Genomic DNA, 89,494 nt, shown 5'->3' with positions numbered 1-89,494 from the left:
GCCTATTGGTTACAATACCAAGCCTTATAAGTGCAGAACTGGTTTTGCCTTTGTGATGAAATTTACCGATAAAAAGCAGTATGCTTTATGCTGTAAGCCTTAAGCTTATAGCCTACTGCCTACAGCTATATACAACCTTTAGGGTGGTTTTAGCGGTGGGGCTCACCTGTTCCCATTCCGAACACAGAAGTTAAGCCCACCAGCGCCGATGGTACTGCGAAAGCGGGAGAGTAGGTCGCCGCCAGTTTTTTTTACAAACCTCATACAATAATGTATGAGGTTTTTTTATGCCCTTACTTTTTTGGCTCCTCATTCAAAAAATACTCCAACTCTTCATCAATTCAAAACTCATCAAATCAGAACTCATCTAAATTAGAATAACAAAAAAACCGCTTTACAATAAAGCGGTTTTTATGAATGACTATCATATTTAAAGCTATTTATATTCTGATGGTGTTACTGAAAAATCTGTTGTTGATTTTCCATTTTTATCATAATACATATATTTTAATGTAACTTCATTGTCCCGAAAATTCTTCATATCTGGTGATTTTTTTATACTTTTTAAAGCTTCTTCCTTTGCTGTTATTTTATAATCATTAATTTCATCAGGTGTAAGCTCTTCTTTAATATCATTTGTTAAGGTATAATTGTACTGAAGTGTTGTATGATTGTGTACCGATACACTGTCTAATCTCACTCCTTCGTTTAATAATTGTGGTGTTATTTTATTCATACTGGCAGCTGCTTCTTTTAACTCAGATTCTACTTTATTTTCTTTATTACAAGATGAAAGAAACAATATAGTAAGCGCTAACGGAATGGTAAGATAATTTTTCATATTTAAATATTTGCTTGATTAATTGTTGAATTTATTCAACATAAATTAAGCCAAAAATGATTATAATTCTTTATAAATAGAAATTACTTTGTTAAACCTATTACTATTTGTAACAAAGTTATTATTATAAATACTAATTTTGTATAAAATTTTAGAATGAAAAAAAACATATCAACCATAAAAGGTAACCACTATCCTATTAATTGGTTTCAGAAATTTCTTCTGATTTGCTCAGGTGCAAATATTCACATTATAAGAAAAACGCCAAGTGAATGGAATAAGTTTGCAGGAATAGGAGGTATTGTACTTTTTACAGCTGTTTTTGCTACTCTATCGGCTGCTTATGCTATGTTTACAATTTTTGAAGATTTTTGGGCTTCTATTGGATTTGGGCTTCTTTGGGGATTAATGATTTTTAATCTTGACAGATATATTGTTTCTTCCATTAAAAAGACAGGAACTTGGTGGAATCAGATTGTAATGTCAATTCCAAGATTAATTTTGGCTACATTTTTAGGGATTATTATTTCCAAACCTTTAGAACTTAAAATTTTTGAAAAAGAAGTTAATAAACAGCTTAATACAATTATCCAAAGAAATAAAAAAGATCTACAATCTCAAATGAATGGTAGGATCCTCCAACAAAGCGGACCTTTCGAAACAGAGAAAAAACAGATTGCAGAAAAGGTAAGCCAGTATCAGAAGTCTTACGATTCGGCTGCTGTAGAGTTGGAAAAAGAAATTTTAGGCAAACAGTCAAATTTAACGAGTGGTAAAGAAGGATTTGGACCCAATGCAAAAAGGAAACAAGAGCTAAAGGAGCAGAGAAGAAAAGATCTGGAAAATTATCAAAAACAGATGTCCCCAAGACTCGAATATCTTGATAAAGAAATTTCTAAAGTATATACTAATCTTGAAACTGAGAGAAAATCTACTGAAACTTTTGAAGATAAGTATAATGGTTTTGCAGCAAGGTTACAAGCGTTGGATGAACTTGGTAATCATTCTGCGATTATTGCAACTGCAGCTGCATTTATTATGGGATTATTTATTTGCCTAGAGATTTCTCCTGTTTTGATTAAATTAATTTCGTCTGTAGGACCTTATGACTATCTGTTAGAAAAAACTGAAAATGATTTCAGACTATATTCAAAAGAAAAAATTGAAAAAGGGAATGCATTGACCGATTTCAGGATTGATGATTTCAAGAGTAAACTGGATCAGTAAACCATTACCATCTATTGGCAATGTTTTTTGATTTGTCATCTCTCTCATGTTGTGAATATGATATTTATTTTTCTGATATATTTTCGGCGGTCGCAAAGCGACCGCCGAAAATATATCAGAAAAATTTATAATTTATAAAGAATAATTCGGAGCTTCTGAGGTAATGATCACATCGTGAGGATGAGATTCTTTCAATCCGCTTCCGGTAATCATGACCATTTTCGTTTCGGTTTGCAAAGCTTGGATATCTTTTGCTCCACAATAGCCCATTCCTGCTCTAAGACCTCCTGTCAGCTGAAAAATAACATCTTCCAGTTTTCCTTTGTGAGGAACTCTTCCTTCTATACCTTCCGGGACAAATTTTTTCGCTTCACTCTGGAAATATCTTTCTTTGCCACCTCTTTTCATCGCAGAAAGGCTTCCCATTCCCTGATAAGCTTTAAATTTTCTTCCTTGGTAAATAATTTCTTCCCCAGGAGATTCATCAGTTCCTGCTAAAAGAGATCCTAACATCACAGCTCCTGCACCACTTGCAATCGCTTTTACAATATCGCCTGAAAGCTTAACGCCGCCATCTGCAATTACCGTAACATTTTTAGATTGAGCATATTCATAAACATTGTAAATTGCTGATAGCTGCGGAACTCCAACACCTGCAACAACTCTTGTTGTACAGATAGAACCAGGACCTACTCCTACTTTAAGAACATTTGCTCCTGCATTGATTAAATCTTTTGCAGCATCTGCCGTTACAATATTTCCTCCAACCAAATCTAAATCAGGATAAGCCTTTCTGATTTCTGAAATTTTATCTAAAACACCTTTAGAATGTCCGTGTGCAGAATCTATAGCAACAATATCTACTCCGGCTTTTACCAAAGCAGCAATTCTGTCCATTGTATCTTCGCCAACTCCAACCCCAGCTCCTACGATAAGTCGTCCGTTTTCGTCTTTGTTTGCGTTTGGATACTCTAATTGGTTGTCAATATCTTTGATAGTAATCAGACCAACAAGCTTATTCTCTTTGTCTACAATCGGAAGTTTTTCAACTCTGTTTTTAAGAAGAATTTCTTTAGCTTTTTCCAGATTGGTATTTTTATCAGAAGTGATCAGATTATTTTTGGTCATAATCTCTTCCACTTTCATGTCAAGGTTTTCCTGATATTTTACATCTCTGTTGGTAATAATTCCAATCAAAACATTATCAGGATTTACAACAGGAAGCCCGGAGATTTTATATTTAGCCATGGTATCTTTGGCCTGTGCCAAAGTATGGTCTTTTGTAAGAGTTACAGGATCAGAGATCATTCCGTTTTCTGAACGCTTCACACGGTTTACCTGAGCTGCCTGCTCTTCGATAGACATATTTTTGTGAATGAAGCCCAAACCTCCTACTCTTGCCAAAGCAATTGCTAAATCTGCCTCAGTTACAGTATCCATTGCTGCGGAAACTATGGGAACATTAAGCGTAATTTTATCGGTAAGTCTTGATTTTAAGGAAACCTGGTTTGGTAAAATTTCTGAATAAGAAGGAACTAGAAGCACGTCATCGAAAGTGATGGCTGTCTCTACAATTTTGTTATGAATAGACATCTTTACTTTCTTGCAAAATTAAGGCTTTTTGATGAGATACGAAAATCAGCAGTAATAGTTTAAATAAAAATTAATAATTCATGCTATAAATTAAAAAAAGCCACTGAAACAGTGACTTTACAAAATTAATATAATTAAATATGAAGTTATTGATCTGAGACAGAATTGATCATTCTGGAAATGTCATCTGCCGAAAAACTACCTTTGATATCTACAAAAACCATTTCTTTTTTGGAGTTTACGGTAATCATCATATTTTTGATGATGTCACCTTTTTGTTTTACTCTGATATTAACATTATCTCCATCATGCTTTATCGTTGCCCAGTCTTCATACTGATTGGAGTTGAGATAATTTGTGTAATCTCTGAGAAGTTTCTGGCTTCCGTTTTCAACAGTCATTACTTTGATTTTGGAGATTTTTTTCACCATATTGATGATAGCTTCGCTTTCTCCGTCTTCTCTTAAGGCTTTTTTAATGTAAGGTTTGGCTAAAAAGAGCGGTACATTAAAACTTGCAAACTGAGCATTTTCAAAATCATAATCACTAGAAAAAAACGCAATATTGGGTTTGTCGGAAACAATGCATGATTGTAACAGCAATAAAGTACAGCCAAAGAGAAAAATGTTTTTTAAGATTTTCATGGCAATTGATTTTTAGTTTATTTTACTCAGGCTTCCGCCAGAAACTTTATCTATTTTTGAATCTACTTCAGGGTTTCCTTTTAGCCTTACTGATCCTCCGGAAGATGCCCTTACTTTAAGTTTATCTTTAACATACAAAGAAAGACTCGCTCCTGATGTGGCTTCAGCTTCAGCTGTATTAATTATAAAACCATTGGCTTTGCATGATGCTCCGCTGCTCAGATCTATTATGGCAGTTTTTGCCACCCCTTCAAAAGCAGAGCTTGCACCGCTTGAATTTTTTAAAACTAATTTCTGAGCAGTAAGATCTGCCTTAACATTAGATCCTGAGTTCACATCAAAATTAGCAATATCTGCATCAAATTTACCTTTGATCGTAGAGCCGGATGAAGCATTGACATTCAAATTATTTTCTCTTACTGTATTTACCGCGGTAAATGATGCACCTGAAGAAGTTTCAACAGAATTCATTTTTGGAGATGAAACATTTACCGTTAAATTTTTAAATCTCAGATTTCTTATCCCTTTATTATCAATATAAATTTTTAAAACACCGTTTTCATTTTTTGTAATGACATATTGTAATTTATCTGCATCTGCCAAAACTTTTATGCTGGTTGTGTTTTCCTGCTTATAATTTACATTGATTCCCATGCTCACATCAATTTTAGAAAACTCACCAACGTTTCTGTTTTCTCCGTTAAGGTAAGATGATGTATTTTCTGAATTAAAGCTGCTTCTCAACGATTGTGTTGCAGAAGTAGTTTTTATTTCTGTTGAATTGATAATATTATTCACATCATCCATTCTCATTTTTCCGTTCAGAATAAAAATGGCAATCTCATCTTTAGAATCTACATTAAAGATCAGATTCTCAAGTACTCCGTCTTTTGCATTTTCTGCTAAGAACTTCATGGAGACATCATCATTTTTAATTGACATCAATTCATTAAGTTTCAGATCTGTCAAAAGTTTAGCTACTCTTTTACTTTTTTCCTGATTCATTTTTATCTGTCCTTGGTTTTCAGACTTTAATTCATCCGGAAAAGTTATTTTTGAAAATACCAAAAGCTTTAAACCATTTACGTCACGCATGAGTGGTTTTATTTTTCCGATATATTCATTGCTTATATCAATTCTATCCAACAGGTCAAACATAGGTTTTTTGATGTTGATAGAGGTCACGCCGTTTTTATTTTCAAATGAATCAAAAAATTGATCTAGCTTTTCTGTCTGTGCAGAATAATTTACAAAAGCTGTAATAAAAAGAGTGAGTATAAAAAATATTTTTTTCATGGGGTCTACTTAAATTTAATTGATTATAAGCCTGATCAGTTGCATAATCTTATCGTTAATAATCTATTCTACGTTATCCATCACTTTAGTGCTCAGCGCCTGATTAACATTAGTTGCCATCACCTGAAATGAATACTTGGTTACATTGATTGCTTCTTCTACGTTGTCAATCCTTTTTCCGTTTACAATTACATACGAATCTTTATATCCGAGGGAATCGGCTAAGCTTGTTTGAGAATTATTATAAACATATTTTGGTTTTCTTTCTTTTTTTATCCTGCTTTTTTTAGATAAAATCTCATCCAGAACATCACTTTCTGCTAAAGTATTTTCCTGAAATAGAGAATCTTTTTTTGTGCCGGAAACAGAGTCAGTAACATGAGTGGCAACCTGTAAATTGTGGTTGTGATTTTCTGCAATAAATTCATTTTTTTGCTTCAAAACTTCATTTTTAACCAGATTTTCTTTGTCTGTAATTTTGTTTTGATTCGGATTAAAAATAAAGACTAATCCGAAAATAATTATTACACTTGCCGCCATCCAAAACCATTTCGGAAACGAAGGTTTCTTGTTTTGAAGAGGAATAACCTGAATTTCAGCTGACGATTTTGTTTCTTTGCTTTCCGCTTTTTTGAGGAAGTCATCAAAATCCCAGTTCATTTTTTCTTCCTTTAAGCTTTGGAAGACTTCATTATATTTATCTTGAAATTTGTCGTTGTTCATAGCTCATCAATTGGGTGATTTGTTCTTTTACTTTTTGTCTTGCACGCATCAGATTGACTCTTACTGCGTTTTCTTCCATTTCCAGCATTTCGGAAATTTCAGAAACTTCATACTCTTCCACATCTTTCAGATGAATAACCATCTTTTGTTTTTCGGGAAGCTGATTGATAAATCCTACAATTTGCTCTTTCAGATTATTGACTTCCATGCTGTACAATTCCGAACGGTGAAGCTGCAGATCTGCAAAGCCCAGTTTCACATCATGATGCTTCAGTCGGTTGAGACATTCATTTCTAACTGATTTTAAAGCATAGGATTTTAGATTTCCAAACTGCTCCAGCTCGTCTTTCTTTTGCCAAAATTTGATCATCAGATCCTGCACAATATCTTCGGCTTCATCGCTGCTCAGTACAAATCTTTTCGCAAAACGGAACATCTCATCGCTGAGAATAAATACCGTATTCCTGAAAGTTTCCTGAGTCATAAGTTTTGTTTCTATTAATAAGACAACCAGAACTTTGAATTTATTACATTAAAAACAAAAAAACTTCAAAAAAATGAAGTTTTTAGTTTTATTTCTAAGAATGGTTTTAATAATTCTCAAAAATATATTTCAAAATCCCTTTATCTTCGTCTGTTAAAGGTATTTTTCTTCTTGTCATTACTTTTTCGGCAACTTCGTACGCTTTGTCAAGTTTAAAACGCTCGTCATCTTTGAAACCGCCCCAGGAAAAGTTTTCGATCAGGTTCGGAGGAAATCCTTCTCTGAAAATATTAGAAGCCACTCCAATAACTGTTCCTGTATTCAGCTGAGTATTGATGGCGGTTTTAGAATGGTCTCCCATGATTAAGCCCGCGAACTGTAAACCGGTATCCTGAAAATCTTTGGTTCTGTAATTCCACAATTTTACATTTCCGTAATTGTTTTTAAGGTTGGAAGAGTTGGTATCTGCTCCCAGATTACACCATTCACCAATGACAGAATTTCCAACAAAACCATCATGTCCTTTATTGGAATATCCAAAAATAATGATGTTGCTTACTTCTCCACCAACTTTAGAATGCGGACCAACCGTTGTTGCCCCGTAAATTTTTGCTCCTAAATTAAATTTTGAGCTTTCGCAAAGTGCAATCGGGCCACGAAGATTACAGCCTTCCATCACCTCTGCATTTTTTCCGATGTAAATTTTCCCGGTCTTAGTATTGATCGTTGAAAACTCAACTTCGGCTCCTTCTTCTATAAAGAGATCTTCCTTCTTCCCTAAAAATCCGTTGGTAGATGATAATTCCTGAGAAGTTTTTCCTTTGGTTAATAATTCAAAATCAAAATTAATGGCTTCTTTGTTATAGGTGAAAAGATCGGTTGGCTTTTTAAAGAAGATGAGTTTATCTTTAATGTCCGTCATTTTTTCGATCTTGTTCAACGAAAAACCTTCCATATTGATTTTTGCAGCAACCAATTCATCTTCATACACCAAAGCTTCGCCCTGTTTCAAATTTTTAATTTGTTGGATAACTGTTTCTGTCGGTAAAAAATTAGGGACTAAAAACAGGCTTTCCTTTTTTGCAGGTTCTCTGAATTTCTGCTGAAGATACCATTCTGTAAACCAGGAGATTTCGTCAGAACTTAAAATTTTCTGCCATCTTTCGGAAAAAGTAAGGATTCCACAACGCATTTCTGCGACTGGACGGGTAAAAGTAAGCGGAAGAAAATCTTCCCAATATTGTGCATCGGAGAATACGAGTTGCATTTTATTAGAGGTTAGAGGTTAGAGGTTAGAGGTTAGAGGTTAGAGGTTAGAGGTTGAAAGTTGACCATTTCTATTCAATAATCAACTTTAGCTCTAGTTTCTAGCTAAAAGCAAAAATACAAATACTTAAACTAAATTCTTCACCCGGCTACAAAAAAAGTCTTCCGAAAACCGAAAGACTTTTAAATATGGTATAATCAAAAAATTACTTAGCGAATTTTTTGTATTTGTTCATGAACTTGTCAACTCTACCTGCAGTATCAACCAATTTAGTTTTTCCTGTGTAGAAAGGGTGAGAAGTAGAAGAGATTTCCATTTTGATCAATGGGTACTCCTGACCTTCAAACTCAATAGTGTCTTTAGTATCTGCTGTAGACTTGCAAAGAAACATTTCGTCGTTACTCATATCTTTGAAAACAACAAGTCTATAATTTTCTGGGTGAATTCCGTTTTTCATGTGTAAACTTTTATAATTTAAAAAATTAAACTTTGCTTTCGAAATAGTAATGGATATTTCTCTGCTAAATTTTAGGTTGCAAAAATACAAATATTTTTATTATATACAAATACTCGGTTAAGAATTTTTTCAGACATAAGAATATTAAAGTATTTTCGTTAAATTTGAAACTTGTATCAATGTAATCTTAATGAAGTCGTTATAACTGCTTAATATTCGTAAAAGATCAATATATGTAAGCGGTTTTCATATGACCAATAAATAATAAATATCAACTTATGAAATATAAATCATTACTTTTTTTATCTGTATTGATGTTAATTTTTGCAGTTTCATGCAATCAGGACGACATCAGTTTCGATGCTCCTTCACAAGAGCTGAGATTTTCCAGAGATACTGTTTTTTGTGACACGGTTTATCATCAGGTAAGATCTGAAACGTACGCCGTAAAAGTATTTAATAATGAAGATAAAGACGTGATGATCCCAAGAATTCATCTGGAAAAGGGTGCCTCATCTTTATACAGAATCAATGTGGATGGAAAAGCAGGGCATGATTTCCAAAATGTTCCTTTAAGAAAGAAAGATAGCTTGTACATATACGTAGAAATTGCGCCACAGGCTACAGGACCTGAAGCAATTGCGGAAGACAGGGTTTTGTTTACCACAGGAGCAGGACAGCAGCATGTTACTTTGTTTTCTGTAGTGCAAGATGCCGAATTTTTTATACAGACACCGTCAAACCCTAATGTAATTACCAATCATACAACCTGGACTAATAACAAGGCTAAAATTATCTATGGGAATTTAACAGTTGACCAAAATATTAATTTAAGTATTGAACCGGGAACAAAGGTTTATTTTCATAAGAACAGCGGGATGAAAGTTTCGCAGGGAGCAATTCTCAATATCAACGGAACTTTAGATAAACAGGTAATTCTTCGTGGTGACAGAAATGATACATATTATGATACCATTCCTAGAAACTGGAAATCTATAAAAATGGAAGAAGGCTCTACGCTGAATATGAATCATGCAAGACTTTTTGGCGGAACGACAGGTCTGGAGATGAAGGAAGTAAACGCCAATATTAGAAATTCATTTATTCATACCTTTCAGGACTATGGGATTTATGCGGTAGGCTGTACTGTAAATGCTAATAATCTGGTGATGAATAACTGCGGAGAATCGGCGATTGGGATATTCAGAGGAGGAAATCATTCTTATACCCACGTGACTATAGCCAACTATTCTCAGGTTTTATTTAATCAAAACAGAATGGGAATTTTTGCAACTAATGAATGGAAAAACGAAAACGGACAAATTGTTTTTGGAGCTCTTCAGAATTTAAACATTCTTAATAGTATTGTGTATTCTGACCAGGGAGATTCGGTGAATTTTGAAGCAATTAACGGTCAGCAGTTTCAATATTTAATTCAAAATTCTTTAATTAAATATTCAGGTTTGTCAGGTGCAGGATTTAGTTTTGACAATAACCCAACCAACAGCATTATTCAAAGTTATAAAAATGAGGATCCTAAATTCGTCAATTATTTTGCGGCACAAATGAATCTTCGGGTAAAAAATGATTCACCTGCTAAAAATAAAGGAGATGTGACGATAGCAGGAACAGTTCCTACGGATATTGTTGGTGTTTCAAGAACATCCAATCCAACATTAGGAGCTTATCAATAGATTTTTTAATAAAATTAATTTAACTTTTACTTCTGTTTTTCAAATATGGAAATTACAAGTCTTCAACAGCAAGTTGATGAATGGATAAAAACTATTGGTGTCCGCTATTTTAACGAACTTACCAATATGGCAATGCTCACCGAAGAAGTGGGTGAAGTGGCAAGAATTATTGCAAGAAGGTATGGTGAACAAAGCGAAAAGGAAAGCGATAAAACCAAAGATTTAGGTGAAGAATTGGCAGATGTACTGTTTGTTACATTGTGTTTAGCCAATCAAACGGGAGTCAATTTACAGGAAGCTTTTGATAAAAAAATGAAATTGAAGACTGATCGGGATAAAGATCGTCATCTGAATAATGAGAAACTTAAATAGTTATCCATGATGAGTTATAGGTTATAAATACTTTTAACGAATCTTTTTAATAAAGGTGGAACAATGAAGAAGCTTGAAAAACAAAAATTAATAGGAAATAAAACCATACAAATAAGCGGTTCGAAAAGTATTTCGAATCGTTTGTTGATTTTGGAAAGTTTATTTTCAAACATAGAAATTGGGAATTTATCCAATTCTCAGGATACGCAATTGCTTAAAAAAGCATTGTCTTCGGAATGTGAAACCATTGATATTCACCATGCAGGAACAGCGATGCGTTTTTTGACTTCCTATTTTTCTATTCAGGAAGGGAAAACAACGATCCTTACCGGATCCGGAAGAATGAAAGAACGACCGATCAAAAATCTGGTAACTGCTTTACAAAATTTAGACGTTGAAATTGAATACTTAGGAAATGAAGGATTTCCACCTTTAAAAATTAAGGGAAGAAAAATCACTCGGTCGAAAGTAGATGTTCCTGTCAATATTTCGAGTCAGTTTATCACGTCTCTTTTACTGATTGCGGGAAAACTGGAAAACGGTTTGGAGATTAATTTAGTTGGCGAAGTGACTTCAAGGTCTTATATCGAAATGACTTTGGATATTTTAACCAAATTCGGAATTAAAAATAGATTCATTGGTAATACTATAATAGTAGAATCATTTGTCAATGATCAACAATCAGGAATCACCTACGAAGTTGAAAGCGATTGGAGCTCTGCCTCTTATTTTTATTCGTTTGCAGCCATCGGAAGAGAAACGATTCATCTAAAAAGTTTTTATAAAGAATCTACACAGGGAGATTCTGCGATTGCTAATATCTATGAAAAGTTCTTCGGAATTAAAACTATTTTTATGGAAGAGGAACATCAATTAAGCGTTCAGCCGATTGAAAATTTTCAGTTTCCGGAAAAGATTGTCTTGGATATGAATAATTGTCCTGATATTGCGCAAACGCTTTGCGTAACGGCAGCGGCATTGAAAATTCCTTTTGAAATTTCAGGTTTGGGCACTCTGAAAGTAAAAGAAACTGATCGGCTTTCAGCGTTGCACAACGAATTAAAAAAACTCGGAACGGAAACGGAAATTTCAGACTCTACAATACGATCAGTCAGCTTCAATAATCCGGAAGAAAATATTGCTATCAAAACATATCAGGATCATAGAATGGCAATGAGTTTTGCGCCATTCTGCCTCATCAAAGAACTGACCATAGAAGATGAAGATGTAGTAGAAAAATCTTATCCGATGTTTTGGAAGGATTTGTCTGAACTGCTAACTTTAAAATGATTAAATTTGTTTTATCAGTACATCAATAAAATTTAGACCTATGGAAATTACAAGTCTCAGCCAACTTGATATGAATGCATCTTACACTTATGCAGATTATCTTATGTGGAAACTCAAAGAAAGAGTGGAGCTATTCAAAGGTAAAATTTTGAAAATGAGTCCTGCTCCGTCTCCGATGCATCAAAAAATATCCCAGAAGATAAATCAAGCTCTTTATTCTTATTTTGAAAAAAGTCCTTGTGAGTTATTTTATGCTCCTTTTGATGTGCGTTTACCAAGTAAAACCGGAGAAATTATTACTGTTGTGCAGCCTGACCTATGCGTGATTTGTGACAGAAATAAAATTGATGACAAAGGTTGTCTTGGGGCGCCCGATCTGATCATAGAAATTTTATCTCCCGGAAATTCAAAAAAAGAAATGAATTTAAAATTCAGTTTATACGAAGAGTCAGGAGTTTCAGAATATTGGGTGGTAGATCCGAGCGAAAAGTTTATTTTGATTTACAGTCTGGAAAATGGTGAATATATTAGCCGAAAGCCTGTTGCAGACGGCGAAATGCTGCAGTCTATCAAATTTAAAGATCTTACATTTTCTACTCAGGATTTGTATGAATTTTAATAAAACTTTTTGTACTAATAACAAATAAAAGACTTTGTCAATTTTCTGGCAAAGTTTTATTTTTGAAATCATTTATTTAAAAATTAAAAACATTGAATAAAACCATCATCATCACAGGAACTTCCTCAGGAATTGGTTTCGTCTTAGCAGAATATTTCGGAAAGAAAGGTTATAAGGTGTACGGTCTTAGCCGAAAATTCACTGAAAGCGCATATTTCCAATCAATCCCGGCAGACATCACAGACAATGATGCTGTTCAGAATGCAATTTCTGAAGTTTTAAAAGCAGAAAACAGAATCGACGTTCTGATCAACAACGCAGGGATGGGGATGGTGGGTTCCGTAGAAGATTCTTCAAAAGAGGATATTTTAAAACTATTCAACCTTAATCTTGTTGGTGCAGTTCAGATGATGAGTGCCGTTTTGCCTAAAATGAGAGAGAATAAATTTGGGCAGATCATCAATGTTTCCAGCATCGGAAGTGAAATGGGGTTACCTTTTCGTGGGTTTTATTCAGCGTCAAAATCGGCTCTGGATAAAGTAACTGAAGCAATGAGATATGAAGTTTATCCCTGGAATGTGAGCGTTTGTTCGCTTCATTTGGGTGACATTAAAACCAATATTGCAGAAAACCGGGTAAGAACAAAAGTTTCTGAGCCGTACAAGAATGTTTTCGAGAAAGTTTATGCTTTGATGAACTCTCATGTAGGCGATGGTAACGCACCTTTGGAAGTTGCAGAATATGTTGAGAAACTTTTAAACAAAAATAAATGGAAAGCTCATTATTATTTCGGTAAATTAGGGCAGAAAATCGGTGTTCCTTTAAAATGGATTTTACCACAGGGAACGTATGAGAATTTAATGAAAAAATATAATAAACTAGATAAAAATTAGTTGATTGATTGGATGCATTGTCATTCTGAAAGGGATGAAATGCAGTGAAGAATTTTTATTGATTGAGATTCTTTATTCCGCTTCGCTACTTTCAGAATGATAAAATTGAAGTTATTTTTAAACATATTTTTTGTGATGTTTTGCGTTTTTGTACCAGCGCAAAAGAAACATTATTTTCTTATAGATACAGAAACCAAGACTAAAAAAAAGGTAAAAGATTCACTTTCTGCCGTAAAATTTCTTGATTCTCTTGCGCAAAGCAATTATTTCTTTACGGAACTGAAAGACGTAAAAATAAAAGGAGACAGCACAGAAATTTACTATGACAAAGGGAAAAACTTTAACGAAACATACGTTAATCTTTCAGATTCTATTGTAGGAAAATTAAAACTGGAAAAAGAGTTTTTTACTAAAAATTTAGATTCCGTAAAAAAAAATATCAACAAAAAATATATAGACGACGGTTTTGCATTCAGCAGAATAAAATCAAAGTTTAAAGGACAAAAAAAAGGGTATCCGGTTGTTGAGCTGGATATCAACAAAAATGATAAGCGTACCATTGATGGATTTGTGGTAAAAGGTTACACCAGAGTTCCGAAAAGATTCATCAGAAATTTGGATAAAGATTTTAAAGGAAAAACATACGACGACAAGAATCTTATTGCCATCAATAAAAACTTTCAGAGTCATCCTTTTGTAAGTCTGGAAAGGCAGCCACAAACCCTTTTTACCAAAGATTCCACGCAGATCTATCTTTTTATGGAAAAGAAAAAAACCAATACTTTTGATGGGGTGATTGGTTTTGGAAACGATAAGACAGACAAATTTACGCTCAACGGAACGCTGAATGTCAATTTCAGAAATATGTTTAATGGTTTTGAGACCATCAACTTATATTGGCAGCGTAATCCTGACAAAGGTCAGACTTTTGATTTGCAGACAGACATTCCATATTTATTCAGTTCTAATGTGGGACTAAATATGAAAGTCAATATCTTCAGACAAGATTCTACATTTGCGAACGTAAAAGCATTGCCAGCATTTTATTATCACATCAATAACCGTCAGAAAATTGGTCTCCGCGGAACATTTGAATCATCAACTATCATTGATAGCCTTTACATTCAGGGGAAAGATTACAACAAAAAAGGAATCGGAGTTTTCTTTGATATGACAGAACCTTCTGAAATTGATCTTTTTCTTTACAAATCAAAACTGAATGTCGGGTACGATTTTTTGGCAACAAAATATACCGTGGATAATATAAAAGCTAATCAGAACCAGTTTTACTTTTTTGGAGAATACAATTATAACATCAATGGCAACCATTTTCTCAATATTAAAGGAGAGGGGGCAATGATGGATTCTAAGATAGACTTTTCTGCCAATGAATTGTACCGTTTCGGAGGCTGGAATTCCCTCCGGGGTTTTAATGAAAATTCTCTTGCGGCAGATTTTTTCTATTATGCGGGTGTTGAGTACCGTTATCTTATAGGCAATCAGGCATTTTTTGATGTTTTTGGTCAGTACGGACAGCTCAACAACAAATCATTGAATGTGAAACCAAAGCTGTATAGTGTCGGTCTCGGTTTCAACTTCTTTATTCCGTTAGGGTTAATGAGTTTTCAGCTATCCAACGGGAATGAGTTTGGAAATCCTTTTAAATTCAATGACATCAAAATTCATTGGGGAATCCTCAGTCGTTTTTGATCATCTTTTTTTTTCTAATTTTTTTTTAGGAGCTGTTTCCGGCTATCCGCTCATACTCCTCGCTCGGTCGGCTCCGCTTTGCTCCGCCGCCTCACTGCGGGGTAACCGCTGCTATCCGGGCTAGGAATTGCACCAAATAGGAGCGAATCAGGATAAGATTGAAAGTAAATGCTGTATTCAATATTTTTCCTAAACAGAAGGATGCAAATTTAGAAATATAGATAACAAAAAAAGCTCTTAAAAAGAGCTTTTTTTGTTGTTCGAAGTAGCCTATAGGAGAATCGAACTCCTGTTGCAAGGATGAAAACCTTGAGTCCTGACCACTAGACGAATAGGCCGAATTTTGAGGTTGCAAAAATATCAATAAACTTTTAAACTTCAAAATTTTACTGCCTATTTAAAATTCTTTTGAATAACTGTATTTTTTATGCCTTTGTCTTCCAGGTCTTTCTGGAGTTTTACAGCATCTTCCAAAGTGTAGACTTTTCCGTAAGTATAATAGAAAATACCGTTAGATTTGTTTCTTTCGACATCTTTCAAGGTCTGAAGGATATAGGAATTTGCACTTAATTTATCTTTTCCTGTATACACCTCAATATTATAATAACCAGTCACCAATTTTTGATTTGGCATAAAACCTACTGCATATGCATTTCTAAAACCAGCATCTTTAGCCGTTTTAAGGTTGATGTCTTTTACAGAAGCCATATTTGTTACGCCATAATAATATTTATAAATCCCATTTTCTTTGATTGGAAGGATGTAATTCAAACCACGAAGTTCAGGATCATTCAAATTATATTTTCTCGGAACAGTCATCAGAAGAATTCTGAAATCATTTTTCAAAGGAACTTCTACAGGCTTTTGAGGCTCTGGCTTTTTAGTTATGATCTCTACTCCTGCTTTTCTGTCTTTGGCTTTTTTATATTCTATAATAGCTTTATAAATATTGTCTGCTACTTCATCCTGTCCTTTTTCTGAGCTTAGATAAAGAGCGTCATCATAATTGTTCACAAATCCAGTTTCGATAAGGATAGAAGGCATGGCACTTCTTCGCAGAATGTGGAGGTTTTCCTGTTTAACTCCTCTTGAGAAACGACCGCTTTTTTCAAAATTGGCCTCCACAAAACTTCCTACAATAAGGCTGTTTTCAAGATATTTACTTTGCTGAAGTTTTAAAGCAATCAATGATTCGGGGGAAGAAGGGTCATAGGATGCGAAGGTTTCCTTATCTTTTTCATCAAGATAAATTACGTTGTTTTCCTGTTTGGCTACTTCCAGATTTTCTCTATTTTGAGCAGGACCCTGTACAAAAGTTTCCGTACCTCTTGCTGTCGCAGTTCTGCTTGCCGAAGAGTTGACATGTACAGAGATAAATAAGTCTGCCTTGCTTCGATTTGCGATATTGGTTCGGTCGGTTAATGAAGGATATTCATCAATTTTCCGCGTATAAATTACTTTAAAATCTTTATTTTTTTCAAGCATTGCTCCCAATTTCAGGACAATGGCAAGCGTAACATTCTTTTCTTCAACCAGACCAATATCAGAATAACTGCGGTTGGCTCCGTGATCACTTCCTCCATGTCCTGCGTCCAAAACTACGGTGAATTTTTTTTGAGAGAAAATGAATGTTGAAGTAAATATGAGAAGAAATGCTAAAATTATTTTAAAATTTAGTTTGTACATCTTTCAGTTTTAAAAATTATAGTATTTTTGAGCCAAATTATACATAAATAAAATTGGACAAAACCGTCTTCAAAAATATATTACAAATTTTAATTATCCTAATTTTTAACAGTTTTTTAGCACAGGAAAGTCCTAAAAAATTCGTTAAGGCAACGATAATTAATGATACCATCGTCAAAAAAGACACCGTAATTGCAGCGAAAGAGTCTTTAGAAGATGTTTTAGAAACTAAAGCAGATGATATCCGCAGAGATGTTCCTAAAAGAATGATTTACCTTAATAAAAATGCACAGGTAAAATATCAGGATCTGCAGATTGATGCAGATTATATTTCCATTGATGAAGAGCGCAATATCTTCTACGCAAGAGGAAAACTGGATTCTTTAGGAAAGTATTCCGAATTGGTGAAAGTAAATCAGGGTGGGAAAGATTATGAGACAGATAATTTTACTTATAATACAAAAACCAAACAGGCAATTGCCTATAATGCAAGAACGGAAGAAAGTGAAGGACTGATTGTTGCTGAAAAAACTAAAAAGTACAACGATTCTGTCTTTGTCATGAGGAGAGGAGAATTTACCACAGATACTTATTATATTGATAAGAAAGACACGCGTCCTGATTATCACCTTTTGGCATCACACATCAAAATGCAGAAAGGTAAAAACAGCTCGTCCCTGATTACAGGTCCTGTACATATGTACATAGAAGATGTTCCCACTCCACTTATTTTACCTTTTGCGATCTTGCCTTTTTCGGATAAACGATCCGCAGGAATTTTGATTCCTAGCTTTGGAGAACGGGAAGATGTTGGGTTTTTTCTAAACGGATTAGGTTATTATCAGCCTATCGGAGAGCATTTCGATCTTAAAATACTTGCAGATATTTATACTAAAGGAAGCTGGAACTTAAGACCTGAAATGAATTATCTCAAAAAATACCGCTATACAGGAAATTTTTCTGCAGATATAGGAAATACGGTAAGAGGAATTAAAGGTTTGGATAATTACAGTAAAACTGGTACTTACCGGATCGCATGGCGACATACTCAGGATGCAAAAGCCAATCCTTTTCTCAATTTTTCAGCTTCAATAGATGTAACGAGTCAGACATTCTATAATAATACGGTTAATAATAATTATATTATGGATCAGAGTGTTCTCAGAACTCAGCAAAACTCTACCCTTACCCTTACCAAAAGGTTTCTGAAGCTTCCTGTAACAATTACCGGAACAGCATCTTATTCTCAAAATTTTGCAACGGGTTTATCAGATTTGAGATTGCCACAAATGAATGTTGCGATCAATCAGTTTTATCTTTTTAAATCAAAAACAGGAACAAGAAGCGGTTTGCTTGAAAATATTACTGTAAATACAGGGCTAAACCTTACGAATTTTGTAAGCACAGACGAAGGAGAGCTGTTTACACAGGCTATGTGGGATAAAATGCAGACTGGTTTGAAAAATAATATCGCTTTAGGTACCAATACTACTTTTGCAAAATATTTTACATTCAGTTTAGGAGCGACCATTGATAATGCATTAACCACCAAAACACTTACTAAATTTTACGATCCTATACAAAATAAGCAAATAGATCAGGTCAATAAAAAATTGGCGGGATACAGTATTTTCTCTACAACAGCAAGTGTGCAGACACAGCTTTACGGGCAGGCAAACTTCAAGAAAGGGAATACCATAGAAGCAATCAGACACATGATGACTCCCAGTATCGGTTTTACTTATTCCCCTGATTTTGGAGAAGAAAAGTTTGGTTATTTCAGAAACTATTATGATGCTAATGGTGCCCTTACTCCTTATTCTATCTTCGATAATGGAATTGTTGGAGCGCCAACAACAGGTATGGTAGGTGCTTTGTCTTACAACATCGGAAATAATATTGAAATGAAGGTGAGGTCTAAAAGTGATTCTACAGGAGTAAAGAAAGTAAAGATATTTGAGTCTTTAAATGTGAGCGGAAACTATAACTTCGCTGCAAAATCTCACCCATGGTCGGTAATTACAGTGAACGGACAATCTTCTTTTTTTGAAAATAAGTTGAGCGTTAATACAAGTTTAGCGATTGAGCCTTACAAAATTTTATTTGCACCAGGTTCAGAAACAGGAATCCGAACTGAGGATTTTGGAAACTTTAGTATACAGGCTTTCAATGTACAGCTTTCCTATCCTTTGAGTAGTGAAATTTTCGGAGAGAAAAAAGAATTTGATAAAATCTACTCGCAGAAAGGGGAGATCAGAAATGAAAATTATTACTTTGATGATGATAATTATGCTCATTTTGATCAGGCTTGGACTTTAAATGTGAATGCTAATTACGCATATACTAAAACGCTCTCCAGAACTCCTACTAAAATTGCTTCAATCGGGTTAGATGGCAGTGTCAAACTTACTCCGTTTTGGAATGTTACAGGAAGTACGCATTATGATTTGATAACCAAAGAACTGGCGTATACTAGGATTGGTTTTTCTAGAGATCAGAGAAGTTTTACCATTAATTTTAACTGGGTGCCTTTCGGACAATATAAAGTTTATGATTTCTTCATAGGAATTAAAGCAAATATTTTAAGCGATGCATTGAAATATAAAGATAGAAGTTTCACTCAGCCCAATGCACCTTTCTAAAATCATATTGGTTTTAGAATATAAATTTTATATTTGCACCCGAAATAAAGTCTAAGGAATATTTATTGCTGTCAAATCTTGGCAATGGTATTTTTTGATTATATTAATTAGATAATGATCAGTCACGATGATACCCAATTAACTAACGTGAATTATTTAATTATTTTACAGGCGAATTATAAAAAGTAATATCTATATGAAGAAAATTGTCAACACAGAAAATGCTCCAGCAGCAATCGGACCTTATTCACAGGCTAATTTAGCCAACGGTGTTTTATATATTTCAGGTCAAATTCCGGTAGATCCTGCAACAGGAAAATTAGTAGAAGGGATTGAAAAAGAAACGCATCAGGTTATGAAAAACCTTGAAGCTATCCTTACAGAAGCAGGAATGACATTTAAAAACGTGGTAAAAGCAAGTATTTTTCTTAAAAGTATGGATGATTTTGCAGTAATGAATGATATTTATGCTTCATATCTTGACGCTGAAAGCTTTCCTGCGCGCGAAACGGTACAGGTATCTTGCCTTCCAAAAAATGTAGATATTGAAATTTCTATGATTGCACATCAGGATTAAATAATGAATTTTATAAGAAATACATTTGCGGTTTTCATGGGTCTTACAATTGCAGGACTCATGATCACTCTTGGTATCAGAGCATTTCCGCAATGGATTACTTTTGAAGCATTCGCTCCTTTTGAGCACTGGGAAAAGTTTCTTGAAAGCATGAAAAGTAATGATGCTTTTTTTGGATTTCTTCTGTTTATTTCTGGATTAGGAACAACAATAGGTGGAGTTGTAACGGCAATGATTGTGAAATATGCTAAAGTAGCTTATGCCATTCTTATTGGGTTTATTATGCTTTTTATAGCGATGTTGGATATTATTATTTTTCCTTATCATCCTACATTTTATAAAATCTCTGTTTTTCTTGTTTTCTTTCCTTTTGCATGGATGGGAGGTAAAATTGTTGAGATAATTTACGAACGGAAGAAAAAAAGACTCACTGCCCAAAAGATGAATCAGTAACATTTTCAATTCTATAATAAAAAACGCTGCATTTTGCAGCGTTTTTACTTTTATTATGATCATCAACTTATGGCATTTTAAAACCTTTAGTATAGATTCGCCCGTAATTGTCAACGAACTTCACCTGAACATTTCCTTTGTATCCGTCTAATATTTTTTCAATATCTTTCTGCGAATTCACAGGTTTTCCGTTGATTTCAATAATGATATAATCATCTACGACTCCAATTTTAGCCATCTCACTTCCTTCAGTAACATTTTTTGTTACCACACCGCTGTTGAGACCATATTCTGTCTTGAATCTATCATTTAATGGCTCAAATTCTGCTCCAATCTTTTCAGTAACGCTCAAATCTGCCTTAGTTCTGGTAGTGGTTCCTCCTTTTTGGTCTCTAAGCGTAACCGTTGCTACATTTTCTTTACCGTTTCTGGTATACGTTACCTGTACTTTGTCTCCTGGTCTTCTGCTTCCTATAAATACTGAAAGATCAGCAAAATCGGTCACTAAGGCGCCGTCAATTTTTGTGATAATATCTCCTGTTTTAATTCCGGCATCCTGTGCGCCGCTGTTTTCTGAAAAGCCGGTTACATAAACCCCGATACCTGGTTTAAGGTTTGTTTTCTTATCTCTGTTATAAGCAGCTACCAACTGATCATTAGACAAATCTATTGAAGTTACACCCAAAAACCCTCTCTGCACAATTCCGAATTTTTTAATATCCTCAATAATCTTTCTTGCAAGATTTGCCGGAACAGCAAATCCATATCCCTGATAATAGCCATTGGTAGAAGAAATAGCAGAATTAATTCCAATCAAATCACCATTGACGTTCACCAAAGCTCCTCCGGAGTTTCCAGGGTTAATTGCCGCATCGGTCTGAATAAAACTCTCAATAGGATTAGTCGCTTTTCCCTGTCCGCTCAAAATACCTATTCCTCGTCCTTTAGCCGAAATAATTCCTGCAGTTACGGTAGAGTTCAGCCCAAGAGGATTCCCTACTGCTAAAACCCATTGCCCGACCTCTATATTGTCTGAATTGGCAAAGTTCAGGTAAGGCAGTCCTTTTTCTTCAATTTTAAGCAAAGAAATATCGGTATTTGGATCTGTTCCTACTAATGTAGCAATGTAAGACTTTTTATTACTCAAAACTACCTCTAGTTTATTGGCTCCAGCAACGACGTGGTTATTGGAGATGATATATCCGTCAGGAGAGATAATAACTCCTGAACCTAATCCTGAAGGCATATTTTCAGGAGTTTGCTGCTGAGGTCTTCTTTGATTTCTGCCTCCGAAAGGATCTCCGAAGAAAAAGTCAAAAATGTCTTGTTCAGAAGCCCTGCTTGAGGCTCTGGTTTGATAGTTTTTAATCGTTACCACAGCAGGAACGGTAGTTTTGGCAGCTTTTACAAAGTCATCACCAACTGCGGCAGTATTCATTCCTACAAAAGAAACATTATTTGATTTTGTAAAGTATGACTGGTCAGAAGTATTAGAATCGTGACCAATATATTGTTGTACGCCGACAGTGGTTGCTCCTGAAATCACGCCAACAACAGCAAATGGTAATAGTTTTTTAAATGTACTCTTCATTGTCTTCTTGTTGATTTTATTTTTTTTATACTTGAACAAATTTAATGCTAAATAAGTATTTAATTAGTCTTAAGTGTTTCAATTTTAACTAAAATTTAACGACAGTTATGCCATTTTATAGTTTAAACCATAATTTTCCTTCCAGTTTAACACTACTTAAAAAATAATTAAAGACAAAATGTCATTAATTAAGATAGGTAATACTGTCAAAAGTTAAGTGACCATTAAAATATGCGAAAAAACAGGTTTCTACAATTGAGTTAAAATATTATCTTTGCAAAAATTTTCTCACTTAAAAAAGTTTATAGCATGCAACTGTACAACACTTTAAGCGCAGAAGAAAGAGCCAAAATTATTGACGAAGCCGGACAGGAGCGTCTTACCTTATCTTTCTATGCGTACGCCAAAATTGAAAATCCCCAAAAATTCCGTGATGACTTATTTATAGCCTGGAATGCCCTTGATGCACTAGGACGTATCTATGTTGCACATGAAGGCATTAATGCTCAAATGAGTGTTCCTGCAGATCAGTTTGAAGCTTTTCGGGCGACGTTGGAGGAATATGATTTTATGAAAGGCATTCGCCTGAATGTTGCCGTAGAACAGGACGATCATTCCTTCTTGAAATTAACGATCAAGGTTAGAAATAAAATTGTTGCAGACGGTCTTAATGATGAGACTTTTGATGTTACAAATAAAGGAATTCATTTAAAGGCTAAAGAATTTAATCAACTTTTGGAGGATCCAAACACTGTTGTTGTAGATTTCAGAAATCATTACGAAAGTGAGGTAGGACATTTTGAAGGAGCAATTACTCCCGATGTGGAAAATTTCAGAGAAAGTCTGCCGATTATCAACGAGCAATTACAGAATTATAAAGAAGATAAAAATCTTCTGATGTATTGCACAGGAGGAATCCGTTGTGAAAAAGCAAGTGCCTACTTCAAACACCAAGGTTTTAAAAATGTATATCAGCTAGAAGGCGGAATCATTGAATATACACGTCAAATCAAAGAAGAAGGAATTCCAAGCAAATTTATCGGGAAAAATTTCGTTTTCGATCATAGACTGGGAGAAAGAATTACAGATGATATCATCTCGCAGTGCCATCAGTGCGGAAAACCCTGCGATAATCATACCAACTGCGCAAATGACGCGTGTCATTTACTCTTCATTCAGTGTGATGACTGTAAAGCTGCGATGGAAAACTGCTGTTCCACAGAATGTCTTGATATTATCCATTTGCCGGTTGATGAGCAGAAAAGAATAAGAAAAGGGAAGCAGGTAGGAAATAAAGTTTTCAGAAAAGGAAAATCGGATGCTTTATTATTTAAAAAATCAGGAAACTTACCAGATCAGCCTTTAGCAAAAGCAGAAACTACAGATATTCGTCAGAAAATCAAAGTTAAAAAAGTTCTTATCGGTAAATCTGAACATTATTTTAAAAATGCTAAAGTGGCTCAGTTTATAATAAGCAATAAAGATCTTTCGGTAGGCGATAAAGTTTTGATCAGTGGTCCTACGACCGGAGAGCAGGAAGTTACCATTACTAATTTATTTGTGAATGGAGCGCCTTCTGAAACAGCGAAAAAAGGGGATCAGATTACGTTTGAAGTTCCCTTCAGAACCAGATTGTCGGATAAACTATATAAAATTGTTCAACCTGCTTAAATGTGACCAATGCTTAAAGCGGATCTTAGAAAAAAATATATTAAAAAAAGAAAAACCTTATCAGATGATGAGGTTTTCTTGTTATCAGATAAAATTTTCAGCCATTTTATCAAGTATTTTCAACCTGTAAGTGGAAATAAAATACATCTGTTTATTCCTATTGATACATTAAGAGAAGTAAGAACGGAGACTTTAATTCAATATTGTTTCAAAAATGATGTTCGGGTTTTTGTTCCAAAAGTAATAGGGGAACATTTAATTTCTGTTGAAATATTTGAAAATACCGTATTCAAAACAAATGGTTGGGGAATTTCAGAACCTCTTTCAGATATTGATTCGGGGATTTGTGGTTTTGATTTTGTCATTACTCCGCTTTTGTATTGCGATTCAAAAGGGAATAGAGTGGGTTATGGAAAAGGTTTCTATGATAGTTTTTTTGAAAATGTTTTGGGTAGTACCAAAAAAATCGGAGTCAATTATTTTAACCCCGATGAGAATGTGGATGATGTCCGGATCAATGATATTCCGTTAGATTATTTAATTACTCCTACCGCTGTTGTGTCTTTTTTAGACGAAAAATAAAAGTTGGTAAAGTAAAATTTGAATTCTTTTTTGAACTGAATTTCTTTTGATACCAATGTATACTGTGCATTTTTCTCAAAAATCCCTATAGATTTATTCTTGTCGTCAAAATATTCTACATTGAATTTTGCGAGATTAAGAGTATCATTATTATTGATTTCCTTGTACACATTAATGGTGTTTACCATTGCTTTTTTTACTTTAAGACTTTCCAGTTCCTTGAAAAGATTTTTAAAAGTGAGAGAATCCGGTTTTTGAAAATATTTTTCTATCTGAGAATAGATAGCGGTATCAATCTCTGTATTTCTGTTTCCGGACAAATATAGAGTGGAAAGATCGAGCACTTCCTGAATTTTTTGCTGGGTAATTGTATTGATAGCCTGTGCGCTGTCCATCTGCACGGTTTCGTTGTTGGTATTACGCAGTTTTTGAAGGTCACTTACTGGTTCTGCTTCCTTTTTAACACAGGATAGCACAGCTAAACATATTATTATACTGAGAAACAAAGTTTTACTGATTGTTTTCATTGGTAGAAATTTTAAATTTTATCGAAACAATTTTTCCTTTATCTTTTTTCATTTCAATCAACTTCAGATTTTTTAATGAAGTTGTGGGAGTCGTCACCAGAGTGATGTATTTTTGTTTATCTAAGGTCTCAATTCCATAAATGTCACTGTCATAAACTTGTGTAATCACAGCATCATTGCTGATGCGGCTTTCCAGCTGCTTTCTTTTTTGTTTAATCAGTTCTTCTGTATTGGCTCCCTGAATGTCTTTTATCGAAAAATAGTATACTGCCATTTTATAATCATCGGGCTTCAAAGCGATAGTCTCGTTTTCAGGTGCATTTTCCAGATTTCTGTTAATTTCCAGATTTTCATAAACGGTAGAGCTGATCTGCATTTTCAAGGTTTTGTCCTTTGAAGGATATACAAAACATTCTCCCGGCTTTATGCGGTAAAAAATAGGAGATTCATTTTCTTTAATCACTTTGATTTCAATATCACGCTGCACATTCAGGTTTCTATCGGCATCAGTAAAGCAATAGGTATAAGTTTTCTGAAATATTTCATCTTTAAAACCTAAAAGAACCAGCAAAATCACAAAAACACTGCTTACTGCTATCCAAATAGCTTTTTGATAAGATTTTTTTTGTTGCTTTATTTCTGTTTGATACGCTTTAGTTTTGTTGTCTGGAATTTCTTCAACTATTTGATTATCAGTATTGTTTTTTTGTAAAACAATGTTTTCGGGTGCTGAAACCGAAGTTTTTTGAAGCGGATTTTCATCTTTAGATGATTCTGCTATAGTAGAAATTACTTTTTCGAGATTGTTCAGTTCTTCTTCACTCAAATTAGTGTCTTCTGTAAGAACTTCGTTGGCAAAAAGATGTTTCTTTTTAAATTCATACCAAGAGCTGTAACCCGCATAAATACTCAATAAATTAAGCATATCAATACGTGGAAGTTTGTTGACGGGAGAAGATTTAAAGTAAGTATAAAAAGATTTCTCGCTGATGTTTCCTTTCGCTTTTTTTCTAAGATCTTCCTGAAAATAAATGATATCAATCCCCTTCCACTTAGAAATTTCGTCATAAGATGGAGAGTGATCTTTCAAATATTGAGCTTGAACATCCTTTTTAAGCTGTTCAAAGTGTAAAAGTTCTAAATCAGTCACTTTATTCAAAAGTAGTTAAAATATTGATTTTCAGTTATAATAAATTGTAAAACTGTTTTACAAAGGTATTACAATTAATTTTCATACACAAACTTTTCATCTTCTATACCTTTGTCATGTTCAAATAATAGAACAGAAGAAAGATTTAAAAAACAATATTAACAAAATTAAATTTAATTGATTATGAAAAAGTCATTATTCGTAGCTGCTATCGCTGCAATCTCTTTAGTTGCTTGTAAAAAAGGAGAATCTACTGAAACTAGCAAAGATTCTATCGAGAACAACGCTGATTCAATCCAAAACAATATGGATTCTGCAGCTAACGCTCAGAAAGATTCTATCGATGCTGCAACTAACATGAAGCAAGATAGCGTTGAAATGAAGTCTGATTCTGCTAAAGCTGCAGTTAAGTAATTAGCTACGACTTACAATAAAAGAACCGTTTCGCTCAGCGAAGCGGTTTTTTTTGTTTATTAATACTTAGGATTTTTTCTGTTTTAAACTTTCATAGCAGGTTATCGCTACAGCGTTGCTTAAGTTGAGAGAGTCTATACTTCCGCTCATGGGAATTAATGTATTCTGTCCTTTTCCAAACCAGAAATCACTCAAACCTGAATGTTCTGTTCCAAACAGAACTGCGGATCGCTGAGAAAAATTTCTTTTGAAAAGATCTTCAGAAGATTCATCCATAATAGTAGTATAGATGTTGAATTTGTTTTTTTGCAGAAATTCTAAAACTTTGGGGTTCTCTGTCTGGAAAACTTTCATTCCGAAAAGGCAACCTACACTGGAGCGTATCACATTTGGATTATAAAAATCTGTTTTTCCGTCAGCAACGATTAAAGCGTCAATTCCAAAAGCTTCACAACTGCGTAAAATAGCACCCAGATTTCCCGGTTTTTCAACTCCTTCTACAATAATGATTGTAGAGTCCTCTTTAGGTTTAAATGAAGAGAAATCTGTTTCCTTCATTTTATAAATTCCTATAATTCCTTCGGAAGTTCCCCGGTAGGCAATTTTTTCATAAACTTTATCGCTTACGAGATGAATTTTTCCTTTCGGAAATTCTTTCAGAAAAATGTTTTCACAGATAAAAAATTCTACCGGTTCAAAATGGTATTTCTGAGCGCGGTCATTTTCCTGCTGTCCTTCTACGACAAACACATTCGATTTTTTACGGAATCTGTTGTCTGTGAGAAGTTTTGAAATGTATTTTACTTTTTCGTTCTGAAAGCTTTCTATTAACATGCTGCAAAATTAGTTAAAATTACAGTTAAATGAAAAACCTCAGAACTGATCTGAAATAACGAATTATTCTTCCGGAGTTTCTAGTGTGTTCTGAGAATTTTCAACAAGGCTTTGAGGAAGTTCTTTTTTATTTTTTATTCCTAAATTTTTCAGTTTCTGAGTTTGGATAATCAGGTTATCGTTGCCCGTGTAGAGCTGCTTGTAGGCATCGTTGTAAGTGTTTTTAGTCTGATCCAGATTCTTTCCGATCTTTTCCAGATTTTCTATAAAACCTACAAACTTATCGTAAAGTTTAGCCCCACGCTCTGCAATTTCTACAGAGTTTCGGTTCTGATATTCGCGTTTCCAGAGGTCAGCAATCAGTTTTAAAGAAGTGATCAGATTACTCGGGTTTAAAAGCAGGATTCTTCTGTCATAGGCAAAATTCCAAAGATTTTGATCAGCCTGCATGGCGGCAATATACGCAGGCTCACTCGGAATAAACATCATGACGAAATCCAGAGATTTTCCGTAATCATCATACGCTTTCTGACTCAGCTGGTTAATATGGTTTTTTACGGATGAAAGATGCTGATTGAGTTTGATTTGATAAATATCTGAATCATTCTCATCAACAAGTTCGGTGAACGCTGTTAAAGAAACTTTTGAATCTATGATCACGTTTCTCTCATCAGGATATTTTACCACTGCATCGGGGCGCATTTTTTTGCCTGAAAACTCAGAAAAAAGAGCTTTGTTGTCCTCGTCACGTAGTTCGTGTTCAAGAAAATATTCCCTGCCTTTTACCAGCCCAGACTTTTCCAGAATACTTTCAAGAATCATTTCGCCCCAGTTTCCCTGAGTTTTGCTTTCTCCTTTCAGCGCTTTTGTTAATTTTTTGGCATCTTCAGAAATCTGTTGGTTGAGAAGTGCTAATTCTTTTACTTTTTCACCCAAAGAAAAACGTTCTTTATTTTCTTTTTCATAGGCTTCATTTACTTTGTTTTTCAGTTCATTGATTTTTTCCTGAAAGGGATCAAGAATATTTTTAAGGTTGCTTTGGTTGAGGGTGGTAAATTTTTCCGTTTTTTCTTCAAGGATTTTATTGGCTAAATTTTCAAACTGAAGTTTTCCTTCTTCCTGAATTTTTTTTATTTCTTCTTTTTGGTTGTCTAACAATTGATGAAGACTTTCATTTTGAGCTTTTAATTCAGAATTTTTGATGAATAATTCCTGTCTTTCGGCAGATATTTTTTCCAATTCCATATTTTGGGAACGAAGGAAATTGTTTTCAGCAGAAATCTTAGCAAATTCGTTTTTCAGATCATTCAGTAAATCGGTTTGCTGAAGATTCAGCTCTTTTTCTTTATTGATATTTTGATGCAGTTCCTGGATTTTCAGATTTGAATTTTCTAAATCGGAACTGTTTTTAATAGATAAGTTATTGAGTTCATCATAAGAACTTCTCGGAACGGAAGAAGATCTCAGAACGAAGTATAAAATAACTGCGCCGAGGATTCCTCCGGCTATAATTCCGATAATTAAATAGGTGATTTCCATTTTCCAAAATTACAAAAACACCTGTTGATTTGTTTTATGGAAAACCGTAAGTTTTGATATGGGAATAATTTTTAAAGAAAATTTCGCAACTTTCCAAAATATAAACTTGCAGAATCAATTTGTTTTCCGTTATTTCATTCTTTCAAATTAAAATAAACCTTCATGAAATTTTTAAGCATTGCAGCCATGATGTTTTCAGCGATACTTTCAGGGCAGGATTTTGCCAATTATGCGAAATATGAAAAGCAAAATCAGCAAGTTTTAGCACAAAATATAATTCCGAATTCTGTTTTGATGGGTGATTCTATCACAGAAGGCTGGTTTTCTACTGACCCTTCATTTTTCAAAAAAAATAATTTCGTCGGAAGAGGAATCAGTGGACAGGTAACTTCGCAGATGCTTTTAAGATTCCGTGAAGATGTCATCAATTTAAAACCGAAACGTGTGATCATTCTTGCCGGAACCAATGATATTGCAGAAAATCAAGGTCCGATTTCTTTATACAAAGTTTTTGGAAATATAGTTTCTATGGTGGAACTTGCAAAAGCAAATAATATCAAAGTTGTTTTATGCTCCTTGCTTCCTGCTTATGATTTCGGATGGAGAAAAGATATGCATCCGGCGGAAAAAGTAATCGCACTCAACAAAATGATTGAAGGCTATGCGAAAAAGCACAATATCCCTTACATAGATTATCATTCTGAAATGAAAGATTCCCGAAACGGACTGGACAAAATCTACACCGAAGACGAAATTCATCCAACAGCAAAAGGCTATGAAAAAATGGAAGCGATCCTGATGAAAAAAATAGGTAAAAACTAAGAGTTCTTTTTATACATTTTTTGTAGAAGCCAGAATTTCAATATTCTTTACTACGTCATTGTTTTCACATTTTTTTAATTCCTTCAGCAAGGCAGGGGTCAGAATTTTAGGATTTAAAATTTGGGTGGCAACTTTTGCTGCGGCATAATCTACAATTCCAATGACATTCTGTTTTAAGATCTTTGGGGTATTAGATACAATCACCGCCGTTGCCCAGGAAGTTTCTCTTGCTTTGGAAATGGCAAAATCTAAAACGGCATTGTCTTTTCCGTTGGAAAGTTTATCAATCAGATCAATAGGATAACAGATTTTATTTAACGAATCCTGAACCTTTTGGTTAATAGAAGCAATCACATTATTGATGTTTTCAAAATCTTTTTTCAAAGGACTGATTTTTCGGTACGGCATGACGAATGCGGCGGAAATTCCCAAATCAAGATTGATGTGTGCATTCATTCCAAGAAAAATATGCTGAAGAATTAGTAAATCTTTATTTTTTGCCGCATCAAAAGCTATCTGCCACGATTTTGTGCATTTTTTTCCTGAATTGTAATTATCCCAGGCTTCAAGATACCGGTTAGCAAAAGCGAGATCCAACAGAATCATTCTTGGGTTATCTTCAAATTTTTTCTGTTGAATTCCTTTCAAAACCTGAGCGGTCATTATTCGGTAAGTGCAGGCGAAATATCCGACCGGACTTTGGTTTTCTTTGGCCCAGATAATGATTTCGTCTAATTTTTTCAGAACTTCTTCGATGGTTTTCATGTGAGTTTAGTTTTAATTAAAGATAAGAAAAGCTCACAAGTTTACGAAGTCAAATTTTCATTAGATTAAAAAGATCACGGATTTTCTTTAGCAATCTCCTTATGGTGTTTCAGGTACAATGGCAAAGCAGCAGAGCCGTACCAAGGAAAAATTTCATAACCAAAAACTCCGGCTGCAACGGCAGGATCTGTTTTTACCCAAGATTCCGCTTCTTCTTTTGACTTTGTGTTGAATATGAACATTCCACGATAATCCCGAATATTTTTTTCGGAAAATGGTCCTGCAACTACTATTTTTCCTTCTTTGGCTAATCTTCCGATATTGCTCATGTGACCTTTCATGAGTTCGGTCATTTTCGTTTTGTCTTCAATTTTCGCTGAGCCTGTCGTGAGCATTACAATAATATAAGGTTTCATCCCGTAATGGTCTGCGCCTAAAGAATCTGCCATTTTCTGATTAAAACCAATTTTTGAATCGGGAGAAGTTCCGTCTTTTCCGGGAAGTCCGGGTTTTCCGTTTTCGCCTTTTGTATGGATAAAACATGAAGTTATGAAGAATGAAATTGCCAGCAGAAATATTATTTTTTTCATTTTTTGTATGTTTTAATCTTTAATACGTAAAAACTCTTTTGCCAGTTCGATCATTTTTGGATCTCCGGTATATTTTCCTTTTTCGTCAGAAAGTTTTACGGTGGGGATCCATTCTTTATTGGGAGCCTGAACACCAATAAGTTTCATCACCATGTTCATTGGCTTTAGACCGACATCGTTGGTGAGATTGGTTCCGATTCCGAAAGAAACCCCGATTTTTCCTTTGCAGTAATTGGTGATTTCTTCTACCTTTTCCAGATTGAGATTATCAGAGAAGATAATGTATTTGAATAAAGGATTGATTCCGTTGTTTTGATAATGTGCAATGGTTTTGTCTGCAAATTCCAGCGGATCGCCGCTGTCGTGTCGCACACCATCAAAAAGTTTGGCGAATTTTTTATCAAACTGGCGGAAAAATACGTCAGTGGTGTAAGTGTCTGAAAGCGCAACTCCCAAATCACCACGGTAAACATCTACCCAGTGTTCTAAAGCCATTTCGTTTGCCATTTTAAATCCAAATTCGGCTCCATGGAACATAAACCATTCATGGGCATGAGTTCCGATAGGTTTTACGCCATATTTCATTGCAAAATGAACATTAGAGCTTCCGATAAATGTTGAATCTTTTTTCTGAGTCAATGCTTCCATAACAAGATTCTGAACCTTATAAGAATGTCTTCTACGGGTTCCGAATTCTGCAAAAGTAACGCCCAGTCTATTTAATGATTCTGCTTTTTCAAGCGTTTTATTCATGACGATTTCATTGGAGTCTCTTTCCATGTGGTTCATCTCATAGTGCAATTCGCTGATAATAGCCAAAAGTGGAACTTCCCACAAGATGGTTCTGTACCAAAGTCCTTCAACGGTTACAGATACATCATTTCCGGTTTGGGTTATTTTTACTTCTGAAGGATCATAATGGTAGCCTTCCAAAAAATCAAGGTAAGGCAAATCAAGATATGGACAGGTTTTCGCCAAAAATTTCTTTTCGTCTTTGGTTAGTTTTAATTCTGCCATTTTATTGATGATTTCTCTTAAAGCTTGATCAAAACCTTCTGGGAAATGGTGTTTTCCGCGGTTGATAAATTCATACTTTACCATCTGGCTCGGAAAAAGTTTTACCACGGCATTCTGCATGGTTATTTTATAAAAATCGTTATCAAGAATCGAATTGAGGTGAATATTTTGCATATTGTGTAATTTTAACGCAAATTTAATTATTTAAAAATAAAAATCGTCTAAAAATAAGACGATTTTTGAAATATTTAGGGTGGGCGATTATTTTATTTACCTAAAAATGAACTGTACATCCAAACTTCTTTTTCCTGTTCGGTAATATAATCGCTCATTTGGGAATTGGTTCCTTCATCTCCGGCTTTTTCGCTCATTTCTAATAACTCTCTTTGAAGTTCAATCACCACTTTAAATGAGTTAAGAATAATTTCAACGCTTTTGTTTCCATCTGTAACTTCTTTACTTTCTTTAATCGTCGAAACATTGAGGTAATCTGAATAATTGTGTGCAGGAGTGTCTCCTAATGTTAATATTCTCTCAGCAATTTCATCAATTTTAAGCACAAGATTATTGTATAATTCTTCAAATTTTGGATGAAGCGTAAAAAACTGTTCCCCTTTGATGTTCCAGTGTGAACCTCGTGTATTTTGATAAAATACCGAATAGTTGGCTAATAAAACATTTAGTTTTTCTGAAATCTTTTGAGTATCGTTTTCTTTAAGTCCGATAAATGATGCGTTTTTCATAATTGTTTATATTATATTGGTTTAAATTTTAGTGTTGATATAAAAGTGGTATGTTTTAAGAATGATATTTTCGCAAAAGCAAAGGATCTTTTACAGTAATCTAATTGATAGAAATATTGTGCCGAAAATAGGATCACATGATTGATGATACTTATCTTTGGTATTTTTATAATGAATATAAATAATGTCTATAAAGAATAAAAGTTTACTTCTTGTTATTTCTGTTTTCGTTGTGGTTTGTCTGGGGTATTATTTCAATTCAATCAGGCATACAGAGGGTTCTTATACTTATCTTATTGATGATGCCTATATCCATTTGGCAATAGCCAAGAATTTTGCCGTTCACAAAGTTTGGGGGATTACACAATATCAATTTTCATCTACTTCATCATCACCATTGTTTACTTTTATTATAAGTGTTCTTATCAAGATTTTTGGTGATAATGACCTGCTGTCTTTATATTTCAATATGTTTTGCGGATTTGGGATTGTTTTTTATTTGGTTAAATATTTCTCAGCAGTTTTTAATACGGTAAGTCTTGTTGTGCTGTCTGTTATATTTACACTGTTTTTTTCTGTTCTTCATGTTCAGCTGTTATCAGGAATGGAGCATATCTTTCATGTGTTGCTGATTGTTGTAAATATCTGGTGTTTTTCCAGAATGAATAATAATAGATCTGCTGCTGCCGGTTTCTATTTATCGTTAATCTTGATGGGATTGGTGCGTTTTGAGAGTATGTTTTATTTTGTCATTCTTTCGTTTGTTTTTCTCCTTGTTAAAAAATGGAAAGAATCGTTTACTGTATTATTAGCTGGTTTTATTCCTGTACTTATTTTCTGCTACTTTAATTATCTTCAGGACGGATATTTTTTTCCTAATTCTGTTGTGGTAAAAGGAACGAAAATCAGTTTTGGAGATGATTTTCTGCGTCAGTTAAAATCAATTTTTTTTGATCATTTTCTCCTGAATATCAGTTTTTATAAAATTGGTTTCTTTCCTATTTTAATGAGTGTTTTCATTATAGGCAGAGGAACTCACAAAAAGAAGATGAATAATCTAATTCAGACTAATTTTCTGCTGATTGTTTTTTCGCTGCTCATGATTTGTCATTCCCTGTTTGCGGAGCTAAAAGGAAGTTTCCGATACGAAGCATATATTCTTGCTGGTTTTTCAATGGTTATCATTCCAAAAATAAGCGGTATTTTTTATGATTTTAGAGATTATATTAAAAGAGAGAAAATTTTGTCTGTATTAGTTTTGATGAATGTACTGCTTTTATGCTACAAAACCGCATTCGCTCACAGAATGCTTGATAAAGGCGGTAAAAATATTTATGAACAGCAGGTGCAGTCTGCAAAATTTCTACATACCTATTATAATGAATCTAAAGTTGTAGCAAATGATATTGGCGCAATCAGCTATTATACAGATATTCATTTGTTGGACACTGCGGGTTTAGGATCAAAGGAAACAATACGTTTTAATGAAAATAAGAAAAAAGCAGACAAAGAGTTTGAAGAATTTCTTACCAGATATACAGAGAGTCATCAATATGAGATTGCTATTATTTATGAAGAGTGGCTCAACGGTTTTGTTCCGAAAACATGGAAGAAGGTGGCTATACTCACAATACAAGACGGGATAATGGTAGCGAAAAATTCAGTTTCAATTTATGCGGTGGATCATCATACGGATCAGCTGAGGCAGAATATTAAAAACTATAAATGGAACAGGAATGTGAAAGTTGTTATGATTGATTAATCTTAAATTCCTGAAATATTAATTTTAACAAAAAATGAATATTTTATATAACTGCTTGTAGATTAAAAAATTATTCATATTTTTGCACCCTAAAATAAAAAGCAATTAAATGCCTACTATTCAACAATTAGTAAGAAAAGGAAGAGCCACACTTGCCAAGAAGAGCAAATCGGCTGCCCTTGATTCTTGTCCACAAAGACGAGGTGTATGTACGAGAGTATATACTACCACTCCTAAGAAACCTAACTCTGCACTAAGAAAAGTTGCAAGGGTAAGACTTTCTAACGGTAAAGAAGTCAACGCCTACATCCCGGGCGAAGGACATAATCTTCAAGAGCACTCGATAGTATTGGTTAGAGGCGGAAGGGTGAAAGACCTACCGGGAGTACGTTACCACATCGTAAGAGGTGCATTAGACACAGCAGGTGTAAATGGAAGAACGCAGAGAAGATCTAAGTATGGAGCTAAGAGACCTAAACCAGGGCAAGCTGCAGCTGCACCAGCAAAAGGAAAGAAAAAATAATCATTAAATAAGGTACAGAAACAATGAGAAAGACAAAAGCGAAAAAAAGACCGTTGTTACCAGATCCGAAATTTAATGATCAATTGGTAACTAGATTTGTAAACAACTTAATGCTAGACGGTAAGAAGTCTATCGCATTCAAAATTTTCTATGATGCATTAGATATCGTAGAAACAAAAAAAGGAGATACTGAGAAAACAGCCCTTGAAATCTGGAAAGATGCATTGACAAACGTAATGCCTCACGTAGAAGTACGTTCCAGAAGAGTAGGTGGTGCTAACTTCCAGATCCCGATGCCAATCAGAGCCGACAGAAAAATTTCTATGGCAATGAAATGGTTAATCAAATATTCTAAAGCTAGAAATGATAAGTCTATGGCTTTGAAATTAGCTAACGAAGTGGTAGCTGCTTCAAGAGAAGAAGGTGCTGCTTACAAGAAAAAATCTGATACTCACAAAATGGCGGAAGCGAACAAAGCTTTCTCACACTTCAAATTCTAATCTGAAATGGGAAGAGATCTTAAATTTACAAGAAATATCGGTATTGCTGCTCACATTGATGCAGGGAAAACTACCACTACAGAAAGGATTTTATTCTATACAGGTGTAAACCACAAAATTGGAGAGGTTCACGATGGTGCTTCTACAATGGACTGGATGGAACAGGAAGCAGAAAGAGGGATTACCATTACTTCTGCTGCAACTACTTGTAACTGGAATTTCCCAACAGATCAAGGTAAGAAATTACCTGAAACAAAACCTTACCACTTCAACATCATTGATACACCAGGACACGTTGACTTCACAGTAGAAGTAAACAGATCTTTGAGAGTATTGGACGGTTTGGTATTCCTTTTCTCTGCAGTAGACGGAGTTGAGCCTCAGTCTGAAACAAACTGGAGATTGGCTGACAACTACAAAGTTGCGAGAATGGGATTCGTAAACAAAATGGACAGACAGGGTGCTGACTTCTTGAACGTTGTAAAACAAGTAAAAGAAATGTTAGGATCTAATGCGGTTCCAATCGTTTTACCAATCGGTGCTGAGGAAGATTTCAAAGGGGTTGTAGACTTAATCAAAAACAGAGCGATCATCTGGGATGAAGCTGGACAAGGTGCTACTTATGAAGTAGTTCCGATTCCTGAGGACATGAAAGATGAAGTTCTTGAATATAGAGAAAAATTAGTAGAAGCTGTAGCTGATTATGATGAGACTTTGATGGAGAAATTCTTCGAAGATCCGGATTCAATTTCTGAAGAAGAAATCAACGAAGCGTTAAGAAAAGCGACTATTGATCTTTCTATCATTCCAATGACTTGTGGATCTTCTTTCAAAAACAAAGGAGTACAGTTTATGTTGGATGCTGTTTGTAAATATCTTCCTTCTCCATTAGATAAGGATAATATCGCAGGAACAGACCCAAGAACTGACGCTGAGATCGAAAGAAAACCATCTGTTGATGAGCCTTTTTCTGCATTAGCTTTCAAAATTGCTACTGACCCATTCGTAGGTAGGTTAGCATTCTTCAGAGCTTATTCAGGAAGATTGGATGCAGGTTCTTATGTTTTGAACACAAGATCTGGTAACAAAGAAAGAATTTCCAGAATCTATCAGATGCACGCAAACAAACAAAACCCGGTTGAATATATTGAAGCTGGAGATATTGGTGCTGCTGTAGGATTTAAAGATATTAAAACAGGTGATACTTTATCTGATGAAAAGAACCCAATCGTTCTTGAATCTATGATCTTCCCGGATCCGGTAATCGGTATCGCTGTTGAGCCTAAAACGAAAGCTGACCAGGATAAAATGGGTAACGCTTTGGCTAAATTAGCTGAAGAAGATCCTACATTCCAGGTTAAGACTGACGAAGCTTCAGGACAAACAATCATCTCCGGTATGGGTGAGCTTCACTTGGATATCATCGTAGACCGTATGAGAAGAGAGTTCAAAGTAGAAGTTAACCAAGGTCAACCACAGGTAGAGTACAAAGAAGCACTTACACAAACAGCTAACCACAGAGAAGTTTACAAAAAACAGTCTGGAGGTAGAGGTAAATTCGCCGATATCGTATTCACAATTGGTCCTGCTGACGAAGGTAAAACAGGTCTTGAATTCATCAACGAAATTAAGGGGGGTAATATTCCGAAAGAATTTATTCCTTCTGTTGAAAAAGGATTCAGAGAAGCAATGAAGAACGGTCCTTTGGCAGGATTCGAAGTTGAGGCAATGAAAATTGTTTTAAAAGACGGATCTTACCACCAGGTTGACTCGGATCAGTTGTCTTTCGAATTGGCTGCAAAGTTAGGTTTCAAAGAATCTGGTAGAGCTGCTAAAGCAGTAATCATGGAACCAATCATGAAACTTGAAGTAGTAACTCCTGAAGAATACATGGGAGACATCGTAGGAGACCTTAACAGAAGAAGAGGTACTGTAAATGGTATGGATGACAGAAACAACGCTAAAGTAATCAAAGCTTTCGTTCCGCTTTCTGAAATGTTTGGTTATGTAACTTCTCTTAGAACTTTATCTTCAGGTAGAGCAACATCTTCAATGGAATTTGAAAGATACGAAGCTGCTCCTTCAAACGTTGCTGAAGACGTAATCGCTAAGGCTAAAGGTTAATATTTAAATTAGATTAAAATGTCACAAAGAATCAGAATAAAACTTAAATCTTACGATTACAATTTGGTAGATAAATCTGCAGAGAAAATCGTAAAAACGGTAAAGGCTACCGGTGCTGTGGTAAACGGACCGATCCCATTGCCAACAAACAAGAGAATCTTCACTGTGTTGAGATCTCCGCACGTAAACAAGAAAGCAAGAGAGCAGTTCCAATTATCAGCTCACAAGAGATTGATGGATATTTACTCTTCTTCTTCTAAAACTGTAGATGCTCTAATGAAATTAGAACTTCCTTCAGGTGTTGACGTAGAAATTAAAGTGTGATAATTCAAATTGTCATGATTATACAATCCCTTTTCGTAAGAAGAGGGATTTTTTATGTTTCATACCTACCAGATTTGTAGAATTGATATTTTTAAAATGAACCCATCACTAAAAACTTAGCATAATGAAATAATTCGCAATTATTTGATAAAAAACTTGCATAGTTTTATTTTTAGTTTTAGCTCACATTAAACAATCAAAATATTTGTCTTATGAAAAAAATGTTATTATTGGCGATGATTGGATTCGCTGGATTGATGAGCGCTCAAAAAATCAAATCTAATGGCTGTTCATCTAGAGGCTGTAACTACACCTATGCTTCAACTTGCTCTACATTTACTAACTTTACAGTCAGTCAGCCTTTAACCATAGAAGCTGCCTTAGCTATAGCGAATGAATTCAACCAAGAAGATTGCGGTAAGCCGGTTAAAGAAGTTACAATTGTCAGTAGAGATGAATAAAAAACGTTTCTTTTTTTTCAGTTTTTTTTAAAAAAACTGTTTTTTATTTATTCTTTTTTCGTTTTCACTTGCTTTCGCTCAAAAAGAGATTTCTCCAGAAATAAGAGTAGGATACTTTTTGGAGGCTAAAAAAAACTTAAATGAAAATGCAAAAGTACATCAAGAAGAATTTTGGCTGATTGCTAACAGTAATGAGTCAGTATTTAAGGCGAAAAAAGCTTATGTATTCGATTCTCTTGCTGATCAAGGGCTGAAATTTGAAGAGACGCTTGATCATTTTGATATGAAGGGACAATCAAATATTTTTATAAGAGATAAAAAAATTGAATTCACTAATTCTATTAAAATTTTAAACAAACTTGGTTATGTTGAAGAAAATACTTGGAATTGGAAAATTGTAGAGGAAAATAAAGAAATATTAGGTTTGAAGTGTCAAAAAGCGACGATAACAAAATATGGCAGAAATTGGGTCGCCTATTATACACCTGCTTATCTTATACCGTTTGGTCCTTATAAATTCAACAATTTACCGGGATTAATTTTAGAGGTTTTTGACGATAAAGGTGATTATCATTATACTGCTACGTCTATTGAGAAATTTACTAAAAAGTATTCTGTAAATAGATTTATGCAACCTAAGATTTATTCTAAAACTGAGTATCTTAAAGTAAAAAAGAACATAGAATCAGATTTCAGTTTTGGTGGTACAGTGACTTTAAGTGTCGAAGATCTTAAAAGATTTAATGATTCTTATGAGCGGAGAATGAAATATGATAATCCAATAGAGCTGTCACTGAATTAATAAATTTATGAGTTCTCGTAAAACCAGTAATTTTTTTATTCTAATACATCATCAATGTTATGATGATAAGAAAGAAGAAGAATTGAAAAATAAATATAATTAAAGTTTGCTAATTAGACTTTGGCTTATATCATCTTTATATAATCCCTTTTCGTAAGAAGAGGGATTTTTTTAATTTTAAGTTTTTAATTCTAAAATTATTGATATATTTACTAAAATCAATTTCATGTATAAATTTCTTCTGCTTTTATTGCCAGTGCTTTTTTCTGCACAAACTCACCGTTTTATTTATGAGTATCATTATAAAACAGATTCTACATCTTCAGAACACACAAAGACAAATATGGTTTTGGATGTCAATCCAACTGATGTTAAATTTTACAATTATGAATTTGTAAAAACAGACTCTACCAATATTACCAAAGGTGTAAATCATATCAGATGGGATGATACTCCTGTCGTGATAAGAAAAAGGAATACGAACATTAACAATAATTATATCAATTTACAGAATATGTTTATTGTAGAAACTGATGATAGGGTACAATGGAAACTTACTAATGAAACCAAGGCTTCAGGAAACTACCAATTGCAAAAAGCAACAACCGATTTTGGCGGAAGAAACTGGACGGCGTGGTTTACCAAAGACATCAATCTAAATGAAGGTCCTTACAAGTTCCGTGGCTTACCGGGAATGATTTTCGAACTATATGATGATAAAGGCCAGTTTAAATTTTCTTTGGTTAAAAGTTATCAATTAGCAAAAACATATGAAACTAGAAATATTATTGAAAATTTTGCTGGGCAAAAACCAGTTAAAATTCCTGAATCAAAACTTAATAAAATAATCATTGACAATTTTAATGATCCTCTCAGAGAGTTTAAAGAACAATATAAAAACAATACAGACCCTACTGCTCGTTTTATGGTCTTGGGAATTGAGATTAAAAGTCCTGAACAGATTAAAGAACTTTCGGATCAATTACAAGATCACTTACGGAAACATAATAACCCGATAGAGCTTGATAAAATTATAATATATCCTAAAAAATAAAATTAGTTATGGATTTTGATGATTGATAGAGTTTTTGATTAAATTGCTGTTAAAAATAGAGTATGAAAAAATCAGATAAAACAATTTTTGAAAAATTTTCAAATTGGGCGACGAAATTTACAGGAAGCTCTTATGCCTTTCTCAGTGCTGTAGCCATTGTTGTTATTTGGGCAGTTTCGGGTCCGGTTTTTAAATATTCTGAAACATGGCAGCTTGTTATCAATACAGGAACTACGATCATAACTTTTTTAATGGTGTTTCTTATTCAAAAGTCACAAAATAAAGATTCAAAAGCCATTCAGATCAAATTGAATGAGCTTATTGCTGCCAATGAAAAAGCCAGCAACCGGATGGTTGATATAGAAGACCTTACCGAAAAGGAACTGGATCAAATTCATTGTTATTACGAAAAGCTGGCAGATTTTGCCGAGGAAGATTCTGACATTCACGCATCTCATTCTATAGATGCGGCAAAAGTTAATCAGGACAAAAAACATGAGTATTTCAAGCAAAGACATGAACAGTGGCTTCAAGCCCAGAAAAATAAAGAGGAATCAATCTGATTCCTCTCTCATTCATAAGGATTACGATTATCTCTTCATAAAATACTCAAAATAACTACAGCTTCCCATTAGTTTTTTTGCAGTTTCGGTATCTGAATACTGAGATTTTATCTGGGTAAAATAATTACGGTACTTTTGATTTTTAAGCTGAGCCATTTGTTTTTCATGAGCATCATTTTTTTCAGACCATTTCGGATCAGCATAATCAATGTTGGCTTGATGTTTTGCTTCATACTGATAATATTTACCTTGCTCCGCACTTGCCATTTGGAAGAGAATTCTGGCTTTTTGTTCCCTGTCATTGCTAAGATTTAAAGCTTTCTGATAATAATTTATACTAAGATCGAAGTTATCAGGCTCAATAAAAGTTGTATAAGTGAAATTCTTGTAATAGTATTGAAATGGAGTTTCTTTTTCCGTTGTCCAAAAATCATATTTTCCGCCGTTGCTGTTATCAACATCCATTACAAAAAGATGTCGGTAATAGCCAAGAATTGATGTATTATACAAAACATTTCCGATCAGCTGATTGGCTTTGGAAGCTTTACTGTCTTTTCCTGTTCCAATTTTTTTAAGCTGAGTTAGGGCATCGGCTAGTTCCAGCTTGTTCATTTTAGTTTTAATGAAAGGGAAAACAGAATAATCTTCGGCTCTCATGCTTTCTGCATCAGAACTTTGAAAGCTTTCCCAGACATTGTGCCCAAAAACAAGATTTGGAATATTGTTGAAGCCATCATAATTTTTACCATTATAAACCAATTTTTCATAATTTCCGGTTTCGGGATTATATCTTTCATAATGGTCTCTTGGTATTCCGGAAAACTTTTGAGCTTTCTGGTAATAAATTTTAGCTTTGTCAAAATCTGCCATTTTCATCGCTCTGTCACCATAGATATTCGCAAAGAAGGCTTCAATATTTCCGACATTATTAAGATTTTTAGCAATGATCTGCTTTTCAAATTCTGTTTTATCCTGCTTTTTATAAAATTCTTCAACACTCTTCACCAGACTGGAGTTTGGGTTATATTGTAAGTCGGAAAGAGTATTATTCATCAGGAAAGATTTTCCGTCTTCGCCCTGAAGAAAATATCGGTTTGCCAGAACATCTTTCAGAAATTCGGCAGTTGACGGAGCCTGTCCGTAATAATCATATTCGTTAATCTCTGTACTGTCTTTTTTTACGGGAGATTTTTCGATGAAATATTCAGCATAGTTTTTCATTAGATGATCTTCATATTCCGCATCAATTTTAGGCTGGGAAACAATATCATTCAAAACTTTCATTCTCTTGATTTCTTCAAGATATTCAGGATTATTAGTTTTAATATCAGCTAAAATTTCACTGCTTTGCTGATAATCTTTTTTCAAAAATTTTAAATAGGCATCAGCAATCTGCCAGTATTCGTCTTTAGATTTTTCTTTTGTTTTAGAAGTAAATTTTTCGAGATCATCCAAAAAATCTTTTTGATTTTCGTTCTGATAATAGTAATAAGCGTTATTTTTGATGTAAGTAGGTATTCTGTCGGGATTTTCAAACAGTTCATCATTATCTTGCTGAGATTTGTTTTCCGTTTGGTCAGCTTTTTTTCCTCCAAAAAGATTCTTAAAAAACAGAACTATTTTCTGCCAGAAACTCAATTCTTTCTTTTTGACTTCTGCTTTTTCCGCACCTGCAGTATGGTCTTTTTTGTCTGAAGTTTTATCAGAATCTTTTGAAGCATAATAATAAGTCGGAAGATAATTTCTTTCTAATTCATTAATGCTTCTGGCTGCCATTACTTTCAGAATTTCAGAATCAGGATCTATTTCGTACATCTTTTCCATCATCGGAATAGGATTGGTAAAATCTTCATATCCTAAAAGAAAGTACGCCATATTTTTTTCTTCGTTGGTTTCGGCTCTTTTCAGTATATTATTAAAAGATGCAGAATCTGACAATTTCATCGAAACAAAAGAAGATTCTTTACGGCTTTTGGAATTCATAAAAACCTGAAAAAAATTCCAGTTGGCTTCATTTCCCAATCGTAGTCCTCTTTGTGCACCGGCAAGCTGGTCGAGTGCCATATAATAAGGTGCGCCTTTTAGTTTAATTGGCTGGACATACATTTTGAATGCCTGAATTGCGGCATCATAATTTCTGGTGTAATGATTAAATCTTACCAGCTGATAGCCGTAACGCTGTTTAATTTCTGGGTTTTTTGCTGCATTATACAATGAGGTAAGTGCAGAAATTGTTTTGTTATAATCCAGCTGGGTTGCGTTTTTGTCATTTTCATTTTCCCGATAATAAAAAGAATCTGATCCTTCTACATAATTAATTCTCATGTAAGGTTCCAGATATTTTGCTTCAATTAAATAATCTATGGCTTCTCGGTGTTTAGTGTAAAAACCTGTCCCCAGTTTATTTAAAAGCTGATTATTTGGTGTTCCTTTTTTTAAGGCATTCAGGTCATTCATACTGATTGTATTCACAAGATAATCGGTTTCAGAATAGCTTAGCTGATTGCCAAAAAATTTCCGCCACGATTCTATGTTTTCGTTAGGGATTTGTGAAGCTTTGAAATCAGTATAAAATCTTGACGAATAATTATGTAAAAAAGGAAGATAAGATTTGTCTTTTATAATGCTTTGTGTAAAAAGATTAAAGTAATCATAATCGGGATCAGACCAGGCGCATGCTTCAGTCTTTGTATAGAAAAGCGAGGCAACAGCAATGCTTAGAATATACTTTTTCATATTGTTTGGGTGTTTTTTATTGTTGATAAGGTTAATTTACTATTAGCTTACATAACAGGGAAGTTATCCATTATATTGGCAAAACTGCGTAGGTTTTTGATGCGAATTTAAAACTCCTGCATTTAGAGTTTTCTTCAAAAAGAACGCCCTTCTACAAATTTACTATCTAATTGATAATATATAATATTGTAGTCAATTATTTTTTTATCTAAAAACTGAATTGCTTTGGTTAGTTGGTCTTCAGATATTTCTTCCACCTTTATGGTGAAGCCTTTGCTGAGAAAATTTCCGAAATAAAAACCGTCTTTCAGAACTTCAATTTTATTTTCAGAGATTTTTTTGAAACCAGCACGATCAAGATCTTTTGCAGAAAGAGCATTAATAAGTTTGTGTTTTCCTAAATGATTGGTAATAATTCCCCATGAATAAATGGGAAGTGCCACATCAATTTTTTTTATAGGATAATTGTCAAGTCGAGCTAAATAGCTTTTCATAATATTCAAATCCAGAATAGAGTTTTTATCTGAATTTTCGAGAGGTGATGAAGTAGAATAACACATCAGATATACTTTTTCAACCGGAGGAATCCCTGCGAGATCTTTGTCTTTTACCTGATGAAGCCGCAAAGTACAGGTTACTTGTTTTTTAGAAATTTTTCTTAACTGCTTTAAAAATTCAAAATAATCTTCTTTCGTTCCGGATGTCCAGTCGCAGTCAATTTGTATTTCATTATTGACTTTAAGGTTGTAGTCAGCTATTTTCTTTTTAATTAAATCATTCACTTTTTCTGCAAGAAAGGATATTTCACTTTTTTCAACATTAATAAAGTTGCGGTTGGTAATAAAAACGGTTGGAACTATTTTCTTTTCTGTTTCAAAACTTTGATCCTTAGTAATCACAGCAACAGGTTCAAATTGATTATTGACCTTATCAACATCGAAAAATCTCGTATATAGAAGCGGAGTATCAGCATTATTCAAACTTTCTTTTTCTTTAGTATTCAGACTGAGGCTTGTTTTCCAATAATAAAAAGTGTAAGGATGTTTATGTTTTTTTGAGCAGGAACAAAAGGAAAATAGGAGAAGAAAGAGGATGTATTTTTTCATGAGTTTACTTTCGGATTTTAAATTTACAAAAATACTGATAGCATTTTCCTCAATACCATTCAAAAATTGTTTAACTTTCTATAAATCAAAATATTTTACCTAAAATATTTGTCAGATTAAAATTTATTCATAAATTTGCACACTCATTTTAGGGGAGGAGTATGCCTAATTCAGACTTAGTAATTACTTGAGAACTCGAAAAATGAGAACAGATACAAGAAAATTTTATAACATATTATATAAATAATGTCAGGTATTATTGGTAAAAAAATCGGTATGACATCTTTGTTTGACGAAGCGGGGAAAAATATTCCTTGTACAGTTATTCAGGCTGGTCCGTGCTCGGTTTTACAGGTCAGAACCATTGAAAAAGACGGTTATAAGTCAGTTCAGTTAGGTTTCGATGACAAGAGTGAGAAGAACGTTGGTAAAGCGTTAGCTGGTCATTTTAAAAAGGCTGGTTCGGCTCCTAAGGCTAAGTTGGTAGAGTTCTACAGAGAATTCGTAGACGAAGTAAAAGTAGGAGAAGAAGTGAAAGTTGATTTATTCTTAGAAGGAGAATATGTTGACGTAACAGGAACTTCAAAAGGTAAAGGCTTCCAGGGTGTTGTTAAAAGACACGGATTTGGAGGTGTAATGCAGGCAACTCATGGTCAGCACAACAGACTTAGAGCTCCAGGTTCTATCGGTGCAGGATCTGACCCTTCAAGAGTATTCAAAGGGATGAGAATGGCCGGAAGAATGGGAGGTAAGCAGGTAACTGTACAAAACCTTCAGGTATTAAAAGTGGATCAAGAACAAAATCTTTTAGTAGTAAAAGGTGCTGTTCCGGGAGCTAAAAATTCTTATGTAATTATCAGAAAATGGAACTAGTAGTATTAAATACATCAGGAAAAGAGACCGGAAGAAAAGTAACTCTTGACGAATCAGTATTCGGAATTGAGCCAAATCAGCATGCGGTTTACTTAGAAGTGAAACAGTACCTTGCTGCACAAAGACAAGGGACTCATAAATCAAAAGAAAGAAGCGAAATTACTGCCTCTACCAAAAAACTTAAGAAGCAAAAAGGATCTGGTTCTGCAAGATATGGTGATATTAAATCTCCAACTTTCAGAGGTGGGGGTAGAGTATTCGGACCAAAACCAAGAGACTACAGATTCAAATTGAATAAAGCGCTTAAGAGATTGGCTAAAAAATCTGTTTTATCTCAGAAAATGAGAGATAACAGCATTAAAGTTTTAGAAGATATGAGCTTAAATGCTCCTAAGACTAAAGATTTTATTACTTTATTAGATGCATTGACACTAAACGGTAAAAAATCTTTATTCATTCTTCCTGAAGCTAACAAGAATGTGTATTTATCTTCAAGAAACTTACCTAAGACTAAAGTAATGAACTTCAACGAAGTGAGTTCTTACGATTTGATCAACGCAGGTGAGATCGTATTCTTTGAAGGTGCAGTTGAAAAATTCCAGGAAAATTTAAAGAAATAAATCATGTCAGTTATTATTAAACCAGTTATTTCAGAAAAGGCTAATTACCTTACAGATTTAAGAGGTTCTTATTCTTTCTTGGTAGATACTAAGGCGAATAAAATCCAGATCAAAAAGGCTGTAGAAGCAGCTTACGGTGTAAAAGTAGCAGACGTTAATACAATGATTTATGCTCCGAAGGTTTCTTCGAAATACACTAAAAAAGGTCTTCAGGTTGGAAAGACAAACAAATTGAAAAAAGCGGTAATCAAACTTGCTGAAGGTGAGGTTATCGATATTTTTGCTGTAAATTAATTATTAATTATAAATAATAGTAATGTCTGTTAGAAAATTAAAACCTATCACCCCGGGACAGAGATTCAGAATTGTAAACAATTTTGAGGAAATTACTACCAACAAACCAGAGAAATCTCTAACAGTTGGTATTAAAAAGTCAGGTGGACGTAACCAAACAGGTAAAATGACCATGCGTTACACCGGAGGTGGACACAAAAAGAAATACAGAATTATTGACTTCAAAAGAAACAAAGCAAACGTTGAAGCAACTGTAAAATCTGTAGAATACGATCCAAACAGAACTGCATTTATCGCTTTATTAGAGTACGCAGACGGAGAGAAGAGATATATCATCGCTCCAAACGGTATCAAAGTAGATCAGAAAGTAGTTTCAGGTGAAAGCGTAGAACCAAACGTGGGTAACGCAATGAAATTGAAAAACATTCCATTGGGTACTGTAATTTCTTGTGTTGAGATGAAACCTGGTCAAGGTGCTATTTTAGCAAGAAGTGCTGGTTCTTCAGCTCAACTTACTTCAAGAGACGGAAAATATGCAATCATCAAATTGCCTTCAGGAGAATCCAGAATGATCCTTACTGAATGTATGGCAATGATTGGTTCGGTTTCCAACTCTGATCACCAATTAACGGTATCAGGTAAAGCTGGTAGAAGCAGATGGTTAGGTAGAAGACCAAGAACAAGAGCGGTAGTAATGAACCCTGTAGATCACCCAATGGGTGGTGGTGAAGGACGTTCTTCAGGAGGTCACCCAAGATCTAGAAACGGTAAGCCATCTAAAGGTTACAAAACTAGAAAGAAAAATAAAGTGTCTAACCGTTACATCGTATCTAAAAGAAAATAATTATGGCAAGATCACTTAAAAAAGGACCATTCATTCATCATACTTTAGATAAGAAGGTTCAGGCAAATATAGAGTCTGGTAAGAAGACAGTTATCAAAACTTGGTCTAGAGCATCGATGATCTCTCCGGACTTCGTAGGACAAACTATTGCTGTACACAACGGGAAGTCTTTCATCCCTGTATATGTTACAGAAAACATGGTTGGTCACAAGTTAGGCGAATTTTCTCCAACAAGATCTTTCAGAGGTCATGGTGGTAACAAAAACAAAGGAAGCAGATAATCATGGGATCAAGAAAACAAGATAGTTCAATCGCAAGAAAAGAAGCTAACAAAGACGTTGTTAAAGCTTCATTAAACAACTGCCCGTCTTCTCCGAGAAAAATGAGATTAGTAGCTGATATTATCAGAGGAGAGCAGGTTGATAAAGCACTTTACATCCTAAAATATTCTAAAAAAGAAGCCTCTAACAAATTGGAGAAATTACTTCTTTCTGCTATGGCAAACTGGCAGGTGAAAAACGAAGGAGCTGACATTGAGGAAGCAAACCTTATCGTGAAAGAAATATTCGTGGACAGTGCAAGACAATTGAAGAGACTGAGACCAGCTCCACAAGGTAGAGGGTACAGAATCAGAAAAAGATCAAACCACGTTACATTAATCTTAGGTAATAAAGAAAATTAATTCAAGGTATGGGACAGAAGACAAATCCAATTGGTAACAGATTAGGTATCATCAGAGGATGGGATTCTAACTGGTTTGGCGGAAACGATTATGGAGACAGAATCGCGGAAGACTACAAAATCAGAAGATACCTTGAAGCAAGATTATCTAAAGGTGGGATTTCAAGAATTTATATTGAAAGAACATTAAAATTAGTAACCGTAACGATCACTACTGCAAGACCGGGATTAATCATCGGTAAAGGAGGTCAGGAAGTTGATAAATTGAAAGAAGAGTTGAAAAAATTGACTAAAAAGGATATTCAGATCAACATCTTTGAAATCAAAAGACCAGAGCTTGATGCAGTATTAGTTGCTGACAGCATTGCTAAGCAAATCGAAAACAGAATCTCTTATAGAAGAGCTGTGAAAATGGCAATCGCTTCTACCATGAGAATGGGTGCTGAAGGTATTAAAGTTCAAATCTCTGGTAGATTAAACGGAGCTGAAATGGCAAGATCTGAGTCTTTCAAAGACGGAAGAATCCCATTGTCAACTTTCAGAGCAGATATTGATTATCACATCGGTGAGGCATTAACTCAATACGGTAAGTTGGGAGTTAAAGTTTGGATCATGAAAGGAGAAGTTTACGGTAAAAGAGAACTTTCTCCACTAGTGGGACAACAAAAGAAAGGACCTTCAGGAGGTGGAAACAGAGGAGATAGAGAAAACAGAAGACCTTCAAGAGATAAAAAAAATAATTAATTAGAAGTTAGAAGATAGGAATTAGAAATTAGATCTTCCGTTACAAGAACTGATTTAAATTTTATCTAACATCTAACATCTAACATCTAACATCTTATTAAATTATGTTACAACCAAAAAGAACCAAATTCCGTAGAGTTCATAAGATGAAAATGAAGGGGATTGCTCAAAGAGGTAATCAACTTGCTTATGGAACTTTCGGAATCAAAGCAACAGAAGGTGCTTGGATCACTGCAAGACAAATTGAAGCTGCGCGTATCGCTGCGACAAGATATATGAAGAGAGAAGGGCAGCTATGGATCAAAATCTTCCCGGATAAGCCAATTACTAAAAAACCTGCGGAAGTACGTATGGGTAAAGGTAAAGGTGCTGTGGAATATTGGGTAGCTGTAGTAAAACCAGGTAAAATTATGTTTGAAGTAGGAGGAGTACCTTACGAAGTAGCGAAAGAAGCTCTTAGACTTGCTGCACAAAAATTACCTGTAGTGACCAAGTTTGTAGTTGCTAACGATTTTGTTAAACCTCTTTAATCTCTGAATACAATGAAAAAAGCTGAAATTAAAAATCTAAGCGCGGGAGATCTTCAAAATAAACTGGCTGAAGCTAAAGCTGAATTCACAAAAATGAAATTGGCTCACAAAATCAGCCCGCTTGAAAACCCGATTCAAATCAGAGATTTGAGAAAGACAATCGCAAGATTAAACACTGAGTTAACTAACAAACAATAATTTCATTTTACAATGGATAGAAATTTAAGAAAAGAAAGAATCGGAGTGGTTTCCAGCAATAAAATGGAAAAAACTATTGTTGTTAGCGAGACTACAAGAGTAAAGCACCCGATGTACGGTAAATTCGTTTTGAAAACGAAAAAATATACTGCACACGACGAAAACAACGAATGCAACGAAGGAGATACAGTTCTTATTTCTGAAACTAGACCTTTGAGCAAGAACAAGAGATGGAGATTAGTAAGAATCATTGAAAAAGCTAAGTAATAATGTTACAAACAGAATCAAGATTAAAAGTTGCTGATAACACAGGTGCTAAAGAAGTATTGGTTATCAGAGTTCTGGGAGGAACCAGAAGAAGATATGCTTCAGTTGGTGATAAAATCGTTGTTACTATCAAAGATTCTACACCATCAGGAAACGCTAAAAAAGGTCAGGTATCTAAAGCTGTAGTAGTAAGAACGAAAAAAGCAGTGAGAAGAAAAGATGGATCTTACATCAAATTCGAAGACAATGCTTGTGTATTGCTAAACGCAGCGGGAGAAATGAGAGGAACACGTGTTTTCGGACCGGTTGCCCGTGAGTTGAGAGACAAAGAATATATGAAAATCATTTCATTAGCTCCTGAAGTACTTTAATATTTAAAATTATAAAAAAATGTCAAAGTTAAAAATAAAAAGAGGAGATAACGTAATCATTACCACTGGTAAAAAAGAAATCAAGGGTAAAACTGGTGAAGTTATTGAAGTGATCAAAAAAGAAGGAAGAGACCCTAGAGTTATCGTTGCAGGACTTAACATCGTTAAAAAACACGTTAAGCCTTCAGCTTCTAACCCTCAAGGAGGAATCACTGAGAAGGAAGCTTCTATTCATATCTCAAACGTAGCTTTAGTTGGAAAAGACGGAAAAGCTATCAAAGTAGGTTACAAAATCGAAGGAGATAAGAAAGTAAGAATCAATAAGAAAACGGGTGAAACTTTATAATTTTAAATAACACATGGAATATATAGCAAGACCCAAAAAAGCATATAAAGAAACGATTGTTCCTGCAATGATGGAAGAATTCGGATACAAATCAGTAATGCAGGTGCCAAAACTTGAGAAAATTATTTTGTCTCAAGGTCTAGGTGACGCTACTGCTGATAAGAAAATCATCGACTATGCTGTAGAAGAATTGACAAATATCACTGGTCAAAAGGCTGTTGGTACTATTTCTAAAAAGGATGAAGCTGCTTTCAAATTAAGAAAAGGTATGCCTGTAGGTGCTAAGGTGACTCTTAGAGCAAACAAAATGTACGAATTCTTAGACAGATTGACTTCTTCTGCTTTGCCACGTATCAGAGATTTCTCTGGTATTAAAGCTGAAGGTTTCGATGGTAGAGGTAATTACAACTTAGGTATTACTGAGCAGATTATCTTCCCTGAAATCGTGATTGATAAAGTAAAGAAAATCCAAGGGATGGACATTACCTTTGTTACAACTGCGAAGACAGATAAAGAAGCTAAAGCATTATTAACTCACTTCGGTTTACCATTCAAAAAGAATTAAGAAATGGCTAAAGAATCAATGAAAGCGCGTGAGCGCAAAAGAGAAGCTACAGTAGCTAAATACGCTGAAAAAAGAAAAGCTTTGAAAGAAGCAGGTGACTATGAAGCACTTCAGAAGTTACCTAAAAACGCTTCTCCTGTAAGATTGCACAACAGATGTAAATTAACAGGAAGACCAAGAGGATACATGAGAACGTTCGGAATTTCCAGAGTAACTTTTAGAGAAATGGCAAACAACGGTCTTATCCCGGGAGTTAAAAAAGCTAGTTGGTAATAATTACTAATTAAAATCGGGGCAATTAAGTTGTCTGGATACTAAAGAATAAAAATATCAGACCTAAGATCTCTGAAGTCTGATATTTTATCTTCAAGTCCTTTCAATACTGATTGTCTTTAACCAATAATTTAAAATAGAAAAATGGTAACAGATCCAATTTCAGATTTCCTAACAAGAGTAAGGAACGCACAAAGCGCAGGCCACAAAGTGGTGGAAATTCCTGCATCGAAAATCAAAAAGGAGATTACTAAGATCTTATTTGATCAGGGGTATATCTTAAACTACAAGTTTGAAGATAACGCTGTTCAGGGAGTGATCAAAATCGCTTTAAAGTACGACAAGCAAACCAACAAACCGGCTATCAAGTCTATTCAAAGAGCTTCTAGACCAGGTTTGAGACAGTACAAAGGTTCTGCGGAACTTCCAAGAGTGTTAAACGGTTTGGGTATTTCTATCATCTCTACTTCTAAAGGGGTAATGACTGACAAGAAAGCTAGAGAAGAAAAAGTAGGCGGTGAAGTAATCTGCTATGTTTATTAATTTTTAATCAAAGGAAAATGTCAAGAATTGGTAAAGCAATTATAACAATTCCCGCTGGTGTTACCATCACTGAGAAAGATGGTGTAGTAACGGTAAAAGGTTCTAAAGGAGAACTTTCTCAGGAACTTACAGAAGGAATTACTTTAGAGCAGAAAGATGGCGAACTTACAGTTAACAGACCATCTGATGCTAAACAACACAGAGCGCTTCACGGTTTGTACCGAGCGTTAATCAACAATATGATTGTTGGTGTATCTGAAGGTTTCGAAAAGAAACTTGAATTAGTGGGAGTAGGTTACAGAGCTTCTCACTCAGGTCAAAAACTTGAGTTGGCTTTAGGTTTCTCTCACGGTATCGTATTAGAACTTCCAAGCGAAGTGAAAGTTGATACATTGACTGAAAAAGGTAAAAACCCAATTATTACTTTAACGTCTTACGATAAGCAACTTCTTGGAATGGTGGCTGCAAAAATCCGTTCATTCAGAAAGCCTGAGCCGTACAAAGGAAAAGGTGTGAGATTCGTTGGTGAAAATGTTAGACGTAAAGCTGGTAAATCTGCTTAATAAAATTTAAGAAAATGGCACTAAGTAAGTTAGAAAAAAGAATAAGAATAAAAAGAAGAGTAAGAGGAAAAATCTCAGGATCTTCTGAATTGCCAAGATTATCTGTATATAAAAGTAATAAAGAAATTTACGCTCAGTTAATCAACGATAAAGACGGTAAAACTTTAGTTTCTGCTTCTTCCAGAGAGAAAGGAGTAGATGCTAACGGAACAAAAATTGAAGTTTCTGCGGCTGTAGGAAAAGCAATTGCTGCTAAAGCTCTTGCTGCAGGAATTGAAAATATTGTATTTGATAGAAACGGATTCGTTTACCATGGTAGAGTGAAAGCTCTTGCTGACGGTGCGAGAGAAGGTGGACTTAAATTCTAATCATTAAATTTCGGAAATATGTTAGGACTAGATAATATAGAAAGAGTAAAACCGGGAGGATTAGAACTTAAAGATCGTCTCGTAGCTGTTAATAGAGTAACAAAAGTAACTAAAGGAGGTAGAGCTTTCGGATTTTCTGCTATCGTTGTAGTAGGAGATGAAGCCGGAACTATCGGATTTGGTTTAGGAAAATCTAAGGAAGTTGCTTCTGCTATTGCTAAAGCGGTAGAAGATGCTAAGAAAAACTTAGTAAAAGTTCCTGTGATGAATCACACAATCCCTCACCAGACTACTGCTAGATACGGAGGTGCAGATATCTTCTTGAGACCTGCTTCTCACGGTACAGGGCTTATCGCCGGTGGTGCGGTAAGAGCAGTACTAGAATCTGCTGGTATTCACGATATCCTTTCAAAATCTAAAGGATCTTCAAACCCTCACAATGTGGTAAAGGCAACTTTCAAAGCATTGTTAGACATTAGAAGACCAGAAGAAATCGCAAGAATGAGAGGAGTTTCTCTAACTAAAGTGTTTAACGGTTAATATTTAAAACAATGGCAACAATTAAAGTAAAGCAAGTAAGAAGCGCTATTGGTAGAACAAAAACCCAAAAGAGAACGCTTGAAGCATTAGGATTTAAGAAACTTCACCAAGTTGTAGAACACGAAGCTACTCCTTCTATCTTAGGAATGATAGCTGCAGTTAGTCACTTACTTGAAGTTCAGAAATAATTAAAAAATTCAAAGATTAAAAGATTAAAATTTTCTTCCTATTTTAGTCGGAATTTTTTAATCTTTAAATTATTTAATCTTTAAATCAATAAAAAAATGAATTTAAACAACATAAAGCCAGCTGCAGGATCTACTTTCAATTCAAAAAGAATTGGTAGAGGGCAAGGTAGCGGAAAAGGCGGTACTTCTACAAAAGGTCACAAAGGTCAGAAAGCAAGAGCTGGTTATTCTCAGAAGATTGGTTTCGAAGGAGGTCAGATGCCTTTGCAGAGAAGATTACCTAAATTTGGTTTCAAAAACGTAAACAGAAAAGAATTCAGAGCAATTAATCTAGATAGTATCCAGACTTTAATTGAAAATAAATCTATTACAGGAGATATTACAAAAGAAGTTTTGGTACAAAACGGATTAGCTTCTAAAAATGAATTAGTGAAAATTATGGGGAGAGGAGAATTGAAATCTGCGGTTTCAATTTCTGCTGACAAATTCACTAAATCTGCTGAAGAATTGATTTCTAAAGCAGGTGGAAAAGCAATTACCTTATAAAAATTACTAATGAAAGAATTTATACAAACCCTCAAAAATATTTGGAGTCTTAAAGAACTTAGAGATAAAATTCTATTTACTTTAGGTATTATCCTTGTGTATAGATTCGCATCTTTTATCTCTCTTCCTGCGATTAACCTTGCAGAGGTGGGAGATCTCTTAGAGCATTATAAAAGTCAGGGCGGTAACAAGCAAGGAGCAGGTCTCCTTGGCTTGCTTTCGTCATTTACAGGAGGAGCTTTCAGCCATGCTTCTGTAATGGCGTTAGGGATTATGCCTTACATTTCTGCTTCTATTATTGTTCAGTTGATGGGGATGGCAATTCCTTATCTTCAGAAACTTCAGAAAGACGGAGAATCAGGAAGAAATACCCTTAATCAGATCACCAGATGGTTAACGATTGGAGTTTGTCTTGTACAGGCACCTTCATATCTGGGATCTATTACAGGATTATTTTTACCTTATGCTCAGTTCCAGTCTGCTTATCTTATTGATCCGAACTCAGTAATGTTTTGGTTGCCGAGTATTGTAATCTTGGTTGCAGGATCTGTATTTGCAATGTGGTTAGGAGAAAAAATCACAGACAAAGGTATCGGTAACGGTATCTCCATCCTGATTATGGTGGGTATTTTGTCTAGATTACCTGAAGCATTTGTACAAGAAGTAGCAGTACAAAACGGGAAAGGAGGATTAGGTTCTATCATGATTCTTGTTGAAGTTATATTCTGGATGTTGGTAGTTCTTTTAGCAGTAGTACTTTCTGTTGCGGTAAGAAAAATACCTATTCAGTATGTGAGCAGAGCTCAGGCAAGAGGAGGTGTAAATAGAAATCTTATGCAAGGTGCAAGACAGTGGATTCCATTAAAAGTAAATGCAGCCGGTGTAATGCCGATTATCTTTGCTCAGGCATTGATGTTCGTACCTGGCTTATTGACTAAGTTTGACGAATCAAATACTTTTCTTGCCGGTTTCAAAAATGTTTTCAGCTGGCAGTACAACGTATTGTTTGCGTTATTGATTATTATCTTCTCATTTTTCTATACCGCAATCACAATTCCGGTAAACCAAATGGCCGATGATCTTAAGAGAAACGGTGGTTTGGTACCTAAAGTTAGACCCGGTAAAGAAACTGCAGATTACCTTGATGATATTTTATCAAAAATTACCTTGCCAGGTGCAATATTTTTATCTATCTTTGCAGTCCTTCCAGCAATAGTGCATGGAAGTCTTGTTCAGACAGATGCGTTTGCCCTGTTCTTCGGAGGTACATCGTTGTTGATTATGGTTGGAGTAGTACTTGATACTGTTCAACAGATTAACACTTATCTGCTGAATCATCATTATGATGGCTTAATGCAGTCAAAATTATCAAGATCGACTGGATATTAATTTATGGCAAAACAAAAACATATTGAGCAGGATGGCGTAATAACGGAAGCTCTTTCCAACGCCCAGTTTCGTGTAGAGTTGGAGAATGGGCATGTACTTATTGCTCATATTTCCGGTAAAATGCGTATGCATTACATTAAACTGTTACCTGGAGATAAGGTAAAATTAGAAATGTCTCCTTATGATCTTTCAAAGGGGAGAATAACATTTAGATACTAAAAACAAATGCCAAATGGATTCTGAGGTTTCCATTTGGCTATTGTTGAAAAATAAATACTAACATTGAAATCCCAGGATTTTATCATTAGTAAAAAAATAAATACTATCAAATGAAAGTTAGAGCATCAATTAAAAAAAGAAGTGCTGATTGCAAAATCGTTCGCAGAAAAGGCGTTCTGTTTGTAATCAACAAGAAAAACCCAAAATTTAAACAAAGACAAGGCTAAAATTAAATTATGGCGAGAATTTCAGGTATTGATTTACCAAAAAACAAAAGAGGCGTTATCGGTTTAACTTACATCTACGGAATCGGAAGAAGCACTTCTTCAGAAATCCTTAAAGCTGCCGGTATCAGCGAAGACAAGAAAGTCAACGAATGGAATGACGATGAATTGGCTGCAATCAGAACATACATCTCTGAAAACATTAAAGTAGAAGGAGAATTGAGATCTGAAGTGCAATTGAACATCAAGAGATTGATGGACATAGGATGCCAACGAGGAATACGTCACAGACTAGGATTACCTTTAAGAGGCCAGAGAACGAAAAACAACTCTAGAACCCGTAAAGGAAAGAGAAAAACAGTTGCTAACAAGAAAAAGGCAAGTAAATAATCGTTAGGAATTATGGCAAAACAAACTAAAGTAGTTAAAAAAAGAAAAGTAAAAGTTGAAGCTATTGGTGAAGCGCACATTCAGGCTTCTTTCAATAACATCATCATTTCTTTAACAAATAAAAACGGAGAAGTTATCTCTTGGGCTTCTGCCGGTAAAATGGGTTTCAGAGGTTCTAAAAAGAATACTCCATTTGCTGCTCAGATGGCAGCTGAAAATTGCTCTGCTGTTGCTCACGAAGCTGGTCTTAGAAGAGTAAAGGTGTATGTGAAAGGTCCTGGTGCAGGTAGAGAATCTGCAATCAGAACGATCCACAATTCAGGAATTGAAGTCAGCGAAATCATTGATGTGACTCCTATGCCACACAACGGTTGTAGACCACCAAAAAGAAGAAGAGTTTAATTTTTAGAATTTACCCATTATGGCAAGATATATTGGACCTAAAACTAAGATTGCTAGAAAGTTTGGTGCTGCAATCTACGGAGATGACAAAAACTTCGAAAAAAGAAAAAACCAACCGCCAGGACAGCATGGTCCTAATAAAAGAAGAGGTGCTAAGAAATCAGAATATGCAGTTCAGTTAGCTGAAAAACAAAAAGCTAAATATACTTACGGTATTTTAGAAAGACAGTTTGCTAATCTTTTTGAAAAAGCACACAGAAGTAAAGGTGTAACCGGTGAAGTTCTTTTGCAACTTTGCGAGTCTAGATTAGACAACGTGGTTTACAGATTAGGTTTTGCTAAAACAAGAGCAGGAGCAAGACAATTGGTTTCTCACAGACATATTACTGTAAATGGCGAGATTTTGAACATTCCATCTTATTTAGTAAAAGCTGGTGATGTAATCGCTGTAAGAGAAAAATCTAAGTCTTTGGAAGTTGTTGCTGATGCATTGGCTTCAAAAGCAAACTATGAGTGGTTACAATTCAACGACGAGAAGAAAGAAGGTACTTTCATTTCTGCTCCGGATAGAATCCAGATTCCGGAAGACATCAAAGAACAGTTGATCGTCGAACTTTACTCTAAATAATTTTTTAATCAAATTTTTGCTCAACCCAACAATATGGCAATTTTACAATTCATAAAACCCGATAAAGTAATCCTACTTAACTCTGATGAATTTAAAGGTCAATTCGAATTCAGACCTCTAGAACCAGGTTTCGGGCTTACAATCGGTAATGCTTTGAGAAGAGTGTTGCTTTCTTCTCTGGAAGGATACGCTATTTCATCTATCAAAATAGAAGGTGTAGAGCACGAATTTTCAACTATCCCGGGAGTAATTGAAGACGTTACCGAAATTATTCTTAACCTTAAGCAGGTAAGACTTAAAGCTACAGCAGAAAACCAGGCTTCTGAGCAGGTTGTTGCTAAGGTTTCAGGTAAAACTGCTGTTACTGCTGGAGATTTAGGGCAATCAATCAACGGATTTGAAATCTTGAATCCTGACTTATTGATCTGCAACCTGAATTCTGATGTTACTTTTGAAATTACGTTCAACATAGAAAAGGGAAGAGGATATGTTCCTTCTGAACAAAACAAGTCAAACAATGCTCCTATGGGAACTATTGCGATTGACTCTATCTTTACGCCGATCAAAAAAGTACAGTACAGTATTGAAAATTACCGTGTAGAGCAAAAAACAGACTACGAAAAACTTGTACTAGATATAGAAACTGATGGCTCAATAAGTCCTCAGAATGCTTTAACTGAAGCTTCAAAGATATTAATTTATCACTTTATGCTTTTCTCTGATGAGAGAATCACTTTGGAAACTGAAGCCGTAAAAGCATCTATCCAGTACGATGAAGAAACACTTCATACAAGACAATTACTAAAGTCTAAATTAGCAGATATGGATCTTTCTGTAAGAGCCCTTAACTGTCTGAAAGCGGCTGAAGTAGAAACTCTTGGTGAGCTTGTTTCTTACAGTAAGTCTGATTTGATGAAATTCAGAAATTTTGGTAAAAAATCTTTGACAGAACTAGAAGAATTGGTGCATTCAAAAGGTCTTAACTTCGGTTTTGACGTTGCAAAATATAAATTAGACGCTGATAAATAATTAATAATGAGACACGGTAAAAAATTCAATCACTTAGGAAGAACGGCTTCTCACAGAAGTGCTTTGCTTTCTAATATGGCTTGTTCTCTAATTGAGCATAAAAGAATCAACACTACTGTTGCTAAAGCTAAAGCTTTAAGAGTATATGTTGAACCTCTATTAACTAAAGCAAAAGAAGATACTACTCACAACAGAAGAATTGTTTTTTCATATCTTCAAAATAAAGAAGCGGTTACTGAATTATTCAGAACTGTAGCTCCGAAAATCGCTGAAAGAAACGGTGGTTATACGAGAATCATCAAAACTGGTTTCAGACCTGGTGATGCTGCAGATACTGCCTTAATTGAGTTAGTTGATTTCAATGAGCTTTACAATCCTAATGCTGAAGAGAAGAAAACTACAAGAAGAAGCAGAAGATCTACAACAGCTGCGAAAAAAGAAGCTGTAGTTGCTGAAGCTCCTGTAGTAGAAGAAAAAGTAGAAGAGCCAAAAGCTGAAACTACAGATTCTACTGAGGAAAAGACTGAAGAATAATAATTAATTCTACAGATATAAAAAAACCGTTCAGATTACTGAGCGGTTTTTTTAGTTCTATATTTTCGTTTTTACCAGTTCAATAATATTACCTCCTTGATGAAGGATTAAGCTGTCTCCTTTTACCATTGCCTTCATATCATCCTTTTCGTAGATCGTTTCATGAGGCTTGGCTTCGGTCTTTTTAAGAATAAAAGTTTTGTTGTTGCTTCTTATAGAGACGTTTCTGTCTGCAGGATCGTAATCAAAAACCACTTTTACCAGAGTTCCGTCGGATGCTCTATAGACATAATCTGTTTTGATCGATTTGTTTCCGTCTACATCTACATTGTACGCTATAGTAGAATCTGGCTTGCCATTATCTGCGAGGATTATTTCTTGCTCACTTTTAATAATTCCCTTATTGCCGTCTTTTTTACAACTGATTAGTGAAATAGTAAATAAACATGCAATAGCTAACTGATATGTTTTCATAAATTAAATATTTTTTTGTTTTAAGTTTTGTTTTCCATTGTTTGTAAAGGATACATCAGAATTTTACATTTACAAAGAATTGTTTCTGAAAAATTTCTTAAATTTAATGAAAACAAAAAACAAACCATTAAAACGATTATTAAAATTTACAATTACCCGAAAGTGTAATTGACTCTTCTCATTTTTCTGTTGAAATTTGTTCTAAAGAAATCCGCAAACATGAGTATTTCCATAGCCATAGTAGAAGACGAAAAAAACTACAACAATGCGTTGAAGAAAGTTATCAATTATCAGGATGATATGACCGTTGTTGCCCAGTTTTACGATGGAAAGTCAGCTTTAAAAATGTTACCGGATTTTTCTCCTGATGTTGTGATGATGGATATTCAGCTTCCGGATATGTTAGGAATTGATGTCATCAGAAAACTCAGAAAAAGCATGTCTCAAACCCAATTTATCATGTGTACAAGTTTTGAAGATGACGAAAAGGTTTTCAATTCTTTGAAAGCCGGTGCAATGGGATATTTGGTAAAAGGCGAAAGCATGGATAAAATTTTATCTTCAATCCGTGATGCGTATAATGGAGGTGCTCCGATGAGTTTCGCAATTGCCCGAAAAGTTCTCAACCATTTTCAACAAAAAAATTCAGAAGTACAGGAATGGGACGAGCTTACGGGAAGAGAGAAAGAAGTTTTAGAACTTTTAGCTGAAGGTTTGCTCTACAAAGAAATAGCTGATAAAAAGTTTATCAGTATTGATACCGTGAAAAAACATGTAGGTAACATTTACAGAAAACTCCACGTCAGCAACAAAGTGGAGGCAATTAATAAATTTAACCATTTTAAAAACTAAAATTATGAGGGAAAAAGACTTTGATTGTGAAGCAGAAAGAGAATTAATATCTAAGGAAAAATTGGGTGAAATAATTTATCTACCAAATAAAAATAAATTTGAAATTTTTTTAAGCATCAAGATTAGAAACCATGTTAATGCTGAAAATTATATTAAGATAATTAATGATCCAATACCAGATGATATTTATGAGTTGGATGCAAGTCGTTTTGGGATTAAACTACCTAATATAAAGTCAAATCTATTTATATATTATGAGTTATACGAAAAGTTAGTCAATAGTTATATTCAGCGTGGATTTGATTTTGTAAATATTTCTTTTTTGCAAATGGAACAAAATCAATTCGAGATAGAAGATATATCTCAAGAAGATTTATTAAGCTTGAATTCTTTTGTTAATAAAATATATGCAATTGTAACTTTTTCGGATAAACAACAAAATAAAGATGAAACATTTCTTTTATTTAATATGAAAAATGAGTATCCAATTAATATTGATTTAGATAAATGTCACAATGATTTTTTGCAAAGCTTATTAGGGCAGTCGATGAAAAATAGTTCAAAAGATAAATATGTACCAAGTTATATACAGTATGAATTACCTAAAGTAAAAAAGTATATTGATAGAATAAGAAACTATTTGAATGGTTGTTTAAATAAAAACGTAGATAAAATTGCTTTCAATTTTTGTTTTGGTTTAAGAAAGCATAAACATGTAGAAGTAGAATCTTTTTATTTATCATCAATGCCAATAGACATTAATGGACAATCTTTAAATTTACATTTTCCATATTATGATCAAGGCAGCTTAGAACCATAATGCTAATCAAAATATATTATATCGTTTTTTTTATTACCTTAGTGAAATCGATAATGATTTTGAGAAAGAATACTTTTGTTTCTCAAAATCATTTTTTTGTTTTTTTATTGATCAATTTTTTAATTGATTTCTTGTCAGAAATAAATATAATTACTCTAAAAGCAATTCAGTATAATTATTTGAATGTATTCAATATATGTTTTTTTACATTTTTTTATTTTAATTATATAAAGAGAAAATTTTTAGCTGTTGTAATTTTAATGAGTACTATAATTTGTATATATATTACAAGCAGCCTTTTTTATTTTGATCAATATAATTTGACCTTGGCAATATTATATTGTATCACAAATATTTTTTACGTGCTTTATTGGATTGATTTAAAGTTAAATAATATCTCGAAACTAAAGATAACTGATGAGCCACTTTTTTGGATTTCAATATCATTATTAGTTTGGAGTTGTTTTTTCTTGTTCAGAATAATTCCGATGTACTTATTAGATAAAGAAGATAAACATTTTTTAAAGCTTTTAAAAAACTTGTTATCATTAATAAATATTATCGTTTACACATTATTTTATATAGGATTAACAAAATATAAAAACATAAAAGATGAAATCTTTGCCTCCTGAAATAAAACTAACTTACATTGCAGCAATATTGTTAATAATGTTGCTTATTATTTTTGTTGTTTTCATTGTAATAACATATAATAAAAAACAATTATTAGTTTTAAAAGAGCAGCAGCTCAAAGAATCAGAATACCAAAACCAACTCCTGCAAAAAGAGCTCGAAAAACAAAAGTCAATAGAAGCAGAGAGAGAAAGAATTTCCCATGATATGCACGACGATCTTGGTGCTGGAATTTCAGCATTAAAACTTCAGGCAGAGTTTTTAAAACAAAAGTCAGAAGATAAAAATCTTATTGCAGATATAGACGAGTTGCTGAAAACATCTGAAGAAATGAACTTGTCTATGAGGGAAATGCTTTGGAGCTTAAATTCAGGAAATGATACTTTAGGAAGCTTCACAGATTACGCAAAAATGTACGCACAAAACTTTCTGAAAAAATCCGGGATTAATTTGATTATCGAGGAAAGTACCGGGATAGTTTCTGAAATCATTATTTCCACAGAACAGAGACGGAATTTATTTCTATGCTTAAAAGAAGCCCTGAATAATGCTTATAAACACAGCCAATCTGAGCAAATAAGATTGTTATTTATTCAAAAAGATAAAGAATTTATGATGAAAATCTCTGATAACGGGATTGGAATACAAAATGAAAATACGGAAGGCAACGGAATCCAAAATATGAAGCGAAGAATGAAGGAACAAAACGGACATTGCGAAGTTGCTACCGAAAACGGGACACATTTATTTTTCAGGATAAAATTATAGTTCCTTCTAGCGTAAATATTAGCAGCATCATTTTATGGTGCTTTTTTTATTAAAAGTACCTTTTTGTGTAATTGATTTGAATGCTTTTTTGGAGGAAATTTGGAGGACTAAATAAACATAATATTAATAACAAAAAACATTCACCATGAATTCAGAAGAATCTATTAAAAAATTAACGGAAGAATTTGAAGCAGAATTAAAGAGACTTACTAATGATATATCTAAAGAAGTTTCAAATATTCAGGATGACAGCGAGATTTTACAGGATAATAATACACTGTTTAAAATTAAGAACGGAAATTATCAATATAATTTTGAATGGAAAAAAATAATTTTTGATTTGCCGATCCCACAGTTTATTATGAAGTCACAAAGGTTTTCCTTTGATATTCCGGAAGTAACCATGAATCTTAGAGAGATATGCTTTGATTGGCCTAAGACAAAAATGGTTCCTAAAAAAGTTGGTGAGAAACCAGAAACAACATGCAAGTGGCAGATTAAATGGCGCCTGGGAATTAAGACTAAGTTTTGGGATTGTACTACTAAATGGACTCCTATTATTATATCGGTTCCTGAAATTACAATGGAAAGAAAGTGTATGTCTACAAAAATTCCCGAAGTAACAATGAAAACTAAAAATATTATTTTTAATATTCCTGAAGTGACAGTAGTTTTCAAGGAGATATCTTTCAATACATTAGTGATTACAAATATCAGTTATGATGAATCTGAGGATAATATTGAGAACAGTAATGAAAAGATAGCACATATTCAGCAAAAGATTAATGATGTTACCGTCGCATACGAAGGAAAAATGAAATATATACAGGTTCAATTATTAAACGAACAGTTTGATAAAGCACAAAGTGAAATTTTGGGTAATGTAGAACCTGTGAAAGAAAACATAGAGAAATCTATTGAAGAATGTAAAGGAACTATTACGGAGTTGAAAAATAATGGTGCACTCGAACAATTGAAAATTGAGGAGGAAAAATTAAACAAACTGATTTCAGATCTGCAGAAAATATTAGAACCTTTTCAACAGTCATTGGAAAGCTTAAGTATAGAAAGGAAAAAAGCATTGGATGAAATGGAACAAGCAGTAGGTTTGGAAATTTTATCCTAAATGAAAAAAAGAATGACTTAATATCACAATTCTCCGTATCGAAACTATATGGAGAATTTTATTTTAAACTCATTTGAATTATGATATTAACTAAAATTTAACTCATAAAAACGTATTTAAACCTATTCTAATAATGTTAAAACTCAAAAAATCATTAAATTTGTCTAAACTATAAAAAAACAAACAATGAGTTATATTTCTTACATAGAAGCAAGACAGATTTTAGATTCAAGAGGAAATCCTACAGTGGAAGTTGATGTATTTACAGAAAGTGGTGCGATGGGTCGCGCTGCAGTACCTTCAGGAGCATCAACGGGAGAACATGAAGCCGTAGAATTGCGTGATGGCGGTTCGGAATGGATGGGGAAAGGTGTTTCCAAAGCGGTGGAAAATGTAAGAGAAGTCATTGCACCGGAATTGGTAGGTCTTCCTGTTTTTGATCAGAATTTGATTGATCAGATTATGATTGATTTAGACGGGACAAGCAACAAAGGAAATATCGGAGCCAATGCAATTCTTGGCGTTTCTTTGGCAGCAGCAAAAGCAGCAGCTACAGAATTGAGAATGCCTTTGTACAAATATGTAGGCGGTGTAAACGCAAATACACTTCCTGTTCCTATGATGAATGTAATCAATGGTGGTTCTCACTCAGATGCGCCGATTGCATTTCAGGAATTTATGGTAATGCCGGTAAAAGCAGACTCATTCTCTCATGCTTTGAGAAAAGGAACCGAAATCTTTCATAATTTAAAATCTATTCTTCATTCAAGAGGTCTTTCTACGGCAGTTGGTGATGAAGGAGGATTTGCACCTACTTTCTCGGGAACTGAAGATGCTTTGGATACCCTATTACAAGCTATCGAAAAAGCAGGATATAAGCCGGGTGATGATGTAATGATTGCACTAGACTGTGCTGCTTCAGAATTTTATAAAGATGGGATTTATGATTACAGAAAATTCCAGACAGCAGATGCAGCTCAATACTCGAGCAGCGAGCAGGTTTCTTATCTGGCAGAATTAGCAGCGAAATATCCTATCATCTCTATTGAAGACGGGATGCATGAAAATGATTGGGAAGGCTGGAAAATGCTTACTGATAAAATTGGAGACAGAGTACAGTTAGTTGGGGACGATTTGTTTGTAACTAATGTAGAACGACTGTCAAGAGGAGTAAAAGAAGGAATTGCCAATTCAATTTTAGTTAAAGTAAATCAGATTGGTTCGCTTTCTGAAACAATGGCAGCAGTGCAAATGGCTCAACACAATAAGTTTACCTCGGTAATGTCTCACAGATCAGGAGAAACAGAAGATTCAACGATTGCTGATCTTGCAGTTGCAATGAACTGCGGTCAGATAAAAACAGGATCTGCTTCAAGATCAGACAGAATGGCAAAATACAACCAATTGCTTAGAATTGAAGAAGCTCTTGGTGAAACAGCCGTTTTTCCAGGTTTAGATGCTTTCAAAATCAAAAGATAATTCATTGAATTTATAAATAACGGCAAGCGATTTTTTTTGTTTGCCGTATTTTATAATAAGTAGTATATTTAAAAAAAATAAATTATATAATGTCAGACAACAAAGTTATATTAAATTACGACGGTAATTCTTATGAATATCCAATCGTGGATAGTACAATCGGAGACAGAGGAATAGATATTTCAAAATTAAGAGACCAGACAGGTCTTATTACCTTAGATTTAGGGTATAAAAATACAGGGGCTACATTAAGCGACATTACTTATCTTGACGGGGACAAAGGAGAATTGTTCTACAGAGGTTACCCTATTGAGCAGATTGCAGAAAAATCTAACTTTACAGAAGTAATGTATCTTTTGCTTCATGGAGAGTTACCTACAACAGACCAGTTTGACAATTTCAACGGAAATATCAAAAAATATAATTTTGTGGCAGAGGAAATGAAGAAAATCATTGATGCTTTTCCTCGTTCTGCCCACCCAATGGGGGTTTTATCTTCTCTTACATCTGCATTAACGGCTTTTAACCCTAAAGCAGTCAATGTAAATTCTAAGGAAGAAATGGATCATGCAGCTGAATTGATGATTGCTAAATTCTCTCATCTTTGTGCATGGACTTACAGAAAAACACAGGGCTTACCATTAAATCACGGAGATAACAGTTTAAATTATGTAGAAAATTTCTATAAAATGACTTTCAGAATGCCGAATCAGGAATTTGAAATTGATCCGGTTGTGGTAGATGCTTTAGATAAATTATTAATCCTTCATGCTGATCATGAGCAAAACTGTTCTACATCTACTGTAAGAATGGTAGGTTCTGCTCATACTGGTCTTTTTGCTTCTGTTTCTGCGGGTGTTTCTGCACTTTGGGGACCACTTCATGGCGGAGCAAACCAGGCAGTAATCGAAATGCTTGAGCTGATCGAAAAAGATGGTGGAGATGTAAATAAATGGGTTGAAAAAGCTAAAGATAAAAATGACAATTTCCGTTTGATGGGATTTGGTCACAGAGTATATAAGAATTTTGATCCAAGAGCAAAAATTATCAAAAAAGCAGCTGATGATATTCTCAATGCATTAGGAATTCAGGATAAAGCTTTGGATATTGCAATGCAGTTGGAAAAAGTAGCATTGGAAGACGAGTATTTCGTAGAGAGAAAACTATATCCAAATGTAGATTTTTATTCAGGAATTATCTACAGAGCATTAGGAATCCCAACAGAAATGTTTACTGTAATGTTTGCATTAGGAAGACTTCCGGGATGGATTTCTCAATGGAAAGAAATGAGATTAAAAGGCGATCCTATCGGAAGACCAAGACAGGTTTATCAGGGAGCTCAGAAAAGAGATTACATTGATATTGCCAACAGATAATTTTCTGTTATTATCTAAAAAATTAATCCCAAAGCTGAAAAGTTTTGGGATTTTTTTATGTATTTTTTTGTAAAGTAAAAAAAATATTTCGATTGTTTGTAACAAAATAACTATTTCTGTTGTCTTATTATATGAAGAGTTAATAATTTAATTAAAAATTATTAATTGTAAATCAGATAGTTATATTATATCTAAAAACATTTTTACTACTTTGTATTGCATGATACTAAAAAAATAATATATCTTTGCAATGTAAATTAATAATAAATACAAGCTTCTAATGATTTTATATTAGTATACAAATCATTTCATTTTAAAACAAAAAAATTAACATATGAAAACTCAACTACTCATAGCAGCTATTTTCTTTACCGGATTTACATTTGCTCAGGAGAAAAAATCCGATAGTATAGAAACCAAAAAGATAGAAGAGGTCGTTATCAAAAAACAGGTATTCAAAAAACAGAGTGACCGTTTTGTGTATGATGTAGCCGCTTCGCCTGTTACCAAAGGGAATACAACTTTTGATCTATTGAGACAAACTCCTCTTTTATCTACAACAGATGATAAGACTCTAAAGATTGCAGGAAAAAATAATGCTCTTATCTATATCAACGGCAGAAAATCTAATATGGACGCTGAGTCTCTTGCTCAGTTTCTGAAAAATACACCCGCTGAAAATATTCAGAAGATTGAAGTAATTACCGTTCCCGGAAGTGAATTTCAGGTAGATGCTTCAGATGGGATTATCAATATCGTTTTAAAAAAGAAAATGAGCGACGGTCTGAACGGGAATATGAGAATGTCTAATTCGCAAAATAAATACAACGGAAGCTCTGCGAGTTTCTCTGCAAACTACCGAAAAGACAAATTGGGAATCAGTGCAAACCTTTACGGCGGAGAAAATATTCAGGCACAACATTATGTTTTGAGAAACGGAAATAGTTCTTCATCAAACGAATCTACAGGAAATATTGATGACCCAAACCAATACATCGGAGGTTATCTGAATTTTGATTATCAATTAACAGAAAAGAGTAACTTAGGTTTATCTTGGAATACAAATGCCAATAAAAGCTATAATTCTACTGTAAATTTATTTAATACGATTCGTTCTTTAGATCAAGATACTCATCAATATAATATCAATTATACCAATTCCAGAAATAAAGAAGATGCGCGTTCTTACAACAATTCTGTCAACCTGAATTATGAATTGAAAACAGATTCTTTAGGAAGTAAACTAAATGTAAATGCTGCTTATCTTAATTACAGAAGATTTCAGTTTACCGATAATAAAACATTCTTTGCCGATTCTGAAGGAAATGATACAAAACTGGGGCAAACTATTTATCAGAATTTACCTCAAATAATCAATAATTTTTCAGGAATGGTTGATTATATTCAGAAATTTAATAATGATTTTACCGTATCAATAGGTGGGAATTATAACAAAACAAAGACCGACAACGATACCAGAAACGATACTTTCGTAGATGGAGAACTCACTGAGTCTGCCCCTAATCATTTCATTTATGACGAAAATATCTACGGGTTTTATCTAACTGCTGAAAAGAAATTTTCTGATAAGTTTTCAGGAAAAATCGGAACAAGATACGAGATTACAAACAGCTTGGGAACGTCTGACAATGCTGCCCCTGAATATAGAAGAATTGAAAGAAATTATAATAATGTGCTTCCTTATTTAAGCTTAAATTATGCAATCAATGATAAAAACAATATTTCGTATGCATTTTCAAGCAGGATGAGAAGACCAAGCTTCTGGGAATTGAATCCGGTAAGAAACATCCTTACGGAAGATAATTATACTCAAAACAATCCTTTTGTAAAGGCCTCTTCAACTTACAACCAGGAATTGACTTATATGTTTAAAAATTCTTATTTCCTTATTGTAAATCATTCATTATTTAAAGAGGTTATTACGCAGGTTCCTTTACAAAGAGATATTTTAAAACCAAGAAGAGATGATCAGGGTAATCCTGTTTTAGACCAAAATGGGAAACCGATAATGGACTCTTACAAACAGTTAAGATATATTCGTACTAACTTTGGCGACAAGCAGGAAATGTCTGCAATGTTGGGAATGCAAAAAACATTTTTCAATCAATATTTAACAACAAACTTTAATATCGGAGTTCAGCGAAATGTAAATAATGGTAGCTTAAGTATAGATCCTACTTCGGGTGATATATTTCCGGTGTATGAAAATAAAGTAAGCTCTACCAGCATCGTTATTCAAACGAATAACACCATCCGTTTAGACAAAAAGAAAACATGGTTTTTAGGAGTAAATTATTTCTTTGTAGACAAGCAGCAAATCGAATTGGGAATGCTTAAAAACCTGATGAGCTTAGATCTAAGCATCAAGAAAAACTGGAATGACTGGACTTTCGCATTGAATCTGAACGATGTATTAAGAACCAACATCGTAGAAATTGAAGATTATCAGGCAAACGGAAATTACAACTACGTAAGAAACGACCAGTTCAGAAGAGGCGGCACTTTCAGCATTACCTATAACTTCGGAAACCAGAAGGTGAAAAAAGTGAGAAACATTGAAGGCGCTTCAGATGATATTAAAAACAGAACACGATAAACATTCATCATTTTTCATATATATTTATTTTGTATCGAAACCTGTCGGGAAACCGGCAGGTTTTTTTATCTTTATTATAATGAACAAGTGGTTAAAATTTACATTTATAATCCTTATTTCTTTTTCATGCATCACAAAAAACTGTTTTAGATTCTATTTTAAATGAAAATAAAGTTTACAATCAATCTTTTGAATTTCCTGGCGGACATCTTGATTGGGAAAATGAGAAAAACACTTTATTTTTAATTGATAAAATCGAAAACTTTCTTAAAAACATCAAATAAAAAACGCCTTGAAAAATTTTCAAAGCGTATTAAGATTATTTTTAATTAAATTATTAAGGTGAGTTCAGAAGTTGAGCCGATTAAGAAATTTTCTAAAAAATATAACTTGTCTTTAACCTCATCTTAACGGCTTATTAAATATTAATTTTTCAAAAAAACTATTCAGATTTCATCACATCCGTTCTCTCAGAAATTCCGTTGGCATTGAAAGCTTCAATCTGGAAATAGTATGAGTCTACCCTGTCGGCTCCGGTAAAGAAATATTCGTTTTTACCATACACCATAATACTTCCATATAATTTATCAGGAGATTTTCCCCAGTAAATTACATATCCGTCTGCTTCCGGATTTTGCTGCCATTTCATCCAGATGCTTCGTCTTTCGCCATATTTTTTAGGATCGGCTCTCAGTGGAACAAAATTCTGAACTTTAGGAGGCTTTGCTCCTTTGCCTTTTCCAAAAACTCTAAAACCGCTTAATGCAAATTTTCCGGTAGGCATTTTCAGGTTTTCCATTTTTAAATATCGTGCTTCGGCAGGTTTTCCCAGCTCTACATAATCATGCGGAACATCTTTGGTATTTTTGCTTTTATCAACAATGATTTTCCATTTTTTGCCGTCATTGGAGCCCCAGATTTTATACTGGTGCATTTTACCTTCGGTTTTTCCCATAAATTCTGCATCCTGATCGGCATAATTAATCTGAATGGCATTGATGGTAGAAATTTCACCTAAGTCCGTCTGAAACCACTCTCCGGAATTTCCTGTTTTTGCACTCCAATAGGTTTTAATGTCTTCATCCACCGCAAAATTAGAATGATAACCGCCCAAAGTTGATGAAACCTGAACAGGCTTATTGTAATTCAGCAGCATCCATCCGGTAAAAAGCCCTTTCGAGAAATCTTTTCCCTGAGCAAATTCAGGAAGAAGAGTAGGGTAGTCACCATAAGCAGTGTTGGTATACATTACATCATCCTTATCAAATCCGGCAGGCCAGATTCCTAATCTTCTTTCAAAATTATTTTTAGTGGAAATAAAAATAGTTGAAACGTGCCACCAGTTTTTAAAATTATCTTCAAACGTAGCGCCATGTCCGGCTCCTCTTGCAAAACCTCCCGGCTTATAAGAAAAAGGATTGTGCTGCTGATATTCATAGCCTTCCAATGGGTTTTTGGAAACATAGACACCGTCCGAATATCCGCTGAATTCCGTTGCCGGTGCGCCATACTGCATATAATATTTGTCTTTGTACTTGGTTACCCACGCTCCTTCTACAAAGGGTTGGAGGAAAACATTGTCGTTGTATTCACCAAATCTTTCCCATCCGTGATCTTCCGGTTTTAATCTTAAAATGGGTTTTACATAACCTTCAGATTGCAAGGTTTTTACTTTAACTTCTGTTCCCAAAAGTGGCCATTCATTGCTGGATCCCCAATACAGATAGAGTTTGTTTTTATCTTCATCATAATGAAAAGCGGGATCCCAGGCTCCAACTTTTAAAGTGTCTACTGCGATTTTCCAGTCGTCTACGGTAGGATTGGTGGATTTCCAGATCGGAAAATCTGATTCCCAAGTGGAACCGTAAACGTATAAAGTATCCTTCATCGCCCATACTGCGGGAGCGTTGAGGTCGTGAGTATATTTGTTGTCTCTCAGAAATTTTCTTTTCACAAACTTCCAGTCGAGCATATTGTCGCTATGCCAATACCCTTCCTGATTGGTTGAAAAAAGAAAAAGTTTCTTTTTGAAATTTACTATTACCGGATCTGCTGTTGCGCGGTGTTTTCCCTGTTTTGAAAAAACCTCAAAAGGTGTGTAGCCATAGTCAATATTGATAGGATTACAATAGGTTTTCTGCTGTGCACTGATCATCAATCCCAAAAATAAGGCAACTAAAAAAGTATATTTCTGCATCTGTCTGTTTTACATGAATCACAAAAGTACTCAACTTTTTTGAAGAATGTTTGTGAATGTGAAATTTTTATATGATAAAACGGTGGGTTTGTTATTATCTGCTACGAAGTTACAAACCTTGCCGAGCGGGGATGTTGTATTCGTTCTGAGCAAGACAAAATGCTTACCACCAAAAAGTTTAAAGATTTCTTTAATAAAAATGTGGCTGCTTTATAAAACACAAAACCCATCGCAAGTTGCGAGGGTTTTTATTATCTGCCACACGATAAAATCGTGCGGGAGCGGGGTTTTGAGCTGCGAAAGATCGTTGTAGTCGTTTTGGGAGAGATAAAATGCTTACTACCAAAAAATTTAAAGACTTTTTTAATTTATAACAAAAAATTCATCAATAAAGTTTTTATCTTTATCTAAATATAAAACATAATAAGCAATATTTTTGCTTCCACATTGTATGTTTATTTTAACCTTATAACTATTTTTAAATAGTTCATTTTGATCGTATAAAACATAAGAAACACTTTTGTTTATTAGCTGCGGTTTTTCATTCTCACAAGAGCTTTTTAGCTCGTGTAATAATTCTTCATCTTTTAAAATATTATTCAAATACTCAGAAGAAATTTCGAATAAATTTTCTGTATCTATATTGTTATTCATAAGCTTAATATTAATGTCCCATTACTTTTTCAAAAACAATATGCCCATTTACATTTGGATTACCATAAACTCTAATGTCTCCTCCTTTACCTAATATTTTTATTTTATATTGATATCCTGTTTGTGCGGCTTCTGTTGCTGTTAGCTTTATTATTCCTTGTTGTCCTGTAGGGGCAACTATTCCCTTGCTAATTGCATTTTTTATTTTTGCCTGTATAGCTGTATCTAAAGAATTAAAGACTTTGCTGATTACCCAACCTGAAGTACTTTTACCAACGCCCATTTTGGCAACATTCCCAATCTTGCCCTTTTTCAAGTTGACCATAAGAATAGCCATTGATACTATAGCTTCTTCTTTGTCTTCGCTATCCCCAATATTTTTAATGTTTTCCCACGTATCTGCTAAATTATCTGGTACATCTTTGATTTGTCGCCACATTATATTAAGACTACTTGATAAATCATGAGCTTCCCCGTATCTGGCGTTCATCACATTCTGCTCTTCCGTAGATAAAGGACGAATAGGAGCTAACATACTAGCAACTTTGGAAAAATCAAAATCTGCGGTTTTTGTTTTTATAGATCTATATGCGGTAATTACAACATCTTCTATCTTTCCACCTTCATAAATTTTCTTTGGATCAGGTTTAGGACACCCTTCACATGCTTCTCCAATCATACCTGTTGGATCATTAAAGAAAATAGGATTATTGTAAACGTATGAGTAAGGACTGTAATGTAACTGTAGTTCACTTAAGTCGTCTTGCATTCCCCATCTTCCAATATCCGGCATATAGAATCTTGCGCCGTAGTCGTACATTCCTGTCTCTTGGAGTTCTTTGCCGTTGTACTTGTATTGATAAGCCTGATTTCCGAGTAAAGCATTATATCCTGTATGTTTCAACCCAAACGGATAATAGTTGTTTTCTTCAAGAACTTCTACGCTGTTATTATCATTTTTAAAATAACTCAGTCTCACATTTCCCAAATGGTCATTATAATGGTAAATATACTTATTTTTTACAAAATCGAAATAACCTTCTGAAGTGGGTATAAACTGCAGTTCAGGAGAAGGCATTGGACAGCCTATACAAATAGAAAAATCATTTATAAATTGATACTGGAAGCCATCTATATAGTCAGTCTCAACACTTGATACCCTTGCTGATCCCCCTATGTTCTTTCTTAATTTTAATCCATCTGCTCTATACAAATAATTAATCTGGGTCTTCATTTTATTCGCCCCCATAGTTATTGATGAAGGTAGATTTAGATGATTATAGGAAATTGATCCTATCCCTTTGTCTAAGTGGGTCTTCATATTTCCGTTAGGATCATAGGTAATGGTATTTTCCAATGCATTATATCCGGAAGAATTATTGAGAACTCCCGGAGGAAGAGTAATAAGATCTAACCGATTCCCAGTGTAGTTATAAATAAGGTCATCAATCTTTTCTGCAATATTTCCCGAATAAGGATTTGAAAATCTTTTTAATGTCTTAATATTTCCGTTCAGATCATAAGTAAGAACTTCATTATAAAAGTCATTATTTACGACATATAAACCTTCTTCGGAATAAGCTCCTTGCAAAAGTCTGTTCAATCTGTCATACTGATACGAGTATCTTCGCTTGTTATCATTAACATTGGTTGCTGTTTTCCAGTCAACCTCTGCAATGTTACCATTAAATCTCGGAGAGGAAACTGAAGTGTTTACCGGATCGGTATATTTGATTTTGTATCCAAAGAGTTTTCCGTTTAGATTATTTGGATCATTAATCCCGGTCATCCAACCACGGATATTGTAGGTGTAATCAACCGTTTGAAGTGGCACAGAAGCCGTTCCGCCGACTTTTTTGGTTTTGAGCTGCGAAAGCTCGTTGTACTCGTTTTGGGAGAGATAAAATTTTGACCAATAAAAAAAATATTTTTTAATAAAAACGTAGCTGCGCTATAAAACAAAAAACCTCGCAATTGCAAGGTTTTTTTGTTATCTGCCACACGATAAAATCGTGCGGGAGCGGGGTAAAATCTAAAACTTCTCCTCTGTCATTAATAATCAAATGAAGTTTAAATCCATAAAACCACCCCAAAGAACATTGTCCTTTTTGGGCAATGTTTTTAAAGGTTTTATGCTGTTTTTCTCTTTTGATATGGCACGCTCTGATTGGCGTGGAGTCGATAAAAGAAATACCTGTACATTTTCCCAGACACATCATTTTCACAAAAACAGCCATGGGAACATTCACTTTCTTTTGGAGTTCTACAAAACGATTGTAGGAAACTGTTACGGGGAATTCTTTCTTCATATGTCTTTGCACGTAGCCCTGGTAAAAGTGCTTGAGGTTTTTGAATGCACCGTAATGAAATAGGATCATAATAGTCATTACTTCGCTTTGAGACAGGGCAGATGTTCGGTTTCGGCTCTTAATTTTAGGATCTTTCAGAGCATAATCTTTCAGAACACTATTAAATTCTTTAAAAAACTCATCAACAATGTAATAAATAGTTGTAATTTTATCATCAGAAATCATAGCAGAAATTTTAGTTAAATATTTGAATTTCAATACCTTAAATATACTAATTTTTCTGCTTTTTTGTATCGTAAATTTATTTATTCTTATCCCGAACTCACGTTAATTTAGTTCTGTTATTTAAAATATTGTTTAACACAAATAATCGAAAAGAAAATGCCTATTACATTCAGTGTAGTTCCTAAGAAGAACCCTCAGCAGCCGAACAATCCCCCAAAGTATTATGCCAACATCATTGGCGAAGGGAAAACCACTCTTGCAGATCTTGCCAAGCATGCTGCCTCAGTTTCTACCGTATCCAAAGCCGACATTCTTGCCGTACTCGAAAGCACGTTTTCTAAAATTGCCGATGATGTAGCCGATGGTAAGATTGTTTATGTAGGTGAGTATTTCACTTTACAGGCAGGCGGTTCCAGCGAAGGAAAAGATACCGCAGACGAAGTAAACGCTTCCAGCATCAAAACGGTAAAAACCATCTTCCGACCGGGTAAGATGATTAAAGATGCTCTGAAGCTTGCAGAATTTAAAAAGAAAGCTTAACAAACAAGCAATCCTCCTGAAAAATTCGGGAGGATTTTAATTATAAATTTTTTCATCTTTACTGCTTCATGAACGCTATATTCAACGGAATAAAACATGGTACATTTAAGTATATCATCACCTTTCATTGTAATTTGACTGATTATTTATCAATAACTTACAAAAACAAATAAAAAAATATAATATATTTGCAGGCTTCAAAAAAAATATTTAAACACATATTATGAGAAAAATTTTTTTTCCTTTTGCTTTAATCGCAGCCTTTTATATTAATGCACAGACTGTTACTGCTGACAGTTCGTTTGGAACCAACGGCTTTTCTATTTTAAGTAATCAGACCAATGGAAATTCTATAATCAATTCTATTGTTCAGCCGGATGGTAAAATTATTATTTCAGGACAAAGAATTAATGGAACAAATAACCAGGAAGTTTTTATTTCGAGACTGAATACGGATGGTACAACAGATACAACATTTGCCAACAACGGATATTTCACTTCCTTTCAGGCTCAAGATGCTTATGTAACCAATCTTTATCTTATGGGTAATAAGATTTTAATTTTTTATCCTGACCAGAGCACCTTGGTAAAGTTAAATGCTGACGGAACTCTAGACAACTCCTTTGGCGGGAACGGTACTTTTACAATAACATCGGGTACAAGTTACAGCAATGAAAGCGTACTACTCTCAGACTATTTATATATTGGCAAAACCGGAAACTCACAAGGTGTTTTACAGAAAATCGACGTGGCATCAGGCGGTATTGTTTCAACAGTAAATATTCCAGGAATTGGCAATGTATATGGGGTTTACAACGGTCCCGGTGGAAAATTATTGGTAAAATCCATCAATAATCAGACTTTAACTACATATCTTACACTTCTTAATACTGATGGAACTATTGATTCAACATTTGGAAGCAATGGAACAATTAATACAGCTTCTTTTTCTTCATTAGCTGATTACGAAAATTCTTACGATTATGTAGCATTAGATGATTCAGGTAATATAATTCATGGTATGTCCAATGAAAATACTCTTACTACATCTGTTAAAAAATATACTCCTGCAGGTAGTGTAATAACTGCTTTTGCGAATAGCGGAACGTATCAGCTTGCAAACACAATCATATCCGGTTTAAAAACTTTTTCAAACCAAATTTACCTGAGTGGTGCCAATACAGACAATGGAAGTCTAAATCTAATGGTAATCTAATGGTGGCAAGGTTAAATTCCAATGGAACCCCGGATAATACGTTCAATGGCAATGCTATCTTTGTAGGTAATAATAATACTTATCAGGAATGGGCAGAAAGTTTCAATATAATTTCCCCGACAACTTTTTTGGTTGCGGGCGAAATCAATAATGGGGTAAATAATAATATTTATGCTGCAAAATTTAATTTATTAACAGCTTTATCAACAGCTGAGACTCATATTTCAGATTTAATTTCTTTTGAAAACCCTTTAAAATCAAATATTGTGTTCCAGACTAATGAAAAAATAAATAAAATTGAAATTTATTCTACAGATGGTAAACTTATAAGAATAATAAAAGAAAACAATGTTGATGTTTCTTACCTTCCGAAGGGAATATATCTTGCAAAAACAGAATTCCAAAATGGAAAAACGGTCATTAAAAAGCTTGTAAAGCAATAAGAATCATAAGATTTATAACATAAATAAGGCAGAGCCAATGTTTTATTATCGATTACTTTGGCTTGTTGCTTTTTTCTGTGAAACAAAATATGGTGACAATATACTTTAATGTACTAAATAACAACAAAAAGTAAGATCTTATTCAATTCTTAATTCGGCTTATGATTAATTGCCTGAAAATATAATATCATCACCTAAATTTAAGTGATAACACTCTTTGACTGACTATCTTTATATAATTTCGCGCTGCTCCATTTGGCGTGTTTGGAAGGTTCTATGCGCAAGCCTCTTTTATAGGTATAGACTTTGGTAAATTCGGCGCCGAAAAAAACCAACATACAGGAATAGTTGATCCACATCATAATCAAAATCACTGTTCCTGCGGTTCCAAATGCTGAAGTAGGCTTAAACTGACCGAAATATAAACTCAGCAAAAACTTACCCAGCGTGAAAAGAACCGCTGTAAGCATTGCGCCTTTCCAAACCGATTTCCAGCTCATTTCAACATCGGGAAGTACTTTGAACATTAAAGCAAACAGTAAAATAACCAGCCCGAATCCAATGGCAAAATTGATGACTTCTACAAGGAGATAAGTTTCCAACCCAAAATAGCGGGTGATAAAATCATTGAAAAGACTGATGAGCGAAGACATGACCATCGTAATCATCAGAAGAAATCCTAAAATAAGAATCATCCCTAAAGAATTGGCACGGTCTAAAAGAAATTTTACCAAAGCTTTTTTGGGTGCAGCTTCCACATCCCAGAGATTGTTCAGCGATTTCTGAAGCTGAAAGAAAAGGGTAGTGGAACCGAAAACCAATGATCCGATCCCAACGATTTTCATAAAAATATTTTCTTTGTCAATTAAAGCTCCTGCAATCATTTCCTGAATACTTTTGGCGACATCCTGCCCCATCATTCCACTGATCTGGGAACTGATTTGTCCGCGGATGGCTTCTTCACCAAAGAAATATCCTGCTATCCAAATAATAATAATTAATAATCCGGGAATGGAAAAGATTGCATAATAAGCCAGACTGGCAGAGTCACCTGATGCGTTGGAATTGTTCCATTCCGTGAAGGTTTCTTTTACGGTTTCCCAGAAAAATTTGAGTTCTTTAAGCATGATTTGGTTTTGATAATTGAAATTAATATTTACTTGAAAACAGCTTTGTCGGGTTTCTTTTGTTACTTCAATTTTCCCGCCAACACGAGAAAAAAGAAGTATTTAAGCTATAAACTATCCGGTGATTAGAACGGATATCCGATAGCAATATTCAGGATCAGATTATCTCTTCGCCATGCTCCGCTTCCAAAATTGATTTTGTCAAACGTCCATCGGTCACCTTTATCATAGTAAGGTATTCTTAACGGCATTGCGAGATCAAGTCTCAGAATTAAAATCGAAAAATCTAATCTCAGACCCAATCCCGCTCCAACAGCAACTTCGCTGATAAAATCTTTTGAGAATTTTCCGCCTGGTCTTTCGTTTTCAGGATCTTCCAATAGCCAGATGTTTCCTGCGTCTACAAATGCTGCGACATTGAGAAATTTAAACAAATTGGCACGGTACTCTGCATTAAGCTCCAATTTTACATCTCCTGACTGATCAAATGTGGCTCTGGTATTGTTTTCTGTTCTCGGATCATAGCTTCCGGGACCTAAAGTTCTTGCTCTGAACGCTCTGATACTGTTGCTTCCGCCCACGAAAAACTGGCGCGAAAAAGGAATAAACTCAGAATTTCCGTAAGGTATAGCTACTCCTGCGATAAGGCGTGTGGCTAAAGATGTTTTTTCGGTAAACTTATGATAAAACCGTACATCATTTTCTATTTTGACGTACTGACTAAAAGGTACACCGAAAATATTTTTCTGATTACCTTCTTTTGCATTGGCTCCTGATATGAGACCTGTGAGGTTTCCTGCCAGATCCAGCATTCCTTTATAATAGAAAGTATTGGTCTGAGGAAGCATGGTGGTAGAGTAGGTGTAAGAATAGGTAGGTCCGAATATCAACTGCTGATCAGTAATTCTTTGCAGATAAGGGTTTCCTGCTTTTAAGGCAATGAATTTTGGAGTTTCGTTGGCGGGATCTATATACGTAATGTCGATCAGCTTCAGTTCATGTTCTTTACGGACATTTTCTTTCCACTGATAACCGAAAGAAGCATTAAATGTATTTAAAGTATATAAAGTGGTTCGGTTTTGAAATTCATATCCAAGCTGAATATTGGTTCTTGGTACAAAAGCACTTGATGAATTGAAACGGAAAGGTGCTACAATTCTGGGAATGGAAAGCTGGGCATTGGCTCCGGCTCTGAAAATGTTTTCGGCATCGGACGGGCCTCCGATCTGAACGTCAAATGCACCGTAAACAGACGCTCTAAACTGCTCTGCTCCACGGAAAAAATTTCTTTGAGTCCAGTTCAGATTCACCTCGCTTCCTGCATAGTTGGCAGAATTGGTTCGTCCCAACGCTTCCAGACGCAAAGACTGAAGCTCTCTGGGTGTTAAAACATAATATGCATCAAATTTATGATTAAGAGAATCTGAAACTACAAATTCATTTTTCACAAATTTAAAAACACCCAAGCTGATTAAACGGTTTAAGGAAAGGTTGTGATCTTTTCTGTTATAAAGGTCTCCTCTTTCGAAATATAAAGCACGGTCAAAGACCTTTGGCTTGAATTTTTTGTCGGGGTCTACCACAAATATATTATTGTATTCGTAACCTGTAAGAGAATCTGCACTCATCGGAATGCTGTATTTTCCTCTATTTGCATCACGCAGATTGTAATTGGGAAAAACAACGACTTTATCAATCGTAAATTGTTCTTTGGCTAATTTGGGCGTGTTATCTTTTAATTTCACAATGAGTTCTACCTCATTCTTTCTTTTGCTTACGGTACTGTCTGCCTGAACAATAATATTGTCCGGATTGAAATAGTAAAAACCGCGGTCTTTCAGTCCGTCATCAATTCTTTGTCTTTCCGCTTTTATGAGATCCAGATCAAAAGGATTTCCTGGTTTAAGCAAAGTTTTATTTTTGAGAGTCTGAATTTCATGATTGATCTCAGAAGAATCTGCAGGAAAATTCACATTGCTGATTAAATACCTTCCTCCCGGGTTTAGGGTATAGATTACCTTTGCCTTTTTATTTTTTGATACGGTGTCGTATCTTGCTCTTGCATTAAAGTATCCTTGGTTTTCAGAATAATTAACGATAATATCTTTATTGAATTCTCTGTCTACATCACCCAGTAAAACAGGCTCTTCTCCGAATTTGTATTTGAGCCAGTATCTGAGTCCTTTTTGTTTTTTGGGTTCTTTGGTGGTATTATAAGCATATAATTTTGGACGTAATCCTAAAAATGATGAATTAGGTTTTGGTGTTAAATTCTCTTTAAGAGCAGATTCAAGTTCGTTTTTTTCCTTTTTGCTAAGCGAGTCGCTTTCTATTTTTACTTCAGCTCCTGTATAAAGCATCTGTCCGTCTTTCAGGAATTTGGTATTGCTGCAGGAAATGATTGTTGCAGCAGCTCCTGTGAGTAAAAAGTATTTATAATATATGTTTAGTTTATTTTCCATGCTAAAATTTATATTTTTTTCCAAAAGCAAATTTTGAATTCTTTGCTGAGTGAAACGCCTTTGCAAGCAAAACGAGTCGTCAGTAGTAACAAAATATTTGCGCTCTTTGGATTAAAATTTTTATTTGAATTCTACAGCTTCTTTGTCTTTTTTTCTTTTGTTTTCGATGGCTTCTCTGTTTCGGTTATTTCTGGACTTTCTGAATATATCCCGGAATTTGTCATAATCTAGGGTAATTACAAATCCAAGCCCTGTTTCTACAATCTGTCCTTGCAAAGCAACCTGATATTCGTTTTTTCGGTAAGCTCTTAAAGTATATCTTCCGTCTCTTGAAAGTGCATAATCTATGGTTACATCACCTGCAATATTGGTGGTGTTTTCATTTTGTCTGGTTTCTCCTTCCAGCCCGAAGTTGCTTCCAACAGATACTTTTAACCTGTCGTTTAATAATCTTTTGCTGACATCAACATTCAGATCTGTTCTGGTATTCTGTGTTCCGGTAGAATAATCTTCTGTAGATTCCAGATCAAAGTTGAGGTCAACCCCTTTGATCAAATCTGAAGCTAAATTATTAAGCTGCTGAGAAAGAATCTTACTCACACTCTGTCTTGCCATAGTCTCAGCAGACAATCCGGAATTGCTTTGGAAAGGATTTTCGCCAATAAAACGATTCAGGAGCAATAAAGCAAAAACCTGTTTGTTCATTTCATTTTCATCTTCCCTCAGCTGAGCAAGTTTACCATCTATAGTTTCGGTTACATTAGAAGATACCGCATTGTTTTTTTCATCAGTTGTAATATCAAAACTGATCTGAGGTTTTAGCAACTCGCCTTTCAGAATCAATAAAGTATTGAACGGGATTCTCTGCTTAAACTGATTCAACTCAGAAGGATTACCCGAAAACTGCTGTTCTACCAAGTCAATTGGTGCCGTTTCAGTTTTATAAACTGCAGTAATATCGAGATCGGCAGTGGTAGGCTCACCCGTCCAGGTAATGGTGCTTCCTTTCTGGATGTCAAATTTTCTTTTTAGAAGACTCACGGACATTTCGTAGCTTCCTTTTTCTACCTGATAAACTCCTACCAAAGTGGTTTTGCCTGAAGGATCTATTCCTCCTGTGAGATCTGCCTCACCCTGAAGTTTTACAAAATCTCCGTTGGCTTTATCAATAATAATCGACATTTTTGCTTCTTTGCTTAGTTCAATATTCACATTTACATCCATTCCCTTGAGGTTGGTCTGTGAATCAATAGAATCATCTTTGATGGTTTTGGTTAATTCTACCTGATCCTGATCAATAAACTCTACAATTCCATCTCTTTCCTGTAATGAAGGCGAAGATTGAGGAAGTACAAAAGTAAAATCAGTAGTTTCTGACACCGCCAATCTTCCGTCAACTCTGGGCAGGTCTAAATTTCCTCTTACCTGTAAAGCAGCATCTATTGCCAGAATTCCATACATTATAGCATCATTTGATTTCTCTGAATTGACAACTTTGAAATCTTTTGCGTCTACATCCAGATTGAAAGCAAAATCTCTGTAGGTTGTTGTGAGCACCTGGCCGTCAATATTGAGAGAATTTCCGTCTTTATCATTGATTTTAAAATCATCAAATTCTACTCCGCGGCTGGTAAAACTTATTTTGTCATTAATGTTTCTGAAATCACTTCCTGTCTGGGAAATCATCATTCCTACATTATTCATTTTTACGTCACCTAAGATTCTCGGTGCCTCAGTAGTTCCAGTTATTTTTAAATCTCCGGAGAGGTGCCCTTCTGTATTGCTAATTGCGTTCATGGTAAAGCCTTGCAGCGTTTTCATCTGAAGCTGATTCATATTTAAATCCAAATCAAAACTGCTTGCAGAAGTATTGTATGTTCCTAAGATTTTCACATCATTATTATTTCCTGAAAGTACAATATCTGCATTCAGAAGATTCGCTGACTGATTGTTGACTTTAATATCAAGGTTTCCTACAGGATTTCCGAAGACAAATAAATCGGTAACATCAATATCTGATGTGAAGGTCATATTTTTAGTTAAATCTCTCAGTTGCGCAGTTCCGTTGATAGTTCCTTTTGCCAAAAGCGAATCTTTTTTGATGATTTCCGTAATGGTTTCAATTTTAAAATCTTTCAGAGAAACATTCAGCGGGCTAGTTGGTGAATTGCTCTCAGACTGAAGAGTAATTTCTGCTCCCGAGTTGGAAAGCCTGAACTGATCTGCTACAATTCCCTGACTGAAAATCTGAATTTTATTGTTTTCATCAACCGCCCAATCCATATAATTTAGTTTTAAACCATCTGGATTTAAAGAAATTTCTGTAATGTCGTTCATAGATTTCGCATTTCCGGCAATCAGAAACTGCGTTTCATCTTTTTCATCTTTCGTTGCAATATTATAATTGATGGTATTTTGGGCAACATCACCATTGATATTGACTTTATTCAAAGCAAAACTTTCGCTTTTCAATGAGGTAACATTCAAATTATACTGCAATGCCTGATTTTCATTGGTAATTTTCAGACTGGTATTTTCAAGGGAATTTGTGCCATATAAAACCTGTGGGATTTTTGCATCAAGCTCTATATTCTGGGAATCTGCATTATAATTTCCTGTAATAGTAATGGTTTCAAAACTTTTCAGATCCGGAACAAATTTTCTGATGAGGTCATCATTTTTAATTGAGGCATTAAGGGTAAAAAACTGTCCGGCATCAATTTTCTGATTTGGATCTGGCTTCTGAAACTGATAATACTGATTAATTGTTTGTGATAAAGCTCCGAATATCTGAGTTAATTTATATTTTCCGTTAAGTTCAACATCGGCAATCTGCGAATTGAGTTTTATTAAAGTAGAATCAGCGGTAGACACTGCATTCAGTCTCACTTCCTGAAGCGGATATACTTCTTTTGTATCGGAAATGGCAAAATCCTGAAGATTCAGATAACCGTTCAGATGATCGGGATCAAGGTTTGTAAAATCTCCGTCAATTCCGCCTGCAATAATCATCGGCGAACTGTAAAAACCAAGCTTGTTTAAGTCTAATTTGTTGATGTTTCCATTAACTTTCACAGTCGGATTGTCATTGAAAACTCCGGAAGCGGCAAGATGTAAATTAGCGTTCGGATCTTTGGAGTTTAAATCAATATCATACACACCACGAGTGATTTTTCCTTTCAGATTCATGTTCTGATAAGTGTATCCATTATAAGTTGCAGATTGTACATCGCCACTTAAATTAGCAGTCATTATTTTCGGGTCAAAACCTTGTCCTTTAGCATTGATTTTTGCTGTGATGCTTCCCAGATCTTTATTCTGGATTATTTTTCCGATCTGTAAATTTTGAAGATTGGCTTTCACATCGAAAGTTTCTCTGTTTTTTCTTCGTAAATCGGCTTTGGCAATTACGGCAGCATTCCCCAATGTAGAAGTAAGGCGAAGGTTGGTATCTACAACCTGTGTGGTTCCTTTTGCTGTTCCACGAATAGTTAAGAACGAAGGTAATGTTATATTGCTTGGAATAGTATTTTTCGGAACGAGATTATAAATCGTTTTAGATGCTGTGGATAGTTCCGCCACATTCAAATTGTAATACAGTTGGTCAGGATTTGTTGCATTTTTGATTTTTCCCGAAGCCAAAACCCTGAGTTTGTCTAATCCTGAAACCTTCAGGTTTTGAATAGATAAATCGTTGATATTTCCTCTTACAATAGCATTCACATTCAAAGTGGCATTAGGATATTTGTTGAATGGTGCTGTGTTTCGTAAAGTAGGAACAATAGTAAGAATATCAGAAAATCCGATTTTAGAATCGCGGATGTCAGCTGAAATTTTTACTGCTCCCAAATTGGAAGATAATTGTTCAATCGAATTATAATTTAAAATAACCTCGTCTCTTAAAACCGTTTTTGGAGTTTGCAAATAGAGATTTTTGAGGTAAGCTTCTTTTTCGGCATACACAAAATCGGTGTTAAATTTTTGTACATTCAAACCTCTCGCTTCCTGGATTTCTGCAGATTTTACACTTCCGGCAAAAGTACCGTTCAGCATTTTAAAATTTCTGACATCCAGATTGAGTTTAGAAAAATTCAGATGATTAAAATCCATTCCGTTTTTTGTGGGGGCAATAGCTGTATTGTTGTAAGCTACTTTTACATCATCTAATAGAAGTTTCCCTAAAACAAGATTCATTGCTTGTTGTTGCTCCGAAGATTTTGCCGGATCCGGATCATTCTGATTTTTAGGATTTGCATTGTCTGCCGGAAGAAAAAGATTGGCATTGATGTTTGCTCCGGTCAGATAAACATTTCCAATATTATAATTATTGTTTTCCAGATCAATGCTGTTGACTTTGGTGCTGAGTTCTTTAAATAGAACTTTTGCAAAAGTTTTGGTGTTATCATCACCGTAATCTACATCAAAATTGGTTAGCTTTATTCCGTTTAAACCTAATTTCATAGGTTTTTTCTGATTCAGAGAATCTACTTTTTCTTCGACATTTTTAGCAACTTCTTCTACCAGATCCTGCTTTAATTTTAATTTTAATCCGTCAAGATTAATATCGTTGACTGCATAATTGTTGTTTTGAAGATCAAACGTTTGTACTCTTGTATCAAAAGATTTAAAATAAACTTTGATGTCGTTTCTTGATTGTTGATCATTGAAGGTAAGACCTATATCTTTTAGTTTAATTTTATCTAAAGAAATAATGAAAGGTTTTGAAGGTTTCTTTTCCTGTTCTTCATCTGAAGTAGCGAAAGCATCAATTATATAATCGAAATTGAATTTTCCGTCCGGTTTTCTGACAACATTTGCACGAACTCCTTCCAAATCAATTGAAGTAATATCCGCCTTGGATTTCATCAGCTGCCACATATTGAGACCAACATCAAATTTTCTGACAGCAAGAAGGGTATCGGTTTTTTGCCCCTGCAGATACAAATTTTCCATTATGATACTGTTGGGAAAACCAATGTAAACTTTATCCAAACTTACTTTTGTTTTGATTTTACCTTCCAGATATACAACAAGTTTATCTTTTACATAGTTTTGTACAGCGGGAAGCCTGAGACTAAGGACGAGAAGTATGATTAAAACAATGATGGAGGTGATTGTTATAACAACACCTCTGAGAATTTTTCTTTTATTAAATTTCAGTTTCAAGTTTCTGTGATTTAGACAAATATACAATTCGGATTAAATGTGAGGGTAACTCACGGGCATGAAATTATGGATGTCTTATATTTTCAGAATTTGAAATGTAATGAGTTTTAGCATGATTTATTTATTTATTTATTTTATGGCAGTCTTTTTTAAAGCTGTTACTTCATTTAAGCAAAATTTTTGCCAATTGCTGCATTTTATGGTAAGAATATAAAAATGTGGTACTTTTCCGAAATAAGAAAAACCTGTTCAAACGAACAGGTTCTTTTGATGTATGCCTCGGCTGATCTTAAATATTATGGAATATTTAAAAAAAGTGAATAGGTTTTCAGATGTTAGTTGAGTTACAACCGCGACATACATCTGATGGAGATTCAATTCATAAATTATATATTTAAAATGAGTAATTATTCTTTCCATTTTACAGCTTCGCCTTGTGGAGCTGCACCTCCCTGAGCTTGTGTAACTGGTGATTTTTCCTGGTTAATATGATAGATGTAAGATGCAATTTTTTCGGCATCTCTTCCTGTGATGGTTCCTTCTTTAATAAACGGACGCATAGTTGGATTGTTGGGCGAACCATTTTCAAGCATCCAGAAAACATTTTTGAATAAGCTTTTTTCTTTGATGTTGATCCAGTGATTATCTGTGAGGTTAGGTCCAATTCCTCCTTTTCCGTTGTCGCCGTGGCAGGTTACACAATTGGTTTTAAACAATTGCTCGCCTTCAGAAATATAATCTGCGCTGTATTTTGCTGTTTCCAGATTGATAGGTGGCGCATTTTTTTCGTATTCTTCTATAGAAGCCAGCTGAATTTTTGTTTCCTTATCATACTCTGCCTCTGGATGTGCATAATCTGTAAAAGCAAATGCAATCATGTAAACGCCGCAGAAGATAATTCCGAAATAAAAAAGCCCGATCCACCATTTAGGTAAAGAATTGTCGAGTTCGGTAATGCCGTCAAAACCGTGATCAATCAGAATGTCAGTTTCTTCGGACTGTGACTGCTTTTTGAATGCTGAATTCCAGAGTTTCTGTACATACGGTGTGTTTTTATCTGTAATATACAGACGCTTTTCTTCATCTGTCAATCTGCTGAACCTTTCGTTTTCCACCAAATCTCCGATAGAGTTCATAATGAGCAATAAGATGGTTACAATAATCAGCAATGCCCAAAATATAGGTGTAGATAAGTAATCGGAATCCTGTGCGAACATTTCAAATGCCATGATGATGATCCCAATGGTAAGAGCAATATATATAGATATTGGAGTTCTTGTTTTCATTTCAAATAATATTTAAAATTAATCTACACTTGCTGTTTTAATCTCAGTTGTTTTGATGTCTGTTCCCAGTCTTTGCAGATACGCAATCATGGCAATGATCTCGCGCTGTTCCAGAGGGACAAACTGATTTCCTTTTGCTGCTTTATCTTTTTCTACCTGTACTTTCACATCTGCTGCCTCAGCATAAATTCTTTTTACAATTGCTTTAGACTGATTATCTGCCCACTGATCTGCTGAGTCAATCTGTGCTTTAGTATAAGGAATGTCAAAAGTATTTTTCATCAGTTTCATTTTATCCACCATTTGCGAGCGATCTAGCTGGTTGGTTATCAGCCATGGAAAACGTGGCATGATAGATCCTGCAGATGTAACTCTCGGGTTGTACATATGTTTAAAGTGCCATGAATCAGGATTTCTGTTACCTTCTCTGTGTAAATCCGGTCCTGTTCTTTTGGAACCCCATAAGAATGGTCTGTCGTATACAAATTCACCTGCTTTGGAATATTGTCCGTTTTTACCATCAAACCTGTTAACTTCATCACGGAACGGTCTTATCATTTGGGAATGGCAGGAATTACAGCCTTCGCGAATATAGAGATCTCTACCTTCCAGTTCAAGCGGAGAATATGGTTTTACTGCAGATATAGTAGGTAAGTTACTTTTCACAGTGAGTGTAGGAACAATTTCTACCAATCCACCGATAGCAATCGCAATAAATGCCAATATTGATAATAAGTGAGGAGTTCTTTCCAGCCAAAGGTGTACACCTTCGCCTTCTTTTCTTGCACTTCCGACATTTGCTAATGCAGGAGCTTCCGCAGGAACTTCTTTTTGGAATGATCCTTTTCTGATGGTTTTATAAACATTAACAACCATTAAAATTGCTCCGCTTAAATAAAATAACCCTCCTAAAAATCTCATTTTATAATATGGAATAATAGCAGTAACAGTATCTAACCAGTTTTTCCATAATAGAGTTCCGTCCGGATTAAATTGTTTCCACATCAAACCTTGTGTAAATCCTGCAATATACATCGGAACAGCGTAGAAAATGATTCCTAAAGTACCTAGCCAGAAGTGTAGATTGGCAAGCTTTTTAGACCAAAGTTCCGTTCTCCACATGATTGGGATCAGATAGTATACCACTCCGAATGCCATAAAACCATTCCATCCTAAAGCCCCCAAATGTACGTGTCCGATTACCCAGTCAGTATAATGCCCAATTTTATTTAAAGATTTTGTAGCCAAAAGCGGTCCTTCAAAAGTTGCCATTCCATAACAGGTAACAGCTACAACAAAGAATTTAAGAATAGGATTTTCTCTTACTTTGTCCCATGCTCCTCTTAAAGTTAATAGACCATTAAGCATTCCGCCCCATGATGGTGCTATAAGCATAATTGAGAAACCTGTTCCTACTGCTTGAGCCCATGCCGGTAAAGCAGTGTACTGAAGGTGATGAGGTCCTGCCCAAAGGTAAACGAAGATTAAAGACCAGAAGTGAATGATTGATAATTTATATGAAAACACAGGTCTGTTTGCGGCTTTTGGCATAAAGTAATACATTAAACCAAGAACTGGTGTTGTCAATACAAACGCAACAGCATTGTGGCCATACCACCATTGCACTAAAGCGTCTTTTACTCCTGCGTAGGCAGAATAAGATTTCCAGCTTGTAAATGATAATGGGACTTCCAAATTATTGAAGATATGAAGCATAGCAACTGCGATCCATGTAGCAATGTAGAACCAGATAGCTACATAAAGATGGCGTACTCTTCTTTTGGCAATTGTTCCAAACATATTGATCCCGAAAACTACCCATGAAAAAGTAATCAGAATATCAATTGGCCACTCATGCTCAGCATATTCTTTAGAAGTATTGATTCCCATTAAGAATGTAATCACAACGGCAATGATCATAATCTGCCATGTCCAGAAGTGGATCCATGAAAGCGTATCGCTGTACATTCTGGTTTTTAGAAGTCTCTGCATACTGTAGTACCCACCGCAGAAAAAAGAATTACACACAAAAGCGAAAATAACGGCACTTGTATGAAGCATTCTAATCCTTCCAAAACCTAATGCTCCCTGAGAATTAATCAATCCCTGAATATTTCCACTTCGTAAACTCATAATGGTTGTATCATCAGTTCCGAATAAAAATTCAGGAAGCTCAGGATAGAAAAGCATTAAAGCTGCTGTTAGCCCCAAAATAAAACCAATAATTCCAAATACAATAGTTGCATAGAGGAATGCTCTGACAATATTATTGTCATAATTAAATTTTTGCGTCTCCATAAGTCTTGTTTCTTGCAGCGGATCAATTTTTTACCGTCGATTTTTCTCGTTAATAAAGAATGATGTTCAACTGTAAATAAATATTATGCTGCTTGTATAATATTTTGACAAAGGTATTTACTAACTTTGTCTATGGCTATTAGATATACTTCTAAAATATACCCAAAACTACTAAAGCTATTGTGCGATGAAAATTTGTGGACAAAATATCAGAAAAATAAGGCGAGAGCGAGATCTTACTCAAGAATATATGGCGTTTGAAATGGGCATTTCTCAAAAAGCCTATTCAGATATAGAAAATTCTAAAGTCAAAATCAATCTTGAAATTCTCACGAAAATCTCTGATATTTTGGATATAAAGCCGTCTGATATCTGCAGTATTTCTCATAAATGTGGAAGCAACGATTTTGAAGAAAAATATAATCAATTGCTAGAATACATTAAAAAGAACAATATTGAAGTTCCCGAAAATTTAAAATAATCCGTTTTATAATAAAAAATTAACCTCTGAATCATTCCGGAGGTATTTTTATGTCCTTTTCTTTTCCTTTTTGCTTTTTTTTTAAATTTTTCTCACAGTTATTCAGGG

Annotated in this window: 91 protein-coding genes, 1 tRNA gene, 1 rRNA gene and 1 pseudogene; 63 read left to right on the top strand and 31 right to left on the bottom strand. The window is 34.5% G+C overall.

Annotation, left to right across the window (positions count from 1 at the left end; genetic code table 11):
* The first annotated feature begins 139 nt into the window (after positions 1–139).
* A 5S ribosomal RNA gene (gene rrf / locus FOL89_RS15660) occupies positions 140–247 on the top strand.
* A gap of 189 nt (positions 248–436) precedes the next feature.
* Here rrf and FOL89_RS15655 read toward each other — a convergent pair.
* Positions 437–841: a hypothetical protein gene (locus tag FOL89_RS15655; protein ID WP_144283708.1), complete on the bottom strand. Its 405-nt coding sequence runs from the start codon at positions 839–841 to the stop codon at positions 437–439.
* A gap of 156 nt (positions 842–997) precedes the next feature.
* Between FOL89_RS15655 and FOL89_RS15650 the strand changes: the two genes are divergently transcribed.
* Complete coding sequence (locus FOL89_RS15650; RefSeq protein ID WP_144283707.1) at positions 998–2,068, top strand: DUF4407 domain-containing protein; 1,071 nt, start codon at positions 998–1,000, stop codon at positions 2,066–2,068.
* Between the two features lie 132 nt (positions 2,069–2,200).
* Here FOL89_RS15650 and guaB read toward each other — a convergent pair whose 3' ends face one another.
* From guaB to FOL89_RS15615, 7 genes are all read right to left on the bottom strand, one after another.
* Entirely contained in the window at positions 2,201–3,661 is a 1,461-nt protein-coding gene (gene guaB, locus FOL89_RS15645) for an IMP dehydrogenase (RefSeq protein ID WP_144283706.1), read from the bottom strand.
* Between the two features lie 146 nt (positions 3,662–3,807).
* Positions 3,808–4,305, bottom strand: coding sequence for a DUF4252 domain-containing protein (locus tag FOL89_RS15640; RefSeq protein WP_144283705.1), 498 nt, complete (start codon positions 4,303–4,305; stop codon positions 3,808–3,810).
* Positions 4,306–4,317: 12 nt separating this feature from the next.
* Positions 4,318–5,601, bottom strand: a complete 1,284-nt coding sequence (locus FOL89_RS15635) for a DUF4252 domain-containing protein (RefSeq protein ID WP_144283704.1) — start codon at positions 5,599–5,601, stop codon at positions 4,318–4,320.
* A gap of 63 nt (positions 5,602–5,664) precedes the next feature.
* Positions 5,665–6,324, bottom strand: coding sequence for a hypothetical protein (locus tag FOL89_RS15630; protein WP_228444940.1), 660 nt, complete (start codon positions 6,322–6,324; stop codon positions 5,665–5,667).
* Positions 6,299–6,808 carry an RNA polymerase sigma factor gene (locus FOL89_RS15625; RefSeq protein WP_144283703.1) on the bottom strand — a complete coding sequence of 170 codons (510 nt, stop codon included), beginning with the start codon at positions 6,806–6,808 and terminating at the stop codon, positions 6,299–6,301. Before FOL89_RS15625 ends, FOL89_RS15630 begins: the two co-directional genes overlap by 26 nt.
* A 106-nt stretch (positions 6,809–6,914) precedes the next feature.
* Positions 6,915–8,075 (bottom strand): GlmU family protein, encoded by a 1,161-nt coding sequence (locus FOL89_RS15620; RefSeq protein ID WP_144283702.1) that lies wholly within the window; start codon positions 8,073–8,075, stop codon positions 6,915–6,917.
* A 205-nt stretch (positions 8,076–8,280) separates the two neighbouring features.
* The gene (locus FOL89_RS15615; RefSeq protein WP_089745156.1) at positions 8,281–8,532 is read right to left on the bottom strand and encodes a type B 50S ribosomal protein L31; all 252 of its coding nucleotides are present in this window, start codon (positions 8,530–8,532) and stop codon (positions 8,281–8,283) included.
* Between the two features lie 278 nt (positions 8,533–8,810).
* Between FOL89_RS15615 and FOL89_RS15610 the strand changes: the two genes are divergently transcribed.
* From FOL89_RS15610 to FOL89_RS15585, 6 genes are all read left to right on the top strand, one after another.
* Positions 8,811–10,226: a hypothetical protein gene (locus FOL89_RS15610; RefSeq protein ID WP_144283701.1), complete on the top strand. Its 1,416-nt coding sequence runs from the start codon at positions 8,811–8,813 to the stop codon at positions 10,224–10,226.
* A gap of 45 nt (positions 10,227–10,271) precedes the next feature.
* Positions 10,272–10,598 (top strand): nucleotide pyrophosphohydrolase, encoded by a 327-nt coding sequence (locus FOL89_RS15605; RefSeq protein ID WP_144283700.1) that lies wholly within the window; start codon positions 10,272–10,274, stop codon positions 10,596–10,598.
* Positions 10,599–10,661: 63 nt separating this feature from the next.
* Positions 10,662–11,888, top strand: a complete 1,227-nt coding sequence (locus FOL89_RS15600; protein WP_144283699.1) for a 3-phosphoshikimate 1-carboxyvinyltransferase — start codon at positions 10,662–10,664, stop codon at positions 11,886–11,888.
* A gap of 40 nt (positions 11,889–11,928) precedes the next feature.
* Positions 11,929–12,507 (top strand): Uma2 family endonuclease, encoded by a 579-nt coding sequence (locus tag FOL89_RS15595; protein ID WP_144283698.1) that lies wholly within the window; start codon positions 11,929–11,931, stop codon positions 12,505–12,507.
* A 92-nt stretch (positions 12,508–12,599) separates the two neighbouring features.
* Positions 12,600–13,400, top strand: a complete 801-nt coding sequence (locus FOL89_RS15590; protein ID WP_144283697.1) for an SDR family oxidoreductase — start codon at positions 12,600–12,602, stop codon at positions 13,398–13,400.
* Positions 13,401–13,535: 135 nt separating this feature from the next.
* Positions 13,536–15,110, top strand: coding sequence for a BamA/TamA family outer membrane protein (locus FOL89_RS15585; protein WP_228444939.1), 1,575 nt, complete (start codon positions 13,536–13,538; stop codon positions 15,108–15,110).
* A gap of 266 nt (positions 15,111–15,376) precedes the next feature.
* On the opposite strand, the gene FOL89_RS15580 is transcribed toward FOL89_RS15585, so the two are convergent.
* Both FOL89_RS15580 and FOL89_RS15575 read right to left on the bottom strand, forming a co-directional pair.
* A tRNA-Glu gene (locus tag FOL89_RS15580) sits at positions 15,377–15,448 on the bottom strand.
* A gap of 55 nt (positions 15,449–15,503) precedes the next feature.
* Positions 15,504–16,796: an N-acetylmuramoyl-L-alanine amidase family protein gene (locus FOL89_RS15575; protein ID WP_144283695.1), complete on the bottom strand. Its 1,293-nt coding sequence runs from the start codon at positions 16,794–16,796 to the stop codon at positions 15,504–15,506.
* 53 nt (positions 16,797–16,849) lie between these two features.
* Here FOL89_RS15575 and FOL89_RS15570 point away from each other — a divergent pair, with 53 nt between their 5' ends.
* The 3 genes from FOL89_RS15570 (at position 16,850) to FOL89_RS15560 (ending at position 20,468) form a co-directional block, all read left to right on the top strand.
* A complete protein-coding gene (locus tag FOL89_RS15570; protein WP_144283694.1) occupies positions 16,850–19,438 on the top strand; it encodes a putative LPS assembly protein LptD in 2,589 nt (862 codons plus the stop codon).
* A 196-nt stretch (positions 19,439–19,634) separates the two neighbouring features.
* Positions 19,635–20,015 carry a RidA family protein gene (locus tag FOL89_RS15565; protein WP_144283693.1) on the top strand — a complete coding sequence of 127 codons (381 nt, stop codon included), beginning with the start codon at positions 19,635–19,637 and terminating at the stop codon, positions 20,013–20,015.
* 3 nt (positions 20,016–20,018) lie between these two features.
* A complete protein-coding gene (locus FOL89_RS15560; protein ID WP_144283692.1) occupies positions 20,019–20,468 on the top strand; it encodes a hypothetical protein in 450 nt (149 codons plus the stop codon).
* A 67-nt stretch (positions 20,469–20,535) separates the two neighbouring features.
* Here FOL89_RS15560 and FOL89_RS15555 read toward each other — a convergent pair whose 3' ends face one another.
* Entirely contained in the window at positions 20,536–22,059 is a 1,524-nt protein-coding gene (locus FOL89_RS15555; protein ID WP_144283691.1) for a trypsin-like peptidase domain-containing protein, read from the bottom strand.
* Between the two features lie 309 nt (positions 22,060–22,368).
* Here FOL89_RS15555 and trhO point away from each other — a divergent pair, with 309 nt between their 5' ends.
* Positions 22,369–23,730, top strand: coding sequence for an oxygen-dependent tRNA uridine(34) hydroxylase TrhO (gene trhO, locus FOL89_RS15550; RefSeq protein ID WP_144283690.1), 1,362 nt, complete (start codon positions 22,369–22,371; stop codon positions 23,728–23,730).
* Positions 23,731–23,739: 9 nt separating this feature from the next.
* A complete protein-coding gene (locus FOL89_RS15545; RefSeq protein ID WP_144283689.1) occupies positions 23,740–24,312 on the top strand; it encodes a 5-formyltetrahydrofolate cyclo-ligase in 573 nt (190 codons plus the stop codon).
* Here the strand turns inward: FOL89_RS15545 and FOL89_RS15540 are convergent.
* Both FOL89_RS15540 and FOL89_RS15535 read right to left on the bottom strand, forming a co-directional pair.
* Complete coding sequence (locus FOL89_RS15540) at positions 24,264–24,839, bottom strand: hypothetical protein (protein WP_144283688.1); 576 nt, start codon at positions 24,837–24,839, stop codon at positions 24,264–24,266. The genes FOL89_RS15545 and FOL89_RS15540 overlap by 49 nt on opposite strands.
* Positions 24,823–25,989 (bottom strand): hypothetical protein, encoded by a 1,167-nt coding sequence (locus FOL89_RS15535; protein ID WP_144283687.1) that lies wholly within the window; start codon positions 25,987–25,989, stop codon positions 24,823–24,825. Before FOL89_RS15535 ends, FOL89_RS15540 begins: the two co-directional genes overlap by 17 nt.
* Positions 25,990–26,172: 183 nt before the next feature.
* On the opposite strand from FOL89_RS15535, the gene FOL89_RS15530 reads away from it, so the two are divergent.
* Entirely contained in the window at positions 26,173–26,403 is a 231-nt protein-coding gene (locus tag FOL89_RS15530; protein WP_144283686.1) for a hypothetical protein, read from the top strand.
* Between the two features lie 66 nt (positions 26,404–26,469).
* On the opposite strand, the gene FOL89_RS15525 is transcribed toward FOL89_RS15530, so the two are convergent.
* Together FOL89_RS15525 and rmuC are read right to left on the bottom strand one after the other, a co-directional pair.
* Positions 26,470–27,237 (bottom strand): TrmH family RNA methyltransferase, encoded by a 768-nt coding sequence (locus tag FOL89_RS15525; RefSeq protein WP_144283685.1) that lies wholly within the window; start codon positions 27,235–27,237, stop codon positions 26,470–26,472.
* A gap of 63 nt (positions 27,238–27,300) precedes the next feature.
* On the bottom strand, positions 27,301–28,776 hold the full coding sequence (gene rmuC / locus FOL89_RS15520; RefSeq protein ID WP_144283684.1) for a DNA recombination protein RmuC: 1,476 nt from the start codon (positions 28,774–28,776) through the stop codon (positions 27,301–27,303).
* Positions 28,777–28,938: 162 nt separating this feature from the next.
* Between rmuC and FOL89_RS15515 the strand changes: the two genes are divergently transcribed.
* Positions 28,939–29,598, top strand: coding sequence for a GDSL-type esterase/lipase family protein (locus FOL89_RS15515; RefSeq protein ID WP_144283683.1), 660 nt, complete (start codon positions 28,939–28,941; stop codon positions 29,596–29,598).
* Positions 29,599–29,607: 9 nt separating this feature from the next.
* Here the strand turns inward: FOL89_RS15515 and FOL89_RS15510 are convergent, their stop codons facing one another.
* The 4 genes from FOL89_RS15510 to FOL89_RS15495 form a co-directional block, all read right to left on the bottom strand.
* Positions 29,608–30,363 carry a DUF5995 family protein gene (locus tag FOL89_RS15510; RefSeq protein WP_144283682.1) on the bottom strand — a complete coding sequence of 252 codons (756 nt, stop codon included), beginning with the start codon at positions 30,361–30,363 and terminating at the stop codon, positions 29,608–29,610.
* A 74-nt stretch (positions 30,364–30,437) separates the two neighbouring features.
* A complete protein-coding gene (locus FOL89_RS15505) occupies positions 30,438–30,953 on the bottom strand; it encodes a YciI family protein (protein ID WP_144283681.1) in 516 nt (171 codons plus the stop codon).
* A gap of 12 nt (positions 30,954–30,965) precedes the next feature.
* On the bottom strand, positions 30,966–32,144 hold the full coding sequence (gene pncB, locus FOL89_RS15500; protein ID WP_144283680.1) for a nicotinate phosphoribosyltransferase: 1,179 nt from the start codon (positions 32,142–32,144) through the stop codon (positions 30,966–30,968).
* Between the two features lie 92 nt (positions 32,145–32,236).
* Complete coding sequence (locus FOL89_RS15495; RefSeq protein ID WP_144283679.1) at positions 32,237–32,713, bottom strand: Dps family protein; 477 nt, start codon at positions 32,711–32,713, stop codon at positions 32,237–32,239.
* A gap of 184 nt (positions 32,714–32,897) precedes the next feature.
* Between FOL89_RS15495 and FOL89_RS15490 the strand changes: the two genes are divergently transcribed.
* The 9 genes from FOL89_RS15490 to FOL89_RS15450 all read left to right on the top strand — a co-directional run bounded on the left by FOL89_RS15490 (position 32,898) and on the right by FOL89_RS15450 (position 40,826).
* Positions 32,898–34,475: a hypothetical protein gene (locus FOL89_RS15490; protein WP_144283678.1), complete on the top strand. Its 1,578-nt coding sequence runs from the start codon at positions 32,898–32,900 to the stop codon at positions 34,473–34,475.
* A gap of 109 nt (positions 34,476–34,584) precedes the next feature.
* On the top strand, positions 34,585–34,998 hold the full coding sequence (gene rpsL / locus FOL89_RS15485) for a 30S ribosomal protein S12 (protein ID WP_002983146.1): 414 nt from the start codon (positions 34,585–34,587) through the stop codon (positions 34,996–34,998).
* Positions 34,999–35,021: 23 nt separating this feature from the next.
* Positions 35,022–35,498, top strand: coding sequence for a 30S ribosomal protein S7 (rpsG, locus tag FOL89_RS15480; protein ID WP_144283677.1), 477 nt, complete (start codon positions 35,022–35,024; stop codon positions 35,496–35,498).
* A gap of 6 nt (positions 35,499–35,504) precedes the next feature.
* Positions 35,505–37,622 (top strand): elongation factor G, encoded by a 2,118-nt coding sequence (gene fusA, locus FOL89_RS15475; RefSeq protein WP_144283676.1) that lies wholly within the window; start codon positions 35,505–35,507, stop codon positions 37,620–37,622.
* Positions 37,623–37,640: 18 nt separating this feature from the next.
* Positions 37,641–37,946 carry a 30S ribosomal protein S10 gene (gene rpsJ / locus FOL89_RS15470; protein ID WP_002661363.1) on the top strand — a complete coding sequence of 102 codons (306 nt, stop codon included), beginning with the start codon at positions 37,641–37,643 and terminating at the stop codon, positions 37,944–37,946.
* Between the two features lie 212 nt (positions 37,947–38,158).
* Positions 38,159–38,407, top strand: a complete 249-nt coding sequence (locus FOL89_RS15465; protein ID WP_130914245.1) for a hypothetical protein — start codon at positions 38,159–38,161, stop codon at positions 38,405–38,407.
* 49 nt (positions 38,408–38,456) lie between these two features.
* Positions 38,457–39,209, top strand: a complete 753-nt coding sequence (locus FOL89_RS15460) for a GLPGLI family protein (RefSeq protein ID WP_144283675.1) — start codon at positions 38,457–38,459, stop codon at positions 39,207–39,209.
* A gap of 226 nt (positions 39,210–39,435) precedes the next feature.
* Positions 39,436–40,263: a GLPGLI family protein gene (locus FOL89_RS15455; RefSeq protein ID WP_144283674.1), complete on the top strand. Its 828-nt coding sequence runs from the start codon at positions 39,436–39,438 to the stop codon at positions 40,261–40,263.
* A gap of 62 nt (positions 40,264–40,325) precedes the next feature.
* Positions 40,326–40,826, top strand: a complete 501-nt coding sequence (locus tag FOL89_RS15450; protein WP_144283673.1) for a low affinity iron permease family protein — start codon at positions 40,326–40,328, stop codon at positions 40,824–40,826.
* Positions 40,827–40,853: 27 nt separating this feature from the next.
* On the opposite strand, the gene FOL89_RS15445 is transcribed toward FOL89_RS15450, so the two are convergent.
* Together FOL89_RS15445 and FOL89_RS15440 are read right to left on the bottom strand one after the other, a co-directional pair.
* The gene (locus FOL89_RS15445) at positions 40,854–43,562 is read right to left on the bottom strand and encodes a hypothetical protein (protein WP_144283672.1); all 2,709 of its coding nucleotides are present in this window, start codon (positions 43,560–43,562) and stop codon (positions 40,854–40,856) included.
* A 134-nt stretch (positions 43,563–43,696) separates the two neighbouring features.
* A complete protein-coding gene (locus FOL89_RS15440) occupies positions 43,697–44,668 on the bottom strand; it encodes a hypothetical protein (protein WP_144283671.1) in 972 nt (323 codons plus the stop codon).
* Between the two features lie 246 nt (positions 44,669–44,914).
* Here FOL89_RS15440 and rplC point away from each other — a divergent pair, with 246 nt between their 5' ends.
* From rplC to rplQ, 28 genes are all read left to right on the top strand, one after another.
* Positions 44,915–45,541, top strand: coding sequence for a 50S ribosomal protein L3 (rplC, locus tag FOL89_RS15435; RefSeq protein WP_144283670.1), 627 nt, complete (start codon positions 44,915–44,917; stop codon positions 45,539–45,541).
* Positions 45,532–46,161, top strand: a complete 630-nt coding sequence (gene rplD / locus FOL89_RS15430; protein ID WP_144283669.1) for a 50S ribosomal protein L4 — start codon at positions 45,532–45,534, stop codon at positions 46,159–46,161. Before rplC ends, rplD begins: the two co-directional genes overlap by 10 nt.
* A gap of 3 nt (positions 46,162–46,164) precedes the next feature.
* Positions 46,165–46,455 (top strand): 50S ribosomal protein L23, encoded by a 291-nt coding sequence (gene rplW, locus FOL89_RS15425; protein WP_089754637.1) that lies wholly within the window; start codon positions 46,165–46,167, stop codon positions 46,453–46,455.
* Between the two features lie 22 nt (positions 46,456–46,477).
* Positions 46,478–47,299, top strand: coding sequence for a 50S ribosomal protein L2 (gene rplB / locus FOL89_RS15420; protein WP_072953574.1), 822 nt, complete (start codon positions 46,478–46,480; stop codon positions 47,297–47,299).
* Positions 47,300–47,301: 2 nt separating this feature from the next.
* Entirely contained in the window at positions 47,302–47,580 is a 279-nt protein-coding gene (gene rpsS, locus FOL89_RS15415; RefSeq protein WP_002983209.1) for a 30S ribosomal protein S19, read from the top strand.
* Between the two features lie 2 nt (positions 47,581–47,582).
* On the top strand, positions 47,583–47,981 hold the full coding sequence (rplV, locus tag FOL89_RS15410; RefSeq protein ID WP_072953572.1) for a 50S ribosomal protein L22: 399 nt from the start codon (positions 47,583–47,585) through the stop codon (positions 47,979–47,981).
* Between the two features lie 8 nt (positions 47,982–47,989).
* Entirely contained in the window at positions 47,990–48,724 is a 735-nt protein-coding gene (rpsC, locus tag FOL89_RS15405; protein WP_089745119.1) for a 30S ribosomal protein S3, read from the top strand.
* A 104-nt stretch (positions 48,725–48,828) separates the two neighbouring features.
* Positions 48,829–49,254, top strand: coding sequence for a 50S ribosomal protein L16 (gene rplP / locus FOL89_RS15400; RefSeq protein WP_034713010.1), 426 nt, complete (start codon positions 48,829–48,831; stop codon positions 49,252–49,254).
* Positions 49,255–49,266: 12 nt separating this feature from the next.
* Complete coding sequence (rpmC, locus tag FOL89_RS15395) at positions 49,267–49,452, top strand: 50S ribosomal protein L29 (protein ID WP_089745117.1); 186 nt, start codon at positions 49,267–49,269, stop codon at positions 49,450–49,452.
* Between the two features lie 12 nt (positions 49,453–49,464).
* Positions 49,465–49,719 carry a 30S ribosomal protein S17 gene (rpsQ, locus tag FOL89_RS15390; RefSeq protein ID WP_144283668.1) on the top strand — a complete coding sequence of 85 codons (255 nt, stop codon included), beginning with the start codon at positions 49,465–49,467 and terminating at the stop codon, positions 49,717–49,719.
* A 2-nt stretch (positions 49,720–49,721) separates the two neighbouring features.
* Entirely contained in the window at positions 49,722–50,090 is a 369-nt protein-coding gene (gene rplN, locus FOL89_RS15385) for a 50S ribosomal protein L14 (protein WP_007839504.1), read from the top strand.
* A gap of 19 nt (positions 50,091–50,109) precedes the next feature.
* Entirely contained in the window at positions 50,110–50,436 is a 327-nt protein-coding gene (gene rplX / locus FOL89_RS15380; protein WP_089745115.1) for a 50S ribosomal protein L24, read from the top strand.
* Between the two features lie 13 nt (positions 50,437–50,449).
* Entirely contained in the window at positions 50,450–51,001 is a 552-nt protein-coding gene (gene rplE, locus FOL89_RS15375) for a 50S ribosomal protein L5 (RefSeq protein WP_143884925.1), read from the top strand.
* A 3-nt stretch (positions 51,002–51,004) separates the two neighbouring features.
* Positions 51,005–51,274: a 30S ribosomal protein S14 gene (rpsN, locus tag FOL89_RS15370; RefSeq protein ID WP_027383308.1), complete on the top strand. Its 270-nt coding sequence runs from the start codon at positions 51,005–51,007 to the stop codon at positions 51,272–51,274.
* A 144-nt stretch (positions 51,275–51,418) separates the two neighbouring features.
* Positions 51,419–51,817, top strand: coding sequence for a 30S ribosomal protein S8 (gene rpsH, locus FOL89_RS15365; RefSeq protein ID WP_002983236.1), 399 nt, complete (start codon positions 51,419–51,421; stop codon positions 51,815–51,817).
* 17 nt (positions 51,818–51,834) lie between these two features.
* On the top strand, positions 51,835–52,380 hold the full coding sequence (rplF, locus tag FOL89_RS15360) for a 50S ribosomal protein L6 (protein WP_144283667.1): 546 nt from the start codon (positions 51,835–51,837) through the stop codon (positions 52,378–52,380).
* 14 nt (positions 52,381–52,394) lie between these two features.
* Positions 52,395–52,748, top strand: a complete 354-nt coding sequence (gene rplR / locus FOL89_RS15355; RefSeq protein ID WP_144283666.1) for a 50S ribosomal protein L18 — start codon at positions 52,395–52,397, stop codon at positions 52,746–52,748.
* A gap of 18 nt (positions 52,749–52,766) precedes the next feature.
* The gene (rpsE, locus tag FOL89_RS15350) at positions 52,767–53,288 is read left to right on the top strand and encodes a 30S ribosomal protein S5 (protein WP_034678028.1); all 522 of its coding nucleotides are present in this window, start codon (positions 52,767–52,769) and stop codon (positions 53,286–53,288) included.
* A gap of 11 nt (positions 53,289–53,299) precedes the next feature.
* Positions 53,300–53,476: a 50S ribosomal protein L30 gene (gene rpmD, locus FOL89_RS15345; RefSeq protein ID WP_007839493.1), complete on the top strand. Its 177-nt coding sequence runs from the start codon at positions 53,300–53,302 to the stop codon at positions 53,474–53,476.
* 96 nt (positions 53,477–53,572) lie between these two features.
* Positions 53,573–54,022 carry a 50S ribosomal protein L15 gene (gene rplO / locus FOL89_RS15340; RefSeq protein ID WP_143884923.1) on the top strand — a complete coding sequence of 150 codons (450 nt, stop codon included), beginning with the start codon at positions 53,573–53,575 and terminating at the stop codon, positions 54,020–54,022.
* Between the two features lie 9 nt (positions 54,023–54,031).
* Complete coding sequence (gene secY / locus FOL89_RS15335) at positions 54,032–55,411, top strand: preprotein translocase subunit SecY (protein ID WP_089745109.1); 1,380 nt, start codon at positions 54,032–54,034, stop codon at positions 55,409–55,411.
* Between the two features lie 3 nt (positions 55,412–55,414).
* Entirely contained in the window at positions 55,415–55,630 is a 216-nt protein-coding gene (gene infA / locus FOL89_RS15330; RefSeq protein ID WP_029297754.1) for a translation initiation factor IF-1, read from the top strand.
* A gap of 110 nt (positions 55,631–55,740) precedes the next feature.
* Positions 55,741–55,857 (top strand): 50S ribosomal protein L36, encoded by a 117-nt coding sequence (gene rpmJ / locus FOL89_RS15325; RefSeq protein ID WP_007839480.1) that lies wholly within the window; start codon positions 55,741–55,743, stop codon positions 55,855–55,857.
* A 9-nt stretch (positions 55,858–55,866) separates the two neighbouring features.
* The gene (gene rpsM / locus FOL89_RS15320) at positions 55,867–56,244 is read left to right on the top strand and encodes a 30S ribosomal protein S13 (RefSeq protein ID WP_076444023.1); all 378 of its coding nucleotides are present in this window, start codon (positions 55,867–55,869) and stop codon (positions 56,242–56,244) included.
* A gap of 12 nt (positions 56,245–56,256) precedes the next feature.
* A complete protein-coding gene (rpsK, locus tag FOL89_RS15315; RefSeq protein WP_048504755.1) occupies positions 56,257–56,646 on the top strand; it encodes a 30S ribosomal protein S11 in 390 nt (129 codons plus the stop codon).
* A gap of 19 nt (positions 56,647–56,665) precedes the next feature.
* Positions 56,666–57,274 carry a 30S ribosomal protein S4 gene (gene rpsD, locus FOL89_RS15310; protein WP_144283665.1) on the top strand — a complete coding sequence of 203 codons (609 nt, stop codon included), beginning with the start codon at positions 56,666–56,668 and terminating at the stop codon, positions 57,272–57,274.
* 33 nt (positions 57,275–57,307) lie between these two features.
* Positions 57,308–58,303 (top strand): DNA-directed RNA polymerase subunit alpha, encoded by a 996-nt coding sequence (locus FOL89_RS15305; RefSeq protein WP_089745107.1) that lies wholly within the window; start codon positions 57,308–57,310, stop codon positions 58,301–58,303.
* A gap of 6 nt (positions 58,304–58,309) precedes the next feature.
* Positions 58,310–58,837: a 50S ribosomal protein L17 gene (gene rplQ, locus FOL89_RS15300; protein ID WP_144283664.1), complete on the top strand. Its 528-nt coding sequence runs from the start codon at positions 58,310–58,312 to the stop codon at positions 58,835–58,837.
* Positions 58,838–58,894: 57 nt separating this feature from the next.
* On the opposite strand, the gene FOL89_RS15295 is transcribed toward rplQ, so the two are convergent.
* Positions 58,895–59,311, bottom strand: coding sequence for a hypothetical protein (locus FOL89_RS15295; protein WP_144283663.1), 417 nt, complete (start codon positions 59,309–59,311; stop codon positions 58,895–58,897).
* Positions 59,312–59,530: 219 nt separating this feature from the next.
* On the opposite strand from FOL89_RS15295, the gene FOL89_RS15290 reads away from it, so the two are divergent.
* The 7 genes from FOL89_RS15290 to FOL89_RS15260 all read left to right on the top strand — a co-directional run bounded on the left by FOL89_RS15290 (position 59,531) and on the right by FOL89_RS15260 (position 68,982).
* The gene (locus tag FOL89_RS15290; RefSeq protein WP_144283662.1) at positions 59,531–60,163 is read left to right on the top strand and encodes a response regulator; all 633 of its coding nucleotides are present in this window, start codon (positions 59,531–59,533) and stop codon (positions 60,161–60,163) included.
* Positions 60,164–60,167: 4 nt separating this feature from the next.
* Positions 60,168–60,983 (top strand): hypothetical protein, encoded by an 816-nt coding sequence (locus FOL89_RS15285; RefSeq protein WP_144283661.1) that lies wholly within the window; start codon positions 60,168–60,170, stop codon positions 60,981–60,983.
* Positions 60,984–61,595: 612 nt separating this feature from the next.
* Entirely contained in the window at positions 61,596–62,384 is a 789-nt protein-coding gene (locus FOL89_RS15280; protein ID WP_144283660.1) for a sensor histidine kinase, read from the top strand.
* Positions 62,385–62,529: 145 nt separating this feature from the next.
* A complete protein-coding gene (locus FOL89_RS15275; RefSeq protein ID WP_144283659.1) occupies positions 62,530–63,510 on the top strand; it encodes a hypothetical protein in 981 nt (326 codons plus the stop codon).
* Positions 63,511–63,696: 186 nt separating this feature from the next.
* A complete protein-coding gene (gene eno, locus FOL89_RS15270; protein ID WP_144283658.1) occupies positions 63,697–64,989 on the top strand; it encodes a phosphopyruvate hydratase in 1,293 nt (430 codons plus the stop codon).
* 89 nt (positions 64,990–65,078) lie between these two features.
* Positions 65,079–66,365: a citrate synthase gene (locus FOL89_RS15265; RefSeq protein WP_144283657.1), complete on the top strand. Its 1,287-nt coding sequence runs from the start codon at positions 65,079–65,081 to the stop codon at positions 66,363–66,365.
* A 334-nt stretch (positions 66,366–66,699) separates the two neighbouring features.
* On the top strand, positions 66,700–68,982 hold the full coding sequence (locus FOL89_RS15260) for a TonB-dependent receptor domain-containing protein (RefSeq protein WP_144283656.1): 2,283 nt from the start codon (positions 66,700–66,702) through the stop codon (positions 68,980–68,982).
* A 442-nt stretch (positions 68,983–69,424) separates the two neighbouring features.
* Here FOL89_RS15260 and FOL89_RS15255 read toward each other — a convergent pair whose 3' ends face one another.
* The 4 genes and pseudogenes from FOL89_RS15255 to FOL89_RS15240 all read right to left on the bottom strand — a co-directional run.
* Positions 69,425–71,179 (bottom strand): discoidin domain-containing protein, encoded by a 1,755-nt coding sequence (locus FOL89_RS15255; RefSeq protein WP_144283655.1) that lies wholly within the window; start codon positions 71,177–71,179, stop codon positions 69,425–69,427.
* A gap of 363 nt (positions 71,180–71,542) precedes the next feature.
* Positions 71,543–71,833 (bottom strand): hypothetical protein, encoded by a 291-nt coding sequence (locus tag FOL89_RS15250; RefSeq protein WP_144283654.1) that lies wholly within the window; start codon positions 71,831–71,833, stop codon positions 71,543–71,545.
* 10 nt (positions 71,834–71,843) lie between these two features.
* Entirely contained in the window at positions 71,844–73,667 is a 1,824-nt protein-coding gene (locus FOL89_RS15245; RefSeq protein ID WP_228444938.1) for an RHS repeat domain-containing protein, read from the bottom strand.
* A gap of 193 nt (positions 73,668–73,860) precedes the next feature.
* Positions 73,861–74,367 (bottom strand): annotated as a pseudogene (locus FOL89_RS15240) (transposase); the annotation flags it as partial.
* Between the two features lie 156 nt (positions 74,368–74,523).
* On the opposite strand from FOL89_RS15240, the gene FOL89_RS15235 reads away from it, so the two are divergent.
* From FOL89_RS15235 to FOL89_RS15225, 3 genes are all read left to right on the top strand, one after another.
* Entirely contained in the window at positions 74,524–74,907 is a 384-nt protein-coding gene (locus tag FOL89_RS15235; protein WP_144283652.1) for an HU family DNA-binding protein, read from the top strand.
* A gap of 223 nt (positions 74,908–75,130) precedes the next feature.
* Positions 75,131–76,123 carry an NHL repeat-containing protein gene (locus FOL89_RS15230; RefSeq protein ID WP_144283651.1) on the top strand — a complete coding sequence of 331 codons (993 nt, stop codon included), beginning with the start codon at positions 75,131–75,133 and terminating at the stop codon, positions 76,121–76,123.
* Positions 76,123–76,566 (top strand): T9SS type A sorting domain-containing protein, encoded by a 444-nt coding sequence (locus tag FOL89_RS15225; RefSeq protein WP_144283650.1) that lies wholly within the window; start codon positions 76,123–76,125, stop codon positions 76,564–76,566. Before FOL89_RS15230 ends, FOL89_RS15225 begins: the two co-directional genes overlap by 1 nt.
* 200 nt (positions 76,567–76,766) lie before the next feature.
* On the opposite strand, the gene FOL89_RS15220 is transcribed toward FOL89_RS15225, so the two are convergent.
* The 5 genes from FOL89_RS15220 to ccoN form a co-directional block, all read right to left on the bottom strand.
* Positions 76,767–77,693 (bottom strand): YihY/virulence factor BrkB family protein, encoded by a 927-nt coding sequence (locus FOL89_RS15220; RefSeq protein WP_144283649.1) that lies wholly within the window; start codon positions 77,691–77,693, stop codon positions 76,767–76,769.
* A gap of 125 nt (positions 77,694–77,818) precedes the next feature.
* The gene (gene tamL, locus FOL89_RS15215) at positions 77,819–80,155 is read right to left on the bottom strand and encodes a translocation and assembly module lipoprotein TamL (RefSeq protein ID WP_144283648.1); all 2,337 of its coding nucleotides are present in this window, start codon (positions 80,153–80,155) and stop codon (positions 77,819–77,821) included.
* A gap of 120 nt (positions 80,156–80,275) precedes the next feature.
* On the bottom strand, positions 80,276–85,321 hold the full coding sequence (locus FOL89_RS15210; RefSeq protein ID WP_144283647.1) for a translocation/assembly module TamB domain-containing protein: 5,046 nt from the start codon (positions 85,319–85,321) through the stop codon (positions 80,276–80,278).
* A 407-nt stretch (positions 85,322–85,728) separates the two neighbouring features.
* The gene (locus FOL89_RS15205) at positions 85,729–86,607 is read right to left on the bottom strand and encodes a cbb3-type cytochrome c oxidase N-terminal domain-containing protein (protein WP_144283646.1); all 879 of its coding nucleotides are present in this window, start codon (positions 86,605–86,607) and stop codon (positions 85,729–85,731) included.
* Between the two features lie 18 nt (positions 86,608–86,625).
* Positions 86,626–88,905, bottom strand: coding sequence for a cytochrome-c oxidase, cbb3-type subunit I (ccoN, locus tag FOL89_RS15200; RefSeq protein WP_144283645.1), 2,280 nt, complete (start codon positions 88,903–88,905; stop codon positions 86,626–86,628).
* Positions 88,906–89,092: 187 nt separating this feature from the next.
* On the opposite strand from ccoN, the gene FOL89_RS15195 reads away from it, so the two are divergent.
* Entirely contained in the window at positions 89,093–89,386 is a 294-nt protein-coding gene (locus tag FOL89_RS15195; RefSeq protein WP_144283644.1) for a helix-turn-helix domain-containing protein, read from the top strand.
* Positions 89,387–89,494 lie beyond the last annotated feature (108 nt).

The organism is Chryseobacterium echinoideorum (assembly GCF_007474535.1).
GTDB classification, from domain to species: domain Bacteria; phylum Bacteroidota; class Bacteroidia; order Flavobacteriales; family Weeksellaceae; genus Chryseobacterium; species Chryseobacterium echinoideorum.
This window is presented reverse-complemented; position numbering and strand designations above follow the sequence as displayed.

What these genes read in the sequence shown, in the direction of transcription:
- FOL89_RS15655 (WP_144283708.1), bottom strand. Translation starts at nt 841, where the DNA reads ATGAAAAATTATCTTACCATTCCGTTAGCGCTTACTATATTGTTTCTT.
- FOL89_RS15650 (WP_144283707.1), top strand. Translation starts at nt 998, where the DNA reads ATGAAAAAAAACATATCAACCATAAAAGGTAACCACTATCCTATTAAT.
- guaB (WP_144283706.1), bottom strand. Translation starts at nt 3,661, where the DNA reads ATGTCTATTCATAACAAAATTGTAGAGACAGCCATCACTTTCGATGAC.
- FOL89_RS15640 (WP_144283705.1), bottom strand. Translation starts at nt 4,305, where the DNA reads ATGAAAATCTTAAAAAACATTTTTCTCTTTGGCTGTACTTTATTGCTG.
- FOL89_RS15635 (WP_144283704.1), bottom strand. Translation starts at nt 5,601, where the DNA reads ATGAAAAAAATATTTTTTATACTCACTCTTTTTATTACAGCTTTTGTA.
- FOL89_RS15630 (WP_228444940.1), bottom strand. Translation starts at nt 6,324, where the DNA reads ATGAACAACGACAAATTTCAAGATAAATATAATGAAGTCTTCCAAAGC.
- FOL89_RS15625 (WP_144283703.1), bottom strand. Translation starts at nt 6,808, where the DNA reads ATGACTCAGGAAACTTTCAGGAATACGGTATTTATTCTCAGCGATGAG.
- FOL89_RS15620 (WP_144283702.1), bottom strand. Translation starts at nt 8,075, where the DNA reads ATGCAACTCGTATTCTCCGATGCACAATATTGGGAAGATTTTCTTCCG.
- FOL89_RS15615 (WP_089745156.1), bottom strand. Translation starts at nt 8,532, where the DNA reads ATGAAAAACGGAATTCACCCAGAAAATTATAGACTTGTTGTTTTCAAA.
- FOL89_RS15610 (WP_144283701.1), top strand. Translation starts at nt 8,811, where the DNA reads ATGAAATATAAATCATTACTTTTTTTATCTGTATTGATGTTAATTTTT.
- FOL89_RS15605 (WP_144283700.1), top strand. Translation starts at nt 10,272, where the DNA reads ATGGAAATTACAAGTCTTCAACAGCAAGTTGATGAATGGATAAAAACT.
- FOL89_RS15600 (WP_144283699.1), top strand. Translation starts at nt 10,662, where the DNA reads ATGAAGAAGCTTGAAAAACAAAAATTAATAGGAAATAAAACCATACAA.
- FOL89_RS15595 (WP_144283698.1), top strand. Translation starts at nt 11,929, where the DNA reads ATGGAAATTACAAGTCTCAGCCAACTTGATATGAATGCATCTTACACT.
- FOL89_RS15585 (WP_228444939.1), top strand. Translation starts at nt 13,536, where the DNA reads ATGTTTTGCGTTTTTGTACCAGCGCAAAAGAAACATTATTTTCTTATA.
- FOL89_RS15575 (WP_144283695.1), bottom strand. Translation starts at nt 16,796, where the DNA reads ATGTACAAACTAAATTTTAAAATAATTTTAGCATTTCTTCTCATATTT.
- FOL89_RS15565 (WP_144283693.1), top strand. Translation starts at nt 19,635, where the DNA reads ATGAAGAAAATTGTCAACACAGAAAATGCTCCAGCAGCAATCGGACCT.
- FOL89_RS15560 (WP_144283692.1), top strand. Translation starts at nt 20,019, where the DNA reads ATGAATTTTATAAGAAATACATTTGCGGTTTTCATGGGTCTTACAATT.
- FOL89_RS15555 (WP_144283691.1), bottom strand. Translation starts at nt 22,059, where the DNA reads ATGAAGAGTACATTTAAAAAACTATTACCATTTGCTGTTGTTGGCGTG.
- trhO (WP_144283690.1), top strand. Translation starts at nt 22,369, where the DNA reads ATGCAACTGTACAACACTTTAAGCGCAGAAGAAAGAGCCAAAATTATT.
- FOL89_RS15545 (WP_144283689.1), top strand. Translation starts at nt 23,740, where the DNA reads ATGCTTAAAGCGGATCTTAGAAAAAAATATATTAAAAAAAGAAAAACC.
- FOL89_RS15540 (WP_144283688.1), bottom strand. Translation starts at nt 24,839, where the DNA reads ATGAAAACAATCAGTAAAACTTTGTTTCTCAGTATAATAATATGTTTA.
- FOL89_RS15530 (WP_144283686.1), top strand. Translation starts at nt 26,173, where the DNA reads ATGAAAAAGTCATTATTCGTAGCTGCTATCGCTGCAATCTCTTTAGTT.
- FOL89_RS15525 (WP_144283685.1), bottom strand. Translation starts at nt 27,237, where the DNA reads ATGTTAATAGAAAGCTTTCAGAACGAAAAAGTAAAATACATTTCAAAA.
- rmuC (WP_144283684.1), bottom strand. Translation starts at nt 28,776, where the DNA reads ATGGAAATCACCTATTTAATTATCGGAATTATAGCCGGAGGAATCCTC.
- FOL89_RS15515 (WP_144283683.1), top strand. Translation starts at nt 28,939, where the DNA reads ATGAAATTTTTAAGCATTGCAGCCATGATGTTTTCAGCGATACTTTCA.
- FOL89_RS15510 (WP_144283682.1), bottom strand. Translation starts at nt 30,363, where the DNA reads ATGAAAACCATCGAAGAAGTTCTGAAAAAATTAGACGAAATCATTATC.
- FOL89_RS15505 (WP_144283681.1), bottom strand. Translation starts at nt 30,953, where the DNA reads ATGAAAAAAATAATATTTCTGCTGGCAATTTCATTCTTCATAACTTCA.
- pncB (WP_144283680.1), bottom strand. Translation starts at nt 32,144, where the DNA reads ATGCAAAATATTCACCTCAATTCGATTCTTGATAACGATTTTTATAAA.
- FOL89_RS15495 (WP_144283679.1), bottom strand. Translation starts at nt 32,713, where the DNA reads ATGAAAAACGCATCATTTATCGGACTTAAAGAAAACGATACTCAAAAG.
- FOL89_RS15490 (WP_144283678.1), top strand. Translation starts at nt 32,898, where the DNA reads ATGTCTATAAAGAATAAAAGTTTACTTCTTGTTATTTCTGTTTTCGTT.
- rpsL (WP_002983146.1), top strand. Translation starts at nt 34,585, where the DNA reads ATGCCTACTATTCAACAATTAGTAAGAAAAGGAAGAGCCACACTTGCC.
- rpsG (WP_144283677.1), top strand. Translation starts at nt 35,022, where the DNA reads ATGAGAAAGACAAAAGCGAAAAAAAGACCGTTGTTACCAGATCCGAAA.
- fusA (WP_144283676.1), top strand. Translation starts at nt 35,505, where the DNA reads ATGGGAAGAGATCTTAAATTTACAAGAAATATCGGTATTGCTGCTCAC.
- rpsJ (WP_002661363.1), top strand. Translation starts at nt 37,641, where the DNA reads ATGTCACAAAGAATCAGAATAAAACTTAAATCTTACGATTACAATTTG.
- FOL89_RS15465 (WP_130914245.1), top strand. Translation starts at nt 38,159, where the DNA reads ATGAAAAAAATGTTATTATTGGCGATGATTGGATTCGCTGGATTGATG.
- FOL89_RS15455 (WP_144283674.1), top strand. Translation starts at nt 39,436, where the DNA reads ATGTATAAATTTCTTCTGCTTTTATTGCCAGTGCTTTTTTCTGCACAA.
- FOL89_RS15450 (WP_144283673.1), top strand. Translation starts at nt 40,326, where the DNA reads ATGAAAAAATCAGATAAAACAATTTTTGAAAAATTTTCAAATTGGGCG.
- FOL89_RS15445 (WP_144283672.1), bottom strand. Translation starts at nt 43,562, where the DNA reads ATGAAAAAGTATATTCTAAGCATTGCTGTTGCCTCGCTTTTCTATACA.
- FOL89_RS15440 (WP_144283671.1), bottom strand. Translation starts at nt 44,668, where the DNA reads ATGAAAAAATACATCCTCTTTCTTCTCCTATTTTCCTTTTGTTCCTGC.
- rplC (WP_144283670.1), top strand. Translation starts at nt 44,915, where the DNA reads ATGTCAGGTATTATTGGTAAAAAAATCGGTATGACATCTTTGTTTGAC.
- rplD (WP_144283669.1), top strand. Translation starts at nt 45,532, where the DNA reads ATGGAACTAGTAGTATTAAATACATCAGGAAAAGAGACCGGAAGAAAA.
- rplW (WP_089754637.1), top strand. Translation starts at nt 46,165, where the DNA reads ATGTCAGTTATTATTAAACCAGTTATTTCAGAAAAGGCTAATTACCTT.
- rplB (WP_072953574.1), top strand. Translation starts at nt 46,478, where the DNA reads ATGTCTGTTAGAAAATTAAAACCTATCACCCCGGGACAGAGATTCAGA.
- rpsS (WP_002983209.1), top strand. Translation starts at nt 47,302, where the DNA reads ATGGCAAGATCACTTAAAAAAGGACCATTCATTCATCATACTTTAGAT.
- rplV (WP_072953572.1), top strand. Translation starts at nt 47,583, where the DNA reads ATGGGATCAAGAAAACAAGATAGTTCAATCGCAAGAAAAGAAGCTAAC.
- rpsC (WP_089745119.1), top strand. Translation starts at nt 47,990, where the DNA reads ATGGGACAGAAGACAAATCCAATTGGTAACAGATTAGGTATCATCAGA.
- rplP (WP_034713010.1), top strand. Translation starts at nt 48,829, where the DNA reads ATGTTACAACCAAAAAGAACCAAATTCCGTAGAGTTCATAAGATGAAA.
- rpmC (WP_089745117.1), top strand. Translation starts at nt 49,267, where the DNA reads ATGAAAAAAGCTGAAATTAAAAATCTAAGCGCGGGAGATCTTCAAAAT.
- rpsQ (WP_144283668.1), top strand. Translation starts at nt 49,465, where the DNA reads ATGGATAGAAATTTAAGAAAAGAAAGAATCGGAGTGGTTTCCAGCAAT.
- rplN (WP_007839504.1), top strand. Translation starts at nt 49,722, where the DNA reads ATGTTACAAACAGAATCAAGATTAAAAGTTGCTGATAACACAGGTGCT.
- rplX (WP_089745115.1), top strand. Translation starts at nt 50,110, where the DNA reads ATGTCAAAGTTAAAAATAAAAAGAGGAGATAACGTAATCATTACCACT.
- rplE (WP_143884925.1), top strand. Translation starts at nt 50,450, where the DNA reads ATGGAATATATAGCAAGACCCAAAAAAGCATATAAAGAAACGATTGTT.
- rpsN (WP_027383308.1), top strand. Translation starts at nt 51,005, where the DNA reads ATGGCTAAAGAATCAATGAAAGCGCGTGAGCGCAAAAGAGAAGCTACA.
- rpsH (WP_002983236.1), top strand. Translation starts at nt 51,419, where the DNA reads ATGGTAACAGATCCAATTTCAGATTTCCTAACAAGAGTAAGGAACGCA.
- rplF (WP_144283667.1), top strand. Translation starts at nt 51,835, where the DNA reads ATGTCAAGAATTGGTAAAGCAATTATAACAATTCCCGCTGGTGTTACC.
- rplR (WP_144283666.1), top strand. Translation starts at nt 52,395, where the DNA reads ATGGCACTAAGTAAGTTAGAAAAAAGAATAAGAATAAAAAGAAGAGTA.
- rpsE (WP_034678028.1), top strand. Translation starts at nt 52,767, where the DNA reads ATGTTAGGACTAGATAATATAGAAAGAGTAAAACCGGGAGGATTAGAA.
- rpmD (WP_007839493.1), top strand. Translation starts at nt 53,300, where the DNA reads ATGGCAACAATTAAAGTAAAGCAAGTAAGAAGCGCTATTGGTAGAACA.
- rplO (WP_143884923.1), top strand. Translation starts at nt 53,573, where the DNA reads ATGAATTTAAACAACATAAAGCCAGCTGCAGGATCTACTTTCAATTCA.
- secY (WP_089745109.1), top strand. Translation starts at nt 54,032, where the DNA reads ATGAAAGAATTTATACAAACCCTCAAAAATATTTGGAGTCTTAAAGAA.
- infA (WP_029297754.1), top strand. Translation starts at nt 55,415, where the DNA reads ATGGCAAAACAAAAACATATTGAGCAGGATGGCGTAATAACGGAAGCT.
- rpmJ (WP_007839480.1), top strand. Translation starts at nt 55,741, where the DNA reads ATGAAAGTTAGAGCATCAATTAAAAAAAGAAGTGCTGATTGCAAAATC.
- rpsM (WP_076444023.1), top strand. Translation starts at nt 55,867, where the DNA reads ATGGCGAGAATTTCAGGTATTGATTTACCAAAAAACAAAAGAGGCGTT.
- rpsK (WP_048504755.1), top strand. Translation starts at nt 56,257, where the DNA reads ATGGCAAAACAAACTAAAGTAGTTAAAAAAAGAAAAGTAAAAGTTGAA.
- rpsD (WP_144283665.1), top strand. Translation starts at nt 56,666, where the DNA reads ATGGCAAGATATATTGGACCTAAAACTAAGATTGCTAGAAAGTTTGGT.
- FOL89_RS15305 (WP_089745107.1), top strand. Translation starts at nt 57,308, where the DNA reads ATGGCAATTTTACAATTCATAAAACCCGATAAAGTAATCCTACTTAAC.
- rplQ (WP_144283664.1), top strand. Translation starts at nt 58,310, where the DNA reads ATGAGACACGGTAAAAAATTCAATCACTTAGGAAGAACGGCTTCTCAC.
- FOL89_RS15295 (WP_144283663.1), bottom strand. Translation starts at nt 59,311, where the DNA reads ATGAAAACATATCAGTTAGCTATTGCATGTTTATTTACTATTTCACTA.
- FOL89_RS15290 (WP_144283662.1), top strand. Translation starts at nt 59,531, where the DNA reads ATGAGTATTTCCATAGCCATAGTAGAAGACGAAAAAAACTACAACAAT.
- FOL89_RS15285 (WP_144283661.1), top strand. Translation starts at nt 60,168, where the DNA reads ATGAGGGAAAAAGACTTTGATTGTGAAGCAGAAAGAGAATTAATATCT.
- FOL89_RS15280 (WP_144283660.1), top strand. Translation starts at nt 61,596, where the DNA reads ATGAAATCTTTGCCTCCTGAAATAAAACTAACTTACATTGCAGCAATA.
- FOL89_RS15275 (WP_144283659.1), top strand. Translation starts at nt 62,530, where the DNA reads ATGAATTCAGAAGAATCTATTAAAAAATTAACGGAAGAATTTGAAGCA.
- eno (WP_144283658.1), top strand. Translation starts at nt 63,697, where the DNA reads ATGAGTTATATTTCTTACATAGAAGCAAGACAGATTTTAGATTCAAGA.
- FOL89_RS15265 (WP_144283657.1), top strand. Translation starts at nt 65,079, where the DNA reads ATGTCAGACAACAAAGTTATATTAAATTACGACGGTAATTCTTATGAA.
- FOL89_RS15260 (WP_144283656.1), top strand. Translation starts at nt 66,700, where the DNA reads ATGAAAACTCAACTACTCATAGCAGCTATTTTCTTTACCGGATTTACA.
- FOL89_RS15255 (WP_144283655.1), bottom strand. Translation starts at nt 71,179, where the DNA reads ATGCAGAAATATACTTTTTTAGTTGCCTTATTTTTGGGATTGATGATC.
- FOL89_RS15250 (WP_144283654.1), bottom strand. Translation starts at nt 71,833, where the DNA reads ATGAATAACAATATAGATACAGAAAATTTATTCGAAATTTCTTCTGAG.
- FOL89_RS15235 (WP_144283652.1), top strand. Translation starts at nt 74,524, where the DNA reads ATGCCTATTACATTCAGTGTAGTTCCTAAGAAGAACCCTCAGCAGCCG.
- FOL89_RS15230 (WP_144283651.1), top strand. Translation starts at nt 75,131, where the DNA reads ATGAGAAAAATTTTTTTTCCTTTTGCTTTAATCGCAGCCTTTTATATT.
- FOL89_RS15225 (WP_144283650.1), top strand. Translation starts at nt 76,123, where the DNA reads ATGGTGGCAAGGTTAAATTCCAATGGAACCCCGGATAATACGTTCAAT.
- FOL89_RS15220 (WP_144283649.1), bottom strand. Translation starts at nt 77,693, where the DNA reads ATGCTTAAAGAACTCAAATTTTTCTGGGAAACCGTAAAAGAAACCTTC.
- tamL (WP_144283648.1), bottom strand. Translation starts at nt 80,155, where the DNA reads ATGGAAAATAAACTAAACATATATTATAAATACTTTTTACTCACAGGA.
- FOL89_RS15205 (WP_144283646.1), bottom strand. Translation starts at nt 86,607, where the DNA reads ATGAAAACAAGAACTCCAATATCTATATATATTGCTCTTACCATTGGG.
- ccoN (WP_144283645.1), bottom strand. Translation starts at nt 88,905, where the DNA reads ATGGAGACGCAAAAATTTAATTATGACAATAATATTGTCAGAGCATTC.
- FOL89_RS15195 (WP_144283644.1), top strand. Translation starts at nt 89,093, where the DNA reads ATGAAAATTTGTGGACAAAATATCAGAAAAATAAGGCGAGAGCGAGAT.